Annotated in this window: 73 protein-coding genes (1 of these 73 only partly in view); 35 read left to right on the top strand and 38 right to left on the bottom strand. The window is 71.6% G+C overall.

All coding sequences use genetic code 11. The features are described from left to right. The 3 genes from OC439_RS14120 to OC439_RS14110 form a co-directional block, all read left to right on the top strand. A partial coding sequence (locus tag OC439_RS14120) for a hypothetical protein (protein ID WP_262013800.1) occupies positions 1-319 on the top strand: 319 nt, incomplete at its 5' end. A gap of 49 nt (positions 320-368) precedes the next feature. Next, the gene (locus tag OC439_RS14115) at positions 369-887 is read left to right on the top strand and encodes a nuclear transport factor 2 family protein (RefSeq protein WP_262013799.1); all 519 of its coding nucleotides are present in this window, start codon (positions 369-371) and stop codon (positions 885-887) included. A 4-nt stretch (positions 888-891) separates the two neighbouring features. Next, on the top strand, positions 892-1,695 hold the full coding sequence (locus OC439_RS14110) for a TIGR03619 family F420-dependent LLM class oxidoreductase (RefSeq protein WP_262013798.1): 804 nt from the start codon (positions 892-894) through the stop codon (positions 1,693-1,695). Positions 1,696-1,810: 115 nt separating this feature from the next. On the opposite strand, the gene OC439_RS14105 is transcribed toward OC439_RS14110, so the two are convergent. From OC439_RS14105 to OC439_RS14095, 3 genes are read right to left on the bottom strand one after another with little or no spacing between them, the layout of a single operon-like run. Continuing rightward, the gene (locus OC439_RS14105) at positions 1,811-2,641 is read right to left on the bottom strand and encodes an SDR family NAD(P)-dependent oxidoreductase (RefSeq protein WP_262013797.1); all 831 of its coding nucleotides are present in this window, start codon (positions 2,639-2,641) and stop codon (positions 1,811-1,813) included. Further along, positions 2,638-3,114: a nuclear transport factor 2 family protein gene (locus tag OC439_RS14100; protein WP_262013796.1), complete on the bottom strand. Its 477-nt coding sequence runs from the start codon at positions 3,112-3,114 to the stop codon at positions 2,638-2,640. The genes OC439_RS14105 and OC439_RS14100 overlap by 4 nt, the downstream gene beginning before the upstream one ends. Beyond that, positions 3,111-4,034 carry an NAD-dependent epimerase/dehydratase family protein gene (locus OC439_RS14095; RefSeq protein WP_262013795.1) on the bottom strand — a complete coding sequence of 308 codons (924 nt, stop codon included), beginning with the start codon at positions 4,032-4,034 and terminating at the stop codon, positions 3,111-3,113. The genes OC439_RS14100 and OC439_RS14095 overlap by 4 nt, the downstream gene beginning before the upstream one ends. Before the next feature lie 306 nt (positions 4,035-4,340). On the opposite strand from OC439_RS14095, the gene OC439_RS14090 reads away from it, so the two are divergent. Together OC439_RS14090 and OC439_RS14085 are read left to right on the top strand one after the other, a co-directional pair. Further along, entirely contained in the window at positions 4,341-4,502 is a 162-nt protein-coding gene (locus OC439_RS14090; RefSeq protein WP_262013794.1) for a hypothetical protein, read from the top strand. Continuing rightward, positions 4,499-5,107: a LuxR C-terminal-related transcriptional regulator gene (locus OC439_RS14085; protein WP_262013793.1), complete on the top strand. Its 609-nt coding sequence runs from the start codon at positions 4,499-4,501 to the stop codon at positions 5,105-5,107. The genes OC439_RS14090 and OC439_RS14085 overlap by 4 nt, the downstream gene beginning before the upstream one ends. A gap of 130 nt (positions 5,108-5,237) precedes the next feature. Here the strand turns inward: OC439_RS14085 and OC439_RS14080 are convergent, their stop codons facing one another. The 3 genes from OC439_RS14080 to OC439_RS14070 form a co-directional block, all read right to left on the bottom strand. After that, positions 5,238-5,801: a dihydrofolate reductase family protein gene (locus OC439_RS14080; RefSeq protein WP_262013792.1), complete on the bottom strand. Its 564-nt coding sequence runs from the start codon at positions 5,799-5,801 to the stop codon at positions 5,238-5,240. A gap of 528 nt (positions 5,802-6,329) precedes the next feature. Beyond that, positions 6,330-6,587, bottom strand: a complete 258-nt coding sequence (locus tag OC439_RS14075) for a hypothetical protein (protein WP_262013791.1) — start codon at positions 6,585-6,587, stop codon at positions 6,330-6,332. 290 nt (positions 6,588-6,877) lie between these two features. Beyond that, positions 6,878-7,615 (bottom strand): GntR family transcriptional regulator, encoded by a 738-nt coding sequence (locus OC439_RS14070; protein ID WP_262013790.1) that lies wholly within the window; start codon positions 7,613-7,615, stop codon positions 6,878-6,880. Between the two features lie 156 nt (positions 7,616-7,771). On the opposite strand from OC439_RS14070, the gene OC439_RS14065 reads away from it, so the two are divergent. Genes OC439_RS14065 through OC439_RS14045 form a run of 5 tightly spaced genes read left to right on the top strand, consistent with a single transcriptional unit; the run spans position 7,772 to position 14,449 of the window. Beyond that, positions 7,772-8,971 (top strand): CaiB/BaiF CoA transferase family protein, encoded by a 1,200-nt coding sequence (locus tag OC439_RS14065; RefSeq protein ID WP_262013789.1) that lies wholly within the window; start codon positions 7,772-7,774, stop codon positions 8,969-8,971. Between the two features lie 9 nt (positions 8,972-8,980). Continuing rightward, on the top strand, positions 8,981-11,056 hold the full coding sequence (locus OC439_RS14060; protein ID WP_262013788.1) for a hydantoinase/oxoprolinase family protein: 2,076 nt from the start codon (positions 8,981-8,983) through the stop codon (positions 11,054-11,056). Between the two features lie 2 nt (positions 11,057-11,058). Continuing rightward, positions 11,059-12,930, top strand: a complete 1,872-nt coding sequence (locus OC439_RS14055) for a hydantoinase B/oxoprolinase family protein (protein WP_262013787.1) — start codon at positions 11,059-11,061, stop codon at positions 12,928-12,930. Further along, positions 12,927-13,553 carry an isochorismatase family protein gene (locus OC439_RS14050; RefSeq protein WP_262013786.1) on the top strand — a complete coding sequence of 209 codons (627 nt, stop codon included), beginning with the start codon at positions 12,927-12,929 and terminating at the stop codon, positions 13,551-13,553. Before OC439_RS14055 ends, OC439_RS14050 begins: the two co-directional genes overlap by 4 nt. A gap of 5 nt (positions 13,554-13,558) precedes the next feature. Next, entirely contained in the window at positions 13,559-14,449 is an 891-nt protein-coding gene (locus OC439_RS14045; RefSeq protein WP_262013785.1) for a hydroxymethylglutaryl-CoA lyase, read from the top strand. Positions 14,450-14,596: 147 nt separating this feature from the next. Here the strand turns inward: OC439_RS14045 and OC439_RS14040 are convergent, their stop codons facing one another. Continuing rightward, the gene (locus tag OC439_RS14040; protein ID WP_262013784.1) at positions 14,597-15,157 is read right to left on the bottom strand and encodes a TetR/AcrR family transcriptional regulator; all 561 of its coding nucleotides are present in this window, start codon (positions 15,155-15,157) and stop codon (positions 14,597-14,599) included. 62 nt (positions 15,158-15,219) lie between these two features. Between OC439_RS14040 and OC439_RS14035 the strand changes: the two genes are divergently transcribed. Continuing rightward, positions 15,220-16,893, top strand: coding sequence for an FAD-binding protein (locus OC439_RS14035; RefSeq protein ID WP_262013783.1), 1,674 nt, complete (start codon positions 15,220-15,222; stop codon positions 16,891-16,893). A gap of 97 nt (positions 16,894-16,990) precedes the next feature. On the opposite strand, the gene OC439_RS14030 is transcribed toward OC439_RS14035, so the two are convergent. Genes OC439_RS14030 through OC439_RS13970 form a run of 13 tightly spaced genes read right to left on the bottom strand, consistent with a single transcriptional unit; the run spans position 16,991 to position 29,159 of the window. Beyond that, entirely contained in the window at positions 16,991-18,148 is a 1,158-nt protein-coding gene (locus OC439_RS14030; protein WP_262013782.1) for an acyl-CoA dehydrogenase family protein, read from the bottom strand. A gap of 12 nt (positions 18,149-18,160) precedes the next feature. Next, entirely contained in the window at positions 18,161-18,538 is a 378-nt protein-coding gene (locus OC439_RS14025) for a Zn-ribbon domain-containing OB-fold protein (protein ID WP_262013781.1), read from the bottom strand. Next, positions 18,538-19,680: an acetyl-CoA acetyltransferase gene (locus OC439_RS14020; protein WP_262013780.1), complete on the bottom strand. Its 1,143-nt coding sequence runs from the start codon at positions 19,678-19,680 to the stop codon at positions 18,538-18,540. Before OC439_RS14020 ends, OC439_RS14025 begins: the two co-directional genes overlap by 1 nt. After that, positions 19,677-20,120, bottom strand: a complete 444-nt coding sequence (locus OC439_RS14015) for a MaoC family dehydratase (protein ID WP_046566734.1) — start codon at positions 20,118-20,120, stop codon at positions 19,677-19,679. The genes OC439_RS14020 and OC439_RS14015 overlap by 4 nt, the downstream gene beginning before the upstream one ends. Beyond that, positions 20,117-20,617, bottom strand: coding sequence for a MaoC family dehydratase N-terminal domain-containing protein (locus OC439_RS14010; RefSeq protein ID WP_046566736.1), 501 nt, complete (start codon positions 20,615-20,617; stop codon positions 20,117-20,119). Before OC439_RS14010 ends, OC439_RS14015 begins: the two co-directional genes overlap by 4 nt. Then, complete coding sequence (locus tag OC439_RS14005; protein ID WP_262013779.1) at positions 20,614-21,840, bottom strand: RidA family protein; 1,227 nt, start codon at positions 21,838-21,840, stop codon at positions 20,614-20,616. The genes OC439_RS14010 and OC439_RS14005 overlap by 4 nt, the downstream gene beginning before the upstream one ends. Further along, positions 21,837-23,231 carry an MmgE/PrpD family protein gene (locus tag OC439_RS14000; RefSeq protein ID WP_262013778.1) on the bottom strand — a complete coding sequence of 465 codons (1,395 nt, stop codon included), beginning with the start codon at positions 23,229-23,231 and terminating at the stop codon, positions 21,837-21,839. The genes OC439_RS14005 and OC439_RS14000 overlap by 4 nt, the downstream gene beginning before the upstream one ends. After that, positions 23,228-24,496, bottom strand: a complete 1,269-nt coding sequence (locus OC439_RS13995; protein ID WP_262013777.1) for a CaiB/BaiF CoA transferase family protein — start codon at positions 24,494-24,496, stop codon at positions 23,228-23,230. The genes OC439_RS14000 and OC439_RS13995 overlap by 4 nt, the downstream gene beginning before the upstream one ends. Next, a complete protein-coding gene (locus OC439_RS13990) occupies positions 24,493-25,527 on the bottom strand; it encodes an LLM class flavin-dependent oxidoreductase (RefSeq protein ID WP_262013776.1) in 1,035 nt (344 codons plus the stop codon). The genes OC439_RS13995 and OC439_RS13990 overlap by 4 nt, the downstream gene beginning before the upstream one ends. Beyond that, positions 25,524-26,063 carry a MaoC family dehydratase gene (locus tag OC439_RS13985; RefSeq protein ID WP_046566743.1) on the bottom strand — a complete coding sequence of 180 codons (540 nt, stop codon included), beginning with the start codon at positions 26,061-26,063 and terminating at the stop codon, positions 25,524-25,526. The genes OC439_RS13990 and OC439_RS13985 overlap by 4 nt, the downstream gene beginning before the upstream one ends. Further along, complete coding sequence (locus OC439_RS13980) at positions 26,063-27,601, bottom strand: class I adenylate-forming enzyme family protein (protein WP_262013775.1); 1,539 nt, start codon at positions 27,599-27,601, stop codon at positions 26,063-26,065. The genes OC439_RS13985 and OC439_RS13980 overlap by 1 nt, the downstream gene beginning before the upstream one ends. Before the next feature lie 46 nt (positions 27,602-27,647). Then, positions 27,648-28,445, bottom strand: a complete 798-nt coding sequence (locus tag OC439_RS13975; RefSeq protein ID WP_262013774.1) for an SDR family oxidoreductase — start codon at positions 28,443-28,445, stop codon at positions 27,648-27,650. Between the two features lie 39 nt (positions 28,446-28,484). After that, positions 28,485-29,159, bottom strand: coding sequence for an isochorismatase family protein (locus tag OC439_RS13970; protein ID WP_262013773.1), 675 nt, complete (start codon positions 29,157-29,159; stop codon positions 28,485-28,487). Between the two features lie 175 nt (positions 29,160-29,334). Here OC439_RS13970 and OC439_RS13965 point away from each other — a divergent pair, with 175 nt between their 5' ends. From OC439_RS13965 to OC439_RS13955, 3 genes are all read left to right on the top strand, one after another. Continuing rightward, a complete protein-coding gene (locus tag OC439_RS13965) occupies positions 29,335-30,201 on the top strand; it encodes a DUF4437 domain-containing protein (protein ID WP_262013772.1) in 867 nt (288 codons plus the stop codon). A gap of 243 nt (positions 30,202-30,444) precedes the next feature. Beyond that, positions 30,445-31,278 carry a cyclase family protein gene (locus OC439_RS13960; RefSeq protein WP_262013771.1) on the top strand — a complete coding sequence of 278 codons (834 nt, stop codon included), beginning with the start codon at positions 30,445-30,447 and terminating at the stop codon, positions 31,276-31,278. Then, the gene (locus tag OC439_RS13955) at positions 31,275-32,744 is read left to right on the top strand and encodes an MmgE/PrpD family protein (RefSeq protein ID WP_262013770.1); all 1,470 of its coding nucleotides are present in this window, start codon (positions 31,275-31,277) and stop codon (positions 32,742-32,744) included. The genes OC439_RS13960 and OC439_RS13955 overlap by 4 nt, the downstream gene beginning before the upstream one ends. 74 nt (positions 32,745-32,818) lie before the next feature. Here the strand turns inward: OC439_RS13955 and OC439_RS13950 are convergent, their stop codons facing one another. Beyond that, positions 32,819-33,661, bottom strand: a complete 843-nt coding sequence (locus OC439_RS13950; RefSeq protein WP_262013769.1) for an HpcH/HpaI aldolase/citrate lyase family protein — start codon at positions 33,659-33,661, stop codon at positions 32,819-32,821. Between the two features lie 102 nt (positions 33,662-33,763). On the opposite strand from OC439_RS13950, the gene OC439_RS13945 reads away from it, so the two are divergent. Further along, positions 33,764-34,471 (top strand): hypothetical protein, encoded by a 708-nt coding sequence (locus OC439_RS13945; protein ID WP_262013768.1) that lies wholly within the window; start codon positions 33,764-33,766, stop codon positions 34,469-34,471. A gap of 14 nt (positions 34,472-34,485) precedes the next feature. On the opposite strand, the gene OC439_RS13940 is transcribed toward OC439_RS13945, so the two are convergent. Continuing rightward, a complete protein-coding gene (locus OC439_RS13940) occupies positions 34,486-35,307 on the bottom strand; it encodes an IclR family transcriptional regulator (RefSeq protein ID WP_262013767.1) in 822 nt (273 codons plus the stop codon). A gap of 193 nt (positions 35,308-35,500) precedes the next feature. On the opposite strand from OC439_RS13940, the gene OC439_RS13935 reads away from it, so the two are divergent. Genes OC439_RS13935 through OC439_RS13910 form a run of 6 tightly spaced genes read left to right on the top strand, consistent with a single transcriptional unit; the run spans position 35,501 to position 42,818 of the window. Then, on the top strand, positions 35,501-36,454 hold the full coding sequence (locus OC439_RS13935) for a flavin reductase (RefSeq protein WP_262013766.1): 954 nt from the start codon (positions 35,501-35,503) through the stop codon (positions 36,452-36,454). Positions 36,455-36,459: 5 nt separating this feature from the next. After that, complete coding sequence (locus OC439_RS13930) at positions 36,460-37,737, top strand: acyl-CoA dehydrogenase family protein (RefSeq protein WP_262013765.1); 1,278 nt, start codon at positions 36,460-36,462, stop codon at positions 37,735-37,737. Then, positions 37,734-39,236: an aldehyde dehydrogenase family protein gene (locus tag OC439_RS13925; RefSeq protein ID WP_262013764.1), complete on the top strand. Its 1,503-nt coding sequence runs from the start codon at positions 37,734-37,736 to the stop codon at positions 39,234-39,236. Before OC439_RS13930 ends, OC439_RS13925 begins: the two co-directional genes overlap by 4 nt. Next, entirely contained in the window at positions 39,233-40,156 is a 924-nt protein-coding gene (locus OC439_RS13920; RefSeq protein WP_262013763.1) for an oxaloacetate decarboxylase, read from the top strand. The genes OC439_RS13925 and OC439_RS13920 overlap by 4 nt, the downstream gene beginning before the upstream one ends. Then, entirely contained in the window at positions 40,156-41,361 is a 1,206-nt protein-coding gene (locus tag OC439_RS13915) for an FAD-dependent oxidoreductase (RefSeq protein WP_262013762.1), read from the top strand. The genes OC439_RS13920 and OC439_RS13915 overlap by 1 nt, the downstream gene beginning before the upstream one ends. Then, the gene (locus OC439_RS13910) at positions 41,358-42,818 is read left to right on the top strand and encodes an aldehyde dehydrogenase family protein (protein WP_262013761.1); all 1,461 of its coding nucleotides are present in this window, start codon (positions 41,358-41,360) and stop codon (positions 42,816-42,818) included. Before OC439_RS13915 ends, OC439_RS13910 begins: the two co-directional genes overlap by 4 nt. Positions 42,819-42,847: 29 nt before the next feature. Here OC439_RS13910 and OC439_RS13905 read toward each other — a convergent pair whose 3' ends face one another. Continuing rightward, positions 42,848-43,210, bottom strand: coding sequence for a Dabb family protein (locus OC439_RS13905; RefSeq protein WP_262013760.1), 363 nt, complete (start codon positions 43,208-43,210; stop codon positions 42,848-42,850). On the opposite strand from OC439_RS13905, the gene OC439_RS13900 reads away from it, so the two are divergent. Genes OC439_RS13900 through OC439_RS13860 form a run of 9 tightly spaced genes read left to right on the top strand, consistent with a single transcriptional unit; the run spans position 43,203 to position 51,892 of the window. Next, on the top strand, positions 43,203-44,843 hold the full coding sequence (locus tag OC439_RS13900; RefSeq protein ID WP_262013759.1) for a nitrilase-related carbon-nitrogen hydrolase: 1,641 nt from the start codon (positions 43,203-43,205) through the stop codon (positions 44,841-44,843). The genes OC439_RS13905 and OC439_RS13900 overlap by 8 nt on opposite strands. Positions 44,844-44,846: 3 nt before the next feature. After that, positions 44,847-45,653, top strand: a complete 807-nt coding sequence (locus OC439_RS13895) for an oxidoreductase (RefSeq protein ID WP_262013758.1) — start codon at positions 44,847-44,849, stop codon at positions 45,651-45,653. After that, on the top strand, positions 45,650-46,639 hold the full coding sequence (locus tag OC439_RS13890) for an alpha/beta hydrolase family protein (RefSeq protein WP_262013757.1): 990 nt from the start codon (positions 45,650-45,652) through the stop codon (positions 46,637-46,639). Before OC439_RS13895 ends, OC439_RS13890 begins: the two co-directional genes overlap by 4 nt. 6 nt (positions 46,640-46,645) lie before the next feature. Further along, positions 46,646-47,914, top strand: a complete 1,269-nt coding sequence (locus OC439_RS13885) for an aromatic ring-hydroxylating oxygenase subunit alpha (RefSeq protein ID WP_262013756.1) — start codon at positions 46,646-46,648, stop codon at positions 47,912-47,914. Next, positions 47,911-48,633, top strand: coding sequence for a hypothetical protein (locus OC439_RS13880; RefSeq protein ID WP_262013755.1), 723 nt, complete (start codon positions 47,911-47,913; stop codon positions 48,631-48,633). Before OC439_RS13885 ends, OC439_RS13880 begins: the two co-directional genes overlap by 4 nt. Beyond that, positions 48,626-49,627 carry a hypothetical protein gene (locus OC439_RS13875; RefSeq protein ID WP_262013754.1) on the top strand — a complete coding sequence of 334 codons (1,002 nt, stop codon included), beginning with the start codon at positions 48,626-48,628 and terminating at the stop codon, positions 49,625-49,627. Before OC439_RS13880 ends, OC439_RS13875 begins: the two co-directional genes overlap by 8 nt. Continuing rightward, complete coding sequence (locus OC439_RS13870) at positions 49,624-50,472, top strand: SDR family NAD(P)-dependent oxidoreductase (RefSeq protein WP_262013753.1); 849 nt, start codon at positions 49,624-49,626, stop codon at positions 50,470-50,472. The genes OC439_RS13875 and OC439_RS13870 overlap by 4 nt, the downstream gene beginning before the upstream one ends. Beyond that, positions 50,469-51,152, top strand: a complete 684-nt coding sequence (locus OC439_RS13865) for a hypothetical protein (RefSeq protein ID WP_262013752.1) — start codon at positions 50,469-50,471, stop codon at positions 51,150-51,152. The genes OC439_RS13870 and OC439_RS13865 overlap by 4 nt, the downstream gene beginning before the upstream one ends. Then, positions 51,149-51,892 carry an arylmalonate decarboxylase gene (locus OC439_RS13860; RefSeq protein ID WP_262013751.1) on the top strand — a complete coding sequence of 248 codons (744 nt, stop codon included), beginning with the start codon at positions 51,149-51,151 and terminating at the stop codon, positions 51,890-51,892. Before OC439_RS13865 ends, OC439_RS13860 begins: the two co-directional genes overlap by 4 nt. A 71-nt stretch (positions 51,893-51,963) precedes the next feature. Here OC439_RS13860 and OC439_RS13855 read toward each other — a convergent pair whose 3' ends face one another. From OC439_RS13855 to OC439_RS13820, 8 genes are all read right to left on the bottom strand, one after another. After that, entirely contained in the window at positions 51,964-53,346 is a 1,383-nt protein-coding gene (locus OC439_RS13855) for a hypothetical protein (RefSeq protein ID WP_262013750.1), read from the bottom strand. A 23-nt stretch (positions 53,347-53,369) separates the two neighbouring features. Further along, positions 53,370-54,074, bottom strand: coding sequence for a neocarzinostatin apoprotein domain-containing protein (locus OC439_RS13850; protein ID WP_262013749.1), 705 nt, complete (start codon positions 54,072-54,074; stop codon positions 53,370-53,372). A 65-nt stretch (positions 54,075-54,139) separates the two neighbouring features. Continuing rightward, positions 54,140-56,950, bottom strand: coding sequence for an ABC transporter permease subunit (locus OC439_RS13845; protein WP_262013748.1), 2,811 nt, complete (start codon positions 56,948-56,950; stop codon positions 54,140-54,142). Continuing rightward, positions 56,947-58,899: an ABC transporter ATP-binding protein gene (locus tag OC439_RS13840; protein ID WP_262013747.1), complete on the bottom strand. Its 1,953-nt coding sequence runs from the start codon at positions 58,897-58,899 to the stop codon at positions 56,947-56,949. The genes OC439_RS13845 and OC439_RS13840 overlap by 4 nt, the downstream gene beginning before the upstream one ends. Positions 58,900-58,996: 97 nt before the next feature. Continuing rightward, positions 58,997-60,355 (bottom strand): hypothetical protein, encoded by a 1,359-nt coding sequence (locus tag OC439_RS13835; RefSeq protein WP_262013746.1) that lies wholly within the window; start codon positions 60,353-60,355, stop codon positions 58,997-58,999. Next, entirely contained in the window at positions 60,352-61,539 is a 1,188-nt protein-coding gene (locus OC439_RS13830) for a hypothetical protein (RefSeq protein ID WP_262013745.1), read from the bottom strand. Before OC439_RS13830 ends, OC439_RS13835 begins: the two co-directional genes overlap by 4 nt. Next, on the bottom strand, positions 61,536-62,564 hold the full coding sequence (locus OC439_RS13825) for a DUF916 domain-containing protein (RefSeq protein WP_262013744.1): 1,029 nt from the start codon (positions 62,562-62,564) through the stop codon (positions 61,536-61,538). The genes OC439_RS13830 and OC439_RS13825 overlap by 4 nt, the downstream gene beginning before the upstream one ends. A 74-nt stretch (positions 62,565-62,638) precedes the next feature. Beyond that, the gene (locus OC439_RS13820) at positions 62,639-64,291 is read right to left on the bottom strand and encodes a hypothetical protein (RefSeq protein WP_262013743.1); all 1,653 of its coding nucleotides are present in this window, start codon (positions 64,289-64,291) and stop codon (positions 62,639-62,641) included. Positions 64,292-64,557: 266 nt separating this feature from the next. Here OC439_RS13820 and OC439_RS13815 point away from each other — a divergent pair, with 266 nt between their 5' ends. Then, positions 64,558-65,376, top strand: coding sequence for an NAD(P)-binding domain-containing protein (locus OC439_RS13815; RefSeq protein ID WP_262013742.1), 819 nt, complete (start codon positions 64,558-64,560; stop codon positions 65,374-65,376). A 38-nt stretch (positions 65,377-65,414) separates the two neighbouring features. On the opposite strand, the gene OC439_RS13810 is transcribed toward OC439_RS13815, so the two are convergent. The 3 genes from OC439_RS13810 to OC439_RS13800 form a co-directional block, all read right to left on the bottom strand. Continuing rightward, a complete protein-coding gene (locus tag OC439_RS13810; protein ID WP_262013741.1) occupies positions 65,415-66,827 on the bottom strand; it encodes an FAD-dependent oxidoreductase in 1,413 nt (470 codons plus the stop codon). Between the two features lie 149 nt (positions 66,828-66,976). Further along, positions 66,977-68,314 carry an MFS transporter gene (locus OC439_RS13805; protein WP_262013740.1) on the bottom strand — a complete coding sequence of 446 codons (1,338 nt, stop codon included), beginning with the start codon at positions 68,312-68,314 and terminating at the stop codon, positions 66,977-66,979. A 314-nt stretch (positions 68,315-68,628) separates the two neighbouring features. Continuing rightward, complete coding sequence (locus tag OC439_RS13800; protein ID WP_262013739.1) at positions 68,629-69,702, bottom strand: LacI family DNA-binding transcriptional regulator; 1,074 nt, start codon at positions 69,700-69,702, stop codon at positions 68,629-68,631. Positions 69,703-69,910: 208 nt separating this feature from the next. On the opposite strand from OC439_RS13800, the gene OC439_RS13795 reads away from it, so the two are divergent. The 4 genes from OC439_RS13795 (at position 69,911) to OC439_RS13780 (ending at position 74,528) form a co-directional block, all read left to right on the top strand. Continuing rightward, on the top strand, positions 69,911-71,182 hold the full coding sequence (locus OC439_RS13795) for an extracellular solute-binding protein (protein ID WP_073831690.1): 1,272 nt from the start codon (positions 69,911-69,913) through the stop codon (positions 71,180-71,182). Positions 71,183-71,246: 64 nt separating this feature from the next. Next, entirely contained in the window at positions 71,247-72,179 is a 933-nt protein-coding gene (locus OC439_RS13790) for a carbohydrate ABC transporter permease (protein ID WP_030500465.1), read from the top strand. A gap of 10 nt (positions 72,180-72,189) precedes the next feature. After that, entirely contained in the window at positions 72,190-73,089 is a 900-nt protein-coding gene (locus OC439_RS13785) for a carbohydrate ABC transporter permease (protein ID WP_396849429.1), read from the top strand. After that, positions 73,086-74,528, top strand: a complete 1,443-nt coding sequence (locus tag OC439_RS13780) for a GH1 family beta-glucosidase (protein WP_262013738.1) — start codon at positions 73,086-73,088, stop codon at positions 74,526-74,528. Before OC439_RS13785 ends, OC439_RS13780 begins: the two co-directional genes overlap by 4 nt. 39 nt (positions 74,529-74,567) lie before the next feature. Here the strand turns inward: OC439_RS13780 and OC439_RS13775 are convergent, their stop codons facing one another. From OC439_RS13775 to OC439_RS13760, 4 genes are all read right to left on the bottom strand, one after another. Continuing rightward, entirely contained in the window at positions 74,568-77,399 is a 2,832-nt protein-coding gene (locus OC439_RS13775) for a right-handed parallel beta-helix repeat-containing protein (RefSeq protein ID WP_262013737.1), read from the bottom strand. Then, positions 77,396-78,589 carry a hypothetical protein gene (locus tag OC439_RS13770; RefSeq protein ID WP_262013736.1) on the bottom strand — a complete coding sequence of 398 codons (1,194 nt, stop codon included), beginning with the start codon at positions 78,587-78,589 and terminating at the stop codon, positions 77,396-77,398. The genes OC439_RS13775 and OC439_RS13770 overlap by 4 nt, the downstream gene beginning before the upstream one ends. Before the next feature lie 738 nt (positions 78,590-79,327). Continuing rightward, positions 79,328-80,122 (bottom strand): hypothetical protein, encoded by a 795-nt coding sequence (locus OC439_RS13765; RefSeq protein WP_262013735.1) that lies wholly within the window; start codon positions 80,120-80,122, stop codon positions 79,328-79,330. Positions 80,123-80,608: 486 nt separating this feature from the next. Then, positions 80,609-82,676, bottom strand: the 3' portion of a protein-coding gene (locus tag OC439_RS13760) for a TIR-like protein FxsC (protein ID WP_262013734.1). 935 nt of this gene lie beyond the right edge of the window; 2,068 of the gene's 3,003 nt are visible here — the last part of the coding sequence; its start codon lies beyond the right edge, outside the window; it ends in the stop codon at positions 80,609-80,611.

Genomic DNA, 82,676 nt, shown 5'->3' with positions numbered 1-82,676 from the left:
CCCCCGCCGCTCGCTGCGCCGCGCCGTGGCGTACGGCACCGGATGGGCGCCGTTCGGCCTCGGACCGCGGGAGCTGACCCGCATCTGGGACTCCGTGGAACGCCCGGACGGCTTCGACCTCGTGCTGCAGATTCCGCCGCTGGACCCGCTCGGCGACCCGGACGGCTCCCGCGCGCACCTGCACACGGCCGACGCCGTCGGGGCGACCGCTGTCAACGCGAGCCTCGTGGCCACCTCGGCGGCCCACCACCTCGAGCAGATGGCCGCGCTGCGCGAGCTCGCCCCGGAACGCTTCGAGGCGAACCCGTCCACGACCTGACCGGCCGTCGACCGGCCCGACCGGCAAGCCCGATCGAAAGGAACCCACCATGACCGACTCGCAGCCCGACCGGCTCGCCCTGTTCGAGGCGCGCCTCGAACAGGCCGAACGGCGCCTCGCCGCCGCCGAGGACCAGCTCGCCCTCTGGCGGATCGTGGCCAGCTACGGCCCCGCCGTGGACAGCGGCTCGGCCGAGATCACCGCCCAGTTGTGGACCGAGGACGGCGTGTACGACACCTTCCCGGTCGTGCTCAACGGCCGGGACGCGCTGCGCGGCATGGTCAACGGTGAGCGGCACCAGGCCCTGATCAACAACGGCGCCGCCCACCTCATGGGGCTGCCGCACATCGTCGTCGACGGCGACCGGGCCGTCGTGACGAACTACTCGCAGCTTGTGCTCAGCGCCCCCGACCAGAACGGTTACCGGATCTGGCGTACCGGCTCCAACCGGTGGGAGTTCACCCGCACCGACGAGGGCTGGAAGGTAACCCACCGCTGGAACCGCCAGCTCGACGGCACCGACGAGGGCCGCGACCTCCTCGCCCGCGCCGTCGAATCCGAGGCCTGAGGCCGTGCGCATCGGCCTCAGCTCCCCGGTCCTGGCCGACTCCGGGCCCCGGCCCCCGTGGGAGGCCGAGGCCGGAGTCGCCGAGTTGCGCATGGTCTTCACGACCGCCGACCGGCTCGGGTACGAGTTCTTCACCTGCCCGGAGCACGTCAGCGTCTCACCGGGGCTGGCGCGGGGTGAACGCTTCTACGACCCGGTCGCGACGTTCTCGTACCTCGCGGCGATCACCGAGCGGATCCGCTTCCTCCCCTACGTGCTCGTGCTCGGGCTGCACCATCCACTCGAGGTGGCCAAGCGGTACGGCACGCTTGACCACCTCAGCGGCGGACGGGTCGTCCTCGGCGTCGGCGTCGGCAACCTCGAGGAGGAGTTCGCGCTGCTCGGACGCCCGTTCGCCGACCGTGGACCACGGGCCGACGACGCCCTGCGGGCCCTGCGGGCGTCCCTGTCGGTACGGCTCGCGACCTACCACGGGGAGTACTACCACTTCACCGAGCAGGTGATCAGCCCGCACGCGGTTCAGGAGAAGGTCCCGATCTGGGTCGGTGGCCACAGCAGGCGTGCCCTCCGGCGCGCGGTGACCCTGGGCGACGGGTGGGCGCCGGCCCCCGTCACGTATCGCGGGCCGGACCTGGAGACCCTGCCCCGGATGCTCGCCGAGCAGGACCTGCCGGACGGGTTCGACGTCGTCATCACGCCTCCGGCCCGCCTCGACCCGACAGGCGCCCCCGAGGCCGCGCTCGACCTCGTCGGCCGGATCGGCGAGGCCGGGGGCCACCGTGGTCAACCTCGTCGTACGGCACCGTGACCTGGCCGAGTACCTCGACCAACTCGCGGCGGCAGCGGAGCTCTTCGGTCTCGACCGCCGCGACTGAGCACGGCAGTGGACGCCGGGACCCGGCGACGAGCCCCGGCGTCCACGGTCACGCCTCGTTGGGCATGTTCGACCAGCCCTTGCGGTCGGTACGCGCGTACCAGCCCGACGCGGCCAGGGTCCCTCCGTCGACGGGGATCGTGTGCCCGGTGACGAAACGGGCGTCGTCGCTGGCGAGGAACTCGACGACGGCGGCGTAGTCGTCGGGCTCGCCGAAGCGGCCGACGGGAATCCACGTACGGATCAGCTCCGGGTCGCGTCCGCGCAGCATCGCCGCGGCCGGCGTCTGGGGCGTGTCGGCGAGGTCGGGCGCGATCGCGTTGACCCGCACCCCACGGCCGGCGACCTCGACGGCGAGGCTCCTGGTGAAGGCGCTGACCCCGGCGTTGTAGGCGGAGTACGGGGCGCACGCCGGGATTCCCCGGAAGGCCTCGACGGTCGAGTTGTTGACGATGGCGCCACGGCCTCGCTCGACCATGCCGGGCAGCAGCGCATGCGTCATCGCGAGCACGTGCCACAGGTTGATCTCGTAGAGCGCCTGCCACTGCTGGGGCGTCGAGTGCAGGAAGGTCTTGGAGGCCGGGCGGAAGTCGCCGACGTTGTTGACGAGCACGTCGACCCGCCCCGAGTTGACGGCCGCCGCGGCGGCGACCGCGACGGCGACACCGTCGGCGGTGCGTACGTCGGCGAGGACGACCTCGACCTCGCCGCCGGCGCCACGAATGTCGGCGGCGGTGCCGGCGGCGGCCTCCCCGTCGATGTCGACGAGGACGACGTGGGCACCCGCGGTGGCGAGACGGCGGGAGATCCCGCCGCCGATCCCGAGGGCGCCGCCGGTGACGACGGCGATCCGGCCCTCGAGCCTGCGGATGGCGCTCATCTGCCGGTTCCTTCCTCGTCGGCCCGGGTCACGGAGACGCGGTGGCGTTCGATCCAGTTGATGGTCACCGCGCGACGCGCGAAGGCCCATCCTTCGCCGGTGCGCGCGTACTCGTCGTCGTAGTGCAGGAACCAGACGAGGTCCGAAGGCCCGTCGCGACCGGGGAGCAGGTGGTGGGCCGTGCCGCGGACCCGGCCACGGGCCCCGGTCGACGTCGGCAGGTAGCGCGCCCCGGCCACGACGTGGGTCGTGGCCAGCGTGCCGGCGAGCGCTCCGAGCGCGGCCACGACAGCCGGACGGCCGACGTGCGACACATGGGGGTCGAGGTGCGCCGGCGGTTCGGGGACCACGAGGACGCCGTCCGGGGCGAACAGCGCGCCGACCGCTGCTGCGTCACGGTCGTCGGCGGCCGCGGCGTACGTCTCGGAGAGCGCGCGCAGCGCGGTGAGGTCGGCCGCGACGAGGCCGGTCACGCCGCGGGAGCGGTCGCCGCGCGTACGACCTGGACGAGCTCGGCGACGGCCCGCTCGCAGTCACCGCGGGTGTAGCCGAGCAGAGCGGTCTCGGCCGGATCCGGCTCATAGGCAAGGACGTTCCCGCGACCCTGGACGATCATCGAGTCGGGCATGAAGGGGTGCGGCTCGTCGAGCTCGACGATGGTGCGGTTGCCCCCGGCCGCGTCGACGAGCAACTGGAAGAACTGCGTGAACGTCAGGTTGGCGTCACCGACGAGGTACGCCGCGCCCGCCGTGCCGCGGTCCAGCGCGCCGCCGATCGCCTCGGCCAGGGACCGGACCGACATGTAGTTCGTGCCGCCGGCCGGCGCGTGGTCGGGGATCTGCGGCTCGTTGCCGGCAGCCCAGGACACCATGCGGCGGTAGCGCTTGGCCGTGATGCCGGGGATGGCGCCGATGATCGAGGGCGGGTTGAGAGTGCAGACCGTGAAGGAGTCGTCGGCCAGCGCCCGGGCACCCTCGTCGGCGTCGCGGCGAGCGGCGACGTAGGCGCTGGAGTCGGCCAGGGCGGGTCGCAGGTGGTGGTAGTAGCTGCCGACCTGGACGAAACGGGAGATGCCCGCGCTCTTGGCGAGCGCGGCGAAGGCCGGCACCCCCGTGCTCTGGGTCTCCTTCCAGAACGCCGTCTCGTCCGCGTCACGGGGCAGGTGGCGCACGTCCTGCCCGGCGGCGAAGACGACCGCGTCGAAGGGGGCAAGGTCCTCGCGGGTGAAGGTCTGACGGGTGTAGTCCCCGCGGAGGACGGGCAGGCCGGCGACGGGCGAGTCCGCGCCGACCGCTCCTCGGGCGGCGACGGTGACCTTGTCCCCCCGATCCCGTAGGTAAAGGGCGGTGTGGACTCCGATCATGCCGGTTCCACCGACCACGAGTACCTCCATCGCGAGGTCTCCTTGCGTAGTGAGGCGGCTCCCCGGCGTGAATCGGAGTGCCAGCACGACTTCTGAACCTACCAACCAAGCGATTGGTAGGTTACCACGAGAGTCCGCTGACCAGAGACAACGGCGAGTGGACAAGGCTGTCTCGCTAACGGCACCTCTCTGCGTCAGGGCGTCGGCAGCAGAGAGGCGGTGGCGTTGGACGTCACCGGATGACACTTCTATCGGTCTGACGCCGCAGTACGAGGCGAACGCGGACTCCGACCGGCCCTGCTGACGGCGCCGAAGCGGGCCAGGATCTTCGCGGCGGTGACGTCGCCGATGCCGTGCAGATCGGTCCAGGTGGTGCCAGACGGCTGCGACCGCAGCGGACAACGTTGCCCACTCAAGGTGGTCGGCTTCGGCCGGATGACTGTGCTGCCCGGTGGCTGGGAGCTGGCCTGCGGGTACAAGCCGGTGGGCGGAGCGTGACCCGCCGAGCCGGCCATCCGGCCGCGAGGCCGGTCGGGGGCGACCCGGCCGAGGAAGTCCGAGACACCGGCGTACGGCCCCGTGGTCGTGGTGACAGTCGTAACGCTCCGGCCCGCCGGTCACCGTCTCAGGGGCGGCAGTTACCAGGGCCACTCGATCCACAGCCGGCGTGCGCCGGACACCAGGCGGAGCGCGTCATCACCACCTTCGACCTCGACGAGTACGTCTTCGGCGCGCTCAAGGCGGGCGCCCGAGGCTTCCTCCTCAAGGACGCCGGCGCCGAGATGCTCGCCCAGGCCGTCCATGCCGCCGCCCGCGGCGACGCCCTGATCGCACCGAACATCACCGCGAGGCTCCTGTCCTCCTTCGCGAACAGCCGCCCGCGCTCGGTGCCACCTGAACCTGTCGAGCCGCTGACCGCTCGCGAGGAACAGGTCCTGCTGGCTGCCGCTCGCGGGCGGACCAACAGCGAGATCGGCGAGGAGCTGTCCATCAGCCTCAGCACCGTCAAGACCCACATCGCCGCCCTGATGCGCAAGCTCAACGCCCGCAACCGCGTCGAGATCGTGATGTGGGCCTACGAGACACGCCGCGTCGGCACCTGATCGGCGCCCGCAGGCTCGAGTCGCGGAAACCAACGCCGACCACTTCGGTCTTCTCTAGGAGGTCTCCGGTCGGATCAGTCGTCCGCGCTGCGCCGTCATGCAAGCGCTGGCGATCGGATGGGGCCGTCGTTCACTGCCCGAGAGGGCGGTAGCGGAGGTGTACGACGCCGTTTCGGAATCGGCGCTCATCGAGGAGTTCGAGGTCGACGCGCATGCCGGTCGGCAGGCCCGGCTTACCCCCGCCGACGACCACGGGCCAGACGAACAGCTGGCACTCGTCGACCAGCCCGGCCTCAAGAGCCTGCGCCGCGAGGTGTGCACCTCCAACGGTGAGATCGCTGCTGGCCGTGGCCTTCAGTTCGCGTACCGCAGCGGGGTCGAAGCGGCGTTCGAGTCGGGTGTCGGCGGTCGACACCGCAGCGAGGGTCGTGGAGTACACGACCTTTCTCGCTGCCCGCCAGGCGCTTGCGAAGTCGCCCATGAGGTCGGACTGCGCGGCCAGAGCGGCGTCGGTTTCCCAGACGGCCATCGCCTCGTACAGCCGCCGCCCGTAGAGGAACGTGCCCACGGACCGCAGGAGATCGGTGTAGACAACGAATACCTCGTCGTCCATCGGCAACCAGGCGAACGCGCCGCGTTCGTCCTCCATATAGCCGTCCAGCGACACGTTATTCACATAGATCAGCTTTGCCATACCCCTACCTCTCGATGATCAACCGCAACAGCCTGGACACTCATCAGCGTGGTGAACGCCTGGAGCCGGGCCACCGGCACGTCGAGCGCCCGGAGCCGGCATACGGAGCCCGGCCCTCGTCGGCGCGCTGACCACGGCCCAGGTGGAAAGGTCGATCGGCCACCCGCACGTTGCCGAAGACCGCATGCATCACCTGCGCCGTTACCAGCCCCCAGCAGCGCGGCCCGGCCCGCGAAGTAGCCGTCCCAGAAATCGCACACACCGAGGGCCAGGACGCCTCGTTCGGCACCTCGGAGAAGATCACGGTGGCAATGGGCCGACGAGATCGAACATGCAGCAGACCTTGACGCACGGGTGCATCACCCATCACCTCCTATGACCGCGACAGCACGCTCGTAGGCTGCCCCTCACCCTGACTACGAACACCTCTGCCCGAATCCGACACCTTCGGTCGACATAACGGCAGCAGGCCATACCCTCCGACAGATTTGGATAGGCCCTGATGCCCCCGCCGCCCCTGCCTCGACTTCAAACGTGGGCGATAGCGCTGCACATCTTCCACGCGAGCACGAACGGCACTCTGCCGCCCGGCATGGTGCCGCCGGCTGCTTCGACGATTTCCCCGTACGTCAGCCGGCGCACGGCGGCCTTCGGACCGACACCTCTCCGCCGCGCGATTTCGCGCAGTTGCTCTATCCGGGCCTCCGCGGGTTTGCGCCCCTCCGGTGCACCGAGCAGTTTCCTGACCGCCTCGCCGCCCTTGATGTCCAGCGCAGCGAAGCGCAACCGCCGGCGGACTCGCTCGGCCCGGTCGTCCGGCGCGAGCAGCCATACCGCCGCGCTCGCGTTCTCAAGGCGGCTCGGGCCAGCGAGTACGGGGCGTACAGGTGCATGACGTGCGCGTCTTCAGGACGGTGCGCAGGCAGGGCCGGCTCGGTTGAGCAGGAGTTCAGCCCAATTGCGCGGACGCGGTCGGGCGCGATGGTGAGCAGAATCCACCGCTGGTCGTGGCCGTTCCTGCACCTCGTCGCGTGTGTCGAGGCCCATTCGCGCGATCGCTGAACCCGACCACATGATCAGAGTGGCGGGTGACCAGCGGTTGCGCTGGCCTGGTCCGGCAGCTCCGGGCCGGGCGCCCGGTCGCCGCCCTCTCGCAGCCGGATGGAATGCCATGCCGCGCGTACGTGGCTGCGCATGACGGACTCCGCCCAGTCGGGGTCGGGCGCGGCCAGGGCCGCCACCAGCTCGTGGTGGTGAGCGAGGCTACGGCGCAGCGCGTCCGGGCTGTAGCGGGAGAAGGTACGCCAGACGAGCGGCATCTGGATCACCGAGGAGACGACACCGGTGAGTCGGCTGTTGCCGGACGCCTCGAGGATCATCCGGTGGAACCGGTTGTTCAGCTCGGTGAGCTCGTCCACATCGGTCGGTCGTCCGTCCGGCGCCACCTCGTCCATCCGGTGGGCCAGCGCGTCGAGCGCGTCCACGTCGACGGTGCCTGTGGTCGCCGCCAGTCGGCAGCCCCACGGCTCGAGCACGGCCCGCAGGCTGAAGATTTCGTCGAGATCGTGGATGCTCCACGCCTGGACCTGCACGCCACGGTTGCGTTCGTGGCGGACCAGTCCCTCCGCGGTCAGCCGTCTGAGCGCCTCCCGGACGGGCGTCCGACTCACCCCGATCGACTCGGCCAACTCGCCCTCGCGGAGCCAGGCGCCGGCCGACCGTTGCCCGGACAGGATCTGCTCCCGGATCAGCCGATAGGCGTCGTCGGCGGCGTGGCCGTTGTCGGCCTCCCGCAGTGGCGTGTGGTCACTCATGATGCTCGGCACCGTAGCAACACGGCAGGTTGTATGCAATCTTCCTTCGGGGCATTGACACCCGAAGAGTCGAGTCCTACTTTCCCAGCACAACCTACTGTAACGACAGTCACAGACTTGCGAATTGCATGCAAAAAGACGCTGATTGAGGGGCTCATGAGCACTCCACTGCCGCTTGACGACATCCGGGTGATCGAGCTCGGGCAGCTGCTGGCAGGGCCGTTCTGCGGTCAACTCCTGGGCGACTTCGGCGCCGAGGTGATCAAGGTCGAGGACCCGGGTCAGGGCGACCCCATGCGGCAGTGGGGGCGCGAGAAGCCGTACGGCAAGTCGCTCTGGTGGCCGGTGGTGGCGCGGAACAAGAAGTCCGTGACCGCGAATCTGCGGACCGAGCAGGGTCAGGATCTGGTACGTCAGCTCGTCGCGCGGGCGGACGTGTTGATCGAGAACTTCCGGCCCGGCACGTTGGAGCGCTGGGGGTTGGCCCCGGAGCGGCTGTGGGAGATCAACCCCGGCCTGATCATCACCCGCGTGACCGGCTTCGGGCAGACGGGCCCGTACTCGTCACGTGCCGGATACGGATCGATCGGTGAGGCGATGGGCGGAATTCGGTACGTGACCGGCGACCCCGATCGCCCTCCGGCCCGGGCCGGAGTCTCTCTCGGCGATTCGCTGGCGGCGACGTTCGCCTGCCTGGGCACCCTGGTGGCGCTGCACCAGCGCGGACGTACCGGTCGAGGCCAGGTGGTGGACTCGGCCATCTACGAGGCCGTGCTGGCGATGATGGAGTCGCTCATCCCCGAGTACCAGATCGCCGGCTACCAGCGGGAGCGGACCGGAACGACCCTTCCGAACGTGTCGCCGAGCAACGTCTACCCGACGGCCGACGGCGAGATGGTGCTGATCGCGGCGAACCAGGACACGGTTTTCCGCCGGCTCGCCGAGGCGATGGGGCGGGTGGAGCTGGCCACCGACGAGAAGTACGCCACCCACGGCGCCCGAGGCCGGTGGATGGAGCAGCTGGACGGCCTGGTCGCCGAATGGAGCTCGACGCTCGCGGCCGACGATCTGCTCGAACGGCTGCACGCCCATGGCGTTCCGGCAGGCCGCATCTTCAGGGCCCGGGACATGCTCGAGGACCCACACTTCGCCTCGCGGGAGGCGATCGTCCGGCTGACCCACCCCGGTCTCGGGGAGTTCGCCATGCACAACGTCGTACCCAAGCTCTCCGACAGCCCGGGCCGGGTCCGGCACGTCGGCCCCGAGCTCGGTGAGCACAACGAGGACATCTATCGCGACCTGCTGGGGCTCGGCGACGACGCGATGGCGTCGCTGCGTTCTGCCGGCGTCATCTGAGGAGGGACCATGACCTACCGACTCGGCGTGGACGTGGGGGGAACGTTCACCGACATCCTGCTGATCGACGAGGCGACCGGAGAGACATACCGGGCCAAGACCTCCTCCACGCCCGAGGACCAGTCCATCGGGGTGCTGCGTGGCATCGAGCGGGCCTGCGAGGCCGCCGGCGTGCCCATGTCGGAGATCGCTGAGGTGTTCCACGGCACCACGGTCGCCACGAACGCGATCCTCGAGGGCAAGGGCGCCCGGGTTGGGCTGGTCACCACCGACGGCTTCCGGCAGGTGCTCCAGATCGCCCGTTCCTTCGTGCCAGGTGGCCTGGCCGGCTGGATCATCTGGCCGAAGCCGGAGCCGCTGGCGGCGTTGGAGGACACCGTGGAGGTCGTCGGCAGGATCGGCGCCGACGGCGCGGTGGTGACCGAACTCGACGAGGCTGACGTCCGTACGAAGCTGCGCAAGCTCCGCGCACAGGGCATCGAGGCGTTGAGCGTCAGCCTGATCAACTCCTACACCAACCCGCAGCACGAGCGCCGGGTCGCCGAATTGTCCGCCGAGGAGCTTCCGGGCGTACCGGTGTCGCTGTCGTCTTCGGTGCTGCCGGAGCTTCGCGAGTATGAGCGGACCATCACCACCGTCGCGAACGCGGCCGTGCAGCCTCAGGTGGCGCGCTACGTGGCCAACCTTGAGGCGCAGCTCGGCGAGTCCGGGGTGGACGGTCGGCTGTGCATCCTGCGCAGCGACGGTGGTCTGGTCTCCGCAGCCGTCGCCGCGGACAACCCGGTGAACCTGCTGCTGTCCGGCCCTGCCGGCGGGGTCACCGGCGCGACCTGGGTGGCGGAGCAGGCCGGATACCCGGACTTCCTGACCTTCGACATGGGCGGCACCTCCACCGACGTCGCCCTGGTTCAGGGGCTCACGCCGCGGGTGGGTCGGGAGACCACGGTCGGGGACCTCAAGGTCCGCGCCACCTCCGTCGACGTACGAACTGTGGGTGCCGGCGGCGGATCCATCGCCCACGTACCGCCGCTGACCCAGGCGCTCCGGGTAGGGCCGCAGTCGGCCGGTGCCGCACCCGGTCCGGCCGCGTACGCGGCGGGCGGTGAGCAGCCGACGGTGACCGACGCGAACGTGGTGCTCGGCTACCTGCCCACCGATCTGGCCGGTGGCGAGATCACGCTGGACCGTGCGGCGGCACGAGCGGCGGTGAAGTCGATCGCCGACGCCACCGGGCTGGAGTCGGTCGAGGCCGCCGCCGCGGGCATCATCGACATCGTCAACGAGAACATGTTCGGGGCGTTGCGACTGGTGTCGGTGCAGCAGGGCTTCGACCCGCGCGACTACGCGCTGGTGGCCTTCGGTGGCGCCGGCCCGTTGCACGCCAACGCTCTCGGCAGACTGACCGGGGCCTGGCCGGTGATCATTCCGCCGTCGCCGGGAGTGCTGTGCGCCTACGGCGACGCGACGACCAACCTGCGCGACGAGTCGGTGCGGACGTTGGTGCGCCGCTTCAACGAAATGACCGACGAGAGCCTTCGCGCGGTTCTCACCGAACTCGCGAGCAAGGCGTGCTCCACGCTCAGCGAGCAGGGCGTCCCCGAGGATGAGCAGCACGTCGTGTTCTCCGCCGACCTGCGCTACCACGGACAGGGTTTCGAGATCCCGGTGGCCGTCGACATCGACGCCTTCGACGGGACCGGCGGTGGACTCGCGGCCCTGCGGTCGGCGTTCGACGCCGATCACCAACGACTGTTCTCCTTCGTTCTCGATGCCGAACACGAGCTGGTGACCGTCCGGGCCACCGCTCATGGTCCCCGGCCGCAGGTCGCCGCGCCCGCGCTGGAGCATGGTGACGCGGATCCGAGCCGCGCAGTACGGGCCCACCACCGCATCTGGGTCGAGGGCGCCGAAGTGGAGGCCCGCATCTACGACCGGGCCCTGCTGCGAGCGGGCAACGTCGTGCCCGGTCCGGCGATCATCACCGAGATGGACTCCACCACGCTCGTGCTGCCCGGGCACACGGCTGCGGTGCACCCGAGCGGCAGCCTCCTCATCCGCCCCGTCGACACCCACCGGGAGAACTGACCATGGCACGCCTCATCGAGACCGCTACCGGACCGCTTCGCGCCGTGGATGTCGACCTGGTCACCATCGACCTGATCGAGAACGGACTGCGCAACGCCCGCTACGAGATGGACGAGGTGCTCTTCCGGACCGCGCTGTCGCCGGGGATCCGTGAACAGCACGACGAGTTTCCGCTGATCGCCAACCATGACGGCAAAATGATGGTGGGACAGTTCGGGCTGTCCATCCCCGACTTCCTGGAGAACTTCGACGGCGACATCGAGGAGGGCGACGTCCTGCTGACGTCGGACCCCTACTCCTGCGGTGCGGCGATCAGCCACGCGAACGATTGGCTCGTGGTGCTGCCCATCTTCTTCGAGGGCCGCATCGTGGGCTGGGCGGCGATGTTCGGGCACATGTCCGACGTCGGCGGCAAGACTCCGGCGTCGATGCCGACCGATGCCCGCACCATCTTCGAGGAGGGCGTGGTGATCCCGCCCTTCAAGTTGTACCGCAAGGGCGTGCTTGCCGAGGACGCCCTGCGGATCATCCTCAACCAGGTGCGGAAGCCCGACTGGAACCGCGCCGACCTCAACGGCATCGTCGCGGCGTGCCGGACCGCTTCCCGGCGGGTCCAGGAGATGTGCGCCCGGTTCGGGGTGGACACCTACAACTCCGCGCTCGACCAGCTCCTGGACCGCAACTACCGGGCGATGAAGGTACTGCTCGGGGCGGTCTTCAAGGAGGGCGAGACGCTGTCCTTCACCGACTACATCTGCGACGACGGCCTCGGTTACGGCCCCTACGAGCTCAAGCTCAGCCTGACCCGTACCGGTGACAAGGTGCTGCTGGACTTCACCGGCAGCAGCCCGCAGGCGCAGGGTCCGATCAACTACTACATCAACGAGAACCTCGTCCGGATGTTCTTCGGCATCTACATGATCACCGTCGCCGACCCGCAGATCCTCTGGAACGACGGCTTCTACCCGCTGGTCGACGTCACGATCCCCGACGATTCGTTCTGGAAGCCCAAGTACCCCGCCGCCCTCAACGCGCGTAACCACGGCATCGGTCGCGTCTTCGACCTGTTCGGTGGCCTGCTCGGTCAGACGAACCCCGGGCTGCTCAACGCCGCCGGCTTCTCGTCATCACCGCACTTCATGTATTCGGGCACCTACGGGCCGGGTGAGCGCGAGGGCGAGTGGTTCCAGCTGTACTCGATCGGATTCGGCGGGATTCCCGGCCGGCCGGTGGGTGACGGCCCGGACGGCCACTCGCTGTGGCCGTCGTTCGTCAACATCCCGTGCGAGTACCTGGAGTCCTACTACCCGCTGCGCATCGAACGCTGGGAGACCATCGCGGACACCGGTGGCGCCGGGCTCCATCGCGGCGGGAACGGCGTCGACGTGGCCTACCGGTTCCTGGAGGCCGGCACGATCGCGATCCACGACGACCGCTGGCTCACCTATCCGTGGGGGGTCAACGGTGGCGAGCCCGGTGCGCGTGGCCGCAAGTGGCTCGAACGCGCCGACGGCGGCACCGAGATCCTGGGAAGCAAGGTGCACGACGTGCCCGTAGCTCCCGGGGACGTGCTGCACTTCGTCACCTGGGGTGGCGGCGGGTGGGGCGACCCGCTCGCCCGCGACCCGGAACTCGTCGGCCTCGAGGTCCGCCGGGGCCTGGTCAGCCCCACGGGGGCCCGCCGCTTCGGCGTTGTCTGCGACGAGGCCGGCACCGTCGACGTCGCGGCCACCGAGGAGGTACGGGCCGAGCTGCGCCACGGACGTCCGGACCCACTGCCCACGTTTGACATGGGACCGCCGCTGGAAACCATCCTGGACCGGTGCCTGGAGGAGACCGGTCTTCCTGCCCCTCGGCCGCCTGTCGCCCGATGAACCCCGTGCCGGACAGCAGCGACGACGGATTCGGGGGCGCGCTCCTGCCCGGCGCCCGCCCCGCAGTGGTGGTCATCGATCTGATGCGGGCTTACTTCGACCCGGCCAGCCCGCTGTGCCTGCCGTCCGCGGACTGTCTGCGGTCGGCTGGCCGGGTCATCGCCGCAGCCCGCGACCACCGGCTTCCCGTGCTGCACACCCGCGTCGCGTACGGGCCCGGCGGTGTCGACGGAGGCCTGTTCGTCCGGAAGGTCACCGCCCTTCGGCAGCTCTTCTCCGGCGGTGGCGCGATGGGTGAGCTGATGCCGCAGGTCTCCCCCGCCGAGGATGAACTGGTGCTGGTCAAGCAGTACGCAAGCGCCTTCTTCGGCACGTCGCTGGCCTCCACCCTGCGGGCGGAGCGCATCGACACCGTCGTGCTGGTCGGCGTGAGCACGAGCGGTTGTGTCCGTGCCACGGCGGTGGACGCGATCCAGCACGGTCTCGTCCCGCTGGTGGTTTCCGAAGCGGTGGCGGACCGCGCCACCGGCCCGCACGAGGCGAGCCTGTACGACCTGCAAGCCAAGTACGCCGAGGTGATCAGCGAGGCCAGGGCCGTCGCGTACCTGTCGGAGGAGCGATGACAGTCATGGTCGACATCGTCGAGGTCTCGCCCCGCGACGGCCTGCAGAACGAGGCGATGCTACTCACCACCGCCGACAAGGTGGAGCTCATCGAGCGGGCGGTACGCGCGGGAGCCCGGCGAGTGGAGGTGACCAGCTTCGTCAACCCCGCCCGCGTGCCGCAGATGGCGGACGCGGACGAGTTGATGGCCGCGCTCCCCCGCCACGACGGCGTCCGATATGCGGGCCTGGTGATGAACCGCCGCGGCCTGGACCGAGCTCTGGCCGCGGGCGTCGACGAGATCAACGTCGTCGTCGTGGCCACGGACACCTTCTGCGGTCGCAACCAGGGCATGACCACCGCCCAAGCCTGTGACACGGCCGCAGTACTGGTGCAGGCGGCTCGCGAGGCAGGGGTGTTCACGACGGTGACCGTGGGTGCCTCGTTCGGATGCCCGTTCGAAGGCGAGGTGCCGCCGAACCGGCTGCGGGAGGTACTCACCCGGGTGCGGGATGCAGGGCCGGACGAACTGGCCCTCGCCGACACCATCGGAGTGGCCGTACCCTCCGACGTCACCGAACGGCTGACGCTCGCCCGGGAGATCACGCAATCCCGGACACCGCTGCGGCTGCACCTGCACGACACCCGACACACCGGCGTGGCCAACGCGGTCGCGGCAGTCCAAGCGGGCGTCACCACCCTCGACGCCAGCATCGGCGGGACGGGCGGTTGCCCGTTCGCGCCGGCGGCGACCGGGAACGTCGCCACCGAGGATCTCGTCTACCTCTTCGGCCGCCTGGGGCGGCCCACCGGCATGAATCTGGAGGAACTCACCTCGGCCGTCTCCTGGCTGGAGCGGAGACTCGGCAAGCAACTCCCCGGCGCTCTGCTCCGGGCAGGCGGTTTTCCCACCTGAGCCCGACCTGGACGCCGGAGAGTCTGCCCGGTTCGGCCCTCGCTGCCGTGGTGGCCCTGCTGAGGGCCGCCGTCATGACGGCCGTCGCCAGGAGCGTGCGCTGGTGAGGGTGCAGGAGTCCGCTACCGTACCGGCCTCGTTCTCGTCTCACGTGCTCTGTCGACGGAGCAGGTATGAAGCCCGGTCCACTGCCTGCCCGACTTCGGCCGGATCGACTGCGGTGACGATGACGCCGTAGATCATGCGATGTGCGAGCAGAACGTCGTCCACGGTGATGCGGTGGTCGACCAGACCGGCCGCCTGCGCGCGCGGCAGGGTGTCTTGAATCAGGGACTGCAGACGGATGCCGCCGGTGTACTCCGGCAGGTTGCGCCGGGCGTCCACCGCCATTTCCACGAACGCGGCGGACTCCACGGTCATCTGGATCACGCGGTCCCAGAGCCGGCCGAACGCACTCGCGCCCGGCTCGGCGGCGATCGCCTCGAGCTGCGCGAAGTTCTCCTCGAACACCGCGAACGCCAGGTCGAGCCGGGTCGGGAAGTGCCGGTACAGCACACCCTGGCCGACCTCGGCGTCCTTGGCGATCGCGCTGAGGGGCACGTGATAGCCGCGCGCGGTGAACAACCGGCGGGCCGAGCGGAGGATGGCCAGCCGATTCTGCGAGGCTGCCGCCGGACCACGATTGACGCGACCGCTGGTGGAGGGCATGCTGCACTCTAACAACCGGACAGGACTGTCCGGTTGCTCGGAAGCCACGGGAAGGCTCATCCATGACCGACACCACCGCGCAGTCCGCCGGCACGTTCGACCACTCCTACGACGTCGTCGTCGTGGGCAGCGGCGGGGCCGGATTCGCCACCGCGCTGGGCGCGATCGACGCCGGGCTGAGCGTGCTGATGATCGAGTCGAGCGGCGAGTGGGGTGGAAGCACAGCGATGTCCGGCGGCGGGATGTGGTTGCCGGACAACCCCCTGATGCGGCGCGCCGGCGTCGGCGACTCCCGCGCGGAGGCACTCACCTACCTCGAGGCCACGGTCGGTGACGCCGGGCGCTCCACCTCGCGCGAGCACAAAGAAGCCTTCGTCGACGGCGTCGAGGACTTCGTCGTCACCGCTGAGAAGTTCGGCATGGTCTTCGCCCGCTCCACCGACTACCCCGACTACTACCCGGAACTGCCCGGCGGGAAGATCGGCCGCGCGATCGAGGTGAAACCACTCAACGCGAAGGTCATCGGCAAATGGTGGAAGACCATCAGCGCGCCCGCCGGGATGCCGATCAAGACCGACGATGTGTGGCTGCTCGGCCGCGCCTGGTCCACTCCCGCCGGGTTCCTCCGCGGCGCCCAGTTCGTGTTCCGTGCGCTCGGCGGTGTCGTCCGCGGCCAGCGGCTGGTCGGCATCGGTGCCGGACTGTCCACCGCGTTCCTGCACGCGGTGGTGATCAAGCACCAGGTGCCGCTCTGGCTCAACGCTCCGCTGGAGGAACTGCTGACCACCGACGGCCGGGTCACCGGCGTACGCATCACCCGCGACGGCCAGTCGCTGACGGTGCGCGCCACGCGGGGCGTCATGTTGGCCGGCGGCGGGTTCGACCACAACACCGAGTGGCGGCGCAAGTACCACGGCATCGACGGCGCCCCCTCCGGCAACCCCGCCAACCTGGGCCGCCCCACCGAACTGGCACAGCAGGCGGGTGCCGCCGTCGAGCTGATGGACGATGCCTGGTGGGGTGCCTCCGTCGCCGCCACACCCGGCCACGATCCGTCCTTCATCGTCGGCGAGCGCTCACTGCCGTACTCGATCATCGTGGACGCCCACGGCGACCGATTCGCCAACGAGTCGGAGTCCTACGTCGACCTCGGGCACCACATGCTCGAACATGACAAGGACGGCCCGTACTGGATGATCGCCGACGTCCGCCATGCCCGCCGGTACCTGCGCACCTTCGCGCTGGACCCGAAGAACAACAAGGCGATGCGCGAGGCCGGGATCATGGCCAAGGGCAGCACCCTCGCCGAACTGGCGGGCCGGATCGGTATCGATCCGGCGCGGCTGCAGGCCACCACCGATCGGTTCAACGGCTTCGCCCGCTCTGGCGTCGACGGGGACTTCGGTCGCGGAAACTCGGCGTACGACCGCTATTACGGCGACCCGACCGTGCATCCCAACCCCTGCCTCGGTCCGCTCGAGAAGGGTCCGTTCACCGCCTTCAAGGTCGTCATCGGTGACCTCGGCACCAAGGGCGGAGTGCTCACCGACCCCGAGGGACGTGCGCTGCGCGAGGACGGCACGGTGATTGACGGCCTGTACGCCGCGGGCAACAACTCCGCCTCGGTGATGGGCCGCACCTATCCCGGCCCGGGATCCACGATCGGGCCCGCCGTGGTGTTCGGGATGCGCGCCGCCCGGCACATGGCTCGCCGACCGTCGGCTTCGACCAGCTGAAGCTTCCCTGCCGTGAGTTCGACGACGAGCCCGTCGGCGTCCCGCCCCGCGGCTTTCCCGGGTCTGTCCGGGACGCCCAGTGAGGATCACCGGCGGATCAGACGGTCACCTCGCCGCGTACGAGCGCCTTCGCGACGACGGTCCGCAGGATGTCGTTCGTGCCCTCGCCGATGCTCATCAGGATCGAGTCCCGGTAGAGGCGCTCGACCTCGAACTCGGTGGAGTAGCCGTAGCCGCCGTGCACCTTCATCGCGTCGATCGCGGCCTCGAGGGCCACCTCCGAGCAGAACACCTTTGCCATCCCGGTCTGCCCGTCGGCGCGACCGCGCCGGACCGCGTCGGCCGCCCAGTACGCCATCAGGCGGGCGGCCTGGAGCTGGATCGCGATGGTGGCGAGCTTGAGCTGGATCGCCTGGAACTCGGCGATGTGCTTGCCGAACGCCTTGCGCTGCTGGGCGTAGGCCAGCGCCTCGTCGTGGGCGCGCTGCGCGATGCCGACCGACCGCGCGGCGATGTTGACCCGGCCCCACTCCAGGGCGGACAACGCCTGCTTGAGGCCGACGCCCTCGACGCCACCGAGCAACCGGTCCTTCGGTACCCGCACGTTGTCGAGGAGGATCTCGCAGGACTCGGTGCCCTTGTAGCCGAGCTTCGGGATGTCCCGCAGGACCTGGAAGCCGTCCAGCGTCGCGTCGACGAGCAGCACGCTCATGCCGGTGTGCGCGGGCGTGGCGTGCGGGTCGGTCTTGACCAGCACCGGCAGCGGGTCGGCGTACCGCGCGTTGGTGATCCACATTTTGGTGCCGTTGACGATGTAGTGGTCGCCGTCGAGGCGGGCGGTGGTGCGGATGCCCTGCAGGTCGGTGCCGGCGTCCGGCTCGGTGAGGCCGATGCCGGTCCGCCGGGCACCGGTGGCGAGGTCGGGCAGGTAGGCCTGCTTCTGCTCCTCGGTGCCGTGTCTGGCGATCATCCGGCAGGCCAGGGAGTGGCTGCCGAGGATGCCGGCGATACCCATCCAGCCGCGGGCGAGTTCCTCGAACACCAGCGCGAACGAGACCGGGTCGAGGTCGAGGCCGCCGTACTGTTCCGGCACGGTGATGCCGAACAGCCCCATCTCGGCCATCCCCCGCACGATCTCCGTCGGGTACCGCCCGGTTTGCTCCCAGTCCCGCGCGACCGGGATGATCTCCCGGTCGACGAACGTGCGGAGCAGGGCGCGGAAGTCCTGCTGCTCCTCGGTGAGCGTGAAGTCCATGGGTAGCCTCCGTCAGCGGTGGAAGACCGGCAGCGCCCGGCCGTCGTCGAGGTCGAGCCAACCGACACGGACCGGGTCGCCGATCCGCCAGTCCTGCCCTTCGAGGGTGGACAGCACGAATGGTCCCTCGGCGAGCCGGATCCGGGCGATCGTGTACGGCACGGCAGCCTCCGGCACGGGTGCCCGGTGCACCACGGTGAACGTGTCCACGACGCCGTGGCCGGACGCCTCGACGAACCCGAGATCCACCATCGACGAGCAGGCGGTGCACAGCGCACGCGGCGGATGCTGGACGTGCCCGCAGGACCCGCAGGTCTGCAGCGTGTAGCGGTGCTCCCGGGTGGCGTCCCACCAGCCGGCCGTCACGTCGTCGGGTGGCGGCACGTGCATCACCGCACCCCCAGCACGACCGTCGCGTGCGTGGACAGGATCCCGCCGGTGCCGTGCGCCACGGCCACCCGGGCGTCGGGCACCTGCCGGGCTCCCGCCTCGCCGCGCAGTTGGCGGACCGCCTCCACCAGCAGCAGCACCCCGTACTGACCGGGATGGCAGTACGACAGGCCGCCGCCGGAGGTGTTCAACGCCAGCTCACCGCCGGGACGGATCCGGCCGTCGGAGATGAAGTCGAGCCCCTCCCCCGGCCCGCAGAAGCCCAGCGCCTCGATGCTGAGCGCGGCGGTGATGGTGAAGGAGTCGTACACCTCCAGCACGTCCACGTCAGCCGGAGTGATGCCGGCCCGGGCGAACGCCTCCCGGCCGGACTCGCGCGCGCCGGTGGCCGTCAGATCCTCGACCGCGGTCATTGACGTGTTCGTCGACCGTTCGCCGTACCCGAGAACCCGTACCGGCGGGTGCCGCAGGTCGCGGGCCCGGTCGAGCGTGGTGAGCACGACCGCCCCGCCACCGTCGGTCACCAGGCAGCAGTCGGCGACGGTCAGCGGGCTGGAGACCATCGGCGCGGCGAGCACGTCGTCGACGGTCAGCGGCCCGGCGCCGTAGCGGAACGCGACCGGGTTGAGCAGCGCCCACGCCCTGGCGGCGACCGCGATCTCGGCGAGCTTCTCCCGCGTCCCGCCGTACCGGTGGAAGTACTGTTGTGCCGCCATCGCGTAGTACGACAGCGGGTACAGGGGGCCGTACGGCGTCTCGAACTGGGCCTCCGGGACGTGCTCCTCGACGACTCCGCCGAGGCTGCGCGAACGCGCGGAGCGTTGGTTCGACGCGAAGCTGATGACAACCGTGGACACCTGGCCGGCTTCGATCGCCTGGGTGGCACGGGCGACCATCATCTCGGCGGCCGACCCGCCGACGAACGTCGAGTCGACCCAGCGGGGCCACAGCCCGAGATATTCGGCGAGCTGTGTGGTGGAGAAGCGGGACACCCCGGTGGTGGCCAGTCCGTCGACGTCGGTGAGGGTCAGCCCGGCGTCGGCGAGCGCCCGGGTGACGGCCTGGGTCTGCAGCGTGAGCGTGGACTTTCCGGTGCTGCCGAGGTCGCACTCGGCCGCGCCGACGATCGCGACGCCGCTCACCGCGCGCCAGGCCCGTCGGCCGTGCCGAGCAGGACCGTCGCGTGGGCGGGGCGGGCTGCGGGCCGCTGTGGGCCGTACTCGCCGGCCAGGATCGTGGCGGAGAGGTCGACCCGGACGCGGTCGGAACCGACCTCGACCACTGTCGCCTCGCACCGGACCGTCTCGCCGGCGAACATCAGGTTGCGGAACGTGAACGACAGCTCGTGCACGAAGCAGCGCGGGCCGAGCGCGTCCTGGAGCAGCTCGACGAAGAGCGCCCCGAACACCTGCCCGTCCACGACCGGGCCCGGGACCCGCGCGGCGGCCACGAACTCGGGGTCGAAGTGCAGGCGGTACCAGTCCCAGGTGGCGCCGGCGTAGGCGACCATGTCGGTGAGCGTGATGGTGCGCTCCAGCGCGGGCAGCGCATCCCCGACGTTCGGTGGCACCCTCGATGTCATGCGGCACCGTCCAGGCTGACCAGGATGATCGTCTCCTCGTTGACGGCGAGCAGCTCGCCGTCCTGGTTGGTGTACGTCGCGCGCGAGGAGACCACGAGCATGTCCGCGCCGGTGCGGGTCTGCTTCTCGGTCAGGTCGTGGATCTCCCAGGTCGCGATGATGACGTCGTCGGGGCGTACCCGGCGGTGGAACGTGTAGCTGTTGCCGCCGCGGACCTGGCGGGTGCCGGGGACATCGAGGTGCCAGGAGTGTCCGGCGTAGCCGTCGCTGTTCATCGGGAGGTTCGCGTACTGGTTGGTCTCGCAGATGAGCGTCGGCGGAGCGGTCACGCCCGGCAGGCCCTGCGCACGGGCGAACTCGGGGTCCGAATACAGCGGGTTGTCGTCACCGATGGCCAGGCCGAAGTACCGGCCGGCAGCGGCGCCGAGCGGTTCCGGCGCGGTGTACACCTTCCTCGTGCCCAGCAGCGCGCGCAGTTCGTCGGTCAGCAGGCTCACGCCGTCTCCTCCGCTCCGCTGATGTTCGGATACACCGCCGTCGGGAACACCTCGAGCAGGAACTCGGGGCGCAGCAGGGCCTTGCAGATCGCCCCGGTCGACGCCGGCCAGGGCGGGCTGAGCAGTCGTTCCCGCACGCCGGCCACGCCCCGGTACGCCGGCAGCGCGGACTCGACGCAGTACTCGACCGTCTCCAGTAGGTGCTCCGGTCCGAGGCCGGCGTGGCGCAGCAGGTGCAGGATCGCGCCGTACGTCGCCTCGGCCTGCGCCACGATGTCGTCGGGGTGCAGGGCCTGCTGCGTCTGCATGTCCAGCGCGGCGAAACCGGACATGTACAGCGTCCGGCCGGCCCGGACCCCGGGGGCGTAGGTGAGCGTGTCGTAGCGGGACCAGCCCGGGTTGACCAGTTCCAACCGGTGCCGGGAGGCTGTGACGTCGATCGCGACGAGCGCGTCCGGGTGGTGCAGCCGGCTCATCAGGATGCCGCCCGCGCCCGGGTACACGCCGGCGCCGCCGAGGCGTTCCCGCCGCACGCGGTGCGTCCGGCGGTACACGTCGCGGGTCTCCGGCGTCGAGTAGTCGTAGGTCGTGACGACCGCGTCGAGGGACAGCCCGACCGCCGTGAGCAGGTCGCCCGCCCGGTCCAGGCAGTAGGCGTACTGCGCGGCGAAGTCCCCCGGGTGGACCACGGCGCCGGTGGCGTCGACCGGGAGCATCGTCGGTAGGTACACCGCGCCGTCGTGGCCGGTCCGCACGGTGGAGGCCTGCCAGGTGCCGGCCGGCCGGGGCTCGCTGGCGGCCAGCACCTCGCCGCCGCCGCGGACCGCGTGCAGCTCGACCTCCAGCAGCGCGGTACGCCGCACGAGCCGCTCGACGACGACCGTCCGCAGCACGGGCTCGTGGTCGCCGAAGACCTCCCGCCGGACCGCCGCGGCCGCCTCGTACTCGGCGAGTCCGGCGACCGTCACGTTCTCGGTGACCCGGGTGACGTCCTGCGGCCCGAACCCGGCGGCCGCCAGGATCGTCAGCACCTTCTCGTACGCGGTGCGCGCCTGCGCCGCCATGTCCCCGGTGACCGTCATCCTGCCGACCGCCTCGTCGAACGCGGCGGAGGTGTGGCCGGAGGTCCAGGCCGCGTCGCCCTCGGCGAGGCCGAGGCAGAACGTGAAGCCGTCGTACGGGAACCAGCGAAAGGAGGGCGGTTCGATGGCGTGTGGTGTCACGGGCGGTCCCTGCCTGTACCGGCGGCTGCCAGCGCCGCCATGAGCGGTTCGATGGTGTCCATCTCGTCGAGACGGGACAGCAGGTCGACGACGTCTGCGGTGTCGCCACCGGCGTTGCCGTGGAACTTCGCGACGAGTTGCTCGTCGGTCAGCGGGTTGTCCGGGCCGCCCGCGCTGCGTGGCACGCTGCCGGGAACGGCCGAGCCGTCGACGAGCGTGATGCGGGCGGTGCCGGGCGCGTCGGCTGCGGGGCCGCCGGTGGGGGCAACGTGCCAACGCACCAGCCGGGCAACGCGTTCCACCTCGGGTCGGCCGAGCGAGTCCGGCTCGTACGTTGCGGTGGTCAGGTCACCGTCGACGACGGCGGCGGCGATGCTCCACGGCAGCGAGAACTTCGCCGCGTACGGCGACGCCGGTCGCGCCAGGTCCCGCCGGGTGTCGCAGACCGTGGGCACCGAGTCGGGGTGCACGTCAACGTCGATCGCGACGACGTCGACGGAACGGACACCGCCGCGGCGCACCGCGTCGCGGACCGCGTCGATCGCGGCGTGGGAGAGTTGGCACGCCGGGTACGGCTTGATGCCGATCCGGGTGGTCTCCCAGCGTGTGCCGAGCTCGGCGGTGATGGACGCGAGGTCGACCGCGCCGGCGGCCAGCGCGTCGTAGACACCGTGCGGGCCGTCGAGGACGTTCGCCGGGCCGCCGGCCCCGGCTGCGGCCAGCCGGGCGGCGAGGATACCGGCGTGCCCGGCGAATCCCGGGTGCAGCTGCTTCGTCGAGGCGCCACTGTGCAGGAACGCCAGGAGCCCGCCGGCCTGGCTGCCGGCGATGCCGAGTGCGTCGGTCGTCCGCGCGGCGTCGAGGCCGAGCAGCCGGGACGCGACGATCGCCGAGGAGAACACGCCGGCCACCATCGTGGCGTGCAGCCCCCGGGCGTGGAAGCCGTGCGACGCGGCGGCGGCGACCCGGCACACGGTCTCGTAGCCGACCACGGCGGCCTCGAGCACGGCCCGGCCGGGCGCGCCGACCTGCTCGCCGACGGCGAACGCGGCCGGCAGCACCACGGCGGTGGCGTGCACGAGGCCGCCGGCGTGGGTGTCGTCGAAGTCCAGTGCGTGCACGAGGGTGCCGTTGGCGAGCGCGGCGGCCGGCGCACCGACCCGGCCCTGCGACCCGATGATCGTCGCCTCCGGCGGCCCGCCGAGTCCCCGGGCGACGACGACGGCCGGTATCGGCGACGGCCCACCGGGCTCCCCCGGCATCGAGCTGGCGCGCAGTCCACCCAGCGCCGTGCCGACCCCGTCGAGCAGGTGCCGCAGCGCTGCGGCCCGGACCGCGGCCGGCATCTCGACGTGGCCCGCGCCCCACTCGGCAAGCTCCTCGGCGATCATCGTGACGTGGCTGTGGTGTCGAGGCTGTCAGGGGTGTCGGGGGTGTTCGCGCCGTGTGCCGGCTCGGCATCGCCGAACGCGCCGGCCGCCCGCAGCGCCACCACCTGAGACTCGTCCAGGCCCAGGATCTCCCCGGTGACGAGTGCGAGGTCCTCGTTGCGCTGCGGTGCCCGGCGGTAGGTGGGCGTCTCGTCACCGACCCGCACCGGGGACGCGAGTTGCCGTACCTCGCCGTAGCGGGGGTGGTCGGTGGTGACCACGAGGTTCCGGGCGGCGGTGTGCTCGTCCACCAGGGCCGCGCCGACGTCGTTGATCGGGCCGCACGGGATCGACCCGGCGTAGAGCTGCGTGAGCCAGTCGTCGACGGTCTTCTGCCGGAAGATCGCCTCCAACCGGGGCACCAGGTCGGCGCTGTGCTCCCGCCGGCCGGCGAAGGTCGCGTACGGCGAGCCGGCCTCGGCCCACTCCGGGTGGCCGACGATCTGGCACAGCCGGGCCCAGAACTTCTCCTTCGCGCAGCCGACGACCATCCAGCCGTCCTTGGCCTCGAACGCCTGGAACGGCACGAGCGACGGGTGGGCCGAGTGGTGTGTGCGGACCGGCTGGAACCCGGTGTTCAGGTGCCACGTCGCGGGATAGGTCAGCATCGACACCGCGGTGTCGTAGAGGCTGACGTCGCAGTCCATCCCGACGCCGTCGCGGCGGGCGGCGTGCACCCCGGCCAGCAGCGAGATCGCGGCCACGAAGCCGCCCGAGTAGTCCACCAGTGACAGTCCGGACTTGGTGGGCGGTCCGTCGGGCTCACCGGTCAGCTCCATCCAGCCGGCGAGACCCTGCAACACGTAGTCGTAGCCGGGTTCCTGCTTGCGCGGCCCGGTCATCCCGAATCCGGTCAGCGACACGCACACGATGCGCGGGTTGAGGTGCTTGAGGTCGTCGTACCGGATGCGCAGCTTCTCCGGCACGTCCCCGCGCAGGTTGGAGTACACGACGTCGGAGACCGCGACGAGTTGTTCGAAGACGCCGCGCCCGGCGGCGGTACCCAGATCGAGAGAGACGCTGCGCTTGTTGCGGTTGAACGTCTCGAAGAAGAGCGAGTCCTCGTCCTCGGCGTACGGCGGCACGTATCGGCCGACGTCGCCGCCGGCCTGCGGGTCCTCGATCTTGATGACCTGGGCGCCGAGGTCGGCCAGGTGCACGCTGCCGAACGGTCCGGCGCCGTACTGCTCGACCGCGATGATGCGCAGGTCCTCCAGCGGTCTCACGTGGTCGCTCCCGTCAGCTCACCGATCAGCGCGATGATCTCGTCCTGGGCCGCGCGGATCTCGACGGCCGGCAGCCCGTGGGTCGGCGGGCTCAGCTTCACGGTGTCGGCGATGCCGTCATAGGCCGCGATCCGGGCGGCGACGTCGTCGCGGGTGCCGGCCATGGTGAGCGCGTCGACCATCCGGTCGCTGACGCTGCCCGCGAGGTGGTCCGCGCCGGCACCGGCCCGGAACGCGTCGATGACGGCCTGCTGGTCCTCGGCGAGGCCGTGGAACGCGAAGAAGTCGGCGTAGGTGCGGACCGTGGCGTAGAAGCCGACCACACCGGCGGCGCGGCGGCGGGCGAGCGCGGGGTCGGCGGCCACCGAGCAGCACGCGGAGACGACGACGTCGACGTCGTGGCGCGTCTTGCCGTCCGCGCGGTCGATGCCGAGCGTGAGGTCGGGCAGGACGTGCTCCCGCAGGTACCCCGGTGAGCACAGCTCGTGGCTGATCCAGCCGTCGCCGATCTCGCCGGCCAGCCGGGTCATCAGCGGGCCCATCGCGGCCAGGTACACCGGGATCGGCCGCTCCGGAACGGCGTACGGCCGCTCGTAACCGCGGATGTGCATCGGCTCGAACTCGCCGTCGGCACGGATCTCGGCGCCGGTGGTGCAGGCGTCCCAGAACAGCCGGATGTTGTGAACCGTCTCGCGCAGGTGACCGACCGGCTTGCCGAACGGCACGTTGTGCCATTGCTCGTTGAGCCGGCGCACCCCGGAGCCGAGGCCGATCACGAACCGGCCACCGGACAGCTCGTCCAGGTCGAGCGCCTCCAGCGCGGTGATCATCGGGCTGCGGGTGAACGCCAGGACGATCGAGGTGCCGATCCGTGCGGTCGACGTCGCCCCGGCCAGGGCCGCGGCGGTGCCGGTCGCGCTCCGGTGCAGCTCCGCGGCCCACAGCACCTCGGCGCCCGCGCGTTCCGCCCGGCGCCCGGCGTCGGCCAGCTCCGCGAGCGTCTCCCCCCACGGCTGGTACGTGAGCCTCATGCCGTTTCCTTGCTGTCGCCGTCGAGGGAGAGTGGGGACTTCCCCACCGGGAAGAGGTTTTCCAGCTGTTCGGCACCCCGGCGGTACACGTAGAACGTGCGCTTGAAGGAGCAGACCTCGTCGCCGTGCTGGTTGAGCGTGCGGGTGCGCACCGTGACGATGCCGGCATGCGGGCGGGACGCGGACTCGCGCTTCTCCAGCACGAGCGACTCGCTGTAGAGCGTGTCACCGGCGAACACCGGGTGGGTCATCCGGATCTCGTCCCAGCCGAGGTTCGCGAACGCGTTCTGGGTCAGGTCGGTGACGCTCTGCCCGACCGCGATGGCCACCGTGAGCGTCGACACCACGAGCGGCTTGCCAAACTCCGACCGCGCGGCGTACGCGGCGTTGAAGTGCATCTCGTTGGTGTTCATGGTCAGCAGCGTGAACCAGGTGTTGTCGGTCTCCGTGACGGTGCGTCCCAGCGGATGCTGGTAGACGTCTCCGATCTCGAAGTCCTCGAAGAACCGCCCGGTCCAGCCTTGCTTGAGCCCCATCAGCCAATCTCCTGACAACGCGCGAGGTACCCGTCGCGGATCGTCCGCTTGAGGATCTTGCCGCTCGGGTTGCGCGGCAACGCGTCGACGACGTGCCACTCGCGGGGCACCTTGTAGCGGGCCACGTGCTGCCGGACGTGGCCCTCCAGGGCTCCGACGTCGATCCGCGTCCCCGGGCGGGCCACCACGAACGCGGCGATGCGCTCGCCGTACACCTCGTCGGGCACGCCGATGACGGCGACCTCGTCGACCGGCTGGTGGCGGGCGATGACCTCCTCGATCTCGCGCGGAAAGATGTTGACCCCGCCCGCGATGATCATGTCGTTCTTCCGGTCGACGATGGTGATGAAGCCCTCCTCATCGCGCACGGCCACGTCGCCGACGGAGAAGAACCCGTCGGCGTCGTATCCGGCCCGGGTGGCCTCCTCGTCGTCGAGGTAGCCGGCCAGCAGCAGCGGCGAGCGGGCGAACAGCTCGCCGGGCTCACCCGGCCCCACCTCGTTGCCGTCGTCGCCGGTGAGCCGGATCTCGTTCCAGAACCAGGGATGCCCGACACTGCCGGCCCGTTCCAGGGCGAACTCGGGGCGCAGGTTGGTGACGATGGAGCACTCGGTCGAGCCGTACAGCTCGTGCACGTCGACGCCGGGGAACGCGGCGATCACCCACTCCTTCAGCGCGACCGGCAACGCGGCGGCGTTGAAGTAGAGCGTCCGCAGCGCCGACAGGTCGTACCGGGCGGCCGGCTCCTCGCAGAACCGGCGGAGGTGCTGGGCGTGGGTGGGCACCAGGAACACCGTGGAGGCGCGACTGGAGGCCATCAGGTCCAACAGCCGCTCCGGATCCCAGGTCGGCAGCACGCTGCACGAGCCGCCGAGCATCGGGGCGGTGTAGGCGAACGCGAACCCCGCGCCGTGGTACATCGGTGCGACGGCGATCGTGCTGCGGTTGGGGCCGAGCCCGTAGTCCAGCCCGACTCCGAACGCGGTGAGGACCCGTCCCCGATGGGTCAGCAGGACGCCCTTGGGCCGCCCGGTCGTGCCGGAGGTGTAGGTGACGCAGAACGGGTCGAGTTCGTCGACGGGGACCTGCGGATCGACCGCGCGGCCCTGTCCCAGGAACGTCTCGTACCGCTGGCCGACCTCGCCGGCGAAGCTGAGCACGAGCGGCAGGTCGTCGAGCAGGCCGTCGACGTTGCCGGCCAGCTCGTCGGCCAGGACGATCCCCCTCGCCCGGGAGTGGGCGAGGATGTACGCGTTGTCCGAGCTGTTGTTCTTCGTGTTCAGCGGCACGGTCGGGATGCCGGCCTTGGCCATCGCCGCCGATATCTCGAAGTACTCGTAGCGGTTGTTGCTCAGCACCGCGATCCGCTCACCGGGGGCGATGCCGTGCGCGAGCGTCGCGGACGCGAGCCGGTTGGAGCGCTCGTCGAGCGCGCCGAACGTCACGGCGTGGTCGCCGTCGACGACCGCGACCCGGCCCGGCGTGGCCCGGCCGAACTCGCGGATCCCGGCGGCCATGTTGAGCTGCACACCCTTCACCCGGTGCCATCCCTCCCTGATTCATTGATGCGCATGACGGCCCCGGTCAGAGTCCGTAGCGGGCGAGCACGTCCCGCTTGCCGGGGATGAGGACCTTGCGGGTCATCCGGCCGGTGGTGAGCCACGCGATCGCGTCGCCGTTCCTGGTGCTGGTCAGCATCCGTTCGACCAGGTACGGCGCGACGTCCTCGACGTGGTCGCACAGGATGTTCAGCCACCTGCGCTGCCGCGCCACCTGCTCCGGCGCGGCGGCGGCCTCGCGCAGCCACCCCTCGGTGATGAGGATGCCGGGGCGGATCTGGCCGATCCGCACGCCGGTACCGGTGACCTCCTTGGCCAGTGCCCGGGTGAAGGAGTCCAGACCACGCTTGGTGGCCGCGTAGACCCCCATGCCGGGGCGGATCCGGCCGTCGCTGCCCCCGCCGAGCACGTTGAAGACCTGGCCGCCGCCGGCGGTGAGCATGCCGCGGACGGCGACCTGCGACCCGTACACGGTGCCGAGCATGTTCGTGGTGACCATCGTCCGGACGTCCTCCGGCGCGGTGTCGACGATCGGCCGGGTGGTGTTGGCGACACCGGCGTTGTTGATCCACAGGTCGACGCCGCCCAGCGCGTCGACCGCGGCGCTCCACATCCGCTCGACCTGCTCGGCGTCGGTGACGTCCACGGCGAACCCGTGGACCGTCGCTGCCGTGAGGGCCTGTGGGCGCAGCCGTGCGACGGCGTCGTCCACGGCCGTCCGCGAGCGCCCCGAGACGACGACGGAGTGGCCCCGCGAGAGCAGCTCGCGGGCGAGCGCGAAGCCGATCCCCCTGGTGCTGCCGGTGATGACTGCCTTACGCATGACTGCTCCTGCCCACTCAAGTCGGGAGAACGGGTCCGGTCAGTGGCCGGCCAACCGGGCGACCGCGTCGGCCAGCGGCACCACGTCGGCATACTTGGCGTCGAGGTCGAAGAGGTTGGCCTCGTGCGGGCCGGGATCGCGGTCGGCGCACGCCTCGCGCACCACCATCGGGCGGAACCCGTGTTGCAGGGCGTCCACCGCCGACGCGCGGACGCAGCCACTGGTGGAGAAGCCGCCGAGCACCACCGTGTCGACGCCGGCCGCGGTGAGCCAGGCGGCCAGGGCGGTTCCGGCGAAGGCGCTGGCGTAGTGCTTGTACACGATGTGATCGCCCGGGGCAGGCGTGACCTGGGTCGGGAAGTCGCCGAGTGGGTTGCCGGCGGCGAACGCGGTCAGTGCCGGCACCTTCGCGGCGAACAGGGGTGCTTCGGCGCAGGACTCGTCGGCGTACCGCACCGCGGTGAAAGCCACCGGAACCCGGGCGGCGCGGGCCGCCGCCACCAGCGCGGCCATCGCGGCCATCGCGGCCTCCGCGGTGGCCAGGAACAGCGGCGACGAGGGTACGGCGTACGCGGCGACGGGGTCGACCAGCACGAGCCCGGGCCGGGTGCCCCAGCCGAGCCGGCGGGCGAACCCGGCACCGGCGTAGTCGGCATCGAGCCTGCCGCCGCGCGCGGTACCGCCGGGGGTGGCGGACAGCTCGGCACCGTTCATTCGACGCATCGTATGCGTTGGATACATCGTTTCGCTAGGGGGAACATTGCGAGACGACGGGCTTGCCGCGCCCGTGGAAACAGTGTTTCCATTGCAGCCATGCCGGTCTCGGACGGCGCCGATCTCACCACCGCCGGCTGCCGGGCGGCCTGAAACGCGAAGTGAGGAGCAGCGGGTGCGAGCGCACGTCGAACTGATTCACGAGAATGACTACATCTGGCACGTCGGGGAACTGCCGCACGGCGAGGGCGGGGTCCACGAACGCCGGCTCTCCACAGACGAGGAGGACGGATCGTCCTCGCTGGCGTTGCGGTTCGACAGCGACTGGGGGCGCGGGCCGGGCGTGCCGCACGCCGACACCGAGTTCTTCGTGCGGTCCGGCTCGCTGATCTACGGCGGTCAGGAGATCGGCCCGGGCGGCTATCTTCAGGTGCCCCGCGGCGTGCCGATGGACTGGATCAAAATCCGCGAGGGCTCGTCGGTGCTGCACTGGCGCGAGTACGGCGACTGCGGTTTCGACGTCGGGAAGGCACAGTGGAGTCCGGCCTCAGCGCGGTGGGAGACCGCCGTCGGCGAGGTGACGGTGGTCGATTCCAACGACATGGAGTGGACCGCCGCCCCGACGGTCGGGCCGATCACCCCGCTCTACATCAAGCTGCTGCACCGCGACCCGGTGACCAACTTCTACACCCGCCTGATCCGGGCCCACAAGGGCTGGAGCGACCACCGGCTGGCCCACCACCCCTGCTACGAGGAGTTCTACACGCTCGGCGGGAAGATGGCGTACAACTTCGGCGACATCGACGAGGGCACCTACTGCTTCCGGCCGGCCGGGGTGAAGCACGGCCACTTCGTCGCCGAGACCGACATCGACTGGATCATCCGGTCGGACGGCGAGCTGGTCAACTGGTACACCACCGATGAGTGGGTCAAGTGGGGCGGCACGGCGACCAACTACCACGAGCACGACGAGGCGCCGGTCATCTCCACCCTGCCGGTGCGGTCCCGTTCGCGCGGCCCCTGGTCCGGCGACGGGATGTGACGGCGACGGGGTGCGACGCGGCCACGACCACCGCCGCGTCACACCCCATGCTCGCCGACCAGGGTGGGCACCTCGTTCCCACGTACGGCAGCACCAGCACGCCGCCCTCGACCAGCAGGTCGTAACGCGCCACCGCGCACCCCCTTCACCGTCTGCGTTTCGGAGAACGTGACAGGGTTTCCATTACTGAGAGATGGCGGCTAGATTGACGTCCCAACCTCGGTCGGTCCAAGTGGAGGTCCCGTGCCCGGTGCACCGCAACCCGACGTCGACCCCGGCGTCACCGCGCTGTGGCCGGCGCTGGCCGGGGCCCGGGTCATCGACCTGGCCCAGCCGATGCGCCAGGGAATGCCCCAGTCACCGAACCACCCGCCGTTCCGGATGGTGATCGAGCGCCGCCACGGCGACCTGGTGCGCGCCGACGGCGGCAGCGCCGCCAACGAGGTCATCATCACCGGCGGGCACGTCGGTACCCACGTCGACGCGCTGGCCCACGTCTCGCAGGACGGACTCGTGCACTCCGGCCGGCCGGCCGCGGCAGCGCAGTCCCACGAAGGCTTCGCGGAGCTGGGCATCGAGACGTTCGACCCGTACGTCGGACGGGCCGTGCTGCTCGACGTCGCCGCCGTGCACTCCACCGCCGTGCTGCCGGCGGGTTACGAGATCACTCCGGACGACCTGGAGCGGGCCGCCGGGAACACCCCGATCGCACCGGGCGACGCGGTCCTGATCGGCACCGGCTGGTCGCGGCGGTGGAGCGACGGAGCAGCATTCGTCGGGCTCGCCGACGGCGTACCCGGCCCCGGGGTGGCCGCCGCGCGCTGGCTCGCCGAGCGCGCGCCCAGGGTGGTCGGTGGCGAGACGATCGCCTTCGAGCACCTCGCGCCCGGACGCGGGCACGCCACCCTGCCGGTGCACCGGATCCTGCTGGTGGAGCACGGGATCAACATCGTGGAGACGATGAACCTGGCCGCGCTGCTGGACACCGGGGTCCGGGAGTTCCTGTTCGTGCTCAACCCGCTGCCCATCGTCGGAGCCACCGGCGCCCCGGTCCGCCCGCTGGCGGTTCTGCCGTGACGGCGGGCGGAGGTACGGCCGGGACCACGGCTGCGCCGGGCGACGAGCCCACGCTCAGCGCCCGGCTGGCGCGCTTCGCGGTCGACTGCCGTGACCACGGAGTACCGGAAGCCGTCCGCGCCGACATCCCCGGCCGGGTGCTGGACATCCTGGGGCTGGCCCTGGCAGCGCACGCCGACCCGGGGGCCGACGCCGCGGCTGCCGCGCTGCGGTCCGTGCGGCGCTGGGGCGGCATCGGCGAGGCCACCGTCATCGGCTCCGGCGATCGGCTGCCCGCCCCGGCCGCTGCTCTGGTCAACGGGGTACTGGCCCACTCGCTGGACTTCGACGACACGCACCTGCCCTCGGTGCTACACCCGAGCGCCAGCGTCGTGCCGGCCGCGCTCGCCGCCGCGGAGGCGGTCGAGACCGGTGCGGCCGCCGGCGGCGCGGCCCTGGTCGCGGCGGTGGCCGCCGGGATCGAGATCACCAACCGGCTCGGCATGGCCGGCTACCTGCCCGCAACAGGGGCCAACGTCTTCTTCGAGCGGGGCCAGCACGCCACCTCGATCTGCGGCACGATCGGCGCTGCCGTCGCGGCCGGCCTGCTCTACGGCCTGGACGACGTGGGCATCGGCCATGCCATCGGGATCGCCGCGAGCATGGGCGCCGGCATCCTGGAGGCCAACCGCACCGGCGGCTCGGTCAAGCAGGCCCACTGCGGCTGGGCCGCCCACGCCGGGGTGAGTGCGGCGGTGCTGGCGGCCGACGGGCTGACCGGGCCACCGACCGTGCTGGAGGGACGGTTCGGCTTCTTCACCGCGCACACCGGCGACTTCACCGCCGACGCGCTGCTGCGCGGGCTGGGCACCGAGTGGGAGGTGTTGCGCACGGTCTACAAGCCGTACCCGTCGAACCACTTCACCCACCCCGGCGTCGACTGCGCCCTGGCGCTGCGGGCCGGCGGGCTCGACCCGGCCGACGTCGCCGAGATCGAGCTGGGGGTGGCCGCCCCGGTGCTGCGTACCATCGCCGAACCCATTGCCGAGAAGACCCGCCCGCGCAGCGCGTACCACGCGAAGTTCTCCGGCCCGTACACGATCGCGGCGGCGCTGCTCGGCGGTGGCGGTCTGGGGTTGTCGCTCGACGACTTCGCCGGCGAGCTGCCGGCCGACCGGCTGGCGCTGGCGGCCCGGGTCCGGTGCGTGGCCGACCCCCGGGCGTCGGAGCTGTTCCCGCGTGCGTTCGCGGCGGTGCTGCGGGTGCGGACCCGCGGCGGTGCCCTCATGGAGCACCGGGTCGACTCATCGCGCGGCGGGCCGCAGCATCCGTTGAGCGCGGCCGATCTGGCGACGAAGTTCCAGCTCAACGCCGAGCGGGCGGTTCCACCGGCGCGGATCGCCGCGCTGCGCGACGCCGTGCTCGGCGCCACCGGTGCCGGGGAGACGCCATCGGCGCTACTCGCGCTGACCGCCTCGGATCGCTGAGAGCGGCTCGGGGCAGCCGTGCCCACCGCCGCAGCCGCGCGTGCTCGGCAGATGCCTGGGCCCCGGGCGGGCGTCTACACGGCCAGGGCGAGCAGGCGCCGGGCGGAGCGGACCACCGCCTCGTCCACCAGCCGGCCCTGTGCGTCGAGGCAGACTCCCACGCCGTCGCGGACCGCCGCGTCGAAGCGGGCCACCAGGTCCGCCGCCGTCGCCACCTCGTCGGGTGCGGGGGTGAACACCTCGTTCACCACCGCTACCTGCGCCGGGTGGATACAGGCCCGGCCGACGAAGCCGAGCCGCCGCAGCGCCGTCGTCGACTCGCGCAGCGCGACCAGGTCCCGGAAGTCGGTGCTGACCGGCCCCACCGGAGGCTCGATGCCGACCGCCGCGCTGGCCAGCACCACCTGTGAGCGGACGAAGAGCAGTTCCCGCTCGTCCGGCCCGAGCGTGACACCGAGGTCGGCGCGCAGGTCCGCCTCGCCGAGTTGCAGCCGCCGTACCCGGGGTGAGCGGGCGATGTCGAGGACCGCGACCACGGCCGCCGCCGACTCCAGCAGCGGCACCACGGGGGTCGTGCCCACCGGCGACCCGGCCGCCGACTCGGCCGCGCCGAGAACCTCGTCCAGGGCGACCAGTTCGGCGGCGGACTCGGCCTTCGCCACACAGAGCCCGGCGAGCCCCGGCCCCACGACGGTCGCCGCGTCGACGTGGCCCAACCGGCCCGGGTTGATCCGCACCCACCAGGCGACCCCGGGTGGTGCGGAGCGCAGGAAGGCGGCGACCGCCGAGCGGGCGGCGTCCTTGCCGGCCTGCGGCACCGCGTCCTCCAGATCGACGATCACCGCGTCCGCGCCGCGCCCCGCCGCCTTGGCCAGCTTGTCGGGCGCGTCCCCGGGCACGTACAGGTACGACCTCAACGGCTTCGGGCCCTCCCGCTCGACAACGCCCCGGCGATGCGGCCATTGTTTCGACTGCGAATACAGTGTTTCCATTAATGATCGAGGCGTCAAGGAGGCTTCATGGGACCGCACCCGCACGGCTGGTGGATTCTGCTGCACATCGTGCTCTTCGTCTTCTGGCTGGGTGGAGATCTCGGGGTCTTCTGGTCGAGCCGGTTCGTCCTCAAGCCCGACCTCACTCCGGCCGCCCGGGCCACCGCGCTGAAGATCATGGGCGGGCTCGACCTGGGGCCCAAGATCTGCCTGGTGCTCTTCCTGCCCAGCGGCGTCACGCTGATGGCGCTGGACCCGCACGGCGCGCGGGTCTTCGGAATCAACCCGTTCGGCTGGCCGATCGTCGCACTGGTCTGGATGTTCGCGGCGGCGTGGCTGGCCGCCACGATCTCCGACCACCACCGCCCTGGCCACCACCGGTGGGTACGCCGGGCGGACTGGACGGTCCGGATCGTGCTGATCGCCGGCCTGGCCGGGACCGCGCTCTACACGCTCTTCGCCGCCGCACCGTTCGGCGTGGACACCAACCCGAGGTGGCTGGGCGGCAAGATCCTGCTCTACAGCGTCGCGATCGCCTGCGGACTGGGCATCCGGCTCACCCTGCGCCCGTTCGGACCGGCCTTCGGCACCCTGATGACGACCGGCTCCACGCCGGAGGTGGAGCGCACGCTGCGGCGGGCGATCGACGGCTGCCTGCCCTACGTGTGGGGCATCTGGGGCAGCGTGCTGGCCGCCGCGGCGCTCGGCGTGCTGAAGCCGCTCGCGGCGCTGTGACCCGGGCAGGTCGGTCAGGTGCCGCTGTAACCGAGCTGAGCGGAGATCCGGCCGGTCGCCTCCAGTAGCGACTTCGCCAGCTCGGGCGAGTCCGGCTTGAACCGCCCCACCGGCCCGGCCACGCTGACGACCGCCACCACGTGCCCGTCGTGGTCGTAGACCGGTGCCGCGATCGACGTCGCGCCGGGCTGGCGTTCGCCGCGCGAGGTGGCATAGCCGCGCTTGCGGATGGCCGCCATCTCCTTGCGCAGCTTCGCAGGGTCGGTGATGGTGCGGTCGGTGACCTCGACGAGCCGGTGCCGCTCCAGGTAGGCGTCGAACTCGTCCTCGGCGACGAAGGCCAGGAACGCCTTTGACGAACTGCCGGCATGCAGCGGGTACGGGATGCCGATGTTGACGTCCAGCCGCAGCTCGTGCTCGGGCACCACCTGGTCGACGTACAGCCGGGTGTCGCCCCGGCGCAGCGACAGCGTGGCGGTCTCGCCCGTCTGGGCCGCCAGCGCGCGCAGCTCCGGACCGGCCATCGCGCGCAGGTCGGTGCGGGCCAGGTAGGCCCGGCCGAGCGTGACGGCCGCGTGGCCCAGTGCGTAGCGACGGGTGGTCGGGTCGACGATGATCAGATCCCGGCTGCGCAACGCCGTGAGGATGCGGTGCACGGCGGCCTTGGTCAGGCCCAGCGCGGTCGCGATCTCGGTGACGCCCAGGTCCGGTCGTCCGCTGCGCCCGAAGTAGAGCAGCACGTCCATCGCCCGCTCGACCGCCGCGATCGAGCGGGACTGGCCGTCGCCGTCCTCCGCAACGGCCGGCGCCGTCACCGCGGATGTCCGATTGGTCATGGGTGGTCCTCCACAGCGCTGTTCGTTTTTGTCCGGTCTCCCGAGCAGTGTAGGTCGCTCGATTCCGCCCAGCGAAACAGCGTGTCCCGGGTGTCGCCGGCCCGCCCGGACCAAACGGCGGTTGACACGGGACACCACCCCTCGTTACGTTTCTGGTAACGGCGTTTCCTGATGCGAAACGGAGAGCCTGCCAGTGTCGGTCGACAGCATCACGTTCCGCTCGGCCCTCGCCCAGTGGCCCAGTGGCGTCGGTGTCGTGACCACTGTCGTCGACGGCCGGCCGCACGGCATGACGGCGAGCTCGTTCTCCTCGGTCAGCCTCAACCCGCCGCTGGTCTCCGTCTGCCTGGGCGTCCACCTTCCCAGCCACGCCCTGGTGGAGCGGGCCGGCGTCTTCGCGATCAGCTTCCTCGGCAAGGGCCAGGCCGGCATCGGCCAGCGCTTCGCCGGCATGCGCCCCGAGATCACCGACCGCTTCGCCGGGTTGGACTGGGCGCACGCCGAGACCGGCTGCCCGGTCCTGGCCAACGCGACCGCCTGGTTGGACTGCCGGGTCGTGCATGCCTACCCCGGCGGCGACCACACGATCTTCGTCGGCGAGGTGCTCGCCGCGAGCACCCCCCGGGTCGGCGCCCCGTTGCTGTTCCACTCCAGCGTGTGGAGCCAGCTCGCCGACCCGCTGCCGGAGAGAATCGACATCGCGATCGGGGGCCGGCTCTCCCGCCTGCGCGCGAACACTTTGGCGATGGCCGGCTTCACGGTGCGGGCAACGCCCGGCCCGATGATCGCCGACGCCTTCCGGCCCGGCGGCGAGGATGCCACCCTCGCCGAGCTGGACCAGTTGCTGCGTGCCGGGCACACCGCCGTCACCCTGGTCGAGAAGGCCGACGCCAGCCCGGTGCAGGTGCGGGCAGTGCTCGCCGACGCCACCGTGCGCGCCCGCCGCGCCTCACTTCGGGTGCGGCTGCGGACCCAGCGCGGGCTCGGCCTGGTCAACGCCACGGTCGCGATGAAGAGCGGGGTCACCGGCTTCGACACCACCCTCAGCGGACGAGCGGACGCCCTGCGCACCCGCGACCTGGTCTTCCTCGCCCGTCAACTCGGGGTGTCCTGTCCCCGGCTCCCCGCCACCAACCCAGAGGAGTGACCCACATGTCCACCGGCGGACGGCTCATCGACGACCTCACCCCGGCCGAGCAGGATCGTGCGGCCCGGGTGGAGAAGGTGCTGCCCGCGCTGCGGGCCGCCGCCGCGCAGGCCGACGCCGACGGGGTGTTCCCCGCCGCGCACGTCGCGCTGCTGCGCGATGCCGGGCTGCTCGGCCTGGTGGTTCCGCAGGAGTACGGCGGCCTCGGCGGCGGCCTGCGCGACCTCGCCGCCGCCACCTTCGCGATGGGCAGCGCGTGCCCGTCGACGGCGTTGGCCTTCTTCTTCCACAACACCAGCGCCTCCCGGGGCCTGCTGCCGCTGGAGGCGATCGAACGCGGCCTCTTCGACGACGACGACGTCCCCGCCGTGCGGGCCTTCGCCGAGAAGGTGCTGACCCGGATGGCCGGTGGGGTGTGGCTGGCCAACTTCGCCAGCGAGGCGGTGAAGAGCTCGTCGGCCAACATCGCCATCTCCACCACCGCCACCCCGGCCAGTCGCGACGGCGTCGACGGCTGGTCGCTCAGCGGCGAGAAGTCGTTCGGCTGCGCCACCGGCGTCGCCGACACCTACCTGGTCACCGCCCGGCTCGCCGGGCACGAGACAGCGGACGGGCTGGCACTGTTCCTCGTGCCCCGAGATGCCGCAGGGGTCGCCTCACGGCCGAGCTGGGACGGCATCGGCATGCGCGGCTCGGCCAACCACGGCATCCGGCTCGACGACGTCTTCATCCCGGCCGACGAGGCGCTCACCGTGCCCGGCGCGTTCGTGAAGATGTTGCAGTGCAGCCGGGGCAGCTTCGTCGGCAACCAGCTGGCCATCACGGCGGTCTACGTGGGCGCGGCGCAGAGTGTCTACGACGACACGCTGACCAGGCTCACCGAGAAGACCTTCGCCGACACCGGCCGGCCGATCGCGGAGAGCCCCATGCACCAGGTGATCATCGGCAATATGACCGAACGGCTGGAGACGGCGTACCTCTGGCTGCGCCGCCAGTTGCTGCTGGAGACCAGCGAGCCACCGCTGCACCCGCACGCCGAGGTCTACCAGCAGTGGCGGTTGGCCAAGGGCTCGATCTGCGAGGCGTGCTTCGACGTGGCGGTCGGCGCGCTCAAGGCGTGCGGCACGTCGAGTGCCACCATGAACGGGCCCGTCGGCCGGGCGCTTCGCGACCTGGCGATGGGGCTGGTGATGACGTTCCCGCCGGAGCGCGGCCGGTTGGAGGCGGCCGGCATGGTCACCAGCAACCGGTCCAACAACCTGTTCGCGGCGGTGGCCGGGTGACCGGGCCCCACCAACCGGACCTGCCCGATCTCGCCGACCTGGTCGACGAGGTCTGGACACCCAGCGACACACCGCTCGGATTCGACCTGGAGGATCCGGCGACCGGGGCGGTGCGGCGACCGGCTGCCGGCACGCCGCCGCACCGGATCGAGGCCGCCGTCGCCGCCGCGTCGGCGGCGCACGAGGCCGGGAGCTGGGCCGCGCTACCGGCCCCTGATCGCGCCGACGTACTGGACGCCGTCGCCGATGCGGTCGAGGGCGTCGCGGCCGAGATCTGCGCGCTGGAGGCGGCGACCACCGGCGTGCCGATCCGGCAGACCACACCGCTGGGCGTGATCCTCGGCGGCTCGTTCCGGCTGGCCGCCGCCCAACTGCGGCAGGGCCCGCAGAGCCAGGAGTTCCAGCGCGAGGACGGCCGGATCGCGTACGCCGAACGACTGCCCTGGGGTCCGGCCGCCTGTGTGGCGCCGTGGAACGCGCCCGCGCCGATGGCCGCGCACAAGGTCGCGAACGCGCTCGCCGCCGGCTGCCCCACGATCCTCAAGCCCAGCGAGTACGCCCCGCACGGCAGCCAACGGCTCGCCGCCGTCGTCGGGGCCACGCTCGCCGCCTCCGGCGTGCCGGCCGGGGTGTTCCAGCTCGTGCACGGCGGGGCCGAGGCCGGTGCGGCCCTGGTCGGCGATCCCCGGATCCGGGCGGTCTCCTTCACCGGCGGGCTCGCCGCCGGGCGGGCGGTCGCGGCGGCCTGCGCCTACGACATCAAGCCGGTGCAGCTCGAGCTCGGCGGGAACAACCCGCTGGTCGTGCTCCCCGACGCCGACGTCGCCGATGTCGCCCGGGCCGCGGTCGACCTGCTCAGCACCCTCAACGGGCAGTGGTGCCGGGCGCTGGGTCGGCTGATCGTGCCCGCCGACCGGCACGACGAGATCGTCGCCGCGATCGCCGACCGGCTCGCCGGCCTGGTCGCCGGCGCGCCGTTGGACCCCGCGACCGACCTCGGTCCGCTGGTGCACTCCCGGCACCTGGCCCGGGTGGTGGCCGCCCGCGACGACCTGCTGGCCCACGGCGGAACCGCGGTAACCGGCACCACGCTGCCGGCGGCCGGGCCGCTGGCCGGCGGGAACTTCCTCGCCCCGACGCTGGTCACCGGCGTGGCCGCCGCGCACACCGGCGACGAGATCTTCGGGCCCGTGGCAGCGGTGCACCCGTACGCCACCGTCGACGAGGCGGTGGCGCTGGCCAACGGCACGTCGTACGGGCTGGAGGCGTACGTGCTCGGCGCGGACGAGGAGGCCGCGCTGGCCGTGGCCCGCCGGATCCGGGCCGGCGAGGTCAAGGTCAACGGCTCCTCGGTGCTCAGCCTGCACCTGTTCAGCCCGCGCCCGGCGTTCGGGCTGTCCGGGTACGGCGAGGAGGGCACCGCCGAGACCCTGCGGTTCTTCACCAACCCTCGGGTCGTCGGCGTCGAGGGCGGCTTCGCGCTGCACGGCCGGTCATGACCCGGGGCGAGACCGCCCCAGCGCAGGCTTCGCCCTCGATCACGGCCGGCGGCGCGGCGACCGCACGCCCGGCCGACGTGCTGCGGGCGCTGCTGGGCGGCGCCTCGCCGGTGCACGCCCCCGGCGTACACGACCCGCTCACCGCCGCGCTGGCCGCCGAGGCCGGGCACCACGTCGTGCACCTGTCCGGTGCGGTCTGCGCCGCGGTCGAGCTGGGCCTTCCCGACCTGGGATACCTGCACGGCACACACGTCGCGGAGCGGGCCGCGCGGCTGGTCCCGGCGCTGGCCGGCGTGCCGCTGATCGCCGACGCGGACACCGGCTACGGCAATCCGCTGCACGCGGTCTGGACCGCCCAGCGGTACGCGGCGGCCGGCGCCGCCGGGCTGCACCTGGAGGACCAGGTCAGCCCGAAGCGCTGCGGCCACCTGGCCGGCAAGGAGCTGTTGGACATCGCGGGTGCGACGGCGAAGATCCGGGCGATCGCCGAGGCGGGCACCGGCCTGGTGCTGATCGGCCGCACCGACGCCTACTCGGTGGCCGGCCTCGACGAGGCGATCGAGCGGGCCGGCCGGTTCGCCGACGCCGGCGCCGACGCGGTCTTCCTGGAGGGTGTGGACACCGCCGAGGAGTTGGCGGCGGTGCGTACCGCGCTGCCCGGCGTACCCCTGGTGGTGAATCGCTCGGAGGCGGCTGGTGTGCGCGCCTTCCCGCCCGACGACGCGCTCGGCGCGCTCGGGGTCCGGGTCGTGCTGCACCCGGTCGCGCCGATGCTGGCCGCGCTGCGCGCGGCTGCCGCCGCCTACGCCGCGATCGGCCGGGACGGTCACGCCGGCGCGGTGCCCCGGCTCGCCTGGTCGTCGTTCACCGCGCTGGTCGGCCAGGACGATGCGCTGACTCTCGATCGGAGGTACGCCTGATGCACGTACTGATCGCCGGAGCGGGGCCGGTCGGGCTGACCGCGGCGCTCGCGCTGGCCCGCCGGGGCTGCGAGGTGACCGTGCTGGAGGCCGGTGACGCCCTCGCCGCCGAGTCCCGTGCCTCCACGTTCCACCCGCCGACGCTGGAGATGCTCGAGGCGTTGGGGGTCGGCGCGGACCTGTTGGCGCGCGGGCTGGTGGCGCCGACGTTCGCCTACCGGGATCGCCGGGAGGGACTGATCGCGGAGCTGGACCTCTCGGTGCTCGCCGAGGACACCCCGTACCCGTACCGGGTGCAGTGCGAGCAGTCGAAGCTGTGCGTGATCCTGCTGGCGCACCTGGCCGGGCAACCGACGGCCCGGGTCCGCTTCGGTTGGCCGGTCGACTCGGTACGACAGGCCGCGGATCAGGCCGACGGCGGTGTGGTCGCGGTCGCCGAGGACGGCCGGGAGGTGGCCGGCGACTGGCTGATCGCGGCCGACGGCGCCAGTTCGGCGGTACGGCGGGCGCTGGAGTTACCGTTCGACGGGATCACTTACCCCGAACGGTTCCTGGTGGCCTCCACCGACGAGGACCTGCCAGTTCTGCTCGGCCCGCTGGCGTACGTCAACTACGTCTTCGATCCGGTCGAGTGGTCGGTGCTGCTGCGCACGCCGGACCACTGGCGGGTGCTGCTGCCCACCCCCGAGGACACCCCTGACGCGCACGAGCTGGGCCGGCTCGACCGGCGGCTGCGGGCGATCGCCGATCCGGGCCGGCCGTGGCGGGTGGCGCACGCCAGTTTGTACCGCGTGCACCAGCGGGTCGCCGCGACGTTCCGGCAGGGGCGGGTGCTGCTGGCCGGCGACGCCGCGCACGTCAACAACCCGCTCGGTGGGCTGGGCATGAACTCGGGCATCCACGACGCGGTCGCCTACGCGCAGGTGCTGGCCTCGGGCAGCACGGCACCGGACGGTGGGGAGCTGGACCGGGCGGTGACGGCGGTGGCCGACGAGCGGCGCCGGATCGCACTGACCTACGTGCAGGAGGTCTCCGACCAGAACTACCGCCGGATGCGGGCCACCGATCCACAGTTACGGTCCGCGCATCTGGCCGGTCTGCGCGCGCTGGCCGAGGATCCGAAGGCGGCCCGCGCGTATCTGCTGCGCAGCTCCATGATCGCCTCGCTGCGCCCCGACACCGGACAGCCGGTGGTACGGGCATGACGGCACCCGGCGGCGGCCCGGTGATCGAGCGGGTGAACCCGTCCAGGGTCACCGAGCTGGTCGGCACGGTCGGTGTGAGCGGGCCTGAGCGGGTGGACGTCCTGGTCCGCCGGGCCGACGCCGCGCAGCGGGGCTGGGCGGCCGCCGGCATCGCGCGGCGGCTCGCCGCGCTGGCCGCCGGCGCCGACGCGATCGCCGGGCGGCTCGAACCGCTGGCCGGGCTGCTGGCCCGGGAGTCGGGCAAGGTGCTCGCCGACTGCCGCGGCGAGGTCGGGTTCGCCGGCACGTACCTGCGCTGGGTCATCGAGCACGCCCCGGCGGCGTACGCGGATCGGGAGATCGACGACGCGGCCGGTCGGCTGCTGCGGCTGCCCCGGCCGTACGGTGTGGTCGCCGCGATCACGCCGTGGAATGCGCCGATCATCCTCACCCTGCTCAAGGTGGCCCCGGCCCTCGCCGCCGGCAACGCGGTGGTGGTCAAGCCCTCGCCGCTGGCCCCGCTGGCGGTCTCGGAGGTGCTGCGCCTGCTCGCCGGGGCGCTGCCCGACGGGACGCTGGCGGTCGTCCACGGCGACGCCGCCGCCGGTGCGGCGTTGGTCGGACACCCGCTGGTGCGCAAGGTGGCGTTCACCGGCGGCGGCGTGGCGGCCCGGCAGGTGGCGGCGACCGCGGCCACCCAGACCACACCGGTAGTGCTGGAGCTGGGCGGCAACGACGCGGCGATCTTCCTGCCGGACGCCGACCTGGGCACCGAGCCGATGCGCCGGCTGGTCCTGGCGAGTTTCGCCACCAGCGGCCAGGTGTGCATGGCTGCCAAGCGCCTGTATGTACACCGCGGCCGCCGCGACGAGTTCGTGGCGGCGTACCGGGCCGCCGCGGCGGAGGTGCTGCGCGTCGGTGACGCGCTCACGCCGGGGGTGAGCATGGGCCCGGTCATCTCGGCCGGTGCCGTCGCCCGGATCGAGCGGATCGTCGCGGCGGCCGTCGCCCGGGGTGCCACGGCGCTGCCGCTGGGCACTGTCGACGGTGGCACCGACCTGGCCGGCGGGTACTTCGTGGCCCCGACGCTCGTGCTGGACGCACCGGACGACGCCGAGGTGATCACCGGGGAGCAGTTCGGGCCGACGGTGCCGCTGCTGCTCTACGACGACGACGAGGAACTGCTGGCCCGGGTCAACGCCGACGAGCTGGGCCTTGGCGGTTCGGTCTGGTCGGCCGACGAGGAGCGGGCGTTCGCGCTGGCCCGTCGGGTCGAGGCGGGCTTCGTCTTCGTCAACACGCACAACCGCACCGGGCTGTCGCTGCGGGCGCCGTTCGGTGGGGTGAAGCGCTCCGGCTACGGCCGTGAGTACGCCGAGGAAGGGCTGGCCGAGTACGCGCAGACCTGCGTCGTGCACGCGCCCGGCCCGTTCCGGCCCGGTGGCGCCGGGCTACCCGCCAACGCGTACCCGGGCTGAGGCCGGGCCGCGTCGGTCCAGCGCTGCCGTCAGTAGTCGACGACGACGCGGGCCGCGAGGCGCGGCTTGAGCCAGCCCGCCACCTCCAGGTGGGCGGGGTGGGCCTGGTAGGCGCGCAACGCGTCCGCGTCGGTGTGTGTGCTGATCATGCACAGGTCGTAGGAGACCGGGGTCCGCAGCGTGTCCAGGGCGACGGTCAGCGTCGCGATCTCATCAATTGTGCTGGCCAGACCTTCCAGCAGTGACTTCGCCTTGGCAGCATCGGCCGCATCGGCGAACTTCATCAGAACCACGTGCGTAAACACCTGTTCGTCCCCCTGTTCCCCGGCGTCGCCCGAGTGTATGTTCTGGAAACAGCGTTTCGCCAGGGGAACCGGAGCGGGAATGACCATCAGGGTTGCCGCCGTACAGTTCGAGGCCGGCCAGGACATCGAGGCCAACCTGGCCACCTGCCTGCGCCTGGTCGCCGACGCCGCCCGACAGGGCGCACAACTCGTGGTGCTGCCCGAGTTCTGCAACCACCTGGCCTGGTACACCGATCGCGCCCAGGCACACGCCCTGGCCACCCGGCCGGGCGACGATTTCCTCACCGCGATCTCCGCGAGCGCCGCCGAGCATCGGGTGCACCTCAAAATCAACGTCACGCACGCCTACCCCGACGGGCGCACCGGCGGCACCAACTTCCTCTTCGGCCCGGACGGGGCGTTGCTCGGCAGCTGCGACAAGCAGGTCCTGATGGGCGCCGAGAACGACCACCTCGACCCCGCGACCGGGGTCGGACCGGTGCTCGACACCCCGCTCGGCCGGCTCGGCATGTACGCCTGCATGGAGGGCGTCATTCCCGAGACCACCCGCGGGCTCGCGCTGCGCGGCGCGCAGGTGCTGCTCAACAGCCTGAACTCGTTCGCCACCGATGAGGCCGCGCTGCACATTCCGGTGCGGGCCGCGGAGAACCGGGTCTGGGTGATCGCCGCCAACAAGGTCGGCCCGCTGCTGCCCGCCGAGCAGCTGCCGGCCATGAGCCGCGGCCTGGGCGTGCCGGAGCAGTGGCTGCACGGGGCCGGCGAGTCGCAGATCGTCGCGCCGGACGGCACGGTGGTGGCCAGGGGCCCGCGCACCGGTGAGGCCGTCGTCATCGCCGACATCGCTGTCGAGCGCGCCGACGACAAGCACCGCCCGGACGGCAGCGACATCCTCGCGGCCCGCCGACCGGAACTCTACGGCCCACTCGGGGACGCACCGGCCGGTCGCCGCCGGCCGCCCGGCGTACCGAGCCTGCCGGTCGCCGTGGTCCGGCCGCGGGACCCGGGCCAGGCGGCCGACCTGCTCGGTAAGGCGGTCGCCGAGGGCGCGCTGCTCGCCGTGCTCGCGGAGAACGCCCTCGGCGCGCACGTCGGGCCGGCCGAGGTGGCCACGGCGCTGGCACCGGCGCTGCGCGGCACCGACGGGTACGCCGTGGCCACCGCTCTCGGCCCCGACGGTCCGGTCGGGCTGCTCATCGGCCCGGATGGCGTGGTCGGCGAGCAGCCACAACTGCATCGGGCCGGCGCGGCCCGCGACGCCGTGCGGCCCGGCGGCGCGCTGCGCACCTTCGACCTGCCCTGGGGGCGGCTCGCGATCGTGGTGGGCGACGACGCGATCTTCCCGGAGACGTTCCGGCTCGCCGCGCTCGCCGACGCCGATGTGGTCGCCGTGCCGTTCACCCCGCGCGAGCCCTGGGAACTGGCGCTGGGCCTGCCGGAGCGGGCCGCGGAGAACCGGCTCAACGTGATCGCCGCCGGGCGCCTCGGCACGGGCGCCGCCGTCTTCGCCCTCAGCGCCGACTTCACCCTCTGGACCACCTGGGCCGGACCGTTCACCGGCCGGATCAGCAGCCCGCTGCGCACCGACATCGCCGCGGACCGGCCCGTCACGCATGCCGTGGTGACCCCGGCGCAGGCGGCGAACCGGCTCGTCTCCCGCCGAACCGACCTCGTCGACGGCCGCCCGTGGCGGCTCGTCCAGGCCCTCACCGAAAGGCGCTGACCCGTGGCCGACACGTTGAAACCCGTCGAGGACATGCTCGACGACTCCCCCACGGTCGACGTCCACGAGACGTTCCACCGCTACCAGATACTCCTGGACGAGCTGAAGGCCAAGATCGACGCACGGTTCGAGCTGACCCGCGACCCGTCCACCGAGCCGCTGGAGCACTACGGGGACTACCCGAACGGACCGGGCGGCTCGCTCGCCGCGTACACCGGGCCCGAGGTCGACTGGCTCGTACGCTCCTGGTTGGGCAACCCCGCGGCCAGCTTCGCCAACCTGCACCTGACGTGCTGGCTGGGCCCGCAGGTCAGGGTGCCGCACCTGGGGTTGGCCCTGCTGGTCTGGCCCGGCGGCTGGTTCTACGTCGACTCGGTGCCCCGGGTCAACATGGTCGAGCACGGCGACTACTACGACAAGTACTACGAGCCGGTCAACGAGGAGTGGCTGCAACTGCGCGCCGACCCGGCGTTCGACTACTTCGTCAGCCGGGCCGGGTTCATCCGGGCCAGCCTGTCGCCGACGGCGTACTGCTACTCCTTCGACCGCAGCCCGGAGAACATCGAGAAGGTCAGCCAGGTGACCCACGCCCACGTCGACCGCTGGCTGCGCTGGGTCGACGAGGCCGAGCCGGTGCCGGCCGAGGAGCGGGCCGCGCTCGCCGAGACCGATCTGCGGATCCGCCGCAACATCGCCGACCGCGACCCGGCGAACGTGATGGGCGTGCGCTACTTCGGCGAGGAGACCACCAACCGGCTCGTCCGCGCGCTCTGGGGCGGCGACCGCGAACTCCCCCGGCCGTCGGCATGAGCGGTGCGCAGGAAGGCGGTGTCCGGTCGGTCTGGTGGGCCGTACGCGTCCCCGGCGCGCCGGCGCCGTTCGACACCGCGCACCTGCGGGTCTACTACCCGGCGCGGCCCACCGGCTCGGACGCCGAGCGGCTCAGCGGGGTGCTGGCGGCCGACCCGGCCGGGGCGCCGTACCCGGTGGTCCTGCTGGTCTCCGGCGTCAACGTCGGGCAGGACGCCTACCGCTGGCTGGCGGTGGAGCTGGCCGCCCGGGGCGTCGTCGCGGTGACCTACGACTGGGTCGGAGTGCTCTTCGCCGGCCTGCACGGGATCACTCCCGGCGTCGACCTGGACGCGGCCCGGCCGGAGGGCTACGGCAGCCGACCGACCAGCCCGTCGCTGCGCCCGGTGCTCGACTCGCTGGCGCAGCTCACCGGGCCGCTCGACGGGTTGCTCGACCTCGACCGGGTGGCGCTGGTGGGTCACTCGGCCGGCGGCACGGTGGCGCTGCAGTCGGCGCGCTTCCTGCCCGAGGTCCGCGCGGTGGCCACCTACGGGGCGCACACCATGGTGGCGACCATGCTCGGCTGGCCGGCCGGCACCGTGCTGCCGGCCCAGGTGAACAGCCCGGTCATGCTGCTCGCCGGCACCAACGACGGCGTGATCAACGGCTCAGCCGACCGGTACGGCGAGGACGCGGCCACCCGCGCCGACCCGATCACCCGCACCTTCGACGAGGCGCTGCCCGACGCGGGCGGCACCAACCTGCTGGTGCGGCTGGCCGGTGCCAACCACTTCGGCATCGTGCACCCGCTCGACCCCACCTCGGCGCGCGCCTTCCTCGACGAGGAGGCGACCGCCGACCCGGAAAGCACCCGTGCGCTCGTGGTCGACCTGCTGTCCGGGTTCCTCGCCGTCCACCTTCGCGGCGAACCGGCCGACGGCTTCGACCGGTTGCTGGCAAAGCTCGACACCACCTCTTCGATCGCCTCGTTCCGTCGGAGGTAAGCCACCATGCTCAAGAACTTCTGGTACGCGGTCGAGTTCTCCGACCGGGTCACCACCAAGCCGGCCCGGATCACCGTGCTCGGCCAGTACCTGGCTCTCTACCGCACCCCGAGCGGGCGCGTGGTAGCCCTGTCCGACCTGTGCGTGCATCGGGGCGCGGCGCTTTCCGGCGGCTGGACGGCCGGCGACAACATCGTCTGCCCGTACCACGGATGGCAGTTCGAGCCGGGCGGAGCATGCACGAAGATCCCGGCGAATCAGCCCGGCCGGGGCATCCCCACCAAGGCCCGGGTCGACTCGTACCCCGTGCAGGAGCGCTACGGCTTCGTCTGGGTCTTCATGGGTGACCTGCCCGAGGCCGAGCGGCCGCCGATCCCCCTCTGGCCGGAGTTCGACAACCTGGTGGAGAACGGCGGGAAGTTCCGCGCGGTGACCGGCGAGTTCCTGTGGAAGGCCAACTACGAACGGATCCTGGAGAACGGCTGCGACATCGCACACGCACCCTTCGTGCACGGCAGCGTGTTCGGCAACCGGGAGAAGCCCGAGGTTCCCGAGTACGAGGTCGAGGTGCGCGACGAGTGGTCGGCGTACGCCACGGTCAGCCTGCACCCACCGCGCTCGAAGGGCCTCTGGTCGTTGATCAGCCGCAACAACGCGGACCTGGCCAACCGCCCGCCGGTGGTCACCTCGGCCGGCTGGATGCTGCCTAACATGATCAAGCTGCACGTCCGACTGTCGATCGGCGACCTGATCATCTACGACACCAACATCCCGATCGACGAGACGACCACCCTGGTCAAGTGGGTCGCCCTGCGCACCTTCTTCACCGGCGCCTGGGCCAACCGCAACGCGGTGCAGCGCGTCCTCAAGATCTTCTACCAGGACGCCGAGGTGGTGAACAACGTCCGCCCCGAGTTGCTCCCGTTCGACCTCGGCGCGGAGCTGCACGTCAAGAGCGACCTCATCGCGGTGCACTACCGGCGACGCCGACAGGAGCTGGCCGAGCAGGGCTGGATGCTCTCCGACGCCGACCGGATCACGGGCGACGTGCCACGGCGGGAGGCGACCGTCATCCCGTCGCCGGCCCGCCGGGAGAACCCGGAACTCGCCCGCGCCTGGGTGCACAAGGCCAAGGGCGACCACCCGACCGTGGCGGAGGCGCAGCGGACCGGGCTCAAACGCATCACCGAGGAGGAGGGCGCCGACGCCGCCGCAGGAGCCGAGGCGCAGGCGAACCCCACCAGCAGCGCGACGACGACGAAGGAGCAGGCATGAGTCTCCCGCTGGAACTCTGCGAGAACGCGGTGGCCCACCTGACCGCCCGGCACCCGCTCACCGCGGTCATCGACGAGCCGCTGAGCAGCCCGATGTCGCCCGACCCGGTGGGTGCGCTGCGGGTCTGGCGGGGCGCACCGGGCCAGCCGGTGGCCAAGGTGGTCTACGTCGGGCTGGTCGTCCCGATGATCCGCCTCGACAGCCACATGGTCTTCGCCTTCACCGCCGCCGACAGCGCGGTCCCGCACTTCACCCTGGACTCGGTGTACGGCGGCGACTACTACGCCTATCACCTCGACCTGATCCCCCGGGCCGAGCTGAGCAGCCACCTGCCCTACCTGGACTCGGCGTACCAGCCGCTCACCGCGGTCTTCACCGAGGCCAGCGCGATGGACGGGCTGAGCCGGGCCGACATCGGGCCCCGCCAGTGCGCGCTGATGTCGCCGTGGATGCTGGTCGGCCGGGCCACCGAGGAGTCGTTCCGGAAGATCGGAGCCGCCGTCTCCGCGTACGCCGAGCACTGGTCCGCGCTGGTGACCGACGGCCTGCCGGCCGACGTCGTGGCCGGATTGGCCGACACCGACCTGGCCGCCCGGGACACCGCCGTACGGGTCAACCTGTTCAGCCCCGACGTCGACCCGGTCTGGGCCCGGGTCACCCGGCTGATCGGCGAGCCGGCGACCGACCGGATCCGAGCGGAGCTGATCGGCAATGAGTGAGCCCACCGCACCGACAACCGTAGCGGCGGACTCCGAACCGAGCGAGTGGCAGCAGCGGATCGCCGGCGAGTGGCACGGCCGGCCGTCGCTGTTCACCGCGACCGGCGTCTGGCAGGGCTTCGAGGACATCCGCCGCTCGTCGGTCTTCTCCGACGGCGTCACCACGTATTTCATGGACGGCGGGCTGGTCGGCGGGGGCGAGTTGGCCGGGCGCTACCGGCTGGGCGCGCCGTTCGCCTTCAGAGTGATCGACTCCGACGCCGATCGGGCCTACACCGGCCCCGACTTCTTCGGCACGGGCCAGCCGTACGGGTCCTTCGTGGACGCCCACTACTACGGCCCCGGCTGGCAGGTGGACCTGAACACCTGGAACCAGGTGCTGCCCGACGGCCAGACCCAGGTCTACTCGTCGATGCTCTACCAGGGCTGGGCTGTGGTGGGCTGCTTCAACGGCGTCTACACGCGAAGCTTCGACCACGACACCAACCCGGACACCCGGGAGCGGGTGACGCGGTTCCTGTCCGCCGAAGAGCGGCGCGGGCCGGTGCCGTACATCCTGCCGACCAAGCAGGCCGGCGCGTTCACCGGTAGCTGCGAGCTGTGGGGCGCCGACCAGCAGCTGCGCGGCACGGTCGCGGTGCGCCTCGGTCTGGAGCCGATCGACCTGCTCCGCACCCGCCGGGTCGTGCACTGGACCGGCGCCGGCCTGGACCGGCGGTACATGGTCGAGCAGCGCCGCGACGGCGACCGGCTGTTCTTCGAGGGCCCCGACGCCTGGGGCAACGCGCAGGGCTTCGGCCGCGCCAGCTACCCGTCCTGGCACTTCCACGCCGACGGCGGCGACGTGTGGAAGGTCAAGGGACGCGAGTTCGCCATCGACGCCGAACCGGGCATGTCCGCCGGCGGGCGCCTCGCCGTGGTGTACGAGCTGTTCCGGGGCAACGTGCTGGACAGCGTCCTGCACGGCCTGCTCGCCTGGGAGGCAGCCGGATGACCGCGGTGGTGGTGACCGGCGGCACCCGCGGGATCGGTGCCGGCCTGGTACGCGCGCTGCTGGCCCGCGGCGCCCGGGTCGCGTTCTGCGGACGCAGCGCGGAGTCGGTGGCAACGGCGCTTGCCACACTGCGTTCCGAAGCCTCGGTGCCGGCCGGAGCCAAGGTACTCGGGGTACGTGCGGACGTCACCGACCGCGCCGACGTGTCAGTGCTCTGGTCGACGGCCGCCGAGGCGTTCGGCGGGGTCGACATCTGGATCAACAATGCGGGCACGAACCATGCCCGCCGCCCACTGTGGGAGCTGCCGCCGGCAGAGCTGGACGGAGTGCTCGCGGCGAACCTCGGCGGGGTGGCCCGGGCCAGCGCGGTGGTGCTCGCCGCGATGATCGAGCAGGGCCGCGGCGCGCTGTGGAACATGGAGGGCTTCGGTTCCAACGGCCAGGCCCGGCCGGGGCTGACCGGGTACGGGGCATCGAAGCGCGCGGTCACCTACCTGACCGACGGGCTGGCCAAGGAGCTCGCCGCAGCCGGGGTCGCCGACAGGGTCACCGTGCACCACCTCTCCCCCGGCATCGTCGTGACCGACCTGCTCACTCACGACTACCCGCCGGACGAACTGGCGAAGGCCAAAAAGATCTTCAACATCCTCGGTGACCGGGTCGAGACGGTCACCCCGTGGCTGGCCGACCGGGTCCTCGCCGGGGGCCGCAACGGCAGCCGGGCCGCCTGGCTGACCAGCCGCAAGGCCGCCGCTCGGTTCGCCGTCGCCGGCTTCCGCAAGCGCGACCTCTTCGGCGACTCCGTCGGCGTCCCCGCGGTGAACCGGCGCGAGCACCTGTCGTGATCGGCAGCGACTACACCGTCGTCCTCGCGCTGGAGGACTTCGTGCCGACCGGTCTGGCGCTGGTCGGGTTCTGGATCCTCGCCGGGCTCTCCGCTCGGGTCGTGCCGCGGGTGGGCCCGGTCGCCCACGTCAGCGCCGTCCTCATCGGCCTCGGCGGCCTGGCAAAGTCGACCTGGAAGCTGCTGCTGGCCGGGTTCTCGATCGACCTGCCCTGGCTGGAGGCGGCGCTGTTTCCGCTGATGGCGCTCGGCGCGGTCGGGCTGATCTGGGGCCTGGCGAGCGCATTGCGCGGGCGCAGCCTGCCGTGGTGGCCGTTCGCCGCCGTGCTGGCCGTGACCGCCGGCGTGGCCGCCGCGTACGCCGTCTTCGCCCCCGTCTTCGCCCTCGCGACCACGGGCGTGACCACCATCAGCGTCCTGGCCGCGATCATCGCCGGCCGGCGGCGCGCCTGGGCCGCGGTGACGCTCTACGTCGCCGGGCTGGCCTGCGTGCTGCTGCTGGTGCCGCTGCGCAACCATCCCGATCACGAAACCCTGGCCATGCAGTGGGTCGAGCAGGGCACCAACACCCTCGGACAGGCGGCGCTGCTGGCCGCGGCGTGGCTGACCGTGCGCGCGCACCACCGGGCCTCGACCACGTCCCACCCGACCCCCGCCCAGGAAGGAGTTGTCCGCTCATGACCGACGCGCTCGGCTGGCGCCGCAAGTTCGGCGTCATCGCCCCGTCGACGAACACCATCGTGGAGCCGGACTTCTACCGGATGACCGTGCCCGGTGTGACCGCGCACTTCTCCCGGATCCACATCCGCGACCAGGACCTCTCCAGCGACGGCAACTTCGAGAACCTCCTGACCCAGATCCGCGACGAGATCGGCGGGGCCTGCGAGCGGGTGCTGACCTGCGAGCCCGACTACATGGTGATGGGCATGTCCGCCGAGACGTTCTGGGGCGGCGTCGAGGGCAACCGGCAGTTCGTCGCCCAGATCAAGGCGATCACCGGGCTGGAGGTGGCGACCGGCGCGGAGGCGTGTGAGCGGGCACTGCGCCTCTACGGCGCCCGCCGGATCGGCGTGGTGACGCCGTACCAACCGATCGGCGACACGAACGTCGAGCAGTTCTTCTCCGAGATCGGCTTCGAGGTGGTCGCGATCGAGGGTCTCAAGTGCCCGACCGCGGTCTCCATCGCCCACGTCCCGGAGGACGAGTTGCGCCGGGCGCTGCTGGCCGTGGACGGCCCGGACGTCGACGCCCTGGTCCAGTGCGGCACCAACCTGTCGATGGTCGGGCTGGCCGACGAGGCCGAACGCTGGCTCGGTAAGCCGGTGATCGCCATCAACGCGGCGACCTGGTGGATGGCGCTGCGCGAGAACGGGATCACCGACAAGGTGTACGGCGCCGGTTCCCTGCTGCGCGAGCACTGACACCGGAGCTGCCGGCAACACGCCAGCGGTGCGGGCCGGGGAGGAATCCCCGGCCCGCGCCGTTCGCCGGCTCAGCTCCGCGGGATTCCGCGACGCCTCGGCAGCACCACGACCAGGCCGACACCGAGCAGGAGCACGGCGCTGGACCAGAGCAGCAGCAGCGCCGTCACGCCCCCCTCGCCCGTGTTCGGCAGCGACCCATCGCCATTGCCACCGCCATCGCCATTGCCACCGCCGCCGCCTTCGCCCTCGTCACCGGTCGCGGCCCGCGACTTCACCGTGAACTTGGCGACGATCGACGTCGCCGCCGGGCCGGTCACCGGGTCCGCGCCCGCGTTGCACTCGGTGTCGACCTGCGGGTGGTCGAAGACGATGTTGGTGACCGTCAGCGACACCAGCCCTGCCTGCGAGGTGGTGTAGGTCCCGGTCAGCGTCGCGCCGGGCAGGACGGCGTTGGCGTCGATCGCGCCGTACGCCGGGCCTTGGAGGTTGACCGTACCGCTGCCCACCCCGCCGACCTTGACGGTCGCCTTGGGCACCAGATCGCCGGCACCGACCGGCACCGGTCCGCTCTTCGGGCCGGCCGAGAACTTCAGGCGCACCGTCACCTTGGCGCCCCGCCCAGGGTTGCTGGGCGACATGCTCAGCGTGTGCGTGGCGGTCCACGACGAGAGGCTGCTCAGCGTCTTGCAGTTCAGCTTCACGCTCTTCGGGCCGAACGGCTGGGCGGGCGTGTCGACCTCGTCGGTTGCCGTCGGCGGGTCGTCCGTCGCCGACGGCGGGAGCGACAGCGACGGTTTCGCGGAGGACGACGGCTTTGCGGAGGGCGACGGCGTTGCGGAGGCGGACGGGCTCGGCGGTGGGGTCGCGGTGCCGGTACCGCCGACGGTGAAGCTCTCCACGATGGAGGTCGGCGCCGGTGCCGCCTTGTGGTCGCGGTCGCCGGCCGCCGAGCAGTGCGTCGTGGCCGAGGCGTTGGTGAACGTGACCCGCCCGACCGTGAGCGTCGCCGCTCCGGCGGCGGAGGCGAAGTAGGTGCCGGTCGCGGTGATCGGGCCGAGCGGCGCTTCCGGGGCGACGGCCCGCGCCGGGTACGAGGACATCCGCAGTGTCGCGCTGCCGGAGAGGGAGCCACCCAGCGCCAGCGTGACGTTCACCGGCACGTCACCGGCGTTCAGCCCCACCGGCCCGTTGTCGGGGCCGGTCTTCGCCGTGAGCGTGACGGTCACGGTGTCGCCGACCTTCGGCGCGGCCGGTGACTGGGTCAGGGTGAAGGTGTCCTGCCAGACCGTCGGCGAGCTGCCGGTGCCGGCGTCGTTGAAGTAGAGCCGGCAGCCCAGCGTCCCGGCCGTGGGGCCGACCGCCGCGGCCGGCGGCGTCGCCCGGGCGGGGGCCGCCGCCGGGATCGCGAGTAGCAGCAGCAACGGCGCCAGGACGAGCGCGAGCGCTGCCACCCGGACGGGATAACGACCTCGGGTCATTGGGTCCTCCGGTTCCGGTAGGGCATCAGCACGAGCAGGCCGATGCAGAGCAACAGCAGGCCGGAGCCGACCAGCACGGTGACCGCGTACCGGTCCGGGCCGGCGCTCACCGGGTTGGCGTCGACCAGCGTCGGGGTCGACGTGCCGGCTGCGCCCGCCGGCCCGGTCGAGGGTGCCGTGGTGGCTTCCGGCGTGGCCGCCGGCGCCGAGGGCGCGGCGGGGGTCGCGGACGGGGTTCCCGGTGAGGGCTTCTGGGCCGGCTTCTTGCCGAACGTCAACGTCACCGAGACCTTGTTGGCCTCGACCTGTTCGGCGTTGCCGCTCGTGGGCAGAATCTGCGCCGCGACCACGCACTCGCGCTTGGTGCAGTCGAACGCGCCGAACTTCTGGGCCAGCTTCAGGGTGACCGTGGGCAGCTTCCCGCTGCCGTCGGCGTTGACGAACGCGGCCCCGCCGGACAGGTTGCAGTCGGTCGGTCCCTTGAAACCGGCGACGCACTGACCGACGGCGATCTGCTTCAGGTTCGGGGTGAAACCCGAACCGTTGACGATGACCTGCTGCTTGTCCGTCAGCCCGGTGGTCGCGCTGACGGTGAGGGCCGGCGCGGCGAACGCGGCCGGGGGTGCCGCCACGACGGCGAGGCCGCTGCTGGTGGCGAGCAGGGCGGCGAGCGTGAGCGCCCGGCGGCGGAAGGTTCGCACGGCGATCTCCTGACAGGTTCGGCGCAGGCCGGCACGGGCAAGTGGCGGGGCGACGCGGAGCGGGCTCACGACGGCACCGTCGTGCGTTGAGCGGGCACGCCGGAGCGGTTGACGGCGGCGTGGTCGGTACCGAGGTAGGAGCGGACCACGTCGGGGTGGTTGCGGACCTCCTGCGGGGTGCCGTCGGCGATGACCCGGCCGCCGTCCATCGCGACCAGCCGGTCGGCGAGCCGGGCGAGCAGCGGCAGGTCGTGCTCGATGATGACCATGGTGACCCCGAGTTCGTCGTGGATCCGGCGCAGCACCTCGCCCAGCGCGACGCCGTCGGTCTGGGACACTCCCGATGAGGGCTCGTCGAGCAGCAGCAGCGCCGGCTCCAGCGCCAGCAGGCAGGTGATCTCGACGATCCGGCGTGTACCGGTGGACAGTTCCCCGACCAACCGATCGGCGAGCGGGGCCAGGCCCATCAGCGTGACGAGTTCCTCGGCCCGGCGGCGTTTGGCCTGGTCCGGGGCGGTGGCACCAAGAGCTGCGGCGACGAGGCTGGTCGGCGCGGTCCGTTCACCGGCCACCATGACGGTCTCCAGCACCGTCATGGTGGCGAAGAGCCGCGCGTCCTGGAACGAGCGCACCAGCCCGAGACCGGCCCGCCGCTGCGGCGACAGCCCGGTGACCGGGCGGCCGGCGAACAGGACCGCGCCCCGGTCCGGACGGGTGAAGCCGGCAATGATTTCGAACAGGGTGGTCTTGCCGGCGCCGTTCGGGCCGATGATGCCGACCACCTCGCCGGCGGCGACGTCGAGGCTGGCCCCGGCGACGGCCCGCACGCCGCCGAAGGAGCGGGCCACCTCCCGCACCGAGAGCAGCGGCTCGCCGGTCGCAGCCGGTCGCAGCGGGACGGTGCGCGGCGGCAGCGTGATCGGGCCACCGGAGCTGGCGGCCTGCGCCGGCCCGGCCATCTCATCGGTGGCGGACGGTACCGGTGCGTCGCGGCCGCGGGCGATCAGCGCGGCGATCCGGTCACGCAGCCACAGCACCGGCCCGCCGAGTCCGGCCGGCAGCGCAATCACCACGACCAGCCAGACCAGGGTCAGCGCGGCCTGGCCGATGATGTCCAGTTCCAGGAATCCGGGTACGCCGACGATCAGGAACGCCCCGAGCAGCGGGCCGCCCAGCAGCGTGATCCCGCCGACCACCACGGTGGCGACGACGTCGATGCTGGCCGAGGCCGGGAACGTGTTCACGGTGAGCTGGGTCTGCCCGTGGCCGATCACCGCCCCGCCGAGACCGGCGAGCGCGCCCGCGACCGCGTACGCCTGCAGGACCCGCACCGGCACCGCGACGGTGAACGCGCGGGCGGCGTCGGCGTTGTCGCGCAGCGCCACCAGGACCCGCCCGAAGGCACCGGCGCGCAGGTTGGCGGTGACCCACAGGCCGAGCAGCAGCGCCACCAGCGCGAACAGGTAGTAGTCGGTGGCCAGGTCGAAGGTGTGGCCGAGGATGCGCGGCTTGGGCACCTGCGCGCCATCGCCGAGCAGCCAACCCTGCCGCAGCAGGAACGTGCTGGTGGCCAGCGCGAAGGCGAGCGTGGTGACGGCGAGGGCGAGCCCGCGCAGGCGCAGCGCCGGCACGCCGACCGCGACTGCGGCCAGCGCCGCCGCCGCGCAGCCGGCGAGGATCCCCACGAACAGGTTGCCGGTCCGCACGGAGACCTGCACCGACACCGCGGCGCCGATGCCGGCGAACGCGAACTGGCCCAGGGACAGCTCGCCGGCCACGCCGGTGACCAGCCCGATCGACAGGCCGACCAGGGTGAAGCCGATGATCGCGATGAGCACCGAGGCGGTCTCATTACTGATCACGAAGGCCAGCACGGCGGCGACGGCGAAGCCCACCCCGGCGACGACCCGGCCCAGGTTGCGCAGCAGCCAGACCCGCTGGTAGGCGGCGGGCAGCGGCGGCGCGCCGATCCGGCCCCAGCCGCCGTCCTCGCCGTCACGGCGCGCGCGGACCGGCTGGGCCAGCAGCGCGACCAGGATGACCGCGACCAGGGCCAGCTCGACGAGGCCGCCGCTGGACTGACCGGACAGCAGGATCTGCTCCCCCACCCCGATGCCCAGCGAGGCGCCGAACGCGATCGGGACGGAGGAGAACCGGGCGATCACCGCGCCGGCGAGGCCCCGCACCAGCAGGGCCGGGCCGAGCGACTCAATCGACTGGGTGCCCTGGGTCGGCGCCATGAGGATCGCCGAGAAGGCGGCCACAGCACCGGCGATCGACCAGGCCAGGGTCGCCATCCGGGCCGCGGTGACGCCGTTGAGGGTGGCCGCGTCGGGGGCATCGGCGGCGGCCCGGATCGCCAGCCCGAACCGGCTGCGCTTGAGAAACATGGCGAGCCCGACCAGCAGCACCGGAGTGAGCAGCAGCATCGCGGTGAACGCCGGGCCGACCGGGGTGTTGCCGATGGTGAACGACGGCATGCCGGGCGGCGCCGGGAACGCCGGGCCGCTGGCCCCCGAGCTGTTCACCAGCAGGGCGAGCACGAGCACGAACTGGGACAGCCCGAGGGTGGCGATCATGCCGATCACCCGGGGCCGGTGGCGCAGCCGGCGGACCACGCCCAGCTCGATCGCGCCGGAGACCGCGGCGGCGGCGAGCATCCCGACCGGCAGGGCGAGCCAGTACGGCAGCACCCCGTCACCGACCAGCCGGCCGAGCACGGCGGCGCCGAACACCCCGACCGCGCCGTGTGCGAAGTTGACGAACCGGCTGGACCGGTAGACCAGCACCAGCCCGACCGCCAGCAGCCCGTACGTGAGGCCGGTGAACAGGCCCAGCACGATGCGGTCCGGGCCGACGTCGAAACCGCCGATCATCGGATCACCGCCCCGTCCACCGGGGTGGCCTCCGACGCGGGCGCGGCCTGCGCCTGCGGCGCGGGCGCGGTGTCCTCGGCTGGCGCGTGGCCACCGAGCATCAGGGCCCGGACCAGGTCCGGCTGATCGGCCAGTTCACCCGCGGTGTGCTCGGCGACCATCGCACCCTTCTCCATGAAGTAGATCCGGTCGGCCAGCGACAGCGCCACATTGACGGACTGCTCCACCACCAGCACCGAGGTGCCCAGCGCGTTGAGTCGGCGCAGCATCTCCAGCAGGCCGCCGACGACGACCGGGGCCAGGCCGAGCGACAACTCGTCGACCAACAGCATCCGGGGGCGCTGGATCAGCGTCTTGGCGAGCACGAGCAGTTGCCGCTCACCGCCCGACAGGGTGGCGGCGACCTGGTCGCGCCGCTCGTAGAGGCGGGGGAAGACGGCGAACGACGCGTCGACCCCCCGGTGCACCGCGTCGCTGCGCCGGCCCAGCGCGTAGCCGTGCATGCGCAGGTTCTCGGTGACGGTGAGCGAGCCGAACACCGCCTGACCGACCACCGTGGACAGTCCGAGCTCGATCCGGCGGGGCGCGGTCAGCGCGGTCACGTCGACCCCGCCGAGCCGGACCACCCCGGCGGCGGGGCGGTGCAGGCCGGAGAGCACCCGCAGGAAGGTGGTCTTGCCGACCCCGTTCGGGCCGCAGATCGCCACCATCTCGCCGTCGCCGACGCGTACGGCCGCGTCGTAGAGCACCTGGACCGGACCGTACGCCGCGTCGATGCCGGAGCAGGAGAGAGCGGCCGGACGTGCGCCGCTGTGCCTCAGCCGGGCGACCTCCGCCTCGTCGGCGAGCACCCGGGCCAACCGTTCGGCGTCGGCGGCGGCGGTGCGCCGGAGCCGCCGGGCGTAGCCGGCGCCGACCAGCACCGCCGCCGCGGCCACCGCCAACGCCGGAGCGGCGCCGTACCGGGTGTCGAGCAGGGCGAGCAGGCCGGCGCCGCCCAGGCCACCGGCCAGGGACAGCACCGATGTCGCCGCCACGAACGCGGGGCGGGCGTCGGGGTGGAGCACGTCGGCGGCGATGCGTTCGCCCGAGACGGCGAGCGCGACCAGCGCACCGACGGCCACGGCCAGGCCGGATGCGAACAGCACGACGCCGACCGTGGCGGGGGTGGCCCCGACGAACAGGGCACCGGCGGCGACGAGCAACCCCGCCGGGGCTGCGGCGACGGCGAGGCGCAGCGCCCGCTCGCCGCGCAGGAGCACGGCAAGCGCGGCCCCGGCGAGCAGCGCGTCGCCGATGACTCCGACGGCGCCGCGCGGACCGAGGCCGAACCCGGTGTGCAGCACGTCGGCGGCGAAGATCAGCGCGCCGGGCACGATCATGCCGAGGCCGGCCTGGGCCAGCACGGCGGTACGCGCGGTGGGTGGGCGGGTGGCGTTGTCGAACAGGGTGCGTAGCGCCGGCGGCCAGCCGGCGTCGCCCGGCAGTTCCGCGGCGGTCGCCCCGGCCAGCACGCCGAGCGCCGCGAGGACGCCCGCCGCCGCCCAGTGGTACCCGGATCCGCCTGCGGTGCCGGCGGCGAGCAGTGCGGCCAGGCCGAGCCCGTTCAGCAGCCCCACGTGCCAATACCGCAGGGCGGCCGTCGCGGCGGCGATCGCGCGGCCGGACACCACCAGGACCGCCCAGGGCAGTCCGAGCGCGGTGAGCGCGAGCAGCCCCGGCAGCGGGGCGGCTACGTCGACCACCAGCAGCAGCGCGGCGCCCAGCCCGGCGCCGGCGAGCAGCGCGGCGCGTACCGAATGGCGGTGCGGTACCCGCTGCACGACCGCGACGGTCGCGGCCGCGCCGACCACCGCGGCGGCGATCACCGCGGTCAGCACGCTGGTCAGGTCGACATCGAGACCCCGGGCGAGTCCCGCGGCGCCGAGCAGCGGCACCCCGGTCAGCAAGCCGCCGGCCGTACCCGCTCCCCAGCCCGCGCTGCGGGAACGCCATGCCCTCGCACCGTCGCGGGCGGTGCCCGGCGGAACGCTCCGGCGGGTGTTGTCATCGGGTCGCAAAGGACACGTCCTCCCCGCGGTAGGTGAAGCAGGCGCAGCCGCTGTCGTAGCCGAACGCCCGGTAGCCGTTCGAGGCGGCGAACCGGTCCGGGCCGAGCCGCCCGGAGAATCCGGTGGCCGGCTGGAACTGCGTGCCGAGCCTGCCCACGGCCGCCAGCCACCGGTGCGCGTTGAGGTTCGCGCCGAGGTCCTTCGCGCCGATCTGCAGCAGCAGGACCGCGTCGCAGTACGGGAAGGCCACGCGGGCGTTCTCTCGGGTGCCGAACGACTCCCCCGCTGCGGCGAAGATGCCCAGGCAGGCTCGTTCGGGGTCGGTGGCGGGGAAGGCGTACTCCCGGTCGGCGACGTCCTGGCTCGGGTTGAAGCCGATGCCCACCGCCCCGGTCAGTGCCTCGCGCGGAATGATGTCCGGGTTGCCGATCAGGAAGCTGGGATTGTCGTAGCTGGAGATGCCGTACCGGGCGGTGAAGCCCTGCGCGGAGGCGGAGGTGAGGAAGAAGGAGGCCAGCCGGGTCCCGCCGAGGAAGAAGACCCGCTCGACGCGCTTGGCCCGCAGGTCGACGGCGGCCTGGTTGAGCCCCGTGTTGAGGGTGCCCAGGTCGGTGGAGTCGATCCAGGCCACGGTCGGGGTGATTCGCCGCTGCTTCAGGTACGGCACCACGTGCTGCTCGTACATCGCGCGGTTGGCCGGTGCGTCGACCGCGACGATGCCCGCCTGCCGGGCACCGTCGAAGAAGCCCTGCGCGGCCAGCGCCGGCAGGTACGCGCGCACGAAGTCGTCGTACGCGGGATAGGCCGGGGCGAACAGGTATGGCGCGAGACGCTGGCTCGTCGCCTGGTCGATGGTGATCAGGGTGGCGTCGAGCACCAGGGTGTGCCGCTGTGCGTAGCAGGGGCGGGCGTTGGCCTGCAACTGGCCGGTGAGCACGACCGCGAACGCGCGGTCGTCCTGGGTGATCTGGTTGCAGAGCTTCTCCTCGGCGGCCGGTGAGTCGTCGCTCGCCTCGTAGTTGCGGAAGATCGCTCGCATCCGCCGGCCGGCGATGCCGCCGTTGGCGTTGACGTGGCTTTCCAGCGCCCGCATCTGGCGTACCGGGTCGCCGGCCGAGGCGGTGTTGAACCCGGTCAGGTTCGCCGTCTTGGTCAGGTCGGTGCCGACGAACACGACGGTGACCGCGTCGGCGGTGACGCCGGGCCCGACGCCGGTGCCGTCGGCGCCGCCCACTCCGGGCAGCACCGCGCCGCAGCCGACGAAGGCGAGCAGCGCGGCGACGGTGGCGACGGCCGCCCGTACCGTCAGGGCCCGGTCCCAGCCGGTGGTGTGGGTGCCAGGATCGCGGCTCATCGAGGGCTCCCGAGGTAGGTGTCGAGCGCGGCCAGATCGATCACGGCGGCGGCGCTCTGGTTGCCGGCGCGTGCTCCGGCCGGCGTGGCCGCGCCGGGGCGGGCGGCGAGCACCGCGTCGAGGGCGGTGAGGTCGATGACCGCGGTGCCGGCGGCCTCGGCGCCGGATCCGTTCGGCAGTCCGGCGTCGCCGAGCAGGTCCCGCAGCGCGGCGACGCTCAGGTGGGCGTTGGCCCGTCGACGTAGCCGGCCGGCGCCGGGAGCGTCGTCGAAGACGAGGTACGCCCCGAGCGAGCTGACCCGCACGACGGACGGCAGCAGCGTGCCGGCCGGGGCCGTCGCGGGCAGCGGCGGGCGGTCGCGGCGGTTGGCGATGCGCCGGGCGATGCCCACGACGATCAGCGTCCCGCCGAGCAGGTGCACCAGGAACAGGGCCCACGGGTACGTCCGGAGCGTCACCTCGGCCGGGCCGAACCCGCCCAGGTCGGCCTGCACGGTGTACCGGCCGAACGCGGCGAACGGGGTGGTGACGGGCACCCGGTAGGTGCGTGTCTCGCCCGGCCGGACGCCGCCGGCACCGGGTGTGCTGATCCGGTCGCCGCCGCCGTCCTTGCCGATCCGGACGTTGAGGGGCGGGTTGGGCAGCGGGTGCGGCCCAGGGTTGTGCACGGTGTAGACGAGGGTCCGGGTCGCGGCGGCGCCGAACAGGCTCCGCCAGCCCGGTCGGCCGGCGATCCTCGCCTCGACCAGGTCGAGGCGGACCGGGGCGGCCGAGACGGTGGGGGTCTTCCCCATGGGGTGCCCGGTGAGTTCCAGCGGCGCGTCGACCTGGCCGCGCGCGGTGCCGCCGACCAGCGTGGCGTGCACGACGCACGGGCAGGGTACCGGCGGGGTGCCGAGCACGAGTTGCACCGAGAAGGTGCCGTCCGGGCGCACCGGAACGGCCAGGGCGGCCCGTGTGTCGCAGGAGGCCGAACCGCCGATGGCGAGTTGCCCGCAGGTGACGAGCTGGACCAGTGCGCCGCCGGGCCAGCCGGTGCCGTTCACCCCGAGCCGGTCGCCCGGTGCCGCCGCCGGGGCTGCGAGGGTGAGTTCCTCGGCTGCCCACGCCGGCGCGGTGGGCAGTGCCAGCCCGATGACCAGCCCGCAGACGACGGCGATCAGGGTGCGTCCGATCCTCGTCATCCGGCCTCCGCATGCGCGCGGACGCGTCGGACACCCCGGGGGCGGGCCACCTGGGCGCGGCGGTGCCTGCGCCAGGCCACGACCGCGGCGGCGATCAGCGCGGCGAGTGCGGCGACGCCGGTCCAGGAGACGACGACGGTACGGGTGGTCCGCACCGTGAGCACGCCGCCGTCGGCCTTCGCCGTCACGGTGGCGGTGACGAGGTCGACCGGCCACAACCCGGTGAACCGGGTACGCATCCGCGACTCGGCGCCCGGAACCAGGTCGAGCTGTGGGGTGGCGCCACGCTGGTGGATCCGGTGTCCGAACATGCCGGAGGCGGTGACCGTGATGGTCGGGGCGAGGCGCAGGTTGCCGGTGTTGGCCAGGGTGTATTCCAGGGCACCGTCGACCGGCGTGGGCAGCCAGGGCGTCGGGTGGTCCAGATCCAGGTCGGTGAGGTTGAGGCCGGGCGTCTCCGGCCCGGCGATCCGCAGGTAGATGCGGGCGCCGACGGCCCGCTGCACCGCGACGGCGACGCCGTTGTGCTCGCTCCGACCGCCCGGGACGGACTCCATCGCGACGATGCCGCCGATGTGGTCGCCGGGACTGGCGTTCGTCGGGATCGTGATGGTGAACGGGATGTCGGCCTGCGCCTTGGGCGGTAGCACCACGGTGCCGGCGCCGACCACCGTCCACACCCCGATGTCCGACTGCTTCTCGGTGAGCTGGCGCAGCGCGAACCCGCCGTCGCGCGCGGTGTTGTAGGCATCCGCGCCGTACACGGTGAAGGTGCGCTCGGTGTCGGTGCGGTTGATCACCCGCACCGAGTCGGTGAGGGTCCGGCCGGGGGGTGACTCGAGGAAGAAGTAGAGCCGGGGGGTGGGCCCGGCGTTGGCCGGCGGGGTGGGCACGACGGCCCACTCGCCGTTGTCCGCCGCGACGGCCGGCCCGATCGGGACGACGGTCAGCGCGATGGCGGCGGCAGCGGCGGCGAGGACTGCCGCGCCGGTGCGGAGGCGGCGTGGCCAGAGGGGGTGACGCACGCGGTTCCACCCTTCGACTGGTTGGTGTGGGGGGCGGCCGGCTCGGCCGGCCGCCCCCCACCTCGAGGCGGTCCTCAGCTCAGGGTGAGGGTGAGGGTCGCGGCGTAGGTGCCGGCGAGTTGGTTCGCCGGCACGGAGAGGGTCAGCCCGGCTGAGGCGTCGAAGCTGCCGCCCGTACCGGTGGCGCTGGTCGGTGCGGAGCAGAGCGTCGCCGCGTCGACCGTGCCCGGGGTGCCGGCCACCGCGGTGACCGCGTTGGTCGCGCCGGCGGTGTCGACGCAGGCCGGTGTCCAGGACAGGTTGCTCTTGGCGATGGTTCCGCCCGGGGTGCCGGTGAAGTCGGTGACCGTGCCGACGAGGCTCCACCCGAAGGTGCTGCCCCGGTGGTCGGTCACCGTGACGGTCGACAGGTTGCCCGTCGCCGTCTGTACGCTTCCGCCGACGGTGACGCCGGAGAACGGGATGTTGCCGGTGCCGGGGGCGCGAGCCATCGACAGGTTTCCGGCGGTCACGGTCTCCGACAGGTTGTACGACAGGGTGCAGTTGCCGGTCGTGGCCGAGCCCGTCTTGGCGGTGCACGAGTCAGCCGATCCGGTCCAGGCGGAGATTGCGAACAGGGCGCCGGACTGCGCGCCGATGTACGCGGTGGTGCTGTCCGTGACGGTGAAGGTGGCGTTGACACCACCGGTGGCGCCGGCCGTGGCCGTCGTTGCCGGGTCGCTCGTCGCGGGCGGCGGCGGGGCGCCGGTGAGCGCCTTGTAACCGCCGATCGTGACGGTGCTGCCCGGGTTCCAGTTGGTGCCGGTGACCGTCACCACGGTGCCGGAGCCGCCACCGCTGGGGGTGATCGCGATGCTCGGCGAGCCGAGGATCGTGATCGGGACGGAGACCGTGTTGGTACCGTCCGAGACCGCCACGGTACGTGCTCCCGTGGTGGCGCCGCTGGGCACCGTGAGCGTGCCGGTGCCGGCGCCGGCGGCGTCGGTCGTGCCCGTGCCGGCGCCTTCGGCCGTTCCGGTGCCGTCGGCCGCGCGCAGTGTCGCGGTCAGGGCGGTGGACGGCGCGAGACCGGTCACCGCGTAGTTGATGACGTTGCCGGCCCGGGCAGCCCCGGTCACGGTCTGGCCGGTCACCGAGGTGACCGAGACCGTGCCGCCGAAGACGGTGAAGTTCTCCACGATGGAGGTCGGGACCGGTGCTGCCTTGTGGTCCCGGTCGCCCGCGGCGGAGCAGTACGTCTTGGCGATCGGGTTGTTGAGGATCACCCGGTTGACGGTGAGCGTCGCGGCTCCGGTCGCTCCGGCCACATAGGTGCCGGTGGCGGTGATCGGGCCGGTGGGGGTGTTGCCGGGGATCGGACCGGCGGGGTAGTTGGTCTGCTGGAGGGTGACCGGGCCGCTCTGCGAGCCACCCAGCGCCGCCTCCACGACGATCGGCACATCACCGGGGTTGATCGCGACCGGGCCGTTGTTCGGACCGGCCGCCGCGGTGAAGGTCACCGTCACGGTCTGCCCCGGGCTCGGCGTCGCCGGCGTCTGAGTGAGCCCGAACGAGTCGGCCCAGTTCGTCGGCGAGCTGCCGGTACCGGCGTCGTTGAAGTACAGCCGGCATCCCAGGTTGCCCGGGGTGGGGCCGTACGCCTGCGCGGGGGACACGCAGACCGCGGTCGCGGCGGCGGCCAACGCCGCCACGCCCACCGCTGTTGCCGTAGTTCTGAGCAATCCCATTGCGGTCCCGCTCTCCTTCCTGTGGGGAACGGTGCGCCCCTTGCTGCTGTTTCGCTAGTGGAAACAACAGTTTCCAAAATTGGATAGGTTCATAAAGGCAGCCAGCCAGCCCTCCTGTCAATAGCCGGACAGGCGATTTGACGCCGGCCGATGTGATCGACTCCGCGGACCACCAAAGCGCCGGCGGCGTGTTCCGCGACACGGCCTTGGCAGGGGGCCCGAGATGGGGCAGAGTATGGAAACGGCGTTTCCATAAGGAGGTCCAGGTGCGCTACGTGATCATCGGGTGCGGCAACGTCGGCATGGAGCTGGCCCGTCGTTGGGTCTCGGCCGGCCACCAGGTGATCGGCACCACCACCTCCCCTGAGCGGGTGCCCGAGCTGGCCCCCGTCTGCACCGAGGTGGCGATCCTCCGTGGCAGCGATCGTCCGGCCGTCGAGCGGGTCACCCGGGACGCCGACGCGGTCGTGCTCACCGTGAGCCCGCGCATCGCCCGAGCCTTCGACGCCGACCAGCGCATCGCCGAGTACGCCGACACGCTCACCGCGTCCGCGCGCACCGCCGCCGCCGCGCACCCCCGGGTGGTCTTCACCAGTTCGGTGTCGGTCTACGGTGCCGGCCAGGGCGCGCTGGTCGACGAGGCCACCCCGGTCACCGACGACCCGGACGCCTCACCCCGCAACTTCATCGCCGCCGAGGCCGCCGTGCTGGCCGCCCCGCGCGGCGCCGCGCTGCGGATCCCCGACGTGTACGGGCATCCGCGCGACCTCGACTATCCGACCCGGGTGAAGCTGGCCCACGAACTGCTCGGCGGCAGCGTGCCGTTCTCGGCCGAGGCCCTGCACTACCGCATCGACTACCGCGACGCCGCCGCCGCGCTGGACTTCGTGGTGACCCGCGACCTCACGGGCGTGTTCAACGCGGTACCGGACGCGGTCGTGCCGCAGACCAACCAGGCCGTCCTCGACGAGCTCTGCGCCGCCGGGGGCTGGCCCGCGCTGACCTACCGGGGTGAGATCAGAACCCCGTTCGTGCCGATCAGCTCCGGCAAGCTGCGCGCGGAGGGCTTCACCTTCGCGCACTGAACGCATCCGTTCACTGTGGACGTCAGGCCGGGACCGGCTCAGTTCGCGGTCCGCGCGAGGTGACGCCCGACCAGCCGGCCGAAGGCCATGGCCGGCGTCAGGCACATGCCGGAGCAGAACGCGTTGCCGTTGACAGCGGCGGAGCCGATCACCTCACCGACGGCGTACAGACCGGGGATCGTCGTGCCGTCCGCACGGCGTACCCGCAGCAGCTCGTCCACGTCCAGGCCGGCGAACGTGATCAGGGTGACCGGATGGTTCTCCAGCGCGTAGAACGGCGGCTCGACGATCGGCGCCGGCAGGTGCGTTCGGCCGAAGTCGACATCCCGGCCGTCGGCGACGAACCCGTTGTAGCGGGCCACCGTGGCCGACAGCCCCGCCGGGTCGATGCCGGCCAGCCCGGCGAGCTCCGCCAGCCCGGACGCCCGGTGCACGCCGCGCCGCCGGCCGCACTGGGCGTCCAGCTCGGCCGCGCTCCAGCCGTGCACCATCGGGTACGACTCGCGTAGGGCACGGGCGTCGAAGACCGTCCAGAAGGTCATCCGGTCCACAGTGGTCAGCAGCCGCTCCTTGCGGTCGATGCTGGGCTCGTCCTCGGCGATCCAGCGACCTCCGGCACGGTCGACGTAGATCTCCCAGGGCGGCCGCTCCGGCGCCACCAGGTGCGGCCGGTGCGCCCAGTCGACCCGAAGGTCGCCGTCGACCGGGGGCAGCCCGCCGAAGGTGGGGATGTAGCGGCCCAGGCCCTGCAGGCCGGCGCCGACCGACCGGCCCATGAGCAGGCCGTCGCCGGTCGAGGCGGGCGCCGCCGAGGTGGTCAGCGGCGCGCCCTCCAGCTCGGCGAACAACTCCGGCGCGTACCCGAATCCGCCGGTGGCTAGCACGACGGCGGGTGCCCGCCACCGCGCGCCGTCGGCGGTGGCCACCCCGACCACCGCGCCGCCCTCGGTCAGCAGCTCGGTGACGCGCACCTCGCAGCGCAGATCGATGCGGCCGGCGGCCCGATGCGCGTCGAGCATCGGTCGCAGCACGGCCAGAATGGCCGGACCGCCGGGGACGGTGGTGGCGTGGACGGTCCGCGGCGTGCGGTATGGCTCGTGCCCGTACACGATGCGGGGCGTACCCGGATCGACTGTGAGCCCGGCGGCGAGCAGCCACTCCAGTACCGCCGGCTGTTCGCGCAGCGTCAGCCGGGTCAGGTCGGCCCGGGCGGTGCCCCGACTGATCCGCCAGACGTCGTCGAAGTGCCGCTCGGGGTCGTCGCTGATGCCCCGCTCATCCTGCAGCGAGAAGCCGCCGGCGGACAGGTGCCCGCCGGAGTACGGCAGGGCGCCTCCAACGTCCGGCGCCTTCTCCAACAGCAGCACGGTGCCGCCCGCGTCGGCGGCGGCGATGGCACAGGCCAGGCCACCCGGCCCGGCGCCCACAACGATCGTGGTCGGCACATCCACCTCCGGCACTCCCGATGCGTTTCCGTGGAAGTGACAGTGTTTCCATAAAGTCGGACGCCGTCAAACGTCCGCGCATGCCCGCCGACGGGCGGAGGGCCGTTGGGCCGCCCAGCGATCGTTCCGAGCACCGCGGGGTGCGACCGGGGTTTTCAGTCCACCGGGTGGTTGGGGATCCTCGATCGGACGGCCAGGCCGTACAGGCAGACCAGCCCGGCCAGAATGCCGAACAGGACGAACGGGCCGGCGGGGCGCCAGTTGTCGTACAGGGTGCCACCGGCGGCGAACGCGATCATGATGCCGATACCGCCGCTGAGCGCGAACGTTCCGATGACCGAACCCCGGGTACGGCTGGGAGCCTGTTCGGCGATCAGCACCTGACTGGAGATGACGGCGCTGACCTGGCCGAGCCCGATCAGTGCGGCGACGGCGTAGCCGAGCGGGCTGAACGGGTCCCCGACGAAGATCGTGGCGGTGTAGCCGAGGGCTGCGGTCCCCAGAGAGATCAGCACCGCGTCGGTGCGGGACAGCCGGTCGGCGATGATGCCGATGGCCGGTGCCCCGATCAGCGCGATGCCGTTTGCCACTCCCAGCAACAGACCTGCCTTGGCCAGCGCCTCGGCCTCGCTGAGCCCCAGGTGCTGGGTGCCGTACTGCTGTGCCCAGAGGGTGAGGTAGGCGCCGACGAGCGCCAGGTCAGCTCGGGCGACGAAGGCGCTGAGGTAGGCGAAGGAGACGCCGGGGCGCCGGGTTTCGGCTACGCCCTCGCGCAGCAGCCTGGGGATCGGGATGTGCTCGGAGTGCGTTGTCGCCAGCCCGCCCCGGAGGGTGAGTCGCATAAGGATCGCGGTGAGCAGGGCCAGCCCGCCGACGACGAGGTAGGTCGCCCGCAGCGCGGCGACCGTGTCCATCCCGATGCCCTCGAAGATGTCGGGCAGTTTGATCAGCACGAAGAACGTGACGAGCGCGCCGAGACCGTTGCAGAAGCCGAGGATCCCGTTGGCCCTGCCGCGGGTGGTGTCCCGGACGTAGTCGGCGACCACGGCCGTGAGCATCACGGTGACCATCGCCACTCCGACGGCGGCGACACCCCGGGCCAGGTAGTAGGGCAGGACCGAGCCAAGGAACGGTGCCATGCCGACGCCGAGGCCGAGCAGAATGTAGCCGCCGACCACGATCGGGCGCCGTCCGAGGCGGTCGGACCAGGCACCGGCCAGGCCGACCGCCGCGATCAGGACGATTTCGCTGATCAGCCCAGCGGTGCCCACGATCGAACCCTGCTCCCCCTTGGGCACACCCAGGACGGAGGTGAGTAGTGCCGTCTGCGCGGCCGGGATGAACGTGAACGTCATGATCGACGTCAGCGCCAGCCAGTAGTACCCGCTGATGTTGGTCCGGGTCGTGCCCGGTGAGAGCTGAAGTGGGCCGAACCTGGTGGTCTGCTCGGCGGCCCCCGGCGGGGCGGCGGTGTCTTCCTGGCTGCGATGCACGCTGGCCCCCTGCCCTGTGACGGCATGAATGGAAACACTGTTTCCACACACTAGCGGGTCAGGGCCCGGACGTGACGGCGTCGGTATGGCGCATTTCTCGCCACCCGGTCTCGGTCCGGCGCCGTCGACCCGTTCCCGGTTGCGCGACCGGCGGGCTCAGGACGCCGACGACGCCGCAGGCGTGTGCGAACGGAAAGCGGGTCAACGGCCGGAAGCGGTTGGTGCGCCCCGCCCTGGGGGCAGCACGAGCCCGCGTCGCATCCGGCCGTCGCCGCCGGCTGGATCGCCGAGAGCCAGGCAGAACGCGGTTCGGGTCAGGTGGTGCCGCGGACGACGAGCGTCGTCGGCAACACGGTCGGCTTGGGCGGGTCGTCGCCGCCGTGCAGCATGGCCACCAGCGCCTCGGCGGCGGCCGTGCCGAAGCCGGGCTTGTTCTGGGCGACGGTGCTGAGCCCGGGCGGGATCAGCGCGGCCACCTCGATGTCGTCGAAGCCGACAATCGCAATGTCGTCGGGGATCCGTAGGCCGGCCGCCTGGGCCGCCCGCATCGCGCCGACAGCCATCTCGTCACCGGCGACGAACACTGCCGTAGGGCGGTCGTCGAGGGCGAGCAGCCGGTCCATCGCGGCGTGACCGCCGTCGAGATAGAAGTCTCCCTCGACGACGTGGCCGTCGGCGAGCGGCAGGCCGGCCCCGGCCAGCGCGGCCCGGAAGCCGACGAGCCGTTCGGCTCCCGGCCAGGTTCGCAGCGGGCCGGTGATGGTGGCGATGCGCCGGTGGCCGCGTTCGACGAGGTGGCGCACGGCGAGCGCCGCGCCGCCGGCATTGTCCGAGGTGATGTAGGTCGACGTCGGGCCGTCGACCCGCAGGTCGAGAGCGACGCACGGCACTTGGGCTTCGACGAGGGCGAGCACGGCCGGGTCCCGGGTGCCGTTGTCGATGATGACCGCGCCGTCGAGGTTGTGCTGGCGGACGGCGCGCACGTATCGCTGCCCGTCGTCGGGCCCCGCCGCGTCGTGGCCGGCGAGCATGAGCAGGTTCAGCCCGTGCGCGCTGAGCGCCGTCTTGAGCGCGACGAGGATCTCCTGCAGGAATGGGTGGCGCCACCCAGGGCGGCGATGGTCGGTGTCCCATACCAGGCCCACCATGTTGGATTTCTTCGTGGCGAGCGTCCGGGCCGACCCGTTCGGCAGGTAGCCGATCTCGGCGGCCAGGTCGAGGATGCGCTGGCGGGTATGCTGGCTGACGACCTCGGGGGTGTTGAAGACGCGGGACACGGTGGCGACGGACACGCCGGAGCGGCGCGCCAACTCCCTGATAGTGGTCAATGTGGTGCCTTCTCTGTAACCGGTTTCACGACCGTAGCGCCAGCGATGTCCGCCGGTCAACCCGCATCGACCGTTATCGTTTCGTGACTTGACACCCCCTAGCCGAACCCGTTCACACTTCCCAGGAAAGGCGCTCGCCGGCGGGTCACCCGCAACTCCGCCGGCATCCGATCTTCATCCAACTCCACCCACCCCCACCACCATCGCTTCGCCGACAATGTAACCGGTTTCAGGTAACCGGTTACATCGCACGAAAGGGTTCCCTGGCATGCACCCAAACCGACTGTTGCGACTGGCGGCGGCCACCCTGGCCGCCGGAGTACTGCTGACCGCGTGTGGCACCGGCACCGAGGGAGGCTCCGGCGGCGGCAACGAAAAGATCACCCTGAACGTCAACCTGTTCGGCAACTTCGGGTACCAGGACCTGTACGCCGAGTACCAGAAGTCGCACCCGAACATCACGATCCAGGAGCGCACGGCCGCCTACAACGACCATCATCGCGACCTGATCACCCACCTGGCCACCGGCTCCGGCGCGGGCGACATCGAGGGCGTCGACACGGGCTTCATCGCGCAGATGCGCGAGCGGGGCAACCTCTTCGTCGACCTGGGCAAGGACCGCCAGTCCGAGTACCTCGACTGGAAGTGGGCGGCGTCGCTGGCCAAGGACGGCAAGCAGGTCGGGTACGGCACCGACGTCGGCGGTCTGGCCATCTGCTATCGGCGTGACCTGTTCGAGAAGGCCGGCATGCCGTTCGACCGCGACCAGGTGTCGGCCGCCTGGGGCAGCGGCTGGGACCAGTACATCGAGTTCGGCAAGCGGTACGCGGCGAAGGCCCCGGCCGGCAGCGCCTTCTTCGATGGCGGAGGCCAACTGTTCAACGCCATCATCGGCCAGGCCCCGGTCGGGTACTACAACGAGGACAACGCCATCGTCGTGGGCACCAGCCCCGATGTCCGAAAGGCCTGGGACCTGACGGTGAAGGCGATCCAGAGCAACCTGTCGGCCAAGCTGATCGGCAGCTCGCAGGAGTGGAACAACGGCTTCGCGAAGGACCAGTTCGCCACCATCGCGTGTCCGGCCTGGATGATGACCAAGATCAAGGACCAGGCGAAGCACGCCGCCGGCAAGTGGGACGTGGCGAGCGTCCCGGGCGGCGGCGGCAACTGGGGCGGCTCGTACCTCACCGTTCCCAAGCAGGGCAAGCACATCGAGGAGGCCAAGAAGCTCGCGGCGTGGCTGACCGCCCCGGAACAGCAGGCCAAGGTGTTCACCGCGCGGGGCAACCTGCCGTCCATCCCGGCTCTGTACGACAAGCCCGACATTGCCCAGTACAAGGACGCCTTCTTCAACAACGCACCGGTGGGCCAGCTCTTCACCACCGCGGCGAAGCAGCTCAAGCCCCAGTACCAGGGCCCGCGAGCCGGAGATGTGCAGACCACCATCCGCGACGCCCTCGTCCGCATCGAACAGGGCAAGCAAAGCTCCGACGAGTCCTGGAAGCAGATGGTCAGCGACGTCGAGCGCCTCGCCAAGTAACTCGACCCGCGCCGCCGGCGGTCGCCCCTGACCGCCGGCGGCGCCCGGCGACGAAGGATCGACGATGGCCACCTACCTCCACCAGGCCCGGCGGGCCGGCCTGAGCCGGCTCGACACCAAGGGCTCGCCCTACCTCTACATCCTGCCGTTCTTCCTGCTGTTCGGCGCGTTCGGGCTGTTCCCGCTGCTGTACACGGCGTACGTCTCGTTCAATGACTGGGACCTGCTCGACTCCGGGTCGCACCGCTGGGTCGGCCTCGCGAACTACCGCGAGATGCTGCAGGACGCGTACTTCTGGAACGCCCTGGGCAACACACTCAGCATCTGGGTGCTGTCCACCGTGCCGCAACTGCTCGCCGCGCTCTGGATCGCCCACCTGCTCAACCACCGGCTGCGGGCCCGCACCGCGCTACGGATGGGCGTGCTGCTGCCCAACGTCACCTCGATCGTGGCGGTGACGATCGTCTTCACCCAGCTTTTCGGCCGCGACTTCGGCATGGTCAACTGGGCGCTCGGCCTCGTCGGCATCGGCCCGATCGACTGGCAGGCCAACACCTGGAGCTCCCACCTGGCCATCTCGTTCATCGTCGCCTGGCGGTGGACCGGCTACAACGCCCTCATCTACCTCGCCTCGATGCAGGCGATTCCGCACCACCTGTACGAGGCCGCCGACCTCGACGGCGCGTCGCAGGCTCAGCAGTTCAGGCGGATCACCGTCCCGATGCTGCGGCCGACGATCATCTTCACCACGGTGATCTCGACGATCGGCGGCCTGCAGATCATGGCCGAACCCCTGCTGTTCGCCAGCTCCCAGACGCCCACCGGCGGCTCCGACCGGCAGTTCCAGACCGTCGCCCTGTTCATGTACGAGCAGGGGTTCCGGGAGTTCCGCTTCGGCTACGCCTCGGCGGTCGCCTGGACGCTCTGTCTGGTCATCGCCATCTTCGCGATCATCAACTTCCTGCTCACCCGGCGCATCGCCAAGGACGAGGACTGAGGAGAACGCCGTGACCACCCTCGCGGACCCCATTCAGACCGGCACCACACCCTCGCCGCCGCCACGCCGGTCCCACCGGCGCCGGAGCTTCGGGTACCCACGCAAGGGCTCGGTCTGGAGCTACGGCGCCCTGCTGGCGGTCGTGGCCGGGTCGGTCTTCCCGCTCTACTGGTCCATCGTCGTGTCCTCGCAGACCAGCGACGCCGTCACGAAGGTGCCGCCGGCCCTGGTGCCCGGCGGGCACCTCTTCGACAACATCGCGCGCGTGTTCGACACGACCGACTTCGGCCGAGCCCTGGTGAACTCCTTCATCGTCAGCGGCTCGATCACCGTCTCCGTGGTGTTCTTCTCGACCCTTGCCGGGTTCGCCTTCGCCAAACTGCGGTTCCGAGGCCGAAAGGCGCTTCTCGTCGTGGCCATCGCGACCTCGATGGTGCCGCACCAGCTCGGCATCATCCCGCTGTACATCCTGATGGCCGACCTCGGCTGGACCGGGCGCCTCACCGCCGTGATCGTGCCCGGGCTGGTAACCGCGTTCGGCGTCTTCTTCATGACCCAGTACCTCGGCCGCGCCGTACCCGACGAACTGCTGGAGGCCGGCCGCGTCGACGGGTCCAGCACGTTCGGCCTGTACTGGCACATCGTCCTGCCGGCGGCCCGCCCCGCCGCGGCGGTGCTCGGGCTGTTCACCTTCATGCAGGCGTGGAACGACTTCTTCTGGCCGCTGGTCGTGCTGCAGGACAACGCGACCGTGCAGGTGGCGCTCTCCGCACTGGCCAGCGGCTACACCACCGACTACACCCTGACGCTGACCGGCACGCTGCTCGCCACGCTGCCGATCCTCGTCGTCTTCATGCTCCTCGGCCGGCAACTCGTCGACGGCATCATGCAGGGGGCGGTGAAGGGATGACCACCACATCCGAAGGCGCCGCCGCGGCCGCAACCCGGCCGGACCTGCCCGAGCTGCCGGACCTGCCGGACCTGCCGGCCGGCTTCAGCTGGGGCGCGGCCACCGCGGCGTACCAGATCGAGGGGGCGGTCGACGAGGACGGCCGCGGGCCGTCGATCTGGGACACCTTCTGCCGCCGCCCCGGTGCCGTCGACGACGGCACCTCCGGCTCGGTCGCCTGTGACAGCTACCACCGCTGGCGGGAGGACGTGGACCTGCTGGCCGGCCTCGGCGTGGACGCCTACCGTTTCTCGGTCGCCTGGCCACGGGTCATGCCGGCCGGGCGGGGCGCGGTGAACCGGCGAGGCCTCGACTACTACGACCGGCTCGTCGACGCCCTCTGCGGGCACGGCATCCGGCCGTTCGTCACGCTGTACCACTGGGATCTGCCCCAGGCGCTCGAGGACGAGGGTGGCTGGCGGGTACGGGACACCGCCGAGTGGTTCGCCGAGTACGCCGCCGCGGTGGCGGGCGTCCTCGGTGACCGGGTCCAGGACTGGATCACGCTGAACGAGCCGTACTGCTCGTCGATGGTCGGCTACGCGGAGGGCCGGCACGCGCCCGGCACCGCCGAAGGACATGGTGCCCTGGCCGCCGCCCACCACCTGCTGCTCGGGCACGGCAGGGCGGTCGCCGCAGTCCGGTCCGCCGCCGGCCCGCGGTCGCGCGTCGGCATCACGCTCAACCTCTCCCCCGCCGTGCCGGCCAGCGATACCGAGGCCGACCGAGCGGCGGCGGATCGGCAGGACCTCATGCTCAACCGGCAGTTCACGGATCCGGTGCTGGGCGGCGCGTACCCGTCCGGGTTCGAGCGGCTCTACGCCGGGGTGAGCGATCTGTCGTTCCGCCGGGACGGTGACCTGGCGGTGATCTCCACGCCGCTGGACTTCCTCGGTGTCAACTACTACTACCGGGTGCACGTCGCCGACGCCCCGTACGAGCAGCCCGACCCGGCGCTGCGCAGCGCGTTCGACATCGGGGTCCGGCAGCTACGGCCGGACGGGTTGCCCACCACCGACCTGGGCTGGCCGGTGGAGCCGCAAGGGCTGTTCGACACCCTGACCGGGCTCGCGGACCGTTACCCGGGCCTGCCTGCCGTGTACGTGACGGAGAACGGCTGCGCCGACCTGCGGGACGGACCCGAGCCGGACCCGGAACGGATCTCGTTCGTGGCCGGGCACCTGGCGGCGGCGGCCCGTGCGGCCGCCGTTGACGACCGGCTCGATCTGCGGGGGTACTTCTACTGGTCGCTCATCGACAACTTCGAGTGGGCCCGCGGGTACGGGCCCCGCTTCGGTCTGGCCCACGTCGACTACGGCACCGGATCCCGTACGCCCAAGGCCAGCTACCACTGGCTGCGTGACCGCTTGCGGGCGTGGCGGGAACGCACCTCCACCTGAAGCGCCGCCCGCGGCTCGTGGCCGGAACAAGCTCTTCGATCATGAAGGCGGGGCGTGGGCGCCGGGCTCGCCTGGCCGGGCGTCAAGGGCCAGCCTCAGCGCCGCCTCGACCGGATAGACCGGGCAGTACAGCGGAGTGTCCGTGGCCGGCGGGACCGCGTCCTTCGCCTCGAACGCCTTGCGGGCCCGGCCGAGGTCCGCGAGCAGGTCGGCCACTGACGGTTCCTTCTTCGGCTCCGGGGACGCCGCCTCGACAGGTGCCTCCGTCTTCGGCGCCGTGATCGAGACGCCGAGCGCCGCCGCGGCGGCGTTGAGCCCGTCCTTCGGCATCGCGGCGGCCAGCGCCGAGAGGCGGCCGACGGCCTGGTCGGCGTACGCGGCGTCGACCGGCACCGCCGGCAGCTCGAACCGGGTTCCGGTCTGAGCGCCGAACGGGGCGTCGCGGAACACCCGGTCGCGGTTCTCGGCGTCGACGAGCACGTGGCGGCCGTCGTGGAGGTCGGCGTACAGGTTGGCGGCGAGCACGTTCCCGTCGAGCAGCAGGTTCTGGTCGGGCACGGTCGCGCGGACGGCGATGCTGTCGGCGAAGGCGAGCACGTTGGCCTCGACCCGCATGACACCCCGGCCGGAGATGTCCAGCAGGCAGCCGGTCGTGGACTGCCCGGTCGAGGCCCGGCCGGTGGGGTCGGCGGCGAACAGGACCGTGTTGCCGCGGATGGTCCAGGGGCCCGCGCCGGGTGCCTGGATACGGACGGCGGTGCCGCTCGTGTTGACGACCACGTTGTTCTCGAACGTCCCGTACGCCGCACTGAGCTGCACGGCGCAGTACGCCGCGTTGGCGAAGACGCAGTTGCGCACGGTGATGCCGCCGCTGCCGCCGCGCAGGTCGAGCAGCGCCGCCGACTGGGAATGGCCCGCGTCGAGGGCGCCGCTGTCGGCGTACGCGTTGTAGGTCGCCCCGTCGAACATGAACCCGTCAAGGATGAGGCCCTCCCCCGAGTCCTCGCCGGTGAGCACCGGATCGCCGAAGATGCCCTTCGCCTTGGTCTCCGGAGTGAGCACGAAGCGCACGGGGTGTCGCCAGGGGTCGCGCGCGGCGAACTCGGCGTCCCACCCGCCCAGCAGCGTCAGGTTGCGTACGGGGATGCGCCACGTGCCCGACCGCAGGCGGCCCGTGTACTCACCTGCGGCGACGAGGATGCGGTCGCCCTCGGCGGCCTTCTCGAGGGCCTGGAACGGGTCGCGGAACGGCGCCTCGCGGCTGCCGTCCCCGCCGGAGGATCCGGCCCGCACGAACCAGTCGCGGCCGGCCGGCCGGGGCGGCTCGGGGGCCGTGACGTCGAGCACGGGCGCGAGGGAGTCGAGGACGATGGTGGCGCTCTGACGCCCGCCGGGGGGCGTGAGGCGATACGTGCCGCGGAGCAGGTACGTGGACTCGACGTCGAGGCCGCGCGAGTACCGTACGGCCTCCTCAGTCTGGTGATGGACGAGGCCGTAGCGCGGGGCGAGCGCCCACCACGGGCTGTTGTCGGTGCCGGGCTCGTAGACGGCGACGCCGATGTGCGTCTCCGCGAGCTCGGGGAGGATCTGCGTGTTCTGGTCGAAGCCGACCCCGGCCCGCACCTGCACCGGGGCTCCGGCGAGCGCCGGGTCGGCCTCGTAGAGCCGCGCCCAGTCGACGGCCTGGTACGCCGGACCGGCCGGGAGCTCGGTGAACGGCTCCGGCGCCGCCAGGTCGGCGGGGTGCGCGCCCGGCGCCGCGCCGACCGCGAGGGCGAGCACCTCGGCCGGGGCGAGCCGGCGCATGACGGGCCGCTGAACATCACTGTCTGATGTGGACGACAGCTCGCCGAGGCCGGCCGATTTCCGCAGCGCGTTGAGGGCGGCGATCGGCGGGCGCTCGTACGTGACGGCGACGTCCACCGTGTACGCCTCGAGCCACGCCGCCGGGAGCCCGGTCAGCTGTGGGTCGCCGACGGTGTTGCCGGCCGCCGAGCGCAGGCCGACGTCCTCGAGCTCCGCGGCGTACTCCTCGGTGAGCTCGGCCTCCGCGCCCGACACCCGGCTGCGCACGATGTCGCGCGGCGTGGCGAAGAACAGGTTGCGGTCGATGGCGATCTGCCCGACGTCGCGCAGGCAGGCGACGGCCGCGTTGCCGCAGCCGACGAACACGTTGTCGGCGATCGCGGCAGCACCGTTGACCCGTACGCCGACGGCCCGGTCGGCGCCGGAGCCGCGCGGCGGGTCGGAGTCGTCGTGGGCGAAGGCGAAGGTGTTGCGGCTGACCGCGGCCGGGGTCTCGGGGGCGCCGTCGCGGACGGTGAGCAGGCTGAGGCCGACGCAGTTGACGACGATGTTGTTCTCGAAGACCACGGAGTCGCCGCCGAGCTCGACGGCGCCGGAGCTGCCGTTGGCGAAGCAGCAGTCGCGGACGGTGATGCGCTCGCCGCGCAGGCTCACCAGCGGGCCGTCCCCGTAGGAGGCGCGCTGCAGGCCGCCCTGCTCGTCGTAGTCGTCGCGCCCGGCCCCGTCGAAGAACAGCCCGTCCAGGACGAGGCCGTCGTGGCCGCCGATGCCCTGGAGCATGTTCGGCTCGTTCGGGACGCGCAGGCCGGTCTTTGCCGCGAAGACCGTCGGTGTCTGCCAGGGGGTACGGCGGGCGAAGTCGGGGCTGTATCCGCCGAGCAGGGTCAGCTCGGGGGTGTCGACGACCCACGAGGAGCGCTCGCCGCGCCCGGTATAGGTACCCGCCGCGATGTGGATGCGGTCGCCGGGCGCAGCCTGCCGCAGCGCGAGCCACGGGTCGTGGAACGGTCGGGCCCGGGTGCCGTCGCCGACCGGGCCGCCCGCCGCGACGAAGAGGTCGGTCATGACTTCTTCACCTCGTCGTCGGCTTCCTCCGTCTTGTCCGCGAGCAGCTTGAAGCCCACCTTGACCGCGTCTCTGACCTGTGCGAACGCGGCGAGGCCCGTCTGCTTGTAGGGTCCCTCGGCCAGGTCCTTGACGTATTCCTCCTCGGTCGCCAGCAGCGACTCCAGGGATTCCGAGGCCTTCTCCAGCTCCTCGTTGAACTTCGCCAGCGTGCCCGGATCATCGGTCAGCTGGGCGAAGGCGTTGGTGCTCTCCTCCACGAGCGTGGGGAAGAGCTCGTCGTAGAGCTTGCTGGACTGCTCCTTGGCCGCCTCGGCCCGCGTGTCGAGCCCTCGGTCGAGGACGTTCTCCTTCATCCAGTCCCAGTCGGTGGCCCGGTAGTCGCCGGACGCGCCGATGCCGCGCCAGTTCGCCGCCGCCTCGGCGCCGCGGGCGAATAGCTTGTCGATCCAGTCCTCGTCGAGCTGTTCGCGGGCCGCGGTCAGCAGCTTGATGTTGTCGACCACCGTCTGCTTCGCGGCACGCTTCTGCTTGGCCGCCATGAGGTTCTCCGCGGTGAGCTTCTCGAAGTTCTTGATCGCCTCGTTGGCGGCTTCCTTGGACGACGGGTCCTTCATGAAGAGGACGATCAGGCGGGCGCCCGAGGTCGGGAGGTATTTGACGAGCAGGCTCTTGACCGTGTCCTGGATGGAGCCGAAGTTCTTGAGGAGCAGCTGCTCGACGATCGCGTCGTTGCTGCGCGCGTTCTTGAGGTCCTCCTCGCACTTCTTGATGAGCGCGAGGTCGGCCTCCAGGACCTTGCTCATCAGCGTGGCGACCTCGGGGACGTCGAGCCGGGCGACCTGCGCCCAGATCTTGCGCTCCCCGGCGAGGAAGTCACGCGGGCCGACCGCGGTCCACCGTTCGTCGACGGACATCGCGTTGGCCTGGCTGTCCTCCAGCACCGACCGGATGTCCGATTCGAGGCGCTCCATCAGCGCCTCGGCCTGCTCGCAGTTGGTCTCCCACCGGTCGGTCAGGCCGTCATAGCCCGGTTGCTCCAGCTTGGAGAGCATCTCCTCGAACAGCTTCTCCCGATCGGTGTCGAAGCGTTCCAGCAGATCCAAGACCTTGTCGAGGATGTCCTCCTCGAACCCCGTGGCGCGCATCCGCTGCTCAACGAGCTCGCGGGCGTCATCGACATCTTCCACAAATTTCAGCGTAGGAGCCCTCGGTCACCCGAGGCAGTCGTGAACCCGATCCCTGCCAGATCAAGGATCCGACCTATGCCGCCGCTCGGTGAGTCGATTGTCAGTAAATGGCTAGCCCAAACCCAGGCCGAACGGACCCGAGCCGAATCCGAGCTGCACGCCGGGAGCTCCGCCGCACCACGCCGGATGACCCCGGCAGAGATCACCACGCTGTTCGGGGCCCTTGGGAACATCGTCACCGCGCTCCGCGACGCGGACCCCGCCGACAAAGCCGAGGTCTACCGCCAGCTCGGCCTGCGGCTGACATACCACCCTGAAGCGCGAACGGTGCACGCTGAAACCGATCTCAGCGCACACCGTGGGCCTATGGGTCGTGTCCGAGGATCGACACGAACCGATGCCCACCTCGGATTGCGCGTTGTTGGCGCCATCCCCATCGGTTGACGATCACCCTACCCGGACTGTGTGGGTTCCCGGGCCCCCGGGCCGCTAACGGGGACCCGTCCAGTACAGCGTCGAGGGCTGACCCGAGGTTTGGGCCAGCCCTCGACCTTGAATCGGGTCATCTGGATTCGAACCGACAACCCCTTGTAACGGAAGTAGCCGAAGTGGGCTTGTCATTCCTTGCCTGAGGTGGTCGTTGAGCTGCAAGGACGTAAATGAGCCCTCACCGGCTCGGCGGCCCACACCGTCTCAGTGACTGTCGATGCGCCGGTCCACGCAGCCTGGGCACCCCCATTAGCGCACAAAGTCGTTGAAGTCCGGCATGTGTCTCCCGCGAGAGAGCGAAGGCCGCCAGCCACTGACCTTCATCGCCCAGCGGTCACCCGATGCCGTTCGGTCCGGGTTGTGGTCGACCTCGACAGGCCAGCCTTGTCCGGCCGCCACCTCGCGGACCCGGCGGTACATCCGGTCGGCGACGCCACTCTTGCGGAACTCCTTGCGCGTGTCGACGCGCTTGATCTCCCCCACCGTCAGCCCGGCTTCAAGGCCGTCGAGGCGCCCGCCTGGCCGGATGATCGTCCAGGCTAGGTGACCGATCCAGGCGAGACTATTGGCCGCAAGCGCCACAACGACCGCGCTGCCCTCGCGGTGAAACACGACGTGCACCTCCCCCGCCTCGGCACTTGCGTCAACTAGATCGACGATCGGACCAGGTTGCCGCATGCTGATGGCGTCGGCATCCTGCAACGAGCACACTTGGTCCTCGCTGTCTGGGATCGCCAGCCCCGTCCAGGCGTCGACGCCGACCAGTTCCCGCGCGGCCCGGCACAGAGCAACGCCGACGCCGCGCTCCGTCTTGTCTTTGCGGACTTGGGTGTCCTTGACCTCGCCGACCTGATCGCTAGAGCCAGTAGTCCAAGTGATGTGCCCGATGACGGTCAGCACGTCCGGGTCGAGGCCGAGGATGGTCGAGAGTCGGCCACGCCGGATCAGCACGACGAGCAGCTTGGCCCGGCCAGCATGACCGATGACCTCCCAGGGCTCGCCGTCGATGACCACTACCGGCGTGGTCGATTCCTCGGTTGTCATAGTGGTTGTCCTTCGATCTTCGGGACAAGCAGCGTGCCGCAGCTTAAGAAACCGCCGGTAGATGTCGCGTTAGAGTGGCTTCCGAGCCGTTCGATGGCGGTACCCGCGAAGTCCTGAGCGCCTCCACTGGCACTAGCCACCAGATCATCAGCCCGGCGGCTGGGCAGACCGAGAGCACCGCTAGAGGAGAGTACGCACTCAGAGTCAGGGCAGCGGATCCGGGTGCCGCTCTATTGGGCGACAGCGGAGGCTCGACCACGGCGATGAGGCGTCTTCTGGTCGCCCATGACATTATCTCAGCGTTCGACCCGATCACCCGGTCACGGACGACAGCCAACGTTTGAGATGCCGCGGGTAGAGCGGGGTGGACGCAAGGCGGTCACCCCGCAATCGGCAGTACGTGCGGACAAGGCTTCGGACCTGCTGCAGAATCGCATCCGCTGCTACCGAGCAGGCCATCACCTGGTGACTGACCCAGCCTCGCAGTCAGACCAGATCGCCGGGGAAAGGGCGTTCCGCCTCGCCGCGCCAACCGGGCTCGACCCAGGGGCCGTCGTACAGACCCTCGGCCGAAAGGGACAGGGCTGGCACCGTCAAGCCGTCCCGGTACAGTCTCACAACCTGTTGGGCGAGACGCCACACGACTGCCTGGTAGGCGGCGTCCTGCCGCCTGAGCAGGCTATAGAGGCCGTCCTGCTGATATGACGACACCGTCTCCGGGTCAGGCAGGCTGGTCGGGGTGAACCAGCTGGTGCGACGTAGCGCAGCGGGAATCTCCACAGGCTCGACGGGTGCCCACAGGACCGGAAGGATGCTGGTCGTCGTGGGCATCCCAGCCGTCCGGAGCTCCCGCGGCCGGCGGGCGAACGTGTTCCATTCGATTCTGCAGAAAGGACTACGCAGCAGAGCAGGCGAGACCAGTGGCACGAACACCTGGCAGGTAGCCAGGGCGGCGAGGGTTTCGTCGGTCCAGCGTGACTCGCCCGAGAGTGGCGTGTCCATGAATCCGGCGGTCTGGGAGTGCAACGGACCGATGAGCTCGCTGACGTGTATGCAGAGATCATCGAAGAGTCGTAGGATTTGTTCGTTCACAAGGCGGTCTCTGCGCTCGCGACCCATGCCCGGGGCGTAGCTGAGGTAGAACACCGGTGCTGGCTGGTCGGCTCCGCCGCCTGCGGGCCTCCGCTCGTCGCGGTTGCGAACAATGGCCCGTCCCCCTAGGGCTGGGGCTCGCGCGAGGAGGATCTGTCCCGTGCCGGTCGCATACCACAGCGGCCGCTGACGTGGCTGCTGTTGCTGTTTTGTCAGTAGCCGGTTCACGTACTGGTACAGGTCGGCGACTGAGATCGCTCCGTCTCCGTCGACGTCGCCCTTCGGATCGGTCAGCCCTTCGATCGCCGCACTGACGAACAGGGATCCGTTCTGGTTCTCCATCGCAATCTCGGTCGGACCGGTCGAGGCGATGAGCACGCGCGTACCTGCTCCTCTCACTTCACGTCGAAGCTCGTCCGTCTTGTCCCATACGCCCTTGCACTCCTCGGCGAAGAGGCCGGCGTGGCTGCAGTCGACAAGAATGACCACTTGGCGTGCTGGGGCCTCGGCGACCAGTCTGGCGAGGAAAGTAGCCGACAGCGTGTATACGTAGTCCGTTCTCCTGACCCCAGGGTGAGCCGGGTCTGCCGGCACTCGCCGGGTCTCCACAGTGCCGAACTGCAGGCGACCGTAACGGTCGACGATGCCGTGGCTTCCGAGGTAGAGCAGCAGCGTTTCGTCGGGTCGACTGTCGGCGACGAACGCTTCCAACCTGGCCCGGAGGCCGCCGAGCGGTTCGTTCAGCGACACCTGGACGCTGAAACCGGCGGACGGCTCGCCCAGTACGCCGGCGAGCCGGGTCAGGTCCGGCGCCGCCATGCGCAGGTTCGGGAGGCTGTCATCGTCAAATCGGTCAGTGGCGATCAGCAGAGCAGTCCGCCGGTTGCCGTCCGGGGTGCCGCTGGACGGGGTAGGGTCGGCGCGCCTCGGATCGGCCAGACCGAGCCGGGCAGCGGCGAGGGGATGGACTGCGGTGACGATGTCCGTGGACGCCTCGACGGGGCCTTCCGCGACGGCGGCGAGTCCGGCGAACGTCCGGCCGGCCTGCCCGGCGTGCCCCCCGAGGTAGCGCCCCACAGCCGCCAGCACGGCGTCGGCCTCGGTGCGCCGCAGTTGGTGGAGCAGACGGTCACGGACACCTGGCCGGAACTCGTACTCCTCCGCGCCGGTGTGGAGGAGCAGCCCGCCGAGCATGATCTCGGCGAGCGCGGACGTCCGAGCGGTCGGGACGAGAACGTGCTGCACCAGACGCATCACCGGCAGCGTCAGGGGTACCGCCGACAGACACACCGCCAGCTGGTAGGCGGCCGGGGAGGCGCCGGCCCGGAAACGGCGTAGTTCGTCGCCCGGCTCGGCGGGATGGAAGAGTCCCCGCTCCGCAGCCGGTTGTGCGGGTTCCACCGCCACCGCTAGGGCCAGTCCGGAGACCCCGCCCCCGATCAGCTGCGCCCAGGAGAGAAGG

Source organism: Micromonospora sp. Mcm103, from assembly GCF_024519755.1.
GTDB lineage: Bacteria > Actinomycetota > Actinomycetes > Mycobacteriales > Micromonosporaceae > Micromonospora > Micromonospora aurantiaca.
The sequence above is the reverse complement of the archived record's forward strand: the minus strand, read 5'-3'. Positions and strand labels throughout refer to the sequence as shown.

Coding starts and splice junctions, on each gene's coding strand:
- OC439_RS13780 (WP_262013738.1), top strand. CDS start 73,086: ATGACCACCACATCCGAAGGCGCCGCCGCGGCCGCAACCCGGCCGGAC.
- OC439_RS14015 (WP_046566734.1), bottom strand. CDS start 20,120: ATGACATCGAGGGTGCCACCGAACGTCGGGGATGCGCTGCCCGCGCTG.
- OC439_RS14050 (WP_262013786.1), top strand. CDS start 12,927: ATGAACCCCGTGCCGGACAGCAGCGACGACGGATTCGGGGGCGCGCTC.
- OC439_RS14035 (WP_262013783.1), top strand. CDS start 15,220: ATGACCGACACCACCGCGCAGTCCGCCGGCACGTTCGACCACTCCTAC.
- OC439_RS13975 (WP_262013774.1), bottom strand. CDS start 28,445: ATGCGTAAGGCAGTCATCACCGGCAGCACCAGGGGGATCGGCTTCGCG.
- OC439_RS13775 (WP_262013737.1), bottom strand. CDS start 77,399: ATGACCGACCTCTTCGTCGCGGCGGGCGGCCCGGTCGGCGACGGCACC.
- OC439_RS13845 (WP_262013748.1), bottom strand. CDS start 56,950: ATGATCGGCGGTTTCGACGTCGGCCCGGACCGCATCGTGCTGGGCCTG.
- OC439_RS14040 (WP_262013784.1), bottom strand. CDS start 15,157: ATGCCCTCCACCAGCGGTCGCGTCAATCGTGGTCCGGCGGCAGCCTCG.
- OC439_RS13940 (WP_262013767.1), bottom strand. CDS start 35,307: ATGACCAATCGGACATCCGCGGTGACGGCGCCGGCCGTTGCGGAGGAC.
- OC439_RS14065 (WP_262013789.1), top strand. CDS start 7,772: ATGAGCACTCCACTGCCGCTTGACGACATCCGGGTGATCGAGCTCGGG.
- OC439_RS13890 (WP_262013757.1), top strand. CDS start 45,650: ATGAGCGGTGCGCAGGAAGGCGGTGTCCGGTCGGTCTGGTGGGCCGTA.
- OC439_RS14000 (WP_262013778.1), bottom strand. CDS start 23,231: ATGATCGCCGAGGAGCTTGCCGAGTGGGGCGCGGGCCACGTCGAGATG.
- OC439_RS13870 (WP_262013753.1), top strand. CDS start 49,624: ATGACCGCGGTGGTGGTGACCGGCGGCACCCGCGGGATCGGTGCCGGC.
- OC439_RS13985 (WP_046566743.1), bottom strand. CDS start 26,063: ATGGGGCTCAAGCAAGGCTGGACCGGGCGGTTCTTCGAGGACTTCGAG.
- OC439_RS14115 (WP_262013799.1), top strand. CDS start 369: ATGACCGACTCGCAGCCCGACCGGCTCGCCCTGTTCGAGGCGCGCCTC.
- OC439_RS14095 (WP_262013795.1), bottom strand. CDS start 4,034: ATGGAGGTACTCGTGGTCGGTGGAACCGGCATGATCGGAGTCCACACC.
- OC439_RS14025 (WP_262013781.1), bottom strand. CDS start 18,538: ATGCACGTGCCGCCACCCGACGACGTGACGGCCGGCTGGTGGGACGCC.
- OC439_RS13905 (WP_262013760.1), bottom strand. CDS start 43,210: ATGGTCATTCCCGCTCCGGTTCCCCTGGCGAAACGCTGTTTCCAGAAC.
- OC439_RS13885 (WP_262013756.1), top strand. CDS start 46,646: ATGCTCAAGAACTTCTGGTACGCGGTCGAGTTCTCCGACCGGGTCACC.
- OC439_RS13790 (WP_030500465.1), top strand. CDS start 71,247: ATGGCCACCTACCTCCACCAGGCCCGGCGGGCCGGCCTGAGCCGGCTC.
- OC439_RS13970 (WP_262013773.1), bottom strand. CDS start 29,159: ATGAACGGTGCCGAGCTGTCCGCCACCCCCGGCGGTACCGCGCGCGGC.
- OC439_RS14030 (WP_262013782.1), bottom strand. CDS start 18,148: ATGGACTTCACGCTCACCGAGGAGCAGCAGGACTTCCGCGCCCTGCTC.
- OC439_RS13830 (WP_262013745.1), bottom strand. CDS start 61,539: ATGACGAGGATCGGACGCACCCTGATCGCCGTCGTCTGCGGGCTGGTC.
- OC439_RS13910 (WP_262013761.1), top strand. CDS start 41,358: ATGACGGCACCCGGCGGCGGCCCGGTGATCGAGCGGGTGAACCCGTCC.
- OC439_RS13765 (WP_262013735.1), bottom strand. CDS start 80,122: ATGACAACCGAGGAATCGACCACGCCGGTAGTGGTCATCGACGGCGAG.
- OC439_RS14070 (WP_262013790.1), bottom strand. CDS start 7,615: ATGAGTGACCACACGCCACTGCGGGAGGCCGACAACGGCCACGCCGCC.
- OC439_RS13860 (WP_262013751.1), top strand. CDS start 51,149: ATGACCGACGCGCTCGGCTGGCGCCGCAAGTTCGGCGTCATCGCCCCG.
- OC439_RS13990 (WP_262013776.1), bottom strand. CDS start 25,527: ATGAGGCTCACGTACCAGCCGTGGGGGGAGACGCTCGCGGAGCTGGCC.
- OC439_RS13835 (WP_262013746.1), bottom strand. CDS start 60,355: ATGAGCCGCGATCCTGGCACCCACACCACCGGCTGGGACCGGGCCCTG.
- OC439_RS13915 (WP_262013762.1), top strand. CDS start 40,156: ATGCACGTACTGATCGCCGGAGCGGGGCCGGTCGGGCTGACCGCGGCG.
- OC439_RS13795 (WP_073831690.1), top strand. CDS start 69,911: ATGCACCCAAACCGACTGTTGCGACTGGCGGCGGCCACCCTGGCCGCC.
- OC439_RS13875 (WP_262013754.1), top strand. CDS start 48,626: ATGAGTGAGCCCACCGCACCGACAACCGTAGCGGCGGACTCCGAACCG.
- OC439_RS14060 (WP_262013788.1), top strand. CDS start 8,981: ATGACCTACCGACTCGGCGTGGACGTGGGGGGAACGTTCACCGACATC.
- OC439_RS13900 (WP_262013759.1), top strand. CDS start 43,203: ATGACCATCAGGGTTGCCGCCGTACAGTTCGAGGCCGGCCAGGACATC.
- OC439_RS13920 (WP_262013763.1), top strand. CDS start 39,233: ATGACCCGGGGCGAGACCGCCCCAGCGCAGGCTTCGCCCTCGATCACG.
- OC439_RS13820 (WP_262013743.1), bottom strand. CDS start 64,291: ATGGGATTGCTCAGAACTACGGCAACAGCGGTGGGCGTGGCGGCGTTG.
- OC439_RS14055 (WP_262013787.1), top strand. CDS start 11,059: ATGGCACGCCTCATCGAGACCGCTACCGGACCGCTTCGCGCCGTGGAT.
- OC439_RS13930 (WP_262013765.1), top strand. CDS start 36,460: ATGTCCACCGGCGGACGGCTCATCGACGACCTCACCCCGGCCGAGCAG.
- OC439_RS14045 (WP_262013785.1), top strand. CDS start 13,559: ATGGTCGACATCGTCGAGGTCTCGCCCCGCGACGGCCTGCAGAACGAG.
- OC439_RS13945 (WP_262013768.1), top strand. CDS start 33,764: ATGGGACCGCACCCGCACGGCTGGTGGATTCTGCTGCACATCGTGCTC.
- OC439_RS13880 (WP_262013755.1), top strand. CDS start 47,911: ATGAGTCTCCCGCTGGAACTCTGCGAGAACGCGGTGGCCCACCTGACC.
- OC439_RS14105 (WP_262013797.1), bottom strand. CDS start 2,641: ATGAGCGCCATCCGCAGGCTCGAGGGCCGGATCGCCGTCGTCACCGGC.
- OC439_RS14080 (WP_262013792.1), bottom strand. CDS start 5,801: ATGGCAAAGCTGATCTATGTGAATAACGTGTCGCTGGACGGCTATATG.